112 protein-coding genes and 1 tRNA gene (2 of these 113 running past the window's edge) are annotated in these 115343 nt (G+C 54.0%); 68 read left to right on the plus strand and 45 right to left on the minus strand.

Annotated elements, in window-relative coordinates; translation table 11 throughout:
* The 3 genes in view from ACHUEV_RS08015 to ACHUEV_RS08025 are tightly spaced (each overlapping or abutting the next) and all read left to right on the plus strand, a layout consistent with a single transcriptional unit that may run on beyond the window.
* On the plus strand, positions 1–546 hold the final stretch of the coding sequence (locus ACHUEV_RS08015) for a YcjX family GTP-binding protein (RefSeq protein WP_394178704.1). 867 nt of this gene lie to the left of the window's left edge; 546 of the gene's 1413 nt are visible here — the last part of the coding sequence; its start codon lies beyond the left edge, outside the window; it ends in the stop codon at positions 544–546.
* Positions 543–977, plus strand: a complete 435-nt coding sequence (locus ACHUEV_RS08020) for a GNAT family N-acetyltransferase (protein WP_394178706.1) — start codon at positions 543–545, stop codon at positions 975–977. The genes ACHUEV_RS08015 and ACHUEV_RS08020 overlap by 4 nt, the downstream gene beginning before the upstream one ends.
* Positions 974–1963, plus strand: a complete 990-nt coding sequence (locus ACHUEV_RS08025; RefSeq protein WP_394178708.1) for a YcjF family protein — start codon at positions 974–976, stop codon at positions 1961–1963. The genes ACHUEV_RS08020 and ACHUEV_RS08025 overlap by 4 nt, the downstream gene beginning before the upstream one ends.
* 2 nt (positions 1964–1965) lie before the next feature.
* Here ACHUEV_RS08025 and ACHUEV_RS08030 read toward each other — a convergent pair whose 3' ends face one another.
* On the minus strand, positions 1966–2961 hold the full coding sequence (locus tag ACHUEV_RS08030) for a DUF2125 domain-containing protein (protein ID WP_394178710.1): 996 nt from the start codon (positions 2959–2961) through the stop codon (positions 1966–1968).
* 61 nt (positions 2962–3022) lie between these two features.
* On the minus strand, positions 3023–3211 hold the full coding sequence (locus tag ACHUEV_RS08035; protein WP_394178711.1) for a hypothetical protein: 189 nt from the start codon (positions 3209–3211) through the stop codon (positions 3023–3025).
* Between the two features lie 426 nt (positions 3212–3637).
* Between ACHUEV_RS08035 and ACHUEV_RS08040 the strand changes: the two genes are divergently transcribed.
* The 8 genes from ACHUEV_RS08040 to ACHUEV_RS08075 all read left to right on the plus strand — a co-directional run bounded on the left by ACHUEV_RS08040 (position 3638) and on the right by ACHUEV_RS08075 (position 15531).
* A complete protein-coding gene (locus ACHUEV_RS08040) occupies positions 3638–5278 on the plus strand; it encodes an FAD-binding dehydrogenase (RefSeq protein WP_394178713.1) in 1641 nt (546 codons plus the stop codon).
* Positions 5279–5425: 147 nt separating this feature from the next.
* Complete coding sequence (locus tag ACHUEV_RS08045; protein ID WP_394178715.1) at positions 5426–5842, plus strand: phage tail protein; 417 nt, start codon at positions 5426–5428, stop codon at positions 5840–5842.
* A gap of 98 nt (positions 5843–5940) precedes the next feature.
* A complete protein-coding gene (locus tag ACHUEV_RS08050; protein ID WP_394178717.1) occupies positions 5941–6963 on the plus strand; it encodes a hypothetical protein in 1023 nt (340 codons plus the stop codon).
* Positions 6964–7125: 162 nt separating this feature from the next.
* Positions 7126–10086 carry an acetoacetate decarboxylase family protein gene (locus tag ACHUEV_RS08055; RefSeq protein ID WP_394178719.1) on the plus strand — a complete coding sequence of 987 codons (2961 nt, stop codon included), beginning with the start codon at positions 7126–7128 and terminating at the stop codon, positions 10084–10086.
* A gap of 27 nt (positions 10087–10113) precedes the next feature.
* Complete coding sequence (locus ACHUEV_RS08060) at positions 10114–13113, plus strand: ATP-binding protein (RefSeq protein WP_394178721.1); 3000 nt, start codon at positions 10114–10116, stop codon at positions 13111–13113.
* Positions 13110–13790: a Crp/Fnr family transcriptional regulator gene (locus tag ACHUEV_RS08065; protein WP_394178723.1), complete on the plus strand. Its 681-nt coding sequence runs from the start codon at positions 13110–13112 to the stop codon at positions 13788–13790. The genes ACHUEV_RS08060 and ACHUEV_RS08065 overlap by 4 nt, the downstream gene beginning before the upstream one ends.
* 374 nt (positions 13791–14164) lie before the next feature.
* Complete coding sequence (locus ACHUEV_RS08070; protein ID WP_394178725.1) at positions 14165–14482, plus strand: hypothetical protein; 318 nt, start codon at positions 14165–14167, stop codon at positions 14480–14482.
* A 56-nt stretch (positions 14483–14538) separates the two neighbouring features.
* Positions 14539–15531 carry a TraB/GumN family protein gene (locus tag ACHUEV_RS08075; protein ID WP_394178727.1) on the plus strand — a complete coding sequence of 331 codons (993 nt, stop codon included), beginning with the start codon at positions 14539–14541 and terminating at the stop codon, positions 15529–15531.
* Here the strand turns inward: ACHUEV_RS08075 and ACHUEV_RS08080 are convergent.
* Positions 15528–16175: a DUF2161 domain-containing phosphodiesterase gene (locus ACHUEV_RS08080; RefSeq protein WP_394178729.1), complete on the minus strand. Its 648-nt coding sequence runs from the start codon at positions 16173–16175 to the stop codon at positions 15528–15530. The two genes, ACHUEV_RS08075 and ACHUEV_RS08080, sit on opposite strands and share 4 nt — an antisense overlap.
* A 562-nt stretch (positions 16176–16737) precedes the next feature.
* Here ACHUEV_RS08080 and ACHUEV_RS08085 point away from each other — a divergent pair.
* From ACHUEV_RS08085 to ACHUEV_RS08110, 6 genes are all read left to right on the plus strand, one after another.
* Positions 16738–17655, plus strand: a complete 918-nt coding sequence (locus ACHUEV_RS08085) for a manganese-dependent inorganic pyrophosphatase (RefSeq protein ID WP_394178731.1) — start codon at positions 16738–16740, stop codon at positions 17653–17655.
* 61 nt (positions 17656–17716) lie between these two features.
* On the plus strand, positions 17717–18592 hold the full coding sequence (locus ACHUEV_RS08090; protein ID WP_394178733.1) for a TIGR01459 family HAD-type hydrolase: 876 nt from the start codon (positions 17717–17719) through the stop codon (positions 18590–18592).
* A 90-nt stretch (positions 18593–18682) separates the two neighbouring features.
* On the plus strand, positions 18683–19126 hold the full coding sequence (locus ACHUEV_RS08095; protein ID WP_106358574.1) for a MaoC family dehydratase: 444 nt from the start codon (positions 18683–18685) through the stop codon (positions 19124–19126).
* Between the two features lie 36 nt (positions 19127–19162).
* On the plus strand, positions 19163–20104 hold the full coding sequence (locus tag ACHUEV_RS08100) for a bifunctional riboflavin kinase/FAD synthetase (RefSeq protein WP_394178735.1): 942 nt from the start codon (positions 19163–19165) through the stop codon (positions 20102–20104).
* A complete protein-coding gene (locus tag ACHUEV_RS08105) occupies positions 20094–20564 on the plus strand; it encodes a YcgN family cysteine cluster protein (RefSeq protein ID WP_394178737.1) in 471 nt (156 codons plus the stop codon). The genes ACHUEV_RS08100 and ACHUEV_RS08105 overlap by 11 nt, the downstream gene beginning before the upstream one ends.
* Positions 20565–21611 (plus strand): threonine aldolase family protein, encoded by a 1047-nt coding sequence (locus ACHUEV_RS08110; protein WP_394178739.1) that lies wholly within the window; start codon positions 20565–20567, stop codon positions 21609–21611.
* On the opposite strand, the gene ACHUEV_RS08115 is transcribed toward ACHUEV_RS08110, so the two are convergent.
* Both ACHUEV_RS08115 and ACHUEV_RS08120 read right to left on the minus strand, forming a co-directional pair.
* Entirely contained in the window at positions 21592–22365 is a 774-nt protein-coding gene (locus tag ACHUEV_RS08115) for an alpha/beta fold hydrolase (RefSeq protein ID WP_394178741.1), read from the minus strand. The two genes, ACHUEV_RS08110 and ACHUEV_RS08115, sit on opposite strands and share 20 nt — an antisense overlap.
* Entirely contained in the window at positions 22366–22962 is a 597-nt protein-coding gene (locus tag ACHUEV_RS08120; RefSeq protein ID WP_394178743.1) for a 2-hydroxychromene-2-carboxylate isomerase, read from the minus strand.
* A 117-nt stretch (positions 22963–23079) separates the two neighbouring features.
* Between ACHUEV_RS08120 and ACHUEV_RS08125 the strand changes: the two genes are divergently transcribed.
* Entirely contained in the window at positions 23080–24099 is a 1020-nt protein-coding gene (locus ACHUEV_RS08125; RefSeq protein ID WP_394178745.1) for a ribose-phosphate pyrophosphokinase, read from the plus strand.
* A 40-nt stretch (positions 24100–24139) separates the two neighbouring features.
* Here ACHUEV_RS08125 and ACHUEV_RS08130 read toward each other — a convergent pair whose 3' ends face one another.
* The 7 genes from ACHUEV_RS08130 to ACHUEV_RS08160 form a co-directional block, all read right to left on the minus strand.
* Entirely contained in the window at positions 24140–24490 is a 351-nt protein-coding gene (locus ACHUEV_RS08130; RefSeq protein ID WP_394178747.1) for an H-type lectin domain-containing protein, read from the minus strand.
* Between the two features lie 118 nt (positions 24491–24608).
* Complete coding sequence (locus tag ACHUEV_RS08135; protein WP_394178749.1) at positions 24609–25046, minus strand: F0F1 ATP synthase subunit epsilon; 438 nt, start codon at positions 25044–25046, stop codon at positions 24609–24611.
* A 20-nt stretch (positions 25047–25066) separates the two neighbouring features.
* Positions 25067–26491, minus strand: a complete 1425-nt coding sequence (atpD, locus tag ACHUEV_RS08140; RefSeq protein ID WP_106358564.1) for a F0F1 ATP synthase subunit beta — start codon at positions 26489–26491, stop codon at positions 25067–25069.
* An 18-nt stretch (positions 26492–26509) separates the two neighbouring features.
* Positions 26510–27382 (minus strand): F0F1 ATP synthase subunit gamma, encoded by an 873-nt coding sequence (locus tag ACHUEV_RS08145; RefSeq protein ID WP_394178752.1) that lies wholly within the window; start codon positions 27380–27382, stop codon positions 26510–26512.
* A gap of 25 nt (positions 27383–27407) precedes the next feature.
* Positions 27408–28943: a F0F1 ATP synthase subunit alpha gene (gene atpA / locus ACHUEV_RS08150; RefSeq protein WP_394178754.1), complete on the minus strand. Its 1536-nt coding sequence runs from the start codon at positions 28941–28943 to the stop codon at positions 27408–27410.
* Complete coding sequence (locus ACHUEV_RS08155) at positions 28944–29504, minus strand: F0F1 ATP synthase subunit delta (RefSeq protein ID WP_394178756.1); 561 nt, start codon at positions 29502–29504, stop codon at positions 28944–28946.
* 293 nt (positions 29505–29797) lie between these two features.
* Positions 29798–30562, minus strand: coding sequence for a DUF2793 domain-containing protein (locus tag ACHUEV_RS08160; protein WP_394178758.1), 765 nt, complete (start codon positions 30560–30562; stop codon positions 29798–29800).
* A 159-nt stretch (positions 30563–30721) separates the two neighbouring features.
* Here ACHUEV_RS08160 and gmd point away from each other — a divergent pair, with 159 nt between their 5' ends.
* The 5 genes from gmd (at position 30722) to galE (ending at position 37143) form a co-directional block, all read left to right on the plus strand.
* Entirely contained in the window at positions 30722–31843 is a 1122-nt protein-coding gene (gene gmd, locus ACHUEV_RS08165; RefSeq protein ID WP_394178760.1) for a GDP-mannose 4,6-dehydratase, read from the plus strand.
* A 1-nt stretch (position 31844) separates the two neighbouring features.
* Positions 31845–32813, plus strand: a complete 969-nt coding sequence (gene fcl, locus ACHUEV_RS08170; protein WP_394178762.1) for a GDP-L-fucose synthase — start codon at positions 31845–31847, stop codon at positions 32811–32813.
* Entirely contained in the window at positions 32813–34237 is a 1425-nt protein-coding gene (locus ACHUEV_RS08175) for a mannose-1-phosphate guanylyltransferase/mannose-6-phosphate isomerase (RefSeq protein ID WP_394178764.1), read from the plus strand. Before fcl ends, ACHUEV_RS08175 begins: the two co-directional genes overlap by 1 nt.
* Positions 34238–34396: 159 nt before the next feature.
* A complete protein-coding gene (locus ACHUEV_RS08180; RefSeq protein WP_394178766.1) occupies positions 34397–36127 on the plus strand; it encodes a M10 family metallopeptidase C-terminal domain-containing protein in 1731 nt (576 codons plus the stop codon).
* Positions 36127–37143: a UDP-glucose 4-epimerase GalE gene (galE, locus tag ACHUEV_RS08185; protein WP_394178768.1), complete on the plus strand. Its 1017-nt coding sequence runs from the start codon at positions 36127–36129 to the stop codon at positions 37141–37143. Before ACHUEV_RS08180 ends, galE begins: the two co-directional genes overlap by 1 nt.
* 164 nt (positions 37144–37307) lie before the next feature.
* Here the strand turns inward: galE and ACHUEV_RS08190 are convergent, their stop codons facing one another.
* Positions 37308–38681, minus strand: coding sequence for a phosphomannomutase (locus ACHUEV_RS08190; protein WP_394178770.1), 1374 nt, complete (start codon positions 38679–38681; stop codon positions 37308–37310).
* Between the two features lie 205 nt (positions 38682–38886).
* Between ACHUEV_RS08190 and ACHUEV_RS08195 the strand changes: the two genes are divergently transcribed.
* Positions 38887–41118: a calcium-binding protein gene (locus tag ACHUEV_RS08195; RefSeq protein WP_394178772.1), complete on the plus strand. Its 2232-nt coding sequence runs from the start codon at positions 38887–38889 to the stop codon at positions 41116–41118.
* Positions 41119–41123: 5 nt separating this feature from the next.
* On the opposite strand, the gene ACHUEV_RS08200 is transcribed toward ACHUEV_RS08195, so the two are convergent.
* The 3 genes from ACHUEV_RS08200 to ACHUEV_RS08210 form a co-directional block, all read right to left on the minus strand.
* Entirely contained in the window at positions 41124–42242 is a 1119-nt protein-coding gene (locus tag ACHUEV_RS08200) for a polysaccharide biosynthesis/export family protein (protein ID WP_394178774.1), read from the minus strand.
* A 176-nt stretch (positions 42243–42418) separates the two neighbouring features.
* A complete protein-coding gene (locus tag ACHUEV_RS08205) occupies positions 42419–42682 on the minus strand; it encodes a hypothetical protein (RefSeq protein WP_394178776.1) in 264 nt (87 codons plus the stop codon).
* 145 nt (positions 42683–42827) lie between these two features.
* Positions 42828–43004, minus strand: a complete 177-nt coding sequence (locus ACHUEV_RS08210) for a DUF1674 domain-containing protein (protein ID WP_394178778.1) — start codon at positions 43002–43004, stop codon at positions 42828–42830.
* Between the two features lie 68 nt (positions 43005–43072).
* Here ACHUEV_RS08210 and ACHUEV_RS08215 point away from each other — a divergent pair, with 68 nt between their 5' ends.
* From ACHUEV_RS08215 to ACHUEV_RS08245, 7 genes are all read left to right on the plus strand, one after another.
* The gene (locus ACHUEV_RS08215) at positions 43073–44347 is read left to right on the plus strand and encodes an RsmB/NOP family class I SAM-dependent RNA methyltransferase (protein ID WP_394178780.1); all 1275 of its coding nucleotides are present in this window, start codon (positions 43073–43075) and stop codon (positions 44345–44347) included.
* Positions 44348–44483: 136 nt separating this feature from the next.
* On the plus strand, positions 44484–46217 hold the full coding sequence (locus ACHUEV_RS08220) for a heparinase II/III family protein (protein WP_394178782.1): 1734 nt from the start codon (positions 44484–44486) through the stop codon (positions 46215–46217).
* Positions 46214–47803, plus strand: coding sequence for a bifunctional phosphoribosylaminoimidazolecarboxamide formyltransferase/IMP cyclohydrolase (purH, locus tag ACHUEV_RS08225; protein WP_394178784.1), 1590 nt, complete (start codon positions 46214–46216; stop codon positions 47801–47803). The genes ACHUEV_RS08220 and purH overlap by 4 nt, the downstream gene beginning before the upstream one ends.
* Before the next feature lie 9 nt (positions 47804–47812).
* The gene (gene lspA, locus ACHUEV_RS08230) at positions 47813–48301 is read left to right on the plus strand and encodes a signal peptidase II (protein WP_394178786.1); all 489 of its coding nucleotides are present in this window, start codon (positions 47813–47815) and stop codon (positions 48299–48301) included.
* 53 nt (positions 48302–48354) lie between these two features.
* Complete coding sequence (locus tag ACHUEV_RS08235; RefSeq protein WP_394178788.1) at positions 48355–48864, plus strand: DUF3035 domain-containing protein; 510 nt, start codon at positions 48355–48357, stop codon at positions 48862–48864.
* Between the two features lie 84 nt (positions 48865–48948).
* On the plus strand, positions 48949–50280 hold the full coding sequence (locus tag ACHUEV_RS08240; RefSeq protein ID WP_394178790.1) for a M16 family metallopeptidase: 1332 nt from the start codon (positions 48949–48951) through the stop codon (positions 50278–50280).
* The gene (locus tag ACHUEV_RS08245; protein WP_394178792.1) at positions 50280–51581 is read left to right on the plus strand and encodes a M16 family metallopeptidase; all 1302 of its coding nucleotides are present in this window, start codon (positions 50280–50282) and stop codon (positions 51579–51581) included. Before ACHUEV_RS08240 ends, ACHUEV_RS08245 begins: the two co-directional genes overlap by 1 nt.
* On the opposite strand, the gene ACHUEV_RS08250 is transcribed toward ACHUEV_RS08245, so the two are convergent.
* Together ACHUEV_RS08250 and ACHUEV_RS08255 are read right to left on the minus strand one after the other, a co-directional pair.
* Positions 51578–52057, minus strand: a complete 480-nt coding sequence (locus tag ACHUEV_RS08250; RefSeq protein WP_394178793.1) for an SRPBCC domain-containing protein — start codon at positions 52055–52057, stop codon at positions 51578–51580. The genes ACHUEV_RS08245 and ACHUEV_RS08250 overlap by 4 nt on opposite strands.
* Positions 52054–52407, minus strand: a complete 354-nt coding sequence (locus ACHUEV_RS08255; RefSeq protein ID WP_394178795.1) for an ArsR/SmtB family transcription factor — start codon at positions 52405–52407, stop codon at positions 52054–52056. The genes ACHUEV_RS08250 and ACHUEV_RS08255 overlap by 4 nt, the downstream gene beginning before the upstream one ends.
* A gap of 86 nt (positions 52408–52493) precedes the next feature.
* On the opposite strand from ACHUEV_RS08255, the gene mutL reads away from it, so the two are divergent.
* The 3 genes from mutL (at position 52494) to ACHUEV_RS08270 (ending at position 55941) form a co-directional block, all read left to right on the plus strand.
* On the plus strand, positions 52494–54332 hold the full coding sequence (gene mutL, locus ACHUEV_RS08260; protein ID WP_394178797.1) for a DNA mismatch repair endonuclease MutL: 1839 nt from the start codon (positions 52494–52496) through the stop codon (positions 54330–54332).
* Positions 54329–55558, plus strand: coding sequence for a DNA recombination protein RmuC (locus tag ACHUEV_RS08265; protein ID WP_394178799.1), 1230 nt, complete (start codon positions 54329–54331; stop codon positions 55556–55558). The genes mutL and ACHUEV_RS08265 overlap by 4 nt, the downstream gene beginning before the upstream one ends.
* Positions 55559–55620: 62 nt before the next feature.
* Positions 55621–55941 carry a DUF3775 domain-containing protein gene (locus tag ACHUEV_RS08270; protein WP_394178801.1) on the plus strand — a complete coding sequence of 107 codons (321 nt, stop codon included), beginning with the start codon at positions 55621–55623 and terminating at the stop codon, positions 55939–55941.
* Between the two features lie 8 nt (positions 55942–55949).
* Here the strand turns inward: ACHUEV_RS08270 and ACHUEV_RS08275 are convergent, their stop codons facing one another.
* Positions 55950–56990, minus strand: coding sequence for a saccharopine dehydrogenase (locus ACHUEV_RS08275; RefSeq protein ID WP_394178803.1), 1041 nt, complete (start codon positions 56988–56990; stop codon positions 55950–55952).
* 10 nt (positions 56991–57000) lie between these two features.
* Positions 57001–57645 (minus strand): histidine phosphatase family protein, encoded by a 645-nt coding sequence (locus ACHUEV_RS08280; protein WP_394178805.1) that lies wholly within the window; start codon positions 57643–57645, stop codon positions 57001–57003.
* Positions 57646–58053: 408 nt separating this feature from the next.
* Here ACHUEV_RS08280 and ACHUEV_RS08285 point away from each other — a divergent pair, with 408 nt between their 5' ends.
* The 8 genes from ACHUEV_RS08285 (at position 58054) to ACHUEV_RS08320 (ending at position 66972) form a co-directional block, all read left to right on the plus strand.
* Complete coding sequence (locus ACHUEV_RS08285; RefSeq protein ID WP_394178807.1) at positions 58054–58386, plus strand: hypothetical protein; 333 nt, start codon at positions 58054–58056, stop codon at positions 58384–58386.
* A 138-nt stretch (positions 58387–58524) separates the two neighbouring features.
* Positions 58525–60561 carry a DNA helicase RecQ gene (gene recQ / locus ACHUEV_RS08290; RefSeq protein WP_394178809.1) on the plus strand — a complete coding sequence of 679 codons (2037 nt, stop codon included), beginning with the start codon at positions 58525–58527 and terminating at the stop codon, positions 60559–60561.
* 202 nt (positions 60562–60763) lie between these two features.
* Entirely contained in the window at positions 60764–61669 is a 906-nt protein-coding gene (gene truB / locus ACHUEV_RS08295; protein ID WP_394178811.1) for a tRNA pseudouridine(55) synthase TruB, read from the plus strand.
* Positions 61670–61702: 33 nt separating this feature from the next.
* Entirely contained in the window at positions 61703–62221 is a 519-nt protein-coding gene (locus ACHUEV_RS08300; protein ID WP_394178813.1) for a DUF1643 domain-containing protein, read from the plus strand.
* Between the two features lie 67 nt (positions 62222–62288).
* On the plus strand, positions 62289–63173 hold the full coding sequence (locus ACHUEV_RS08305; protein ID WP_394178815.1) for a calcium-binding protein: 885 nt from the start codon (positions 62289–62291) through the stop codon (positions 63171–63173).
* A 133-nt stretch (positions 63174–63306) separates the two neighbouring features.
* A complete protein-coding gene (gene rpsO, locus ACHUEV_RS08310) occupies positions 63307–63576 on the plus strand; it encodes a 30S ribosomal protein S15 (protein WP_106358532.1) in 270 nt (89 codons plus the stop codon).
* 374 nt (positions 63577–63950) lie between these two features.
* Positions 63951–66086 carry a polyribonucleotide nucleotidyltransferase gene (gene pnp, locus ACHUEV_RS08315; protein ID WP_394179257.1) on the plus strand — a complete coding sequence of 712 codons (2136 nt, stop codon included), beginning with the start codon at positions 63951–63953 and terminating at the stop codon, positions 66084–66086.
* Positions 66087–66318: 232 nt separating this feature from the next.
* Positions 66319–66972 (plus strand): hypothetical protein, encoded by a 654-nt coding sequence (locus ACHUEV_RS08320; RefSeq protein ID WP_394178818.1) that lies wholly within the window; start codon positions 66319–66321, stop codon positions 66970–66972.
* A 53-nt stretch (positions 66973–67025) separates the two neighbouring features.
* Here the strand turns inward: ACHUEV_RS08320 and ACHUEV_RS08325 are convergent, their stop codons facing one another.
* Positions 67026–67673 carry a peroxiredoxin gene (locus ACHUEV_RS08325; protein WP_394178820.1) on the minus strand — a complete coding sequence of 216 codons (648 nt, stop codon included), beginning with the start codon at positions 67671–67673 and terminating at the stop codon, positions 67026–67028.
* A gap of 193 nt (positions 67674–67866) precedes the next feature.
* Between ACHUEV_RS08325 and ACHUEV_RS08330 the strand changes: the two genes are divergently transcribed.
* Together ACHUEV_RS08330 and ACHUEV_RS08335 are read left to right on the plus strand one after the other, a co-directional pair.
* On the plus strand, positions 67867–68796 hold the full coding sequence (locus tag ACHUEV_RS08330; protein WP_394178822.1) for a VOC family protein: 930 nt from the start codon (positions 67867–67869) through the stop codon (positions 68794–68796).
* A 1-nt stretch (position 68797) separates the two neighbouring features.
* Positions 68798–69394, plus strand: a complete 597-nt coding sequence (locus ACHUEV_RS08335; protein ID WP_394178824.1) for an alpha/beta hydrolase — start codon at positions 68798–68800, stop codon at positions 69392–69394.
* Here the strand turns inward: ACHUEV_RS08335 and ACHUEV_RS08340 are convergent.
* Both ACHUEV_RS08340 and ACHUEV_RS08345 read right to left on the minus strand, forming a co-directional pair.
* Positions 69391–70035 carry an RluA family pseudouridine synthase gene (locus ACHUEV_RS08340; protein WP_394178826.1) on the minus strand — a complete coding sequence of 215 codons (645 nt, stop codon included), beginning with the start codon at positions 70033–70035 and terminating at the stop codon, positions 69391–69393. The two genes, ACHUEV_RS08335 and ACHUEV_RS08340, sit on opposite strands and share 4 nt — an antisense overlap.
* Positions 70035–70688 (minus strand): YggS family pyridoxal phosphate-dependent enzyme, encoded by a 654-nt coding sequence (locus ACHUEV_RS08345; protein WP_394178828.1) that lies wholly within the window; start codon positions 70686–70688, stop codon positions 70035–70037. Before ACHUEV_RS08345 ends, ACHUEV_RS08340 begins: the two co-directional genes overlap by 1 nt.
* Positions 70689–70914: 226 nt before the next feature.
* Here ACHUEV_RS08345 and ACHUEV_RS08350 point away from each other — a divergent pair, with 226 nt between their 5' ends.
* The 5 genes from ACHUEV_RS08350 (at position 70915) to holA (ending at position 76750) form a co-directional block, all read left to right on the plus strand.
* On the plus strand, positions 70915–72096 hold the full coding sequence (locus ACHUEV_RS08350; RefSeq protein ID WP_394178830.1) for a porin: 1182 nt from the start codon (positions 70915–70917) through the stop codon (positions 72094–72096).
* Positions 72097–72257: 161 nt separating this feature from the next.
* Positions 72258–72650, plus strand: a complete 393-nt coding sequence (locus ACHUEV_RS08355; RefSeq protein ID WP_394178832.1) for a DUF3576 domain-containing protein — start codon at positions 72258–72260, stop codon at positions 72648–72650.
* A 77-nt stretch (positions 72651–72727) separates the two neighbouring features.
* Positions 72728–75259, plus strand: coding sequence for a leucine--tRNA ligase (leuS, locus tag ACHUEV_RS08360; RefSeq protein ID WP_394178834.1), 2532 nt, complete (start codon positions 72728–72730; stop codon positions 75257–75259).
* Positions 75249–75731, plus strand: a complete 483-nt coding sequence (lptE, locus tag ACHUEV_RS08365; RefSeq protein ID WP_394178836.1) for an LPS assembly lipoprotein LptE — start codon at positions 75249–75251, stop codon at positions 75729–75731. Before leuS ends, lptE begins: the two co-directional genes overlap by 11 nt.
* Positions 75728–76750 carry a DNA polymerase III subunit delta gene (gene holA / locus ACHUEV_RS08370; protein WP_394178838.1) on the plus strand — a complete coding sequence of 341 codons (1023 nt, stop codon included), beginning with the start codon at positions 75728–75730 and terminating at the stop codon, positions 76748–76750. The genes lptE and holA overlap by 4 nt, the downstream gene beginning before the upstream one ends.
* Positions 76751–76804: 54 nt before the next feature.
* On the opposite strand, the gene ACHUEV_RS08375 is transcribed toward holA, so the two are convergent.
* The 7 genes from ACHUEV_RS08375 to ACHUEV_RS08405 form a co-directional block, all read right to left on the minus strand.
* The gene (locus ACHUEV_RS08375; protein ID WP_394178840.1) at positions 76805–77017 is read right to left on the minus strand and encodes a hypothetical protein; all 213 of its coding nucleotides are present in this window, start codon (positions 77015–77017) and stop codon (positions 76805–76807) included.
* 104 nt (positions 77018–77121) lie between these two features.
* Positions 77122–77775 (minus strand): YjbF family lipoprotein, encoded by a 654-nt coding sequence (locus ACHUEV_RS08380; protein ID WP_394178842.1) that lies wholly within the window; start codon positions 77773–77775, stop codon positions 77122–77124.
* Complete coding sequence (locus ACHUEV_RS08385; RefSeq protein WP_394178844.1) at positions 77772–79892, minus strand: YjbH domain-containing protein; 2121 nt, start codon at positions 79890–79892, stop codon at positions 77772–77774. The genes ACHUEV_RS08380 and ACHUEV_RS08385 overlap by 4 nt, the downstream gene beginning before the upstream one ends.
* A 62-nt stretch (positions 79893–79954) precedes the next feature.
* Positions 79955–81127, minus strand: coding sequence for a TIGR03862 family flavoprotein (locus tag ACHUEV_RS08390; protein ID WP_394178846.1), 1173 nt, complete (start codon positions 81125–81127; stop codon positions 79955–79957).
* Positions 81124–82434, minus strand: coding sequence for a mechanosensitive ion channel family protein (locus ACHUEV_RS08395; protein WP_394178848.1), 1311 nt, complete (start codon positions 82432–82434; stop codon positions 81124–81126). The genes ACHUEV_RS08390 and ACHUEV_RS08395 overlap by 4 nt, the downstream gene beginning before the upstream one ends.
* A gap of 60 nt (positions 82435–82494) precedes the next feature.
* Positions 82495–83109, minus strand: coding sequence for an enoyl-CoA hydratase/isomerase family protein (locus tag ACHUEV_RS08400; RefSeq protein WP_394178850.1), 615 nt, complete (start codon positions 83107–83109; stop codon positions 82495–82497).
* Positions 83106–83855 (minus strand): SDR family oxidoreductase, encoded by a 750-nt coding sequence (locus ACHUEV_RS08405; protein WP_394179259.1) that lies wholly within the window; start codon positions 83853–83855, stop codon positions 83106–83108. The genes ACHUEV_RS08400 and ACHUEV_RS08405 overlap by 4 nt, the downstream gene beginning before the upstream one ends.
* A gap of 127 nt (positions 83856–83982) precedes the next feature.
* Here ACHUEV_RS08405 and ACHUEV_RS08410 point away from each other — a divergent pair, with 127 nt between their 5' ends.
* Genes ACHUEV_RS08410 through lpxK form a run of 7 tightly spaced genes read left to right on the plus strand, consistent with a single transcriptional unit; the run spans position 83983 to position 91760 of the window.
* Positions 83983–85485 carry a DUF2125 domain-containing protein gene (locus tag ACHUEV_RS08410; RefSeq protein ID WP_394178852.1) on the plus strand — a complete coding sequence of 501 codons (1503 nt, stop codon included), beginning with the start codon at positions 83983–83985 and terminating at the stop codon, positions 85483–85485.
* Positions 85486–85494: 9 nt separating this feature from the next.
* Positions 85495–87096, plus strand: coding sequence for a hypothetical protein (locus ACHUEV_RS08415; RefSeq protein ID WP_394178854.1), 1602 nt, complete (start codon positions 85495–85497; stop codon positions 87094–87096).
* A 52-nt stretch (positions 87097–87148) separates the two neighbouring features.
* Positions 87149–88495 (plus strand): TldD/PmbA family protein, encoded by a 1347-nt coding sequence (locus tag ACHUEV_RS08420; RefSeq protein WP_394178856.1) that lies wholly within the window; start codon positions 87149–87151, stop codon positions 88493–88495.
* Positions 88482–89273: an inositol monophosphatase family protein gene (locus ACHUEV_RS08425; RefSeq protein ID WP_394178858.1), complete on the plus strand. Its 792-nt coding sequence runs from the start codon at positions 88482–88484 to the stop codon at positions 89271–89273. The genes ACHUEV_RS08420 and ACHUEV_RS08425 overlap by 14 nt, the downstream gene beginning before the upstream one ends.
* Positions 89274–89309: 36 nt before the next feature.
* On the plus strand, positions 89310–89555 hold the full coding sequence (locus ACHUEV_RS08430; RefSeq protein WP_394178860.1) for a DUF4170 domain-containing protein: 246 nt from the start codon (positions 89310–89312) through the stop codon (positions 89553–89555).
* Between the two features lie 21 nt (positions 89556–89576).
* Complete coding sequence (locus tag ACHUEV_RS08435) at positions 89577–90773, plus strand: 3-deoxy-D-manno-octulosonic acid transferase (protein ID WP_394178862.1); 1197 nt, start codon at positions 89577–89579, stop codon at positions 90771–90773.
* A complete protein-coding gene (gene lpxK, locus ACHUEV_RS08440; RefSeq protein ID WP_394178864.1) occupies positions 90774–91760 on the plus strand; it encodes a tetraacyldisaccharide 4'-kinase in 987 nt (328 codons plus the stop codon).
* Positions 91761–91811: 51 nt separating this feature from the next.
* On the opposite strand, the gene ACHUEV_RS08445 is transcribed toward lpxK, so the two are convergent.
* Together ACHUEV_RS08445 and ACHUEV_RS08450 are read right to left on the minus strand one after the other, a co-directional pair.
* Entirely contained in the window at positions 91812–92477 is a 666-nt protein-coding gene (locus ACHUEV_RS08445) for a DsbA family protein (protein WP_394178866.1), read from the minus strand.
* 12 nt (positions 92478–92489) lie between these two features.
* Positions 92490–92999 (minus strand): DUF721 domain-containing protein, encoded by a 510-nt coding sequence (locus ACHUEV_RS08450; RefSeq protein ID WP_394178868.1) that lies wholly within the window; start codon positions 92997–92999, stop codon positions 92490–92492.
* 68 nt (positions 93000–93067) lie between these two features.
* Between ACHUEV_RS08450 and mutY the strand changes: the two genes are divergently transcribed.
* Both mutY and ACHUEV_RS08460 read left to right on the plus strand, forming a co-directional pair.
* Positions 93068–94120, plus strand: a complete 1053-nt coding sequence (gene mutY, locus ACHUEV_RS08455) for an A/G-specific adenine glycosylase (protein ID WP_394178870.1) — start codon at positions 93068–93070, stop codon at positions 94118–94120.
* 47 nt (positions 94121–94167) lie between these two features.
* Positions 94168–95289, plus strand: coding sequence for an alkane 1-monooxygenase (locus ACHUEV_RS08460; RefSeq protein WP_394178872.1), 1122 nt, complete (start codon positions 94168–94170; stop codon positions 95287–95289).
* 126 nt (positions 95290–95415) lie between these two features.
* On the opposite strand, the gene ACHUEV_RS08465 is transcribed toward ACHUEV_RS08460, so the two are convergent.
* From ACHUEV_RS08465 to ACHUEV_RS08475, 3 genes are all read right to left on the minus strand, one after another.
* Positions 95416–96525 carry a site-specific DNA-methyltransferase gene (locus ACHUEV_RS08465; protein ID WP_394178874.1) on the minus strand — a complete coding sequence of 370 codons (1110 nt, stop codon included), beginning with the start codon at positions 96523–96525 and terminating at the stop codon, positions 95416–95418.
* 104 nt (positions 96526–96629) lie between these two features.
* Positions 96630–97247 (minus strand): ribonuclease HII, encoded by a 618-nt coding sequence (locus tag ACHUEV_RS08470; protein WP_394178876.1) that lies wholly within the window; start codon positions 97245–97247, stop codon positions 96630–96632.
* 121 nt (positions 97248–97368) lie between these two features.
* The gene (locus ACHUEV_RS08475) at positions 97369–97830 is read right to left on the minus strand and encodes a hypothetical protein (protein ID WP_394178878.1); all 462 of its coding nucleotides are present in this window, start codon (positions 97828–97830) and stop codon (positions 97369–97371) included.
* 167 nt (positions 97831–97997) lie between these two features.
* Between ACHUEV_RS08475 and ACHUEV_RS08480 the strand changes: the two genes are divergently transcribed.
* From ACHUEV_RS08480 to ACHUEV_RS08495, 4 genes are all read left to right on the plus strand, one after another.
* Positions 97998–98279: a hypothetical protein gene (locus tag ACHUEV_RS08480; protein WP_394178880.1), complete on the plus strand. Its 282-nt coding sequence runs from the start codon at positions 97998–98000 to the stop codon at positions 98277–98279.
* On the plus strand, positions 98224–98955 hold the full coding sequence (locus tag ACHUEV_RS08485) for a winged helix-turn-helix domain-containing protein (protein WP_394179261.1): 732 nt from the start codon (positions 98224–98226) through the stop codon (positions 98953–98955). Before ACHUEV_RS08480 ends, ACHUEV_RS08485 begins: the two co-directional genes overlap by 56 nt.
* A gap of 284 nt (positions 98956–99239) precedes the next feature.
* Positions 99240–100820 carry a substrate-binding domain-containing protein gene (locus ACHUEV_RS08490; RefSeq protein WP_394178882.1) on the plus strand — a complete coding sequence of 527 codons (1581 nt, stop codon included), beginning with the start codon at positions 99240–99242 and terminating at the stop codon, positions 100818–100820.
* 129 nt (positions 100821–100949) lie between these two features.
* Positions 100950–101894, plus strand: coding sequence for a type IV pili methyl-accepting chemotaxis transducer N-terminal domain-containing protein (locus tag ACHUEV_RS08495; RefSeq protein WP_394178884.1), 945 nt, complete (start codon positions 100950–100952; stop codon positions 101892–101894).
* 49 nt (positions 101895–101943) lie between these two features.
* Here ACHUEV_RS08495 and ACHUEV_RS08500 read toward each other — a convergent pair whose 3' ends face one another.
* Entirely contained in the window at positions 101944–102519 is a 576-nt protein-coding gene (locus ACHUEV_RS08500; protein ID WP_394178886.1) for a hemerythrin domain-containing protein, read from the minus strand.
* A gap of 106 nt (positions 102520–102625) precedes the next feature.
* Entirely contained in the window at positions 102626–103651 is a 1026-nt protein-coding gene (locus ACHUEV_RS08505; protein ID WP_394178888.1) for a LacI family DNA-binding transcriptional regulator, read from the minus strand.
* Between the two features lie 89 nt (positions 103652–103740).
* On the opposite strand from ACHUEV_RS08505, the gene ACHUEV_RS08510 reads away from it, so the two are divergent.
* From ACHUEV_RS08510 to ACHUEV_RS08525, 4 genes are all read left to right on the plus strand, one after another.
* Positions 103741–103817: transfer RNA gene (locus ACHUEV_RS08510), tRNA-Arg, on the plus strand.
* Positions 103818–103972: 155 nt separating this feature from the next.
* Complete coding sequence (locus tag ACHUEV_RS08515) at positions 103973–104827, plus strand: hypothetical protein (protein WP_394178890.1); 855 nt, start codon at positions 103973–103975, stop codon at positions 104825–104827.
* Entirely contained in the window at positions 104824–105291 is a 468-nt protein-coding gene (locus ACHUEV_RS08520; protein ID WP_394178892.1) for a plasmid mobilization protein, read from the plus strand. The genes ACHUEV_RS08515 and ACHUEV_RS08520 overlap by 4 nt, the downstream gene beginning before the upstream one ends.
* Complete coding sequence (locus ACHUEV_RS08525) at positions 105291–106814, plus strand: relaxase/mobilization nuclease domain-containing protein (RefSeq protein ID WP_394178894.1); 1524 nt, start codon at positions 105291–105293, stop codon at positions 106812–106814. The genes ACHUEV_RS08520 and ACHUEV_RS08525 overlap by 1 nt, the downstream gene beginning before the upstream one ends.
* Before the next feature lie 69 nt (positions 106815–106883).
* Here the strand turns inward: ACHUEV_RS08525 and ACHUEV_RS08530 are convergent, their stop codons facing one another.
* From ACHUEV_RS08530 to ACHUEV_RS08540, 3 genes are all read right to left on the minus strand, one after another.
* Positions 106884–107519 carry a hypothetical protein gene (locus tag ACHUEV_RS08530; protein ID WP_394178896.1) on the minus strand — a complete coding sequence of 212 codons (636 nt, stop codon included), beginning with the start codon at positions 107517–107519 and terminating at the stop codon, positions 106884–106886.
* A gap of 239 nt (positions 107520–107758) precedes the next feature.
* Entirely contained in the window at positions 107759–108049 is a 291-nt protein-coding gene (locus tag ACHUEV_RS08535; RefSeq protein ID WP_394178898.1) for a HigA family addiction module antitoxin, read from the minus strand.
* Between the two features lie 12 nt (positions 108050–108061).
* On the minus strand, positions 108062–108343 hold the full coding sequence (locus tag ACHUEV_RS08540; protein ID WP_394178900.1) for a type II toxin-antitoxin system RelE/ParE family toxin: 282 nt from the start codon (positions 108341–108343) through the stop codon (positions 108062–108064).
* Between the two features lie 202 nt (positions 108344–108545).
* Here ACHUEV_RS08540 and ACHUEV_RS08545 point away from each other — a divergent pair, with 202 nt between their 5' ends.
* Entirely contained in the window at positions 108546–109859 is a 1314-nt protein-coding gene (locus ACHUEV_RS08545; RefSeq protein WP_394178901.1) for a DNA methyltransferase, read from the plus strand.
* A gap of 4 nt (positions 109860–109863) precedes the next feature.
* Here the strand turns inward: ACHUEV_RS08545 and ACHUEV_RS08550 are convergent, their stop codons facing one another.
* Together ACHUEV_RS08550 and ACHUEV_RS08555 are read right to left on the minus strand one after the other, a co-directional pair.
* Positions 109864–110823, minus strand: a complete 960-nt coding sequence (locus tag ACHUEV_RS08550; RefSeq protein ID WP_394178903.1) for a hypothetical protein — start codon at positions 110821–110823, stop codon at positions 109864–109866.
* Complete coding sequence (locus ACHUEV_RS08555) at positions 110816–111385, minus strand: GTP cyclohydrolase II (RefSeq protein ID WP_394178905.1); 570 nt, start codon at positions 111383–111385, stop codon at positions 110816–110818. The genes ACHUEV_RS08550 and ACHUEV_RS08555 overlap by 8 nt, the downstream gene beginning before the upstream one ends.
* A 73-nt stretch (positions 111386–111458) precedes the next feature.
* Here ACHUEV_RS08555 and ACHUEV_RS08560 point away from each other — a divergent pair, with 73 nt between their 5' ends.
* On the plus strand, positions 111459–113762 hold the full coding sequence (locus ACHUEV_RS08560) for an AAA family ATPase (RefSeq protein ID WP_394178907.1): 2304 nt from the start codon (positions 111459–111461) through the stop codon (positions 113760–113762).
* Here the strand turns inward: ACHUEV_RS08560 and ACHUEV_RS08565 are convergent.
* The 3 genes in view from ACHUEV_RS08565 to ACHUEV_RS08575 are tightly spaced (each overlapping or abutting the next) and all read right to left on the minus strand, a layout consistent with a single transcriptional unit that may run on beyond the window.
* The gene (locus tag ACHUEV_RS08565) at positions 113759–114403 is read right to left on the minus strand and encodes a hypothetical protein (protein ID WP_394178909.1); all 645 of its coding nucleotides are present in this window, start codon (positions 114401–114403) and stop codon (positions 113759–113761) included. The genes ACHUEV_RS08560 and ACHUEV_RS08565 overlap by 4 nt on opposite strands.
* Complete coding sequence (locus ACHUEV_RS08570) at positions 114404–114976, minus strand: hypothetical protein (RefSeq protein WP_394178911.1); 573 nt, start codon at positions 114974–114976, stop codon at positions 114404–114406.
* On the minus strand, positions 114976–115343 hold the 3' portion of the coding sequence (locus tag ACHUEV_RS08575) for a helix-turn-helix domain-containing protein (protein WP_394178913.1). 67 nt of this gene lie beyond the right edge of the window; the window shows 368 of its 435 coding nt (coding positions 68–435); its start codon lies beyond the right edge, outside the window; it ends in the stop codon at positions 114976–114978. Before ACHUEV_RS08575 ends, ACHUEV_RS08570 begins: the two co-directional genes overlap by 1 nt.

The following is a 115343-nucleotide window of genomic DNA, read 5'->3' on the forward strand; positions in this document are numbered from 1 at the left end:
GGCCCTGCTGCGCTTGACGATCTGCGCGGTACGATGGCCGGCATCCTTAGCGCATTTCGACCCGGTCGAAACGCGTTCCTGACGCGGATTTTCCAAGGACGCCGTGTTGAAAAAATCCTATTCGCGGCGACCAAGGCAGACCACCTGCACCACAGTCAGCACCCGCAGCTTACCGCGATTACTGAGGCCTTGCTGCGCGACGCCCGTGACCGAGCGGATTTCGCGGGTGCAAAGACCGCGGCCATGTCTATCGCATCTTTACGGACCACGGTCGAAGACACCGTCGATCACGCTGGCAAACAATTGGATGTCGTGCGGGGGCGTCTACTTGATACCGGGAAACAGGCCGCGTTTTATCCCGGAAAACTGCCAGAGGACCCTGCACACCTACTGTCACCTGCACGTTCTGGCGCCGAAAAATGGCTAGACGCAGATTACAGCGTAATGCGATTCGCCCCTGCCCCACTGACCCTACGCCCCGGTGATGGGCCACCACATATTCGGCTCGATAAGGCCGTTCAATTCTTGTTGGGAGACAGGCTATGAAGCTCCGTCCAGCAGTGGCGACCGATGTCGAAGCAATCGCGCAAATTATGGGGAATTGGTGCGAAGAAACGCCTTACATCCCAGCACTTCACACGAAAGAAGAAGATCAGGCGTTCATCAGCCGGGTGGTGGCAACCCAAGACGTCTTGGTCGCGGACGACGACGGTGTGCAAGGATTTATTGCACGGACGGGATCAGATATTCATCAACTCTATGTTGCCCCAGGTGTACGTGGGCGAGGTATTGGACGTGCGTTGTTGGACGAAATGAAATCACGGAATGACATGTTGGCACTTTGGTGTTTTCAAGCCAACATCCGCGCACGCCGCTTTTACGAACGTCACGATTTTCATCCTGAACGGTTCACTGATGGGGCCGGGAATGAGGAACACCTGCCCGATGTCCGCTACGTATGGAGCATGACAAAATGACAAACGGCCCCGTCCTGATCGACCTTGATGAAACCGAAACGGCCAAGCCTGACACAGCGCCGCCGGTCCCTGATCTTGTGACAACCCCACAAGGGGCAGCGATGCAACAGGTCGCGGCGATAGCAGCCCGCAAGCCATCGCGACTTGCGCGTTGGTTCTGGTCAATCGCCGTTTCGCTTGTTGGCTTTGTCGTATCGCTCGCCGCTTGGGACTATGTGAATGGGCTGCTGGCCCGATCCCCAATCTTAGGTGGAATCGCCACTGCATTGATTGGCCTTTTGATCCTAGTCTTGGCGATTGTTGCATTGCGAGAGCTTGCCGCATTTGGGCGGTTAAAACGGCTGGACACGATCCAACGACAGGCAACAGATGCGCTGAACAGTGGCGACCTAAAGTCGGCGCGTTCTGTCGTTTCGGCGCTTGATAAACTCTATGCCCACCGCGATGACACATCATGGGGACGGTCAGAGCTTAAATCACGTAGCAACGATGTGCTTGATGCGGATGGCTTAATCGGGTTGGCCGAAAACAGTTTGCTTGCCCCGCTCGACGCGCGCGCGCAACGCGAGGTCGAAGCGGCCGCACGCCAAGTTGCCACAGTCACCGCCATCGTTCCGCTTGCCTTGGCTGATTTATTCACCGCACTTACTTCGAACCTGCGCATGATCCGTCGGATCGCCGAAATCTATGGCGGACGCGCAGGCACGCTTGGCAGTTGGAGGCTGACGCGGTCTGTTCTGACACACCTTGTTGCGACTGGTGCCGTTGCAGTGGGCGACGACCTGATTGGATCCGTCGCAGGTGGCGGTGTTCTATCCAAAGTATCACGCCGATTCGGCGAAGGCGTCGTAAACGGTGCGCTAACTGCGCGCGTTGGCGTCGCTGCGATTGAGGTGTGCCGTCCACTACCGTTTCATACGTCAAAACGGCCATCGGTCACTGCGCTTGTACGCCGAGCACTCACTGGATTGTTTAGTAACGGCTAGCCTTATTGCCAAAATCGCGGCGCGGGTCCAATCGGAAGCGGACCAATCGACATCGCACCGCCCTTAAACACCAAAGGTAGTTCCAACGCTCCACCACCTAGCGCCATAGCAGAGGCAATGTTCATCACCGTCGGTTCAATACTGGGATCTATCACTCCAGCGGCGACCATCATTTCGATCATCTCGCGCCATTGTTCGGACCGGAACGTGATGCGACCGTCAGGAATGCCCTGCGCATCAATATCAAAACCACCCTGTGCACGGACAGTGACCTGCCCCCAGTGCAACGTAAAATTCCGAAGCGTGAAATTTTTCGCAAGCGGCAGTGCACCGACGCCATCAAAAACGTGACGATCCAATGGCTGATCAAACGTTATTGCACTATCCAGAACCGTATTCGTAATCACAGGCCCCAAAGTGCCAGATGGATCGATCTGCCTTGCCACGTCTGCGGGCAGCGTTATCCCATCAATTTCGAAATACGCGTCATAGCGATTCTCTGCGGCAGGCTGCGTTCGAAACGCACCTAGCGCACGATCCAAAGTCACGGCCCAGCCAAAATCAGATTGGGCCGTTAAGGCACCGACCTCGACCGTTGCATCATCAAAGCTAAGGGCAGAGTTGGCCGAAACGCCAGCGCTGGCGCGCAGGCTGTCGCTTTCGACGTCGATGACTTGGCCACCGATTCGTACCGATTGTTCATTCGGAAAGGCCGCGATGAGGCGATTCGGCTGATAGCTAAGCGCAAAAACCTGCAAAAACGGCGCGCTCCATTGCCATCCTTCGCCCAGAGGCGAGACAGATAAATCCGTTACGGTCGTATCAAACCGTGACGGGAAACCAGTCGTATTTAAGGTTGTATAAGATAAATCCCAGCCATCGGATCTGGCTTGGGCGATCATTGAATCTGTGCCGTTTTCTACGGCGCGTGATCCGATGAACCAATAGGCACTATAGGCCGCGGCAATGAATAAGACTAAGAAAGTTAAACGCCGCATGCGTTGCCTCGCGCTGATAATTTGCGCGCAACTTAGCGATTGTTCTTAGAAGGCGCGAGCGCTACTTCTTCTCAACAGCCTTTGTATTCACAGTGAGGCGATCAAGAATATCGTCTACATCTTGAAAACGATTGTCAGTGCCGGCCTCATCTTCTGCATAAGTGTCTACAGAATCGGCCCCGAGATCCACTGGTTCGCCGTTAAGTAATTCTAAATGCTGTCCCATTTTCCGTTCGCTCGCCATTTTCATGCCCTTTCCCAGAAGGCCCCGATGACCTTCGCGCATGTGTTAATGAACCATTAACACTCTGATGATTGCGTAAACAAACACTCAAAAACAATGGGTTAATCGAGATTTACGCACCAATCTTGCGACAGTGCGGCCTCGAATTGCCATCATTTTGTGAATTTTTGCTTCAAATTCAGTACACTAGTTAAAATTATCTCAGTCGGCATCGGGTATTCCCACGCAAAGCTGCTGCACTTTTGCAACAGATTCGCACACGCAGGGCGGTATGTGTTAACGTGCACTCACCCTATACGTGTATTGCGTTTTTCGCAACCAGATTCTCGGTTTGGTTAAAAGCAAGATAACGCCACGGAAGACACACCACCCTTTGACACGCCCTACCCGTACCAGCCTAAGATGGCTTGGGACACGGGGAGAAATCGGAAAATGCAAGCAGATGTCGTAATAATTGGCGGCGGCCTTGCCGGGCTTGTTGCAGCAAATGAATTGATAGAGCGCGGCAAATCAGTGACCATCTTAGATCAAGAGGGTCGCCAAAACCTAGGCGGTCAGGCCTTTTGGTCGCTTGGTGGCCTGCTGATGATCGACACCCCTGAACAACGACGCATGCGCGTACGTGACAGTCTTGCATTGGCAACGAACGATTGGATGGGGTCTGCGCAATTTGATCGTCCCGAAGATCATTGGCCGCGCGAATGGGCTAAGTCATATCTAAAGTTTGCATCGCAAGACATGCGCCCATGGCTGCACAACTTGGGGATGAGGTGGTTTCCAGTCGTGGGCTGGGCCGAGCGCGGCGGTTCCCTTGCCGACGGGCACGGAAACTCAATACCCCGGTTTCACGTAACTTGGGGAACAGGCCCCGGCGTGTTGAAGCCGTTTGTCGAACGCATCTTGGCAGCAGAGCAAGCCGGAAAATTGAAATTTGGGTTCCGTCACCGTGTCACCGATCTAGATATTGCAGATGGTAAAATCCGGGGGATTAGCGGCGATATCCTCGCGCCTGATGATGCCGTTCGCGGCGCGAAAACGAACCGTGATATCGTCGGCGATTTCGATATCCGCGCAGAGCAGGTGATCATCACCTCCGGCGGGATCGGCGGTAACTTTGATCTGGTTCGCCGAAATTGGAATGCTCAAAAATACGGCGCGCTGCCCAGTAAGATGGTGTCAGGCGTACCCGCACATGTCGATGGTCTAATGCTAGAGGCCGCACAAGCGGCCGGCGCGGAACTGATCAACACCGATCGTATGTGGCACTATACAGAGGGGCTACAAAACTGGGATCCGATCTGGCCAAATCACGGCATTCGCATTCTGCCTGGCCCGTCATCAATGTGGTTCGACGCGACAGGTGAACGCCTGCCCGCGCCCTGCTTGCCGGGCTTCGACACCATGAGCACACTTCACGAAATCTGCAAACGAGGTCACGACCACAGCTGGTTTGTACTGACTCAGAAAATCATCGAAAAAGAATTCGCCCTATCTGGGTCTGAACAAAACCCTGATCTAACAAGCGCGAAATGGGTTGAAGTATTGCGCGCGCGGCTAGGCAAAGGCGCAACGCCCGCAGTTGAGGCATTCAAAGAACATGGCGCAGATTTTGTTGTGGCTGACGATTTTGAAACCCTTGTCGCCGGAATGAATCGGATAGGTGACTATAAGATTAACCCTGAAAGGCTTCGCGCACAGGTCGAAGCGCGTGACGCACAGATTGATAACCGCTTCACCAAGGACGCACAGATTTCGGCCATTCATACCGCCCGAAACTATCTGGGCGACAAACTGTTGCGAACAGCCAAACCGCACAAGATCCTTGATCCCACCAAAGGCCCATTAATCGCGGTCAAACTTCATGTCGTGACGCGCAAGACGCTTGGCGGATTGCACACTGATCTGGACGCACGGGTCTTTGCGCCGGGCGGCAAAATTATCGACGGGCTATATGCTGCAGGCGAGGCGGCGGGCTTTGGCGGTGGTGGGTATCACGGCAATAACGCGCTTGAGGGTACGTTCTTGGGTGGCTGCATTCACTCAGGCCGACGGGCTGGCCGCGCGGCAGGATAATCGCGTTACTCTAGGGTGACCCGACGGTGTTTGACCGAATACGTTTCCTCTGTGCGAAAAGTCACTGACTTTCACGATAAGCATCGCAGACTGCAAAGACGTGCGCCCGTTGAAATTGCGCATATCGGACCGGAGTCATGGATTCTTATGGAACCTTTGTTGGGACAGATTGTCCTCTTTAGCGGAAACTTTGCACCGCGCGGTTGGGCGTTTTGTGACGGACAACTTTTGGAAATATCATCGAACGAGGCTCTCTTTGCGATTCTCGGAACGACATATGGGGGCGATGGGTATTCTTCATTCCGTTTGCCTGACCTACGAGGTCGCGTTCCGATGCACGCAGGTCAGGGCCCCGGGCTGACGCCGCGGAAGATTGGCGAACAAACGGGTTCTGAACGCGCTACAACAAATTCTGCAGAACGACCCGCGCTACAGCCATCGATTCCACTTTCCAATAGCGCGCCAAATGTAGGCAGTGTAATTGCGGCAGACGACAATATGCAGCCGACGTTGTGTACGAATTACATAATCGCGCTAAAGGGCGCGTTCCCAAGCCGCAACTAAACCAATGGTTGTAAGCTACTGAATTTTTAGTAAAATCTGCCCCCGCTATGTGTCCTTTCGCACAATTGAAAGGATGTCCGCAGCGCTAGGCTAAGTGCATGACATTTTCCGACTCATGTGTCGGATACCCAGCGCAAGAGGCCTGCATCATGTTCAACTTAGCCCCCGCGATCCCCGCACGTAGCGATCTGGAATGGTGTTGGTATTTGCGCCGCCACGGTCGTGCTGGTGATGCGCTCGAAAGGGTTCTGCATGACATCGGTGTTATGGACCCCGGCGGATGGGCCCAGTGGCAACCCAGCACTCTGACTGACACAGGTTCCCCGATTGCGGTTGTATTTTCGACAGGCGATGACGCGCTTGCCCTAACGACTGAGGTCGAAGACCCCAAAAACGATCCGGCAACCCGCTTTGCCCGGGTTTGTGAGATCATCAAAATGATTGGCGGCAATGCCCCCAGCACGGCATTTCGTGATGTGATAAGTGCGGCACAAGGGTCAGCAGACCTAGAATACGGCGCGCGCCTCGGGCTGCGGCACGACGGCAAGAAGCTTCACACCGTCTTGTACGCTGAAATCCCTGAGGCGGCTTCCGATCTATCTGCGCTCGTCGCGGAAACGCCCTTTACACCGATCCTGCAAGACTACGGCCCATCGGCACGTGCAACGATGGTCGCCTACGATACGCAAACAAAACGAATGACGATCCACTGCGAAGCCGACAACGTAAAGCGGACAATTCTTCCCGCGCTATGCTTGCCTGCTCAGGTGTCGCCGGATGTTCTGTCCATGTCGATTGACGGCATGACAGACGGACCGCCACGGATCGACCTCCCTACCAGCAAACTCGGGTTTAGCTATACAATCGACGACAACGGCAACCTGCCGGTGCTAGCGCTGTCGTTCAATTCAAAAGAGCTTTTCAAAGACGACTACACTATTGAAAAACGTGTCCGTGCGTGCGGGGGGAATAAGCTTCCGACTTACACGAGCCTAATCGAACACCTGCCCGTTGCCCCCGTTGGAACCACCCATCACGGCAACTTCACTATGACAGCCCGGCAAAACGCTGCGCCAACCCTGTCTATCAATGTCGCAGCGCCTTGGATCACCGGCGAATAAGTTCGCAGGACGCACAAACGCACAAAGACCGTCGCATTTTCGGCGGTCTTTTCACATGTACGATGCACCTTAGTGCATCCTTTATTTTTATAGAATCGCCTTCGTATTCAGGCTGCGCAGGCAAAAATTTAGCCAACTCCAATTTTTATCGGGAGATTATGCATGTCTAGAAAGAAGAAAATTGCCATCATTGGTGGCGGTGTCGGTGCGATTACGTCTGCTTACGCGATTACGCAGCTGCCAAATTGGCAGAATGAATACGACATAACCTTATACCAACTGGGTTGGCGCCTAGGTGGTAAAGGCGCAAGCGGTCGGAATATGAACCACGCAGGCCGCATCGAAGAACATGGTTTACACATTTGGGCTGGGTTTTATGAGAACGGCTTCCGCCTCATGCGGGACTGCTACGATCAACTGAATAAATCCGGGCTACGCAGCCCAGACGCGCCGCTTGGCACACTTAACAAGGCCTTTACCGGCTTGAATCGTTTTTTGCTTGCCGAGGAGATCGAAACAGACGGCAAGACGAATATCCATCCTTGGCTGATCGAGTTCGAGCCCAACGATGGCATTCCCGGCACCGGGGGCGTTCTGCCATCTCCATTTGAATATTTTCAAGAACTGCTCGAGGCCGTTGTCAATTTCACTGAAAAGGTAATGGCCGAAACTGAAAACAATGATCTGCATACCATGCCAGATCGTTTTCACCCGGCCCTAAGACGCAAAGGGCTGGCCGTTCAAGACGAATCTCCGCTGCATCATATGCTTGAGTTCACGCAAGCCATGCCCAACAAAGCCCGCCACCATAGCCAAAGCGACCTAATGGTCTTGGCCGACATGGCGCGCCATTCCCAAAGCTGGATCGCAACACACGAACAGGTCAACGGCGTATTGTCCGACGAGGCCCGACGCCTGAAATACATCATTGACCTGTCCATCGCATTCTTTCGCGGGACCATCGATAACGGCCTATTTCTGCATGGCTTTGACGCCATCGACAATCACGAGATTAGCCAATGGTTGCTTGACTATGGCGCAAGCCACGACGCTGTCTATTCTGCGGTTTTTCGTGGCTGCTATGACTATGTGTTTGGATACCCTGGTGGCATGACTGAGCACCGCAGTGTTGGTGCTGGCACTGCAATCCGGGGTCTTTTGCGGCTCGCATTTACCTATAAGGGGTCGCTGTTTTTCAAGATGATGGCAGGGATGGGCGATACGATCTTTGGTCCCTACTATCAGGTGCTGAAACACCGTGGCGTAAAATTCAAATTCTTTAACGCCGCGACCAATTTGGCGCTGGATCACACTAAATCATATATCAACCGTATCGATATGGTCGAACAGGCGGCATTGAAGGGCGACGATTACGACCCGTTTGTGACTGTAAAAGACCTACCCTGTTGGCCATCAGAGCCGCTTTGGGATCAGCTAAAGGATGGAACAAAGCTCAAGAAATCAGGGATAGATTTTGAATGCGAAAAAGAGGCCCCGACAGGAACCCCATACAGCCTAAGACGCGGCGTCGACTTTGATGAAATCATCCTTGGTGCATCCTTGGGATCCCTGCCCTACATGGCGACAGAATTGTCTGCGGCAAGCAACCGCTGGCAGCTTATGCTGGAAAAGGTTCAAACAGTCGCAACAAACGCCGCGCAGTTTTGGGTCGATAAATCTGCGGCCGATCTGGGTTGGAACGACGTCGTGGCAAAGCACAATATGGGTGAGATTCCCGCTGACCTTAAAACTGTCATCACCAGCTTTAAAGAACCACTAGATACTTGGGCCGATATGTCTGATCTGATCGGGCGCGAGGATTGGAAAGACCCCGCCCCTGCCTCAATCGCCTATTTCTGCAGCCCGGCAAAAGACGCTGGTGTAGACCCTATTCCGTTCAAAGACCGTGTTCAGGAATGGGCCGATAAAGCGTTGCTGCAAATGTGGCCGAAGGCCGAAAAGAACGGCAAGTTTGATCTGAGCCTGCTGCACTCTGAAAAGGGACAAACCGGCGCTGAAAAGTTTGAGGCGCAGTATTTTCGCGAAAACTTTTATGGCTCAGAACGTTATGTTTTGTCCGTACCCGGAAGCGTACAATACCGCCTACCACCAGACGGCACAGGGTTTGAAAACCTATATGTCGCGGGTGACTGGACGCGCTGCGGGATCAACGCTGGTTGCGTCGAAGCGGCGACCATTTCAGGCCTTGGCGCGGCTCGCGGTCTAACAGGTGCCGACATCGAAATCATCGGCGAAGGCGACCTTGCGATGGATGACGGCCCAGGCGATGCGACCCGGCTGGCCAGCCCCTATGCCCAAAGCGCGAATTGGCCGCTAACCCCGTTCTTTGGCGTCGGGGAATTAGACGGTTTCTTTAGTTTTCACGCGGTCGATTCCGCAGCACTTCAAGCGGTGCTGCCAGAAGGAATGACCCTTCATCCGCAGGTCACCACGCCTGAAGGTACCCACCCTGTTTCAATCTTAGCGAACCAACAAATTGGCGTGCGCCCAACAGTTGTTCCGCGTCTATTTGGGTTCCGAAATTACAACGAAGCAATCATAGCTATCAATGACGTCCAAATAAGCGGGCACGACGGCGTTTTTGCTTATCTTCCTAATCTCTATCTAAACAGCAAGCTGCCGCAGCTCGCTGGAGTGTGGTTTTATGGTTACAATAAGAAGTTCGGCAAACTGACGATGGGAAACAATCACTACACCGTTGAATCCGAATATGGCTCTCCGGTTTGGTCGGGCAAATACGCACAACGTGACGTCCCACGTGCGCTTACCGAATACGGATCCTTTGGAGAGGTGTCGCGCCTCGTCAATCAGGTGGTTGTAACACAGAATCAATGGGGAAATTGGCAATTTTCCAATCTCGATTTCGGACTTACATCTGCCCAAGCAGCGGGTGTACATGCCCAGATTGAAGTCCAAAATTCGCACGAAGCGAACCTACCGGCGGGTCGAATGATCGCACAGCCGATTCAATTAAAAAGCGAATCGAAAAATCATCACTCATCCTTGCCGGGTGCGTTTCGCATATGGACGAGCTGGACATTGTCAAACCCTTTCGACAGTGGCCGCATTGCACGCTTGGAAGCAGCAAAAAACCGCTTATAGTGCTCTTTGGGGGCATGGGAGCGCGGTATGAACCAGCCAAAAATACCCCCTGCCACCCGCGGCAGGGGCGAACGAAAACAGATCACTGCAGTATTCATCGATGTTGTTGGATTTAGCAACATAGCAAGTACAGCAGACGCCGAAGACCTCGAGCAATGGCTCGAAGAATTCTATGCCCAGTCTAAAGAAATCGTTGAGAAACACGACGGCGAAGTCACCGAATATTTGGGTGACGGTGTTGTTGCCCTTTTTGGCCTAGATCGCGCCGACGAACTGGCCGCACCCAAGGCCGTCAATGCGGCGCTAAGCGCAGTTTCCGACATCAACGCAGCATATAAAGGCAGCCTAGAAGTCCAGTTACGTGCAGGCGTGGCGACGGGCGAAGTCGCCGTTCGTGCATCAAATGCAGGCAACCTGCCACGTGCGACGGGAATGGTGACAACACTAGCTCAACGTATCCAAGAACGCGCCACCCCCGGCACAGTCATGATTGCGGAAAGCACCAAAGAACTACTGCGCGGGGCAATCGCAGTTACGCCCGTGCCAGATCAAAAGCTAAAGGGTTTTTCGGAAAAACAGACCCTATTTCAGCCTATTCCGCAAATAGTGCCGGCAAATGACATGCCCCAAGCGTTCTTTGTGGGCCGAAAAGCAGAACTAGGTCGCATTGAAAACAGTAGCCAGCCAAGCCTGATTATTGGCCCGGCAGGTATCGGCAAAACCGCGCTTTGTCGTCATGTTGCCCAAACCGCGCCACGCCCTGTCGTGTTCGGCGCTGACGGCGTCCATACGCGAGCAAGCTATCAGCCCTTCAAAGATTGGATCGTATCCCAGACGCGCAAAACGCTGCCGGATTTTGCGGATATCCAAAGCTGTTTTGAACCAACTGGCCTTGCTATTGACGCACAGCGAGCACTTGCGCTTGTGCTTGGCCTACCAGAAGGCCAGCGCCTGTTGGCGGAAAAGTCGAATGTCGCGTTGAAAGCCCTGATCGAAGACAGCATTTGGCAGGCTATCCAAGCTATTCAGCCTGACGGATTGCTTATTGTTGAGGATCTTCACTGGCTCGACAACGCCAGCTTTGGCGTGCTGGTAAACATCCTGCAAAGTCCGAGCGCCGCCCGCTATCAGATTTTGATGACAAGCCGAGAAGACACAAAAATCGGCAAATATCTGGATAGCCTGCCTATCACGATGATCCCGCTCGATGTGTTGGATAATGCTGATGCCTCTAGCATGTTGGATGCATTGGCACGGGGGAAAACGCAGGCAAGCAATCGCGAAGAGCTAATCGAAAAAGCCGCCGGTATTCCGCTGTTCCTTGAGCAACTATTCCAACGCTCCGTCGCGGGCGATGCGGCGAATGACGGTGTGCCGGGAACATTGATGGATCTGCTCGCGGACCAAATCGACGCGACCGGTTCTTCAAAGCCAGTCTTGCAGTGCGCATCGATCATTGGCCGTAGCTTTAGCATGGAAATGCTGCGCTCTATCGCAGCCGACCTTGGACCTTTGGAAACCCACCTTAAAAAAGCCTGCGCGCGCGGTGTGCTTCAAGAAGTGTCCGAGGAAGGTTGGACGTTTTCACACGCGCTTTTACATCAAGCTGCGTATCAAGGAATGCTGCGCCGGACCCGCGTCGATTATCACAGCCAGATCGCCGCTTACCTGCAAGACAAACACGCGGACGCCGTACGCCGTGACCCGGCATTGTTGACCAACCACCTAAGTCTTGCACAGCAACACGTGCCCGCGATCCAAAGCTATCTTGCGGTCAGCCAATGGGCGCTGTTCCAAGGTGCGTTTGAAGATGCCGAGGCGCATATCCTCGCCGCGATTGCGCTCTGCGCACAAGCCCCGGACGATGTGGATACCACCGATCTTGAAATCGCATGCCATACAGCGCTTGGCTCAATTCGCGTACAAATGGGCGGCTATAACGCGCCAAACGTCAAAGAAGCATTCGACACAGTCGTTAAGCTTGCAGCGACCCAACACCGTCACTCCGCGGCGAACGGCCCCGCATTTTATGGCAGCTTCTCGCACGCAGTTGTGTCCGGGGACAAAGCAGGCTCTGACAAATTTAGCGAACTACTATTGGAAACCGCGTCGCGTGTTCCCGCAGCTGAAACCGACAATGAGGTGCAGCTTGCCTCTTTGAACGTCGAAGCCTGCTTGCATTGTTATAGCGGCAACTTTGAAAAGCTGTTTGTTGAGACTGCAAAACTCCGCGAAATCTACGACATCACCAAACACGGTGCGATGATTACGAAATACGGCGTCGACACATTCGCTGCGACGCAGATGTTCGATAGCGTTGGGCAATCGATCTATGGGGATGCGCATTTGATCCCCGACCTTGTTGCCGAAGCCGACGCGCATCAAGAATTACTGAACATTCCAGTCATGCGGCCCTATGCCCTGATCTGGGGGTCCGTGCCCTTGTTCTACGCCGGTGATGTGGAAACCGCCGTTGCGCGCGTAATCGAAGGAATTGCGGCGGCGACTGAACAAGACGCTGCATTCTGGCAGGTCACGGGTGCGGCGTGGCTAAATGTCATGGACCCAAGCCAAAGCGACACCCCCGAAGGGTTGGCAGCTTTTGGTCAAGTTATCAGCACACACGACCTCATCGGTGCACGCATCGGTCTACCCTATTTCAGGGCACATTATGCTGTCGCCTTAGCAAAGCACGGCCAATTCGACGCGGCACTTCAGGAATCACTGTCTGCGGTGACCGAAAACAGAGCAAGCGGGTTGAACTGCTGGTTTGCCGAAGTTCTGCGCCTGCATGCAAAAGTTTGCCAGATGGCCGGGCAGCCCGATGCAGCAGCCTCAGCACTTGAACAATCCGTGTCGGTTGCACAGTCGCAAAACGCGCGTTTGTGGCTCATCCGTACGCGGCTTGATCAACTTGACGCAGGACTAATCAGCAAAGCGGATCTCGCCCGTGCGGTCGATTTGTTCCATCCACACGCGACCCCGCCCGAAGTCATCGCCGCGAAACAGATATTAATCGACGCATGAATACAGACGAACTTCTGGCGCTTAATCTTCCACTATTCGAGGGTGTAACGCCCGCGGACCTTGATGACATTCCATTGGGCCTTAGCGAAAAGTCGTTCGAAGCCTGGCAGACGATCTTTGATCAAGACGATGACTCATCCGATCTATACTTTCTGCTCTCTGGTTCGCTGCTCGCGGTTTACTGGACGAATGAAGGGCGCGAGATCGTATTCTCTCGATTTCCGATCGGCGCACATTTTGGTGAACTTGCTGCGTTGGACGGCTCGAACCGTTCTTTGGCTGCAGTCGCCAAGACCGAAGCAAAGGTGCTAATCCTTAAACGCGAAAGTTTCCTGCGGCTCTTCAATGAAATCCCTGTCATTCGTGACCGGATCACGCGGCAGCTTGTTGGACGTATCCGCACTTTGACCGAACGCAACATGGAAATGACGACGCTTTCGGTAGAACAACGCGTAGGGACATATTTGTTCCGTTTGGCCGCTGAACATGGTAAGCTATCTGCAGGCGCTGTGATTGAAAACGCGCCAACCCACGCAGAGATCGCAGGAACCATCGGTGCAAACCGCGAAATGGTCAGCCGATCCATCAGCAAACTATCCAAGCGTGGGGTGATAAGATCATCGCGGCAGCGCATAGAAATTCGTGACCCCGAAGCGCTGTCCGAAGAACTGAACTAACTGTGCCTTAGCGCACAAACCTTTGTAGCGATTACTGTTAGAGAGAAACTAACAATTTTGAATAGGCCATAACCATGAGACTATTTAGCATGTTCGGACCCGAAGGCGTTGTTGGATTGATCGTCGCTTTCATCCTACTCTACCCCACCGTATTTGGGTAAATATCACACCGCGCTTTTTCTTAAAAAAACGCTTTGGTCTAAGCAGGTGCTTGGGCTACACAACCACTACAAGACTACGAATCAAGGAGACTGCTTATGGAACGAAAGGACATCATCCATCTTAGCTGGTAACCCAGCTTAGCAGTGCAGCTGTGCCATTGGCCCAGCGCAATTTTCTCCAAATATACTTAAGATTCGTAGATCGGATAGCAGATGCATCCCCCGTTTTTTATCGTCGACCACAAGGTCGGCACCGATATTCATCAGCCATATACCGAGCGGCCACTCAAACGCCGCACGAACCCTGAGCAGTTGCAGATGACTCCTGTGGCCAGCGGCTGGCCGCCCGTACCTTTTTTGCCAAAGACGGAAGAGCACTTGCAATTGATCCGGCTGCCCAGCGGCAAGATGATTGCAGCACGGCCACGGCTGCAAATTGTACCGCAGCCGCAGCGGAACCTGCGCCATGTTGTCGGGCGTTGGCTGATCCGGCTTGGCCAACGCATGATACTGGAAAATCGTCCCGGGTAATTGACCCGGGGCGATCAGTGCTTACGTTGATGCCGTCACAACCCAAAGGAATGTCGATGTTTTTTCGTTCTGTCGCGACTGCTGTTTTCACCTTTCTAGGCGTGCCCGCCGTCGCGCTATGTGTCGGTGATAACTACCTTAATCAGATCACTACAGAGCAACACCAACGTCTGGAAGCGGCTGTTGGAGAAATTCCGTTTGCTGAGGGATTGATTTGGGATGCCAACAAAGACGGAAAGCATCTAAAAATCGTCGGCACGATGCACATCTACGATCCGCGTCTAGATGCCTTGTTTGGTCGATTGGACGACGCGATTGCTGATGCAGATTTAGTTCTTGTCGAAGCAACACCAGAGGATCAGGCCGCGCTGCAACAACTGATGGCAACAGATCCCGGCCAGCTTTTCCTGACCGAGGGCCCGACTCTGCCGGAAATGCTTGATGAAGAAACCTGGAAGCTGCTCTCTGCGGCTGCGGCTGAACGGAATGTGCCCGGCTTTATGCTGGCGAAAATGCAGCCTTGGTACGCATCAATGGTATTGGCCATTCCCCCTTGCGCGATGAATGACATGATGGCGGGCAAACGTGGGCTCGACCATATGATTATGGACGCCGCAACAAATGAGGGGATACCGCTGCAAGCGCTTGAGGACTTCAACACCCTATTCTCTATCTTCCAGGAAGAGCCGCTCGAAGAGCAGTTAGAGGTTTTGCGCATGAGCCTGATGATGCCGGATATTCAGCAGCAGGTCTTTGTTGCGATGCTTGATCGTTATTTTGCAGAGGACGTCGGAACGCTGTGGCAAATGTCCCGCATTGCGATGGATGATTTGCCTACCTTGGATTCACAGACTGCTACTGAACTCTTTGACGAAACCCAAAATGCCATGCTTGATGAACGTAACCGCAATTGGATTCCTGTTATCACGCAGGCGTCCCGCACACATGACAACATCATTGTTGCTTCGGGCGCTGCGCATTTGATCGGTGAAAACGGAATTCTTAGCCTGTTGCAGAACGAAGGCTGGACCATCACACGCGACGATTAATCGTCACCAAAGTCAGCAAGCCCCTTTTGGCCAGCTTTGGTTAGGCCATAGACCCCACGCTCGACACGTTCGAACCAACCATAGTGGTCATCCGCCATGATCCGAGTGGCTTGTGGGACTTCTGCCCATTCTTTGACCTTGGCGCCCTTGGATGGGCCATGGATTGCCAGAAAGCGTGCGCAGCGTACGGCGTCTTGGCGGTATCCGGTGACGATTCCATGGCGTGTTGCTCCGCCCGAATTTGGATCACCCTGCAACCGATCAAAGGCGCGCACCAAACGGGTGTGCTTCTTTTTGGATTTTCGGGGTGTGTAAGGCGCCGGATCAGCAAGCACCTCTACAAATCCGTCACGCTCGCGGACGGTCATAACACCTAGCCCAACGCGGCGGGCCAGTTTCACATTCGCCTTGAGCGCCTTTGCCCGCCCACCAGCAGGCACAGCGACATAAACGTGATCGGTGACAAGCAGCCGTTCGATCCCCTGATGAAACAATGCCAGTGAAAAGCCAAGCTTTAGCTCGACCACTACCAAATCATCGCCACGTCGCGCGACAACATCGGCGGCGCCGACTTCTCCCTTAACGTCATAGCCCTGCCGTTGCAGGTGGGCTTTGATTGGGGGGTATAGATCGGCTTCGCGCAAATTGGTCTCCTACGCGGTCAAACAAAACGAAATCTGCCACGCAAGCAAGCCCCACCGCCATGACAGCGATGGGGAATGGTTTCTATCGGCCGCCTAAACGACCGGGAAATCGCGGTGGTCGCGCATCAATGCGCGCACGGCGCTGTAGGTTTGACACGGGCCGCCCTTGCCGAACGCCGACCGGTTCAGGGCGCACAGCACGGCGGTTTTTTGTAGCGGACAGCGGGTTTTGACCCGGCTTACGGGGTTTAGGTGATTTACGGGGCATATCTGCACCTTTCGATAAATGATCATGGGGCCATTACGGCCAAGCGACACGCCAAAAACGGCGTTACTGCAGCATGTCCATTGTCAGGGTGTTCCTCTCAAAAAGGGTCGGGCGACGGTTGTGCCCATCAAGAATGGCGAGGCGGTTAAGCGTTCTGGTCCATTGTTAGGTTCCTCCTTTTCGGTAAGTCAATTTACCACACCGCCGATATTCGGTCAAACCAACGCGATGGGGTGACAGGGTGGCTGGACACTTCTATAAGACGGCCAAATTCTCCCTTAGAAAGTGACAGCAATGACAACTCTTGTTTTCGGCCACAAAGCACCTGACACAGACAGCACCGGTTCCCCATTGATCTGGGAATGGTTCCTGAACCACACCGGCATCGAAGCCAAAGCAGCCCTGCTTGGCACTCCAAACACCGAAGCCGCTTTTGTTGCCAAACGCTGGGGCTTTGAACTGCCCGCAGTGATCGCAGATGTCGAAGACGATCAGTCTTGCGTTATCGTTGACACCAACAACCCTGCAGAGCTGCCAGCGAACATCAACAACGCTGACGTTCTGGCAATCATCGACCACCACAAACTGGCCGGTGGTCTGGAAACGAAGAACCCAATCAACATCACAATTCGTCCGCTCGCATGTACTGCGACAATCATGCACGAGATGATGGGCGACAAAGCTGCTGACATGCCAGAAGGCGTCAAAGGTCTGATGCTGTCTTGCATCCTGTCCGACACGCTGGCGTTCCGTTCACCAACAACGACATCTGTGGACAAGGACCTTGCCGAAGCATTGGCCAAAGATCTGAAGATCGATCTTGAAGCTTATGCATCCGAAATGTTCGAAGCAAAATCAGACGTTTCTGCGTTCTCTGACGCGGAACTGCTGCGCATGGATAGCAAAGAATACGGCGTAGACGGCAAGAAATTCCGTGTGTCTGTTCTGGAAACCACAGCGCCCAAGATCATCTTGGACCGCAAGGCATCCATCATGGAAACCATGCCGAAAGTCGCCAAAGAAGACGGCGTAGACGAGGTTCTATTGTTCGTCGTGGACATCTTGAACGAAGAAGCAACAATGTTCATTCCAAACGACGTTGTGAAAACGGTTGCTGAGAAATCATTCGACGCCAAAGTCGAAGGTGACAGCGTTGTTCTGCCCGGCATCATGAGCCGTAAAAAGCAGATCATCCCGAACCTTAAGGCCTAAACTGCCTGCCCCCGGACGTGATCCGGGGCTTTCCATCCTTACAATTATCAAAGGCCGCGCCATGACCCGGATTATCGAAACTTTCGCAGACATCTCGGGCCAGTATGACGCGGCCTTTGTTGACCTTTGGGGTTGCATGCACAACGGCGTTAAGGCCCTGCCAGACGCAGTCGCAGCCATGCAAGCCTATCGCGCGCAGGGTGGTGTTGTGGTGCTTGTCACCAATTCACCTCGCCCTTGGGAATCAGTTGCGCATCAGATCTTGGACTTTGGCATTCCAGAGGATGCATGGGACGCGATTGCAACATCGGGCGACAGCGCGCGTGCTGCCATGTATCGCGGCATCGTCGGTAAAAAGGTCTACTTCATGGGTGAAAGCCCGCGCGACGATGCCTTTTTTGAACCTCTCAAGATTATCGACAAACCTGTTAACATTGAGCGAGTTCCATTGGATCAGGCTGAAGGCATCGTTTGCTGCGGCCCGTTCGATCCGATGGCCGACCTTGCTGTGAACCGCGCCGACTTCCTTTACGCCAAACAAAAGGGCCTAAAGCTGCTGTGCGCCAACCCTGATATCGTCGTTGATCGTGGCAACGTTCGTGAATGGTGTGCGGGTGCCTTGGCCCAGCTTTACACTGAAATGGGCGGAGAGAGCCTGTATTTCGGTAAACCCCACCCACCCATCTATGACCTTGCGCGCCGCCGTTTAGCCGCGTTGAACAAGGTACCATCTGACGCGTCTGTCATCGCGATTGGCGACGGCCCGCACACTGATGTACTGGGCGCTCTTCAAGAAGATTTGGATGTGTTGTTCATTTCAGGCGGATTGGCCGCTGCCGAAACGAAAACGACGACGCAACCTGACCCGGATGCACTGAAAACCTATCTGGATGATCAAAAGATCAGCGCCACCTTCGCTATCGGCCACTTGCGCTAACGTAACGCTTGATTTTTCTGCGCTTGCAAAGTAATAAAATTTCAAAGCCAAACGGCATATGGGATTTTTTGTTACTCAATGGAGCGCAACATGCTAGATAACGCCCCACGCGGAACGATCTGTATCGAAGATATCGAGATCGGTATGGTCCGGTCTTTGCGCAAGGTCGTAACTGACCGCGATATTGAGCTATTCGCCGAAGTCTCGACCGACCGGAACCCAGTGCATCTTGACGACGACTATGCCCAAGACACGATCTTTGGCGGGCGTATCGCGCATGGGATGCTGACTGCTGGCCTAGTATCAGCCGTAATTGGTGAACAACTTCCCGGTCATGGCACGGTATATCTAGGCCAAAGCCTGAAGTTCCTTGCGCCGGTTCGCCCCGGTGACATGGTTCTAGCAGAAGTCGAAGTCGTCGACATTGATCACGCAAAACGCCGGGTGACGATGAATACCCGCTGCCTTGTGAACGACAAAAAGGTGTTGGTGGGGGATGCGACCGTTCTCGCTCCGTCGCGCAAGTTCGACTAGGGTTGCAGCCCCCCTCAGGCCGCGCTACGCAAGGCCATGCGCATCATCCGAGACACCCTATTTATTGACCCTAGCGACCGCGGCGCGGCCGCGGCTATTGGCAACTTTGATGGGGTCCATGTCGGGCACCAATCTGTCATTGATCTCGCGCGGGCTGCGGCTAAGACCGCGAATGCGCCATTGGGCGTCATGACGTTTGAACCCCATCCACGCACATATTTTTCACGCGATCCAAATCCGTTTCGGCTGATGAACGCAGAGGCGCGCGCGCACCGCCTAGAAAAGCTAGGCGTCGAAAAGCTGTATGAGGTTCCGTTCAACGAAGCACTCGCGAACCTAACGCCACGCGAATTCGCACAATCTGTCATCACTGACCGGTTGGGCCTAAAGCACGTTGTTGTTGGCGCTGACTTTTGTTTTGGTAAAGGGCGTGCTGGCACGGTCGCTGACCTTCAGGCATTCGGTGAAGAAATGGGCTTTGGCGTGACTGTCGCGCCGATCCTAACTGTTGACGCCGCCAACGTGTCCTCCACCGCGATCCGTCAGGCGCTGACCGATGGAAAACCGCGCGATGCCGCCGCGATGCTAGGTCACTGGCACCGGATCGAAGGCGAGGTCATTCGTGGCGACCAGCGTGGTCGTGACCTTGGCTTCCCGACGGCAAACATGTCGATCACCGGGCTGCACCCACCGAAATTTGGCGTCTATGCAGTGAAGGTCGATGTCCTAGATGGCCCGCATGCGGGTACATATGATGGCGCCGCATCCATTGGCGTGCGCCCCATGTTCAATGGCGAAGTTCCAAACTGCGAAAGCTTCCTTTTCGACTTTAAGGGTGACCTATACGGCGCGACCCTATCCGTCGCCTTGATCGAATACCTACGCCCAGAGCTTAAGTTCGATGGGCTAGACGCGCTGATTGCTCAAATGGATGCTGATTGCGACACCGCCCGAAAGATCCTGCAAGATGTCGAATGAAATCACACGCGCGGGTCTAGCGGACCGGTTTTGGGAAACCAAACCGATGGACAAGCTTAACAAACCCGAATGGGAAGCCTTGTGCGATGGCTGCGGCAAATGCTGCGTGAATAAGCTCGAGGACGAAGACACTGGCGTGGTTGTGATGACACGCGTGGCCTGCCGTCTGTTGGACGACGAAAGCTGTCTTTGTAGTAATTACCCTAACCGCCATCAATTCGTCCCTGAATGCATCGTTTTAACGCCCAAGACGATCCAAGAGACGATGTATTGGCTGCCCCAGACCTGTGCCTATCGCCTAATCTATGAAGGTCGCCCTCTGTACGACTGGCATCCGCTGATTACAGGCGATTCAGAATCGGTTCACCGTGCAGGCGTGTCCGTAAAGGGCATGACCGTCCCTGAATTCGAGGTCGACGAAGACGACTGGGAAGATCACGTCATAGAGGAACCTACCTAGATGTTTTTCTCATCCGATAATGCCGGTCCTGCGCACCCAAAAGTCATCGAAGCCGTCATGGCTGCCAACACCGGCTATGCACCAGGCTATGGCGCGGATACGATCATGGACACCGTGCGTCAGCAAGTGCGAGATGTGTTCGAGGCCCCAGAAGCCGCCGTTTATCTGGTCATCAACGGGACCAGCGCAAACGCCCTACTGCTCGCTACTATGTCCCAACCTTGGGATACCATTTTTTGTGCCGATGTCGCCCACATCCAAGAAGACGAATGCAACGCGCCAGAGTTCTATTCACAAGCAAAGCTAACGCTCGTGCCGACTGATGACGCGAAGATGTCGCCAGACGTGTTGCGCGCCAAGATCGAGGCCGAACAGAACCGTGGCGTCCATGGCCCGCAACGTGGGCCGCTGTCGATCACGCAAGTGACCGAAAAAGGCACGATCTATACGCTCGACGAAATCAAGGCTTTGACTGACATCGCCAGTGGCTTTGGCATGAAAACCCATATGGACGGCGCCAGATTTGCGAACGCATTGGTTGCGCTGGATTGTAGCCCTGCAAAAATGACATGGAAGGCTGGCATCGACACCGTCAGCTTTGGTGGCACCAAGAACGGTGCGATGGGCGTAGAGGCCTGCGTGATCTTTGATCCTGACCTTGCATGGGAATTTGAACTGCGGCGCAAGCGCGGAGGCCACCTGCTGTCCAAGCATCGTTTTCTATCCGCACAGATGCAGGCCTATCTAACCGATGGGCTGTGGCTAGATACTGCGCGCGCGGCCAACGCCCGCTGTGCTCAATTGGCCGAAGGGCTTCGCGGGCATAACGCGCTGACGCTCCAATACGACCCGCAGGCGAACATTATCTTTTTCGACATGCCGCGCAGCGAACACAAGCGCATGCTGGATGGTGGCGCATTCTATTATGTAATGAATGGCGATCCCAATGAGGGCGACCCAGACGCGCTGTTAACGGGCCGTCTGGTCACCGATTGGTCGATGACCGAAGGCGGGGTTCAGCAGTTCATCAATCTGCTGAACGGATGATGTCGGCAACCTGATCAGCATGGGTCATCGGCAGCATATGTCCCGCACCCGGCACCACATGATCAGTCGCGTTCGGTAATCGCGTAGCCAGCGTGGCGAGAATATCAGCCATGACAGCCTGCGACGCACCACCACGGATAAGCGTGACGGGTATATCAACTGCGCCTAGCCGCTGTTCTGATGTGATCCCAGCCGCGTCTTCTTCGATCTCGGCCGCACCTGCTACGACCAAATGAATGCGTTCCGTCAGGTACTGCCTACGCCGATCCGACATCGCATCCCACGGCATCCCGCCCCAGATTTCATTGAACATCTTGGCGGCGGCGTCTTCCTCCCCACGCAACATCGCTGCGACAAACGGGCGAAACCCCTTTGCGAATTCCGCGTGAGCGTCAGTGCCCTTGGCCGCCACAAAATAGACGGGTTCTATCAAGGTTAGACGGTTAACTAAGTCGGGGCGTTCCACGGCAAGCCGAAGCGCGGCGGTGGCACCAAAAGAATGGCCAATCACATGCGTTGGCCCATCACACAGCTGGCCAGCAACATCGGTGGTCAGCCGTTGATAGTCGCTTGCCCCGTCCCAATTGCCGCTTTGGCCATGACCGGGCAGATCGAACAAAGTCGCCCGAGAACCAAGCTGTTGGACCAGCGGCACCATTGCTTCGGAGCGACCAAGCGCACAATGCAAGACTAGTGCCGGAGAACCCTCTCCGACCGTATCGGCATGAATGTCATGCCCCATGATATTTTGCATTTAGCCGCGCCCAGCCAAATATGCATCGAGGTCATCAAGACGATCTTGGCCCCAGAACCGTTCGTCCGTGTCAGTAATAAAGAACGGCGCACCAAACGCACCTCGCGCGACGGCCTCTTCCAAGTTCTTGGCGTAGGTATCGGCGCTGGTCAGCATGTGTTTGTCCGCAAGATCCGGGGCAAAACCTGCTTTGGTCAAACAGTCACGAATGACATCATCTTGGGAAATATCGCGATCTTCGGCCCAACAGGCCGCGCCAATCGCATGGACGAGCGCAGCAACGTCGCCACCTTCGTTTTGCGCCGCGATGATCGCATAGGACGATGGCGCAGGATTCGTTGGCCAAAACGCAGGCTTTGGGTTCAATGGCATGCCCGTCTGGGCGGTCTGACGGCGCAGTTCTTGTGCACGGTATTCCATGCGGCTGGGGTGCCGATCTTTGGGCGCTGTGCCACCGGTCCGGGAAAACAGGCTCATGATATCAAGCGGCTTATAAGTGATGGTCGCGCCGTGCTTGGCCGCGATTTCAGCCGGACGAGTCCCGCATAGGTAGCTAAACGGCGAAATCGTTGCAAAGAAGTAGTCAATATGGGCCATTTTTTAGTCTCCTAAGGTGCGCGAATTGTTTGCGCGACGGTAACCCTGTGTTAGTCGGTGTCAACGCTTCGAATCTGTCACGTCTCTGTTACTGCCTTCTGCCAAAGGACCCTACTGATGCCAACTATGACTGCGCCAAAGCTGATTTCAGGAAATGCCAATCAGCCGTTAGCCCAAGCAATCTCTCGCCGGATGTCGATGCACCGCGGCATGGATGTCGGACTTGTCGATGCCCGTGTTGAACGGTTCAATGACGGCGAAATCTTTGTCGAAGTTTATGAAAACGTCCGCGGCGAAGACATGTTCATCGTCCAGCCAACATCGAACCCCGCCAACGACAATCTGATGGAACTGCTGATCATCGCTGACGCGTTGCGGCGTTCATCGGCTGCGCGCATCACCGCAGTGATCCCTTACTTTGGCTACGCACGCCAAGACCGCCGTTCCAAGGCCCGCACGCCGATCACTGCTAAGCTGGTCGCGAACATGCTGGTCGAAGCCGGTGTAGAACGTATCTTGACCCTGGATTTGCACGCAACGCAGATTCAGGGTTTTTTCGACATCCCAGTTGATAACCTTTACGCATCACCAATTTACGCGCTCGACGCGATGCATAACTTCCGGTCTTGCATGGATGACGTCATGGTCGTCTCCCCTGACGTTGGTGGTGTGGCGCGTGCCCGCGATCTGGCGCAGCGTATCAACGCACCACTGTCCATCGTCGACAAACGCCGAGGCAAACCCGGCGAGGTCGCTGAGATGACCGTCATTGGTGACGTCAAAGACCGCGTGTGTATTATCGTCGATGACATCGTTGATACGGCTGGTACGCTTTGCAAAGCGGCTGAAGTTCTGATGGATAACGGCGCGAAAGAGGTTCACTCGTACATCACGCATGGTGTTCTGTCTGGCCCGGCCGTCGAACGCATTACGAAGTCAGCGATGAAAAGCCTTGTCATCACCGACACGATCGCCGCGACAGAGGCTGTGCAAGCTGCGCCAAACATCCGCATCGTACCAACTGCGCCGATGTTCGCACAAGCAATCCTGAACACATGGAATGGCACATCCGTGTCGTCTCTGTTCGATCACAAGACGCTCGGCCCAATCTACGAAGGCCTATACACTGCGGATTAAAGCATTCAGGGCGTCGATTCATTCGGCGCCCTTTCTCTATCTAATAGAGCTCCCAGCCTTCGTCGTGAGGCAGCTCTCCGAACGACGTCCAGGCAATGCGCACGCGTGCTACTTGCGTGTCGGCCCAAGTCCGAAACACAATCTCAAACCCATCTTTGGTGATATTCTCTGCCTGCACGTCAGCGCGGGTGTTCGTTGAATTTGATATGTCCCACATAGACATAGAAACTTGGACATGCGGCACAGATCCGTAGGGCGTATTGAATTTCACTTTTGCACGACTCTGACGCGGGCCTTCGCCGCGCCACATCGCGCCGTCGTCTTCAAAGTCGGAAAACAGAACCACTTCGCCGTGGTCTATTCCTACTGTTCCACTACTTAATCTGTGCATTATTGTTCGCGAACTTTTAAAATACCTGTGGTTGTATTCCACTTTTCAACACAAATTGCGACCCTGCAATAGAAAAAGGCCCCGCAAAGCGGGGCCTCTAGCAATACTTTACGTAATCTTAACCGAAGTTAGATTGATTTGGGTCCAGACCGATGTGCGATCCAATCGCTACCATATCAGCAATCAGCTTGGCCGCGTCATCGACAGGACCAGGTTCGTTTTCGAACACTTCTTCATGCTTTTTGTACAGCTCTTTGGCGTCTGCGATCATTTGGTCGTAGACTTCTTGGGTCAATTCATCACGGTGCAGGGCCTGTTCAGCCAGCACAGAGACGCTTGTCGCGCTGATTTCAGCGAAACCACCAAGAACAACATATTCTTCAGTGGTGCCACCGTGTGTCACGCGCAAGATACCTGGGCGCAATGTCGTGATGGTTGGCGCGTGGCCAGCCATCGCGGTCATGTCACCGTCAGCACCGGGGATTTGGACCTCGGTCGCCTCGACCGACGCCAAACGGCGCTCGGGCGAGACTAGATCGAATTGTAGGTTTGCCATGTTGGCTCCTTACAGGTTCATTAAGCTGCGGCTGCAGCCATTTTTTCGGCTTTCGCTTTCACTTCGTCGATGCCGCCTACCATGTAGAATGCACCTTCTGGAAGGTGATCGTATTCGCCAGCGACAACGGCCTTAAAGGACGCAATTGTGTCTTCCAGCGGAACCTGAACACCTGGTGAACCAGTAAATACTTCAGCAACGTCAAACGGCTGCGACAGGAAGCGTTCGATTTTACGTGCACGTGAAACGGTCAGTTTGTCTTCTTCTGACAGTTCGTCCATGCCCAAAATCGCGATGATATCCTGAAGCGACTTGTAACGCTGCAGCATCTGCTGAACGTCAGCAGCAACTGCATAGTGCTCTTCACCAACGATTGCTGGGTCCAGCAGACGTGATGTTGAATCGAGCGGGTCAACCGCAGGGTAGATACCCTTTTCAGAGATAGCACGGTTCAGAACGGTTGTCGCATCAAGGTGCGCAAACGATGTTGCTGGTGCAGGGTCGGTAAGGTCATCCGCAGGTACGTAGATAGCCTGAACAGAAGTAATCGAACCGTTTTTGGTCGATGTAATACGTTCCTGCATCGCACCCATGTCGGTTGCCAGTGTTGGCTGGTAGCCCACAGCAGAAGGAATACGACCCAGAAGCGCGGACACCTCGGAACCAGCTTGTGTAAAGCGGAAGATGTTATCCACGAAGAACAGAACGTCTGTACCGGACTGGTCGCGGAACGCTTCGGCCATTGTCAGACCAGACAGCGCAACACGCATACGCGCACCGGGAGGCTCGTTCATCTGACCGTAAACCAGTGCCACTTTGGACTTGGTCAGGTCTTCCATGTTGATAACGTTGGATTCGATGAATTCGTAGTAAAGGTCGTTACCTTCACGTGTACGCTCACCAACACCCGCGAATACAGAGTAGCCAGAGTGCACTTTAGCGATGTTGTTGATCAGCTCTTGGATAAGAACTGTCTTACCAACACCCGCACCACCGAACAGACCAATTTTACCACCCTTCGCGTAAGGCGCGAGAAGGTCGATAACTTTGATGCCTGTTACCAGAACTTCGGACGCAGTGGACTGCTGTTCGAAAGCTGGCGCGTCAGCGTGGATGGAACGGCGATCTTTTTCACCGATTGGGCCACGTTCGTCGATTGGCTCACCGATCACGTTCATGATCCGGCCCAGTGTGGCGTCGCCAACTGGAACTGTGATTGTTGTGCCTTCGTCGGTCACTTCTTGACCGCGAACCAGACCTTCAGTGGAGTCCATAGCAATTGTACGAACTGTGTTTTCACCAAGGTGCTGAGCAACTTCGAGTGTCAGTTGCTTGCCGTTGTTGTCAGTGGTTAGGGCGTTCAAGATCTCTGGCAGGTGGTCACCGAACTGCACGTCAACGACGGCGCCGATGATCTGCGTGATCTTACCTTTAGCGTTTGCCATAATGGTTTTCTCCGGGGTCTAGAGCGCTTCCGCGCCCGAAATAATTTCAATCAGCTCGTTGGTGATCACAGCCTGACGCGAGCGGTTAAACTCGATTGTCAGTTGGTCGATCATGTCGCCAGCGTTGCGTGTTGCGTTGTCCATTGCAGACATCCGTGCGCCCTGCTCAGAGGCCGCGTTTTCCAGCAGAGCGCTGAAAATTGCCGTTGCAACACCGCGCGGCAACAAGTCAGCAAGAATTTCTTCTTCGCTTGGCTCGTAGTCGTAAAGTGCTGCTTCAGCATCTTCAGCCACATCAAAGCTGGCTGGGATGATTTGCTGTGCAGTCGGGTGCTGAGTAACAACGTTTTCAAAGCGCGCATAAAAGATAGTCGCGACATCAAATTCGTTATCATCAAAGCGGGACAGCACGTCCTTTGCAATGTTTTGCGCATCTACATAGCCGAGACGTTTGACGCCACTCATGTCGACGTGATCAACAAAGTATTCGCCCAACTCGCGTTTGATCGCGTCGCGGCCTTTTTTACCAACAGTGATGATTTTCACTGTCTTGCCTTCAGCGATCAGCTTTTGCGCATGTGTTTTGGCAAGCTTGGCAATGTTGCCGTTAAAGCCGCCACACAAACCACGTTCAGCCGTCATGACGACCAGAAGCTGTACCTGATCGCTGCCCGTACCGGACAGCAATTTAGGTGCACTTTCTGAACCGCCAACCGAAGCAGCAAGCCCGCCCATCACAGCGTTGAAACGCTCTGTGTAGGGGCGCGATGCCTCGGCTGCGTCTTGGGCGCGGCGCAATTTTGCAGCCGCGACCATCTGCATGGCCTTCGTGATCTTGCGGGTCGATTTGACCGACTCGATCCGATTTTTAAGGTCCTTAAGACTAGGCACGTGTTCGTCTCCTTGATCTTAGGGTTTAAGCGAAATCAGCAGCGAAAGCGTCCAAAGCAGCTTTGATCTTTGCTTCCGCGTCACCTTTGATCTTTGGATCTTCTTTGGTGATGAACTCAAGCACGTCAGTTGCGTTTGTACGCAGGTGCTTCAGCAAACCAGCCTCAAAGCGGCCAACATCTTTGACGGCAACTTTGTCCAAGTAACCTTTGGTACCAGCGTAGATAACGCAAACGATCTCAGCGTTGGTCAGCGGTGCGTACTGTGGCTGTTTCATCAGCTCAGTCAGACGGGCACCACGGTTCAGCAACTGCTGTGTCGCGGCATCAAGATCGGAACCAAACTGCGCAAACGCAGCCATTTCACGGTACTGAGCAAGCTCAAGTTTAACTGGACCAGCAACAGATTTCATAGAGTTCGTCTGCGCAGCAGAACCAACACGAGAAACTGAAAGACCAGTGTTCACCGCAGGGCGGATACCTTGGTAGAACAGTTCTGTTTCCAAGAAGATCTGACCATCAGTGATCGAGATCACGTTGGTTGGAATAAACGCGGAAACGTCACCACCTTGGGTTTCGATGATCGGCAGCGCGGTCAAAGAACCAGAACCGTTGTCTTCGTTCAGTTTACAAGAACGCTCGAGCAGACGGGAGTGAAGGTAGAAAACGTCACCTGGGTAAGCTTCACGTCCTGGTGGACGGCGCAGAAGCAGGGACATTTGACGGTAAGACACAGCTTGCTTGGACAAATCATCATAGATGATCAGCGCGTGACGGCCAGCGTCGCGGAAGTGCTCTGCCATTGCTGTCGCAGCGTATGGTGCAAGGAACTGCATTGGTGCAGGATCAGAAGCTGTCGCAGCAACAACGATTGAATATTCAATCGCGCCTGACTCTTCGAGCTTTTTAACTAGCTGAGCAACTGTCGAGCGCTTTTGACCAACAGCAACGTACACACAGTACAGCTTGTCTGAGTCGCTTGCAGCAGCGTCGTTGTAAGACTTTTGGTTCAGGATCGTATCAAGTGCGATCGCTGTTTTACCTGTCTGACGGTCACCAATGATCAGTTCGCGCTGGCCACGGCCAACTGGGATCATGGAGTCAACAGATTTCAGACCAGTCGCCATCGGCTCGTGAACCGATTTACGTGGAATGATGCCCGGTGCTTTGGAATCAGCAACTGCGCGCTTTTTCGTTTTGATTGGACCTTTGCCGTCCAATGGGTTGCCAAGACCGTCAACAACGCGGCCCAGCAGTTCGTCACCAACAGGCACGTCCACGATGGACTTGGTGCGCTTAACGGTGTCGCCTTCTTTAATGTCACGGTCGGAACCGAAGATAACAACACCAACGTTGTCAGATTCAAGGTTCAAGGCCATCCCGCGGATACCACCGGGGAATTCAACCATTTCACCGGCTTGAACGTTATCAAGGCCGTAAACGCGGGCGATACCATCACCAACGCTTAGTACCCGGCCAACTTCGGCCACTTCGGCTTCCTGACCGAAGTTTTTGATCTGGTCCTTAAGGATCGCAGAGATTTCAGACGCTTGGATCGCCATTTATCCGACCTCTTTCATAGTGTTCTGGAGTGCGTTGAGCTTGGAGGCGATCGACGTATCGATCATCTTAGAGCCCACTTTTACAATAAGACCGCCAATGATTGACTCATCGACGGTTTCTTTGATGGTGACAGATTTGCCCACTTGGGCAGTGAGTGTTTTGGCTAGCTTATCAGCTTGCGCTTTTGTCAGCTTTTTCGCTGCTGTGACTTCTGCAGTCACTTCGCCGCGCTCTTCAGCCAACATGTCTTGCAGCACTTTCAGCAACTGCGGCAACACAAACAAACGACGCTTGCTCGCGAGCAGGGACATTACGTTGCTTGTTGTCGCAGACAATTTCATTTTCTTAGCAACAGCATCAACTGCTGCACCCTGCTGTTCGCGGCTATACAGCGGCGATGTCAGCAACGTGCGCAAATCGGCGCTGTCGGAGATTGCAGTTTCCAAAGCAGCTACGTCAGTTTCTAGCGCTTTGATGGCCTTGCCTTCTTTGGCAAGGTCAAACACTGCGGTCGCATAACGCGATGCAATGCTTGTGGAGATACCAGCAGTTTCGGACACGTCCACCCTTCCGATGTCTTAGGCCCAGATCACCGTCCAACAACGGACAGCAAACAGGCAACTTGTTTGGCCCCCGTGGATCACGAAAGCGTCAAAATCCTGCGCGATGTAGCAGAGCAACTATGTTGTCGCAAGCACCCTGCACGGTTAATCCACAGCATATCAGACCCTATATGCATTTGTGTCACCATTTTTCTGCATACAATCAGCGTACTTCGAATTTGGCACGGCAAAGAAAAAGGGCGCGGCCAATTATGGCCACGCCCTCGAATCTTACTTTTGTGTCGATGCCCTTAGAAAAGGTCGTGCCAAACGGTCCCGTCATAACAGCGCAATTTCAGCGCTGAAGAATCGAAATAGATGTCACCAGTTTCGGGATTAGCGGGCGCCGCACCCGGCGTCACATGCAGCAATTGGTTGATACGCACCCGTCCATCAGCGCTATCAATCCCAATGGCCGATGCCCAGCTTGCCCCGTCTGCACTGACTTTAATGCTGAAATCATCACTACCAGACAGTCCCATCTCGGCCCGGCCAGACCAACCGCTTTGGTAGAGCAGTGAAGCCGTATCAGCGCGCCCCGCTTTATTGATTTTCACCTGATGCCCAGCCCCCGCGTTATTAAGCAATGTTGCATCGCTCGACACGGCCAATCGGTTGGTCGTGTCGGCGGTCGCATTCACCCCAACCATCGGTAAATTCTGGGTTTCAGCAGCCGCGCCCTTGGTCACCCACTGACCACCATTCAACACCTGTAATTCACCGATATCGCGGACCCATGCCAGCCAGCCATCGCGAGGCGCGACAAATAGCCACCCCCCACCCCGCCACGTTGCAATCAGACCATCCTGCCCCACCCAGTCGCCCGTCGAACCGACGCCCAGCGCCCAAGCTTGGCCTTCGGCTGGAGCCGATGGCGGTGCAATCGCCGTGCTTGATTCCAAGGTGAGCTGCACCACCATATCAAGCAGCTCGATCGCCTCGTTATGAGTGACATGTTTTTGCGCCTGCGCAGGCATGATGAACGGCAAGGACAGATTTGGAGTTTGATCGGACATGGGAACAATCGCGCCTTTCGGGAAATGTGAAATCCAGCGCAGTATTGCGGCCACAGCGTAAATGATCCCTACACCCACCGTACGACGGTTAACGCGTCGTTAAGACCTCTCCGGCACCAACGTAGCTAACGAATCACTACGCGGCATCGGAGGCTGTTAATGGTTAAACGTGCGTTGATTACCGGGATCACCGGCCAAGACGGGTCGTATCTGGCCGAACTACTGCTTGAAAAAGGGTACGTGGTGCACGGGATCAAGCGGCGCGCGTCGCAGTTCAACACCGCCCGCGTCGATCACATCTACCAAGACCCACAAACAGACGACGCCCGGTTCATCCTGCATTATGGTGATCTGACCGACAGTTCGAACCTGACCCGCATCATCGCGCAGGTGCAACCGGACGAGGTTTATAACCTCGGCGCACAATCCCACGTCTCGGTTAGCTTTGAAGCGCCCGAATACACCGCTGATGTGGACGCAATGGGTACGCTCAGACTTCTCGAAGCAATCCGTTTTCTCGGGCTAGAAAAGAAGACGCGGTTCTATCAGGCATCAACATCCGAACTATATGGCCAAGTGCGCGAAAGCCCCCAAACGGAACAGACCCCGTTCCATCCACGCAGCCCTTACGGCGTTGCAAAGATGTTCGCCTACTGGACCTGCGTGAATTACCGCGAGGCTTATGGGATGTTTGCCTGCAACGGGATCTTGTTTAACCACGAAAGCCCCCGCCGTGGCGAAACCTTTGTGACCCGCAAGATCACACGCGGGCTAGCCAACGTCGCGATGGGCCTTCAAGACTGCCTTTACATGGGCAACATCGACGCCCAGCGCGACTGGGGGCACGCCAAAGATTATGTACGCGCGCAATGGATGATGCTGCAGCAAGACACCGCAGAGGATTACGTGATCGCCACCGGAATCCAGCATTCTGTCCGCGACTTTATCCGTTGGAGCGCGGCAGAGTTGGGACTGCAATTAGCATTTAAAGGGCAAGGCATTCACGAAACGGCGACCGTGACAGCCGTAACTAGCGACTGCGCCGCGTCGGTCAAACCCGGTGACGTAATCATGCGAATCGACCCACGCTATTTCCGGCCCGCCGAAGTGGACACATTGCTAGGCGATCCAACAAAGGCACAGGCGCAGCTAGGGTGGTCGCCGCAAATCACAGCGCAACAGATGTGCGCTGAAATGGTGGCCGAAGACCTAAAAACAGCACGACGTCACGCGCTACTGCGGGAACACGGCCTAAGCCTACCCATCACGGTCGAGGCATAACATGCGTATTTATGTAGCCGGTCACACCGGCATGGTCGGCAGCGCAATTGTCCGACAGCTACAAAAGGAAGCAAAGCACGAAGTCATCACCGCCCCCCGTGCTCAAGTAGACCTAACCGACCAAAGCGCTTTGCGTCAGTTTCTAGAACGCGAACGCCCAGATGCCGTCATCCTTGCAGCCGCACGTGTTGGCGGCATTATGGCAAACAGCACCTATCCAGCACAGTTCATCTACGAAAACATGATGATGGCGGCAAATGTGATTCATCAGTCCCACGCCGCGGGAATCGACAAACTACTGTTCCTTGGGTCGTCATGCATTTACCCGCGCGAAGCTGCCCAACCGATAACTGAAGCCGCATTGTTAACTGGTCCGCTCGAACCCACTAACGAACCCTACGCAATTGCGAAAATCGCCGGGATCAAGCTGTGCGAAAGCTATAACCGGCAGTACGGTACTGACTACCGGTCCATCATGCCAACAAACCTATATGGCCCGGGCGACAACTTTCACCCGCAAAACGCGCATGTCTTGCCCGCATTGATCGCACGCTTCCAATCCGCAGTTCAAAACAACAATGACAGCGTAATCATCTGGGGAACCGGCACCCCAAAACGAGAATTCCTGCACGTGGACGACATGGCAGAGGCTGCTCTGTTTGTGATGAATTTAGAGCAACACGCATGCGCCAACGCCACGCTACCAATTCAAAGCCACATCAACGTCGGAACAGGCCAAGACATAACCATCAGCGCCTTAGCCCATATGATCGGCGAGATCGCAGGATTTCGCGGGAATATCCACTTTGACACCACAAAGCCCGACGGAACAAAACGCAAGTTGCTCGATACCCTGCGGATTTCCAAATTAGGCTGGAAACCAAAGATCCAACTGCACGAAGGCATTCAGGCTACATTTGCATGGTACTTACAACAGGTGAAACTTGATCGCGGACTGAGGTTTGCCTGATGGAAGATGCAACGATCACGCCAGTTATTCTATGCGGTGGTTCAGGTACGCGGCTCTGGCCATTGTCACGCAAAAGCTATCCGAAGCAGTTCGCACCGATCATCGGGTCACAAAGCTTATTTCAAGCAAGCGCCCAACGCTTGCACGGACCAAGGTACCGACAACCAGTTATCATTACAGCCGATGATTTTCGTTTTATTGTCGTCCAACAACTAAAGGAAATTGGTGCAAACCCAGACGCGGTTCTTATTGAACCTGCCGGAAAAGATACCGGACCTGCTGTCTTAGCGGCAGCCATTCATTTGGCAAAAACCGATCCTGATGGGTTCATGCTTGTTGCACCATCTGATCACGTAATCCCAGACGACGCCGCGTTTGAGATATCGGTTACTGCAGCAATCCCAGCTGCACGCGCCGGCCAACTTGTTACATTTGGAATTACCCCAGATCGACCTGAAACAGGTTATGGATACCTCAAGGTAGACGGCGCCATCCAAAATGAATCTGCACCACTGCAATTAAGCGAATTTGTAGAAAAACCTGATGCCGAGCGAGCAGCAAAGATGCTGTCAGACGGTCGCTACCTTTGGAATGCGGGGATATACCTGTTCTCCGTCAAGGCGATTTTGACAGCATATTGCGCGACGGCACCTGAGATGTACGCTTTCGTACAATCAGCTATCGACGAAGCGACAACGGATCTAGGTTTTCTTCGGCTCGCGCCAGAACCTTGGCATCAAGTCGCCGCAATTTCGATCGACTATGCTGTCATGGAGAAAGTCTGCAACCTATCGGTTGTGCCCTATGATGGCGGCTGGTCCGATCTTGGAGATTGGGCTTCGGTTTGGCGCGAAACCGAAAAGGACGGTCTGTCACTATCGGGCCCGGCAACTTCGATTGACTGTCAAAACACGCTGCTTCGGTCAGAAGTCGAAAGCCAAGCCATCGTAGGCATTGGGCTAGAAAATATTGTCGCTATTGCAACGCCTGACGCCGTCCTTGTCACACACAAGGATCGCAGCCAAGATGTCAAAAAAGCAGTTAGTATTCTTATAGATAAAGCCTCTCCACAGGCCGAAAGCTTCCCAAAGGATCACAGACCGTGGGGTTGGTTCGAAAGCCTTGCGACAGGTGACAGGTTTCAGGTCAAACGGATAGTCGTGAACCCCGGTGCGGCCCTTTCCCTGCAATCCCATCACCATCGTGCAGAACATTGGATCGTCGTCCAAGGCACAGCTAAAGTCACCGTTGATGATGATGTTCAGCTGATCTCAGAGAACCAGTCAATCTATGTGCCATTGGGCGCCAAGCATCGGTTAGAAAACCCTGGCAAACTGCATATGGTTCTGATCGAAGTCCAAACAGGCGGGTACCTAGGTGAAGACGACATCGTGCGCTACGAAGACGTCTATGCACGGAGCTAATCCGCACGTTTGCGCAACTCGCACCTGATGCGTTTGACTCACTCCGACCGTTTGTAGAGATTGCATTCAAATTTCGATGCCGCGCACCGAATTTCGCCATAGTTTGGCGCAATAACGCGAGCGCGATGTCACAAGGCTCGAGCAAAAGAGACTTCAAGAATGCCTCAAATTACGACGAACTCGGTCAATTCTACCACCTCAGATCTTGCCTTAAGCGCATACCGGATACTGGATCTCGCATCCGGGCCAGTCGGGACTCTCGACAGCGGGACCCAACGCGCGGATACAGACGAGCCAATCACAGTCTATTTTGTACCGGATGGATCGCGACGCGATAATGTCACGTCAGAAGGCTGGACGGCATACGAACGCGAACAGTTTATGGCGGCGCTCGCCTCTATATCCGCTGTAGCCAACGTCACTTTTGTCGAAACATCTAATCAATACGCCGACTTCCAAGTTGTGAAAGACGAAGACGAACTATACGCCGAATCTGGCGACACACTGCTGGGATACTTTTATTATCCCTTCTACGACTATTCTAGCGAAGGCGTATTTAACGGGCGCGGGCTTGGCTGGGATACGAACGGGCTTCAGCCCGGTGGCCTTGGATACTCAACCATAATCCACGAAGCACTACATGGCTTGGGGCTCGCACACCCGCATGACGGCGATTCCATACTACCTGGATTGGACCCATCAGACCGCGACTACCCATTCTATTACTATGGTGATTATGGGCTAAATCAGAGCGTCTATACCGTCATGTCCTATAATTCTGGCTATAACGGCTCGCCCTCTAACAGCTATGATTATGGCGAGGCGATGGGCCCTATGGCATTGGATATCGCTGCCCTGCAAGCACTATACGGCGCGAACACCACCCATGCCAGCGGCAACGATAATTATGAACTTCCGGGCAGCAATAGTGCCAATAGCGGAACTGGCTGGCTGGCAATTTGGGATACCGGAGGCGAGGATACCATTAGCTATAGTGGCACCAGCGCTGTAACAATTGATCTGCGCCCGGCCACGTTGCAATACGAGGTCGGCGGTGGCGGTTTCATTTCCGCGGCAGATGGCATCGCTGGGGGTTACACCATTGCTAATGGGGTCATCATCGAAAACGCGACGGGTGGCTCTGGCAACGACAATCTGATCGGGAACGACGTCGCAAACACGCTAACCGGAAACAACGGTAGTGATGATTTATCCGGCAAGGACGGCGACGACGTGTTAAATGGTGGCAATGGGCGCGACAACTTGTTTGGCGGTGCTGGTAACGATGAACTAAACGGCGGCAACGGAAACGACACCGCGCGCGGTGGGATAGGTGCAGACCAAATCAACGGCGGAGCAAACGATGACACCCTCCACGGAGATTCTGGCTCGGACACAATTGAAGCAACTGCGGGCACCAATAACCTATACGGCGGCAGCGGATACGACACACTGACCGGCGGGTCAGGCGTGGACACCATATTCGGTGGCAGCGGTAATGATGTCATCCTTGGCGGTGGTGGCAATGATCAGTTGCATGGCGGGCGCGGCGACGACTCTATCAACGGCGGAAACGGCGATGACGCTATCAGCGGCGACATGGGCCAAGACACGCTGACTGGCGGAGCTGGTGCTGATACATTTATCTTTACTTCAGCCAGTGACAGCTGGGCCACCAGCGCAGACACCATCAACGACTTTGAGGTTGGAATAGACGCCATTGACCTATCTGGGATCAACGCCGATCTATCAGCCACGGATGCGCTTGTGCTATCTGACGACGGGGTCGACACAAGGATTGAAATTGATCGCGATCTGGATGGCACTGCCGAAATGGTCATCCTCGTGATAGGCACTACGGGCCTAACAACAGGAGACTTCATTCTCTAATGCGTGTACTTGTAACAGGGGGCGCCGGCTACATTGGCAGCCATACTCTTCTTGAGCTGATGGCCCAAGGGCATGAAGTTTGTGTTCTTGATAACTATTCGAATGCCACCCCTGAGGTGTTGAACCGCGTGCGCAGCTTGTCGAATGGCACGGTAACCGATTTTACAGGTGACGTCCGTGATCCACAGATGCTGGACCGTGTTATGCAAGAATTTCGTCCTGACGCGGTCATCCACTTCGCGGGTCTCAAGGCCGTTGGCGAAAGCGAAGAAAAGCCACTTCTGTATTACGACGTCAACGTTGGTGGCACGCTTGCCCTGCTTCACGCAATGGATCGTGTCGGGTGCAAAAACATCATCTTCTCATCCTCGGCCACGGTTTACGGTGAGCCCGTTTACCTGCCCTATGACGAGGCCCACCCAACTGCGCCGATGTCGGTCTATGGCCAATCCAAATTGATGGCAGAAAATATCCTGACGAATTGGGCGAAGGCCACCGCCGATACTTCCGCCGTCTTGCTGCGTTACTTCAACCCTGTTGGTGCACATCATTCTGCGAAGATCGGGGAAGACCCAAAGGATATTCCAAACAATCTAATGCCGTTCATCGCGCAGGTCGCCGTCGGCAAACGGGACGCGCTGACAGTGTTTGGCGACGACTATGATACGCCAGATGGCACAGGGTTGCGCGATTACATCCACGTTGTTGACTTGGCCCGCGCACATGTTGCCGCGTTGAACTATGCTAGCAAATCATCAGGTGCACGCCCATTCAACATCGGCACCGGCCAAAGCTACAGCGTACGTGACATGGTGGCCGCCTTTGAACGTGCCTGCGGTCATCCGATTGCTACCAAACAAGCAGCACGCCGCGCAGGTGATATTGCAGCGATGCAAGCAGATGCATCACGCGCCGCGGCCGAACTTGGCTGGAAGGCTGAACATGGGCTGGACGATATGACGGCTAGCACCTGGGCTTGGCAGTCGGCCAACCCGAATGGATACGACGAACCCTGAAAATATATAGGCTTCTCGCCCGATATGGTACGAGAAGCCCGCAGACACCTAACTAAACGTATTCACACTAACCTTTGCCCTAGCCTCTACTACCCCTGAGTCGTCGAAGCGAGTCTGTGTGTATTGGCACAATTGTACTTTTGGTCAGGTCAAAGCGAGACATTTCATCGACCGAGATGCTGACTGACGATCCCCAAAGCATCAGAAAGCGTCGATTGCGCAAGTATTACGCTGTCTGCTTCGACATACAGTCGAAGCTCTGGCGCGTTCCCAGAGGGCCGCAGGTGAACGATTCGACCATCCTGAAGCGATATACGCAAGCCATCCGTCAGATCGACACCATCCGCTTCACCACCCAAATCAGCGAGAAAAGCAGCCCGAACCGTTGCATCTTTAGTCAGTTGTTGGACCAAAGCCTGCGTATCCTCGGTAGGGACATCCTGCAACCGATCTGCGGCGGTAAAGCGTGCCGGTAGCTGTGCCACGAGGCCAGAAACGGATGTCGCGCGCGCTGCAGCCAAGACCGCAATGATCGGTAAAACGGCATCACGGGTCATTAACGGCGGCAAACCACCGTTGGGCCCGGCCGCTGCAAACCCAAGAAGGAACCCACCATTCGCCTCATAGCCAACAGTATCACCCGGCGTTTCTTCCATGCCTGCGATGACAAAAGGCGAGCCGATCTTTGTCCGAACAACCTTGCTAAAACACGGCATTCGATCAACACCAGTGTTCGACGACACAGGCGTAACCACGTTTTCTGCGCCCAAAACCTGCGCTGTGATTTGTCCCAAAATATCGCCGGGAATGACTTCACCATTGGCATCTGCAAGCAGCGGGCGATCCCCATCGCCGTCCGTCGAAACAATCGCAGCGCATTCGTGTTCCTTTGCCCATTGACGCAACTGCGCACTTAGGGCCGGGGCAACGGCCTCGGTGTCGACCGGAATAAAGGTATCTGACCAACCAAGCGTGACAACCTGTGCGCCAAGCGCCTTTAGCAATTCCTCCAGTCCTGAACGACCGACAGCGCTATGAGCATAAACCCCGATACGCATCCCGGTCAGTGCTTCGCCATACGCGTGGGTATAACGCGCAAGGTAATTCGCACCCACTGCGGAATCATCTCGTATAACCCCAGCCGCACCTGACAGTTGCTTGCCAAGGGACGCCACAATCGCCGCTTCGTGAGCCTTCGTAATCTCACCTTCAGGGGTATAAAACTTTAGCCCGTTGCGATCGGCAGGAATATGGCTGCCAGTTATCATCACTGCTGCAGCGCCAGCTTCCATCGCTGCGAGCGCCAACGCCGGAGTCGGAACCGCGCCGCACATTGTAACGTCAAGGCCAGCCTCTTGCGCTGATCGCGCAACGATCACCGCGATATCGGGCGAAGACGGGCGCAAGTCATGCCCAATGAACAACCCAGTACCGACAGGACATGAAGCGATGAAAGCCGTGACATGGCGATCAATGCATTCTGGTGTCAGTTCAGTGACCAAACCGCGTAAGCCGCTAGTACCAAATTTGGGTGGCATTTTGATTTCCTGCCTATTGGGATAACCAACCCTACCTTTGCCTAGTCCAATCCCACAAGCGGGTCGTTCAACTAAAATTCGCTGTGGTTTTGAACCAATTGCAGACAAAGGTTCACTGTCGCGCCACAATTGGGCCATCCGGCCGGCGATTCCGCAGATCACCGTCCCCCTAGACGACTGTTTCAGGTCCTGGGGGGGACCACACATGTCAGACATTACGCTTGTAACTTACCTCGTTTCTGAGGACGAATTCGCTTATTCTCACGTCGCCGATTTGGCCTTGGTGCAAGTCGAAGGATCACAGATTCTTTATAGCACCACTGGCCCTGATGGCGTGATAAGAGGCTGGAACATCAGTGGTGAAATACCTTTGCTGATCGAAGACTTCGCGTTTGAAGGAGCCCCGGTGCTGGGTGGCACCACATCACTCGCTACGCTGAACACTGGTGGTGTCATTTCTATGATAAGCAGCGGTGGTCCAGAAGGTGGAATTCAGATCACCACGCTTACCAACGAAGGCGAATTTGGCGCGGGCACCTTTGTTGCCGACCTCACCTTCTCCGGTATCCAAAACTTCACGACGGTGACTTTGAAAACGGGCGGGCAAGTGATCTACGGCGGGTTAGCGGCCAGCCAAGGCATTGGACAAATCACATTCGATGCTAACGGAGCAGTCGTTGCAAACACGACCACTGTCGGACCCGCGGGCAGCTTTACCGATCAAATCTCCGCAACGGCATATGCTAATGTGGAGGGTCAACAATTCCTTCTAACGACAAGCATTACAGGCGACGGTGTTGCGAGCTGGAAAATAGACGATGACGGGACGCTGTTCCCTGCAGAAAACCTTGGCGTTGATCAAGGTCTGTGGATCGACACGCCGACCGTCATGCAAACCGCTGTAGTCGGCGGCCAAACCTACATCCTGCTTGGTGCGGCAGAAAGCGGCAGCATAACTGTCCTGCAGTTGAACGCTGACGGGAACATGATCATCAAAGATCACGTCCTTGATACACTAGATACGCGGTTCAACGGTATCAGCGCGCTTGAGGTGATCCATCACAACGGGCAAACCTTTGTTATCGCAGGCGGTAGCGATGACGGGATCACGATCTTTACACTGCTTGAGGGCGGACAATTGCTGCCCCGCGCCCATATCGCTGACACCACTGAAATGGGGTTGGACAACATCAGTGCAATCGCGGTGGCTAGCAACGGCAATGCGCTGGATGTTTACGTTACAAGCAGCAGCGAAATTGGCATCACCAAACTGCGCTATGACACCGGAAGTAAAGGGATCACTACGACTGCTACCATTGCTGGCGGTTCGCTTTTTGGCTCTATCGAAGCGGATATCCTAAGTGGCTATGACGGAGACGATGTGATCGACAGTAGTGCTGGCGACGATATTTTACGGGACGGCCGAGGCACCGACACTATGACGGGTGGCATGGGGGCGGATGTATTTATTCTTTCCGTCGACGGTCAAAGTGACACAATCACCGATTTCACCTTAGGCGAGGATACGATCGATCTTTCTCGATGGCCAATGCTTCGTGACGTTAGCCAGTTGACCATGAAAATGCTGCCGGAAGGCGTGGAGATCGGGTACGGGGATGAAATTCTGGTCGTCCTTAGCTCTGATGGCGCACCCATAGATTATCGTCAGTTTACCAATAGCGATCTTATTGGGATCACGCGGATTCCACAGAACACGACACCAGGCTATCCCGGTCCAGCAACGCCGCCACCTGATCTAACACCGCCGCCTATAGCCCAGGACACATCACCGAATAATATGATGGCGGGCGTCGGGCTGATTGCGAATGAAAACTCGGTCGATCTACACGCGGCCTTTGGAGAAGCAAGCGATCAAGAACCCACTACCCCGAATCCAGAAGGCGAAGTGATTCTTGGGCAAGCCGGCGCTGACACACTGTCCGGTGGTGCTGGTTCTGACGTGATTATCGCAGGTGCGGGGAATGACGTACTCAACGGCGGCGAAGGAGCTGACACCTTGCTTGGCCGCGATGGAAACGACCGAATACTTGGCAATGAAGGTGCTGATATATTGATCGGGGGTGCTGGTGCCGACACTCTGCTGGGCGGAAGTGGCCAAGATATACTTCGCGGTGGTTCTGGTAACGATATCATTGACGGAGGTGCGGGGAACGACGTGCTGTTTGGCGGTGCAGGGGCCGATGAATTCATTTTTAGCGGCGGGCACGATGTCATCACTGACTACACCCAAGGCGAAGATTATATCACGCTAACAGCCGCGGTTTGGATCGGGCTGACGTCTGCCGAAGATTTATTGATGATGTATGGTCGCCTAGAAGGAACCCAGATGACCATTGATTTCGGTGATGGCGACACGCTGGTGATCGAAAACATAACCGATCCCAGCGCGCTCGCCCACGATATCGACTTATTCTAAGCCAATCATTTCGCCAGCGACGCGATTGACTGGCCCAATCCAAATACGGTGAGTGCAGGCCCAAGGACGCTTTCAGTGCCATAGATCAAGTCATCGTCTTGGATAAAAAACTTACCCGCAGAGAACAGCCCATCTGCCGAAGTCAGGTCAATTGTGAACACAACGCGTTCTTGCGCCGGCCCACTTGCATCTTGCCGCACGGCGGACGCGTCGTATTCGCGCATGATAAGAATGCCCTTAGGGTTCGCAGTGCCATCACTGACGCCGCCGATTATAGATAAGGCCTCCAATGCAGATAGGTGTTGATCAGTGATTTCATGCACTGCTTCTGAACCTGTCGCACCCAAAGACAGAAACTTACGCTCGTCACCGATAATTCTGACACGATCACCACCACGCATGGTCGTATTCTGCGCTGGCTCCTCTAATAGGCGGTCCAACGAAATACCATATGTCCGGCCATTTCTGATCAGGCGGACCTGCGGGTTCAACAGCGAAGGATCGGCACCACCTGCCATTGATAATAGTTCTAGAATTTTGAAATTCCGGTCCGGCAATTCGTATAGGCCCGGCGCAGCAAAACCTGACATGAGGTTTGCCATATTCTGACGCCCCGGCTTAACAATCAGCTGTACTTGCGCTGATGGAATCGTCTTACTTAGCTCTTCTTCGATCCGTGCGCGCGCTGTCATCGACGACATACCGGAGACCTGCATATCACCAATATAGGGTACAAAAATACGTCCGGTCGAGCCAACTTGGGTTTCTTGCAGTGGCGTGACGCGTTGGCCGGCACCCGCCAAAAGCGAATTTTCTTCGGCGTCCCAGATCGTCAACTGGACTGTATCGCCGGGTGCAATGATCAGTGATGCTGGTTGTTCTTGGCTGGGTATCCACGAAAATGACTGAATGTCAGGGTTCGGCCAAGAATTGATGATGGGAAGTGTTTCTCGCGTGACTTCGAAAACTTCGAAATCATATACCGCTTCTTCGCCTTCTTCGCGACTGCCGGCATTTGATGCCGCCAGCACCTCGGATTGGAAACCCGCACCGCGTGGCAGACTACAGCCTGCAACTAGAAAACAGAGTCCTAGTAGTAAGAAACGCTGAAAAGTGAAACGCATGCTCTCTCCATCAAACGACCGCCATACACCGATGACGGTATCCATTTTCCACCACAATTACCCTAAATAATCGTGAATGGAGAGACTCTGCAATTTTGAAAATCAAAATAGTGACAAATTGGTTTTAACAAAGGGACAAAAGCAAGGGAACGCGAACATCCCCTTGCCGAAACAATTCAGCCTTCGACAGCCGCAATCACGGCGTCATATGTCTCGCAAAGTGGTGCCAATTCAGCAGACGCTTTGGCGACAGACATACTTTCTTGAAACTCGCTAACCACTGCAAACATGCGATCAGGGTCATCTTGACCGATGATCTGGATTGCCTCTTTTGCTTGCGCAACTTTGGCATCAACAACCTCTGCAGTGCATTCTTCTGACGCATAAGCCGCCGATGACGCGCACACAACAATCGCAGTAAAAAGTGCCTCGATTTTCATAGGTTACATCCCTTTTTGTTAGAGCAACTTGTGGCTCGAGGTCGATGTAACGAAAGAATTTCGAGATTCTAATGCGTATAATTATTTACCGTATTTTCATGCCAGAATCCGCTTACACGGGGCAGAAAGTTGCCGATCAGGTCGTTTAAAAATCGACGGCGATGCCTTTTCTTTCCCAATCGCCAAAGCGCACTGGTTCAGGTCCATCGCGTCCCCCCAATTCTGTCGGCAGGCCCTGCGCTTTGTCGTTCTTGCGGCGTTCTTCTGCCTCGGCAAGCGCGCGCTGGGCTGGCGTAGACTGGTCTTTGTCTTGATCGGGCATTTGGACTCTCCTTGTCGGCGGCATGGCTTTGATATACGCCGCTGGCACCCAGCATCAAGAGATACCCCATGAATCAAACAGGTTTGCCTGCCCGACGCACCGCGCATCATCTATTGATGCAGATCACGACCGAAGGTCGCCTGATGGCAGAATTGATCGCTGGCGGCGCCTTGAACCAGCTAGCGAATGATGACCGCGCTCGCGCACAGCGCCTTGCGACCGACGCATTGCGTGGGTTGGACCGTGCCGACCGGATGCTAAAGCCATACCTGAAAAAGACCCCACCAGATCACGTGATGAATGCGCTTCGCCTTGGGGTTATCGAACTGTGCGGTGGCGAAGCGGCGCATGGCGTCGTGAACGCCTATGTTGAAATCGTGGGGCGGAACAAACGCACGCAAGCGATGAAGGGCCTGACAAACGCGGTCCTGCGTAAGATCGCGGCTGAAGGCCCCGAGGGCTGGGAAAAGCGTGCAGTACCGCTGACACCCGGTTGGCTACGCCAGCCGCTGGTGGCGGCATGGGGACGCGAGGCGGTTGTTGGCATGGAAGCAGCACACTTTAGTGGCGCTCCACTTGATCTAACAGCAAAGACAGATGCCGACGCTGTAGCCAAGGCAACTGGCGGCACCGTTCTGCCAACGGGTTCCGTACGTATCACAAACGCTGGTCAGGTGACGTCGTTGCCCGGATATGATGCGGGCGAATGGTGGGTCCAAGATGCTGCCGCAGCTATTCCAGTAAAACTGTTGGGTGACGTGAAAGGCCTTAAGGCTCTCGACCTTTGTGCAGCACCCGGCGGCAAAGCAATGCAATTGGCTGCAGCAGGGGCAGATGTCACCGCTGTAGATTTGTCCGAGCGACGCATGGAACGGGTTCAAGAGAATCTAACGCGCGTCGGCCTGAAGGCCCGCACCGTCGTTAGCGATGCATTTGCGTTTGAGGAATCTGGTTTTGACGCGATCTTGTTGGACGCGCCTTGTTCAGCCACCGGAACTATTCGTCGGCACCCTGACCTGCCCTACGCTAAAGACGGATCAGAGTTTGGCGCATTGATTGATCAACAAGAAACGATGATTGATCACGCGCTAGGCTTGTTGAAACCGGGCGGGCGGCTGGTGTTCTGTACATGTTCTTTGTTACCCGACGAAGGCGAAGTGCAAGTCGAGGAAGCTCTCTCGCGCCATTCAGACCTGACGGTTGACACCGAGGCACTGAACGCCCCCGGGATTGAACCAGAATGGATCACCGAAGAAGGCGGGCTCCGTCTGCGCCCTGATTACTGGTCTGACCTTGGTGGAATGGACGGGTTCTATATGGCCGTTCTACAAAAAGCAGAATAGCAATTCATAAGGCCCGAATTTTTCAAACGACTTCATAGCCTTGGCGGGTCCACGCTTAGGCTAAGAAGTTTTAGTGACTTAACGGCAATCATTTCCTATCCTGCGCTCAATAACAATTGGCCGAGGCAGCGCAGAATTGGCAAAAGCGACCACATGGCGGGATCGCCGGACGACATTTATGAACCGGGTGCATGCCCGGCGTGCAGCGTTTTCTGATACAGTACCGAGCTTCGTAACACCGCCCGAACCGCGCACAATTGGTGCCGTCGGCCGTGGACGTCAGTTAATTACTGGCAACTTTCTTTTCTCGGGTCTTTTTGTCGAAGGGCCCAACCTTTCGATCTGGGACATCGCCCGCGATAACCCAAATGTAATGGACGAAATCCACGGATGTGCGTGGATGGATGACCTTGTTGCCGTGGGCGACGAAAAGGCGCGAACCCGCGCCCAAAAGTGGGTTTATGACTGGATCGATCGCTATGGCGACGGGCGCAACGCCGGATGGACACCCGATGTTGTCGGGCGCAGGCTGACCCGTTGGATCAATCACGGGCTGTTCATCTTACGTGGCCAAGATCAACCTGCAACGGACCAGTTCATGCGCTCTTTGGGTCAGCAGACACTGTTCGTATCGCGGCGCTGGGTTGCTGCCCCGCATGGGCTGCCCCGGTTCGAAGCATTGGCAGGGCTGATTTACGCAGGGCTGATGCTCAAAGGTATGGATCGCTACGTGGATAACGCAGTGAAAGCGCTATCCGCTGAGTGTTCGTCCGAAATCGCTGGCGGGGCGATAGCGACGCGCAACCCAGAAGAGCTGCTAGAAATCCTGACGCTTCTAAACCTGTCTGTACAAACGCTGTCTGCGGCACAGCGGCGTGTGCCGCGTGGTATCTCTGACGCGGTTGAAAGGATTGTGCCAACGCTACGCGCTCTTCGTCATAGCGACGGTAGTCTTACCCGGTTTCATGGGGGCGGTTCGGGGCTGGAGGGGTGGCTGGACCAAGCCTTTGCCGATGCAGGTGTCAAAACGCCGCCTGATGCGGGTCTACACATGGGGTTTGCAAAATTAACAGGTGGGCGAACGTCATTGATTGTGGACGCAGCACCACCACCAACAGGCAGCGCGTCATCAAAAGGACACGCGAGTACGCTCGGGTTTGAGTTGAACTCTGGCCGCCGCCCGATCATCGTGAATAGTGGATCAGGGGCTCGGTTTGGAACCGAATGGCGGCGCGCAAGTCGCGCAACGGCAAGCCATTCAACGCTCGGTTTGGACGGCGTATCGTCATCGCAGCTTAATACCGAAGACGAACAGCTGAGTAATACCCCGACCATCGTACGTTATAACGCGCCCACCATCGAAGGCGGCCGTCGGATAGAGTTATCTCAGAATGGATATCAAGCCAGCCATGGCCTGACCCATGCCCGGATATTGCAATTGTCTGTCGATGGTCGGCAGCTCACTTGCGAAGACCTGCTGACAACGCTTGATGAACAAGACAACGCACAATTCGATGCAACTCGAGGCGTCGAAGGTATTGCCTATAAAATCCGCTTCCATCTGCATCCAGATGTGGCCGCCACGGTTGATCGCCAAAATGTGTACCTTGCACTGAAATCAGGCGAAACATGGGTGTTTTCTCATGATGGTGCCGCCGAACTGTCGATTATCCCCTCAGTTTACCTACAAAATGGTCGATTAAGGCCACTTGGCACGCATCAAGTGGTTTTATCTGGGCGCGCGATGTCCTATGCGACACGCGTCCGTTGGTCGCTGGCCAAGGCGCAAGATACGCCGACTGCCCTGCGTGATCTTGTCCAGACCGATCTTGTGGACGACGTGGAATATACACCTGGGGACTTTGAATGACCGACCTTGCACCACTGCGCCGCGCGCTTCTTTCTGTATCCGACAAAACTGGACTTGTTGATCTTGCGCGCGCGCTTGCTGATCGCGGCGTTGAATTGCTGTCCACTGGCGGCTCTGCCCAAGCATTGCGCGATGCAGGACTAGAAGTTCGCGATGTGGCCGATGTCACTGGCTTCCCAGAAATGATGGACGGCCGCGTGAAAACGCTGCACCCCGTTGTTCACGGTGGCCTGCTGGCCCGCCGCGACCTAGACGGACACCGCGATGCGATGGTCGAACATAACATCGGCCCAATCGATCTGTTGGTCGTGAACCTGTACCCTTTTGAAGAAACCGTAGCCAAAGGCGGCGATTACGCGGCCTGCATCGAAAACATCGACATTGGCGGCCCAGCGATGATCCGTTCTGCTGCGAAAAACCACGCGTTTGTCACTGTTGTGACTGATGTCGAAGATTACGACGCGGTTCTGGCAGAGCTAGACGCGAATGACGGTCAAACAACGATGGCCCTGCGCCAACGTCTTGCCCAAACCGCCTATGCACGTACAGCTGCGTATGACACTGCCGTTAGCACTTGGATGGCTGGCGCGATTGGCCAGAATGAGCCACGTCGTCGTTCGTTCAGCGGCACATTCAAGCAAACCATGCGCTACGGCGAAAACAGCCACCAGTCTGCTGCGTTCTACACCGACGGCACAAACCGCCCCGGCGTTGCGACCGCTGTTGTGCACCAAGGTAAAGCTCTGTCGTATAACAACATCAACGACACAGACGCTGCGTTTGAATTGGTAGCAGAATTCGACCCTGCGGACGGCCCAGCCGTTGCGATCATCAAGCACGCAAACCCTTGCGGCGTAGCACGTGGTGCTACCTTGCTTGAGGCATATAAGAACGCGTTCGATTGCGACCGGACCTCGGCCTTTGGTGGGATCGTCGCGTTGAACCAGCCGCTGGACGAAGAAACAGCCAAGGCAATCGTCGAAATCTTTACCGAAGTCGTGATCGCCCCCGGTGCATCAGACGAGGCCAAAGCTGTATTCGCCGCCAAGAAAAACCTGCGCCTGCTGACGACAGAGGCCCTGCCTGACCCCAAAGAGCCCATCACCACATACCGTCAGGTTGCTGGCGGCATGTTGGTTCAGGACAAAGACACCGGTTACGTTGGCATGGACGACCTGAAAGTTGTGACCAAAGTCGCACCGACTGACGAACAAATGGCTGACCTGCTGTTCGCATGGAAGGTCGCAAAGCACGTCAAATCCAACGCAATTGTCTATGTCAAAGACAAGGCGACAGTGGGCGTAGGCGCTGGCCAAATGTCACGTCTGGATTCCGCACTGATTGCGGCAAAGAAAGCAGAGCGTATGGCAGAAGCCATGGAACTGCCGCAGCCGCTGACCATTGGTTCGGCTGTTGCGTCTGACGCGTTCTTCCCATTCGCTGATGGTCTGCTAGAGGCAGCTGCCGCTGGTGCGACATGTGTGATCCAGCCGGGTGGTTCAATGCGCGACGACGAAGTTATCGCTGCTGCTGACGAAGCCGGGATCGCGATGGTCTTTACCGGCATGCGCCACTTTAAACACTAAGGTGCGGATATGCGTCTAACTTTCTGGACCGGGCTATGGGTGCTGCTGCTGGATCAAGCCAGCAAATACTACGTGGTGCATTGGCTTGGTCTGGGAAATCCCGGGCGGGGCAAGATCGAGGTCTTCCCGCCCTACCTTGAATTCCAGATGGCTTGGAATCGTGGGGTCAACTTTGGCTTGTTTTCCGGTTTCGACATGCGCTGGGTTCTTATTGGGCTTGCGGTCGTCATCTCGGCCGCAGTCCTTTGGTGGCTGCGTAAAAACGGTGGATCGAAGTGGGTCTACATGTCGGCGGGTTTTCTGATTGGTGGTGCAATCGGTAACGTCGTTGACCGGATTTTCTATGGCGCAGTCGCCGATTTCCTGAACATGTCGTGCTGTGGTTTCAATAACCCCTATTCCTTCAACATCGCTGATGTCGCGATCTTTATTGGGGCCGTCGGCCTTGCGTTTTTGGGCGAAGATCACAAATCCAGCCCCAAGAAGAAGAGCGCGTGACGTCGCCACGGGCTTAGGCTACACAGAGCGCGATACTTTCAATGGGTGCTTTAATGCGTGCAATTATTCTATCAGTTCTGACGCTTGTCACACTTGCCGCTTGCGGAAACACAGAACGCCCGTTGCGCGACACGCGTACATCTGACGGCGGCCCTGACGAGTTTTCTGTCATTCCGTCTCGCCCGCTCGAACTCCCCGCGACGACGGCCTTGCCTACACCGACACCTGGCGGCGTCAATCGTGCTGATCCAACACCCAAAGCTGATGCTATCCGCGCACTTGGTGGTAACCCTGCCGCGCAGATCGCTGGTGGGATCCCAACCAACGAAGCCGCGCTTGTCGCGCAAACGGCCCGTTATGGTGTAAACCCAGATATTCGCGCTGAACTGGCCGAACGTGATGAAGCCGCACGAAAGCGCAAAAAGCTGTCGAACGTGTTCAACCCACTGAACCGGGATCGTTACTTTCCACTTTATGCGGGTCAGGCGCTTGATGCCGATGCAGAGCTGGCACGCCTTGCTGCGCTAGGCATCATCGTGCCAACCGCACCTGCGGAACAGTAAAACAATCCTCACATCCCCGTATGTCTGCTTGAACATCGCGGCGCCCGACGTCAATTTGCATCTGACGAAACCGGAAGGGTGCCTATGAAACGTTTGCTTGCCGCTTTGGCGATGATCACCACGACGACAGCCGCACAGGCAGAAGAAGTGACAACCTTCACCCTAGACAACGGGATGGAGGTCGTCGTGATCGAAGATCACCGCGCGCCCGTTGTGGTACACATGGTTTGGTATAAAATCGGTTCAGCAGACGAACCCGTTGGCGCATCGGGCGTCGCGCATTTCTTTGAACACCTGATGTTCAAGCAAACCGACATTCTGGAATCTGGTGAATTTTCAGCGACCGTTGCCGCGAACGGCGGCAGCGACAACGCCTTTACCAGCTACGATTACACTGCATATTTCCAACGCATCGCTGCTGATCGGCTTGATCTGATGATGCAGATGGAAAGCAACCGGATGACCAATCTGGCCATCACTGCAGACAACATCGCGACTGAACGCAATGTCGTGCTGGAAGAACGCAACCAACGGACCGAAAACAATCCCGGCGCATTGGCACGCGAACAGTTCAACGCAGCGCAGTACCAAAACCACCGCTACGGCGTGCCTGTCATCGGCTGGAAGCACGAGATGGAGCAGCTGAATATCGACGACGCGCTGGCCTTTTATGACCTTTACTATTCCCCAAACAACGCCGTGCTGGTCGTTGCTGGTGATGTGCATCCCGATGAGGTTCGCGCATTGGCGGAAACTTACTACGGCGTCATCCCTTCTGAACCCGATCTACCCGAACGCATCCGCCCCCAAGAACCACCACAGCGCGCGGAGCGCCGGATCACATACACCGACCCACGGGTGAGCCAACCCTATCTGATCCGCAGCTATTTGGCCCCCGAACGTGACCCCGGCGCACAAGAAGAAGCTGCAGCGCTCGTGTATTTGGCCGAGCTTTTGGGCGGCTCGCCATTTACGTCCGACCTTGGCATTGCGCTTCAGTTTGACACGCAAACCGCACTTTACACGAACGCCTCATACGACGGCAGCTCGCTGGATACCTCTACCTTTAGCCTCGCCGTGGTTCCGACCAGTGACGTAAGTCTATCCGAGGCAGAAGCCGCGATGGATCAGGTCATTGCTGACTTCTTAGAGAACGATATCGACCCAGCGCGGATGGACAGCATCCGCACGCAGCTACACGCCTCTGAAATCTTTGCGTTGGACGATACACAGGGCCTTGCGCACCGTTATGGCGCGGCACTGACCCAAAGCCTGACTGTCGCAGATGTGCAGGCGTGGCCCGAGATCCTTCAGTCCGTGACAGAAGACGACATCAAAGCCGCCGCAGCCAAAGTATTTAACCGCGATCAGGCCGTCACCGGCTGGGTTGTCGCCACCCAAGAGGACGCCCGCTAATGTTTCGCACGTTTATCGCCCTTACGCTTGCCCTGTTTGCTACGACGGCTAGCGCCGAAATCGACATCATCGAAGTAACATCCACCGGCGGGATCAACGCATGGGTCGTCGAAGAACCAAGCATCCCTTTCATTGCCGTGGAAATCCGTTTTCGTGGCGGCACATCATTGGATTTGCCGGGCAAACGCGGCGCGACCAACCTGATGATGGGGTTGCTAGAGGAAGGATCGGGCGACATGAACGCCCAAGAATTCCAGACAGCGCGCGAAGCCTTAGCGGCAAGTTACGGGTTTTCCGCGTATGACGACTCAATTGGCGTTTCAGCCCAATTCCTCACTGAAAATCAGGACGAGGCAATCGCACTTTTGCGCCAAGCACTGATTGAACCCACATTTGACCGAGACGCCTTAGACCGCGTTCGCGCACAGGTTCTGGCCAACATCGCATCCGAAGAAAAGCGACCTAATAGCATCGCAAGCACAGCATTCTATTCTGCAGCCTTTGGTGACCATCCCTATGGTACCAACAGCGATGGGACAGTCGAAAGCGTGAACCGCCTGACACAATTAGACATGCATGACGCGCATCAACGCGCGCTTACACATGATCGGCTTTACGTGTCCGTTGTCGGCGACATCACCGCAGCCGAGGTTGGGCCAATGCTTGATACGCTATTGGGTGATCTGCCCGCGCAAGGCCCAGAGCTGCCCAATGACATCGCCTTTGGCCTTGAGGGCGGCACGACAGTCATTGACTACGATACCCCGCAAGCCGTCGCATTCTTTGGCCATGCCGGCATGAAACGGGACGACCCTGATTTCTTTGCGGCATATGTGCTGAACAACGTATTGGGATCCGGTGGATTTGAATCGCGTTTGATGAACGAAGTGCGTGAAAAGCGCGGGCTGACCTATGGGATCGGGACTTATCTTGTGCCCAAGTTCCATGCTGAAATGATGCTTGGCTCGGTTGCGTCATCCAACGCAACCATCGCCGAAGCGATCGCAGTGACACGCGACGTTTGGGCCGACACTGCCACAAACGGAATTACGCAGGCAGAGCTTGACCGCGCCAAAACCTATCTGACGGGCGAGTACCCGCTGCGGTTTGATGGCAACAGCGAGATCGCCAATATCATGGTTGGCATGCAAATGATCGACCTATCACCGGAATATGTGACCAACCGAAACGACTATATCGAAGCAGTCACATTGGAAGATGCCAATCGGGTCGCGCGTGAACTGCTGCAGCCAGACAACCTGCATTTCGTCGTCGTTGGAAAACCTGAAGGGCTAAATTAATCCGCCAATGCAAACAGTGGATCAATCCTGACATAGCTGGCTTCCATGCCTTCCTCCATGCCGGTCTCAAGCATGATAGCGCGCGCGTCTGCGTCTGGCATGGTCATCCGCAGGCTTAGCAGCGTCCCATCATCAATGGGTGCAAATGTTGTGACTATGTGATTATCAGGCGTAGGATCGGGTAGATGCATACGCTCTACATGTTCGATCCGTTCATTCGGCGTCAGCGCAATGAACTCTCCGGTCAGATAGAATGCGTTCTCACCATTCGCGTCCTGCCAGTCCAATCGGATTTGGCCGCCGGGACGCGCATCATAGAGGCAGTTCGTCATCACCCATCCATCGGGACCGTACAGCCACTTTTTGATTAATTCTGCGTCGGTGTGGGCGCGATAGACAAACTCTGGCGGTGCCTTGAACCGTCGTGTGACGATGACATGGGTGTCGCCTTCGAGCTTTAGATCAAGCTTGGTCATTCCGTCGTCCGCTCATCCTTGGTTTGCATTTCGGCCAACACATCATCAAGCCGGTCGTAGTTGACGGACATTGTTTGGCGCAACATCGCCAGCCATTCGTCCAAATTGTCCAAGGCCCCTTCGGCCAACCGGCAAGGGCGCCGTTGCTTATCCACACGCCGCGTGATCAACCCGGCACTTTCCAGCACTTTCAGGTGCCGTGACACGGCGGGCTGCGTCATGGCGAACGGTGCGGCCAATTCCGTCACCGTTGCTTCGCCCTCGGCCAGCCGCTGTACGATAGCCAAGCGCGTCGGGTCAGATAATGCAGCAAACTTGGTGGCCAGAGGTCCATTATGTAATTCATTCATTATATAATATATGAGTTATATAATATAAAATGTAAAGCTGTTTCAAAGCTCTCGCAGAATCGCGCATTCATGCTATAGTTTGTGGCATGGCCATAGCAGACCCCCAGATAAAGCCTCGCCCGGTAATTCGGCAGCTTGATGACGCCGCGATCAACAGGATTGCGGCCGGCGAAGTTCTTGAACGTCCGGCTTCGGCCGTGAAAGAACTTGTTGAAAACGCTGTAGATGCTGGCGCAACCCGGGTTGAGGTTGTGATTGCCGATGGTGGCAAGACCCTGATCCGCGTGACAGACGATGGTTGCGGGATAGCGGCAAGTGATTTGCCGCTCGCCTTGTCCCGGCATGCCACGTCGAAAATAGACGGATCTGACCTGCTGAACATCCATTCATTTGGGTTCAGAGGAGAAGCCCTACCGTCGCTAGGTGCCGTTGGCCGCCTGACCATCACATCGCGTGTCCCCGATGCAGATGCCGCAAGCATCGACGTAGCGGGCGGCAAAATGAGCGATGTTCGCCCCGCAGCCCTATCATCCGGTACGGTCGTTGAATTGCGCGACATGTTTTATGCGACCCCTGCCCGGCTGAAATTCCTGCGCACCGACCGCGCGGAAGCACAAGCCGTAGGTGACGTGATCAAACGGCTCGCAATGGCCGAACCTTTTATCACCTTCATCCTGCGTGACGCATCAAATGGCGACAACCGGACGACCTTCCGCGCCGATGCGCAAACCGGCGATTTATTCGACGCGCTGCACGGTCGTTTGCAAACTGTGCTAGGGCGCGAATTTGCAGAAAACGCATTGGCCATCGACGCCGAACGCGAAGGCTTTCACCTGACGGGCTATGCTGCCCTGCCAACATATTCGCGCGGTGCGGCGATTGCGCAGTTCCTATTCGTTAACGGCCGGCCTGTTCGTGATAAAATGCTGCTGGGCGCGTTGCGCGCCGCCTATATGGATGTCCTGTCACGCGACAGGCACCCTGCTGCTGCGCTGTTTATCGACTGCGAGCCAACCTTGGTTGATGTCAACGTCCACCCCGCCAAATCCGAAGTCCGGTTTCGCGATCCCGGCACTGTCCGCGGGTTGATCGTATCCGGGCTACGCCATGCGCTTGCTGGCGCAGGACACCGGGCATCGACGACCGTCGCCACTGCAACGTTGGGCGCGATGCAGCCACAGCAACCGCCAACTGAACCGCGCGTCTATCAAATGGACAAAAAGAGCCTTGGACCAACGCGCCCAAGCTTTAGCGCCCGTTCAATGACATTTCAGGCCCAAGCGCCGGGCTTTCAAGAAGCACCATCAGGGCGCGTCGAACCAGTCGTCGAAGATGAGCCTGCACACCTTCCATTAGGGGCAGCGCGTGCGCAGGTGCACGAAAACTACATCATCGCCCAGACCGAAAATGGGATCGTGATTGTCGATCAACACGCTGCCCACGAACGGCTAGTCTATGAAAAACTAAAGAACCAGATGGCCGAAAACGGGGTCGCAGCACAGGCGCTTTTGATCCCTGAAATCGTCGAGATGGCCGAGGGCAATGCCGCGATGCTACTTGCGATTGCCGATGATCTGTCGCGCCTTGGACTGACCATTGAACCTTTCGGCGGCGGCGCGATCGCTGTCCGCGAAACCCCAGCCATCTTGGGCGAGGTCAACGCAGCCGCCATGATCCGCGACATCATCGACGAACTGGCCGACCAAGGCGACAGCGCCAGCGTCAAAGCCAAGATCGAAGCGATCCTAAGCCGCGTTGCCTGCCATGGATCAATCCGGTCTGGGCGTCGCATGCAAGGCCCCGAGATGAACGCACTTTTACGCGAAATGGAAGCAACACCACTTTCGGGGCAATGCAACCACGGGCGCCCAACCTATGTGGAACTCAAACTCTCTGACATTGAACGGCTGTTCGGACGCACATGATCCAGATCGGCGACCAGACCTATGCATTCAGCGATCCGCTGGTGGTTGGCGTGATTTCGGCAACATGCCTTGTATTGCTGGTGCTTATGCTGCTGATAACAACCGCCCGACGCGCAGGTCGGTCGGCTGATGCCGTTTACAACGTAGCCCAGCAAGTCGGGCAGCTGTCCATGAACGTGAACGCGCTTGGGCAAGGACAACAGCAACTGGCTGGTAACATCCAAACCGTTTCAGACGCACAGGCCCACGCCCAAATCCGGGTCATCCAAACGATGGAAACGCGAATGGCAGAGGTTCAGGCACAGATGTCCGAACGCTTGGCCGATAATGCCATGAAATCGGCATATGCACTCGCAGAGATGCAAGAACGTATGAAGGATACTCTGACTGGTTCGTCTGAAAAAACGACCAAAAGCCTGACAGAGCTGCAGGAACGCCTTGCCACAATCGACAAGGCCCAAACCAACATCGAAAAGCTATCGGGTGATGTGCTGTCATTGCAGGACATTCTTTCCAATAAACAGACACGCGGTGCCTTTGGCGAGATCCAACTGCAAGACATCGTATCCAAGGCCCTGCCCTCTGACAGCTACACTTGGCAGGCCACGCTATCAAACAACCGCCGCGCTGATTGCTTGGTGCATCTTCCCAACCCTCCCGGCCCTATTGTGATCGATGCGAAATTTCCGCTTGAGGCTTATGAGGCCCTTGTCGCCGCAGAAACTAAACACGACCGGGACCGTGCGCTAAATGCGCTAGGTCAGGCGGTGCGCGTGCATATTCGCAAAATATCAGACAGCTATTTGATCGAAGGCGAAACCGCTGACGGCGCGCTGATGTTCCTGCCATCCGAGGCAGTCTATGCCGAAATCCACGGTCGCCTGCCTCATATTGTACGTGAAGGATTTACCGCACGCGTCTGGATCGTTTCACCTACGACCTGCATGGCAACACTGAACACGATGCGCGCGATCCTGAAAGATGCCCGCATGCGCGAACAAACCGGTGCGATCCGCAAAGAACTGGCGCTGCTAGGCGGTGACGTTGATCGGCTGGTTGGGCGTGTCGGGAACCTTGACCGTCACTTTGCGCAGGCTGCCAAAGATATCGAAGAAATCAAGATATCGGCGGATAAGGCTGGCAAACGCGCCAATCGGCTCGACCATTTTGACTTCGAAGAACTCGAAACGCCACCAGATGCAAAGGTCGTTCCGCTTCGGGAATAGTTGCGCCAGATCAAAGCAGTTTGCAACGCATCCTCCATATTACCAATAAGGAGGACGCGGACATGCTACCTATCACGACAGACAAAATCGCAGAGGTGATCATCCTCGCGCGCGAACTGAACCGGGCTGAGGCCGAATTCGACGGTTTTGTTAATCAACTGACCCCAGAAGAACAGACCGCTTTGGTCGCTGTATTTTGGATTGGGCGCGGCAGCTTTGAAGCCGACGACCTAGAAGAGGCCCTGCGCACAGCAGCCGAGGAAGCAACAACGCCAACGGTAGAGTATCTCAAGGGGTCGCCGCATCTGGCCAACCACCTTGAGAGCGGTTTGGAAGCATTAGGTATCGATCCCACCGATGCGCAAGATGACCTGTTAAGGTAGGCTGGGTTTTAACCCACCGCCTCTTTGAAACATGCACCGGCACGCCCCCAGACATCTTGGTCCAAAGCATCCAATGTCATGAGATGCGGCAGCAATTGCCCTGCAAAATCCGCACTGCTTTCTGCAGGTAGCATCGAAGGTAAGTTATCAATCGCAGTTACATCCAAAACCGGATCATCGTGTACGCGAAGCGCGGGCTCAGCCCATGTCGTCGTCCGGTCATAAACCTTGATCGGTGAAAAATCACTATCTGGATCACACGCAATATCCCCGATGACTGACAGTTTGCGTTCTTCAGTCTTGGCATCCGCGGGTACGAACACAGGTGTCCCGGGGCGTGCAAGAATACAATTCAAAAAGATGTCATGCTCTAGCACTTCAGGAAATGGGCCGCCCGAAGCGGTTTCCGCCATGTCCCATTTGGTAACCTGCATCCCCATCGCCTCGCATAGATCGGCACCGCCAGTACCCACACGGCCCAGCGCCCCGATGATCAATGCGTTCGGCCGGGTATCACCCAAACACGACAGTAGATCGGCACGCATATCGGCAGCATTTGGATAAGCATGTACCGGGCCAGCCTGCCCGCCGTCTTGTTGTGCAATCCAGCACATCAGCGACACAGCCGCGCCTGCATAGCCAGCCCAATAACCAAACGCCGCGACACGGCGACCATCAGCATGCGTCAGGTATTCAAGGTCATACAGCGCGCCGCCACCAGCTTTGAACCTGTCCAACAGAATGCGCCCGGATGGCTGTCCCTTATAGGCATGGCCGAACATGATGTGACGATGGCGCAGCGGTGTACCATCTTCGGGCAATTCCTTTAGTCCAAAGATCAGCGCATTATCTGGTGCATTCACCCATGAAAATTCGGGCGCGATGTCGCAACCGACCGCTACGTATTCCGCAATTGGGATAATACGCTGACGGCTTTCTTCGACCGTGACTTTGAACCCTTTTTTCAGCAGCTGCACTGCGCCATCAGGCGTAAGACCAACACGTTCTTCGTTGGCGCGGCTTTCCGCGCGGACCCAAAGATGCACCATTTTTCTATCCTTAATAGTGAGTGATCGCATGCGCACGGTCTGGATGATCCAGATGCGGCGCTGCGTTAAAACTTGCCAATATCGGTCCCTGGGGGATCACGTGAACCCGATGAACTGACGTATTCATAATTGGCAACAAGACATGTGCCAAACGGGTCGGGTCAAGCCGCAACAAGTGGCGCAAAATCATCCCGATCACACCACCCGACGTCACGCATAGAATACGCACGCCCGGTTGGGCTGCCTCTTGGAGCACACCAGTGACGCGTTCTTCGAACGATGCGAATGTCTCGACGCCTTTGATTTCAGCGCGATGCCAAGCCTCCATGACTTGTGGAATATGCGCCGCGAATTCATCCGGGCCGGGCATAGGCACACCGTGCACATCATCAAGCGCCTTACCGAGACTAAAATAGTCCATCTCATTAAGACGAGGATCAATAACAGGTGCAGCAAAACCCATCCCGGCTGCCGTTTCGCGGTGACGGCGTAGACTGCCGGCGATCACTTTGTCGAATGGGGCTTCGCGGTCGCGCAAGTAATCGCCCAACCAACGGGCCTGCTGATGCCCAAGATCAGATAGCTTGTCATAGCTTTCTTCGTCGGTCGCCCCAGAATTAGCCTGTCCATGGCGCACAAATATGATCTCACCCATCGTGGCTCTCCTTTTTGGCGGGACGCTACGGTGCTAATCTACGCTTAGCAACGGCCATCGCGCACCAAATTGGGTCACGCGCGCGCGATTTTGCAGAAATATTTTTACTCACGATTTTGCGTTCGCCCGATTTTCGTGATCGCGCAGCAACCGCGACCATGACTCCTGCGCACAGACTTTGAATTACTTCGGTTCACCTCTGCACAGAACCCGCAAAGTGGGGCGGATCGCGACAATTTCAAGGACTATTTCCGATCACTTCGATCACCATTTTCGTGATCGACGCAGACCTTTTCTGGCGACGGAAAGCACCCGATATCCCGTTTATCAACACGGCAAACACAGCCGCAGAGACACAACAATCAGCGACATTATTGTCGTAAAACAAAAGAGAAAAAGGAACATATTATGTCTATCAAATCAATCGCACTTGCCGCCGCAGCTGTTGCAGCACTGGGTTCTACTGCATCTGCTGACAGCTACTTTCAGCTGGGTGAAAACCTAGAAGCAGGCACTATTCTAGAACTTGGTATTGTTCGTTCTGATGCCGACGGCATCGTAGAAATTTACACAAGCGACGCTGGCGATCTGGGCACTTTGATCGGTACCGAAGCGGTACACGCTGGTGCAAACAGCGACGTGCGCGTTAATGTTGGCTCTGCCCCACAAAAAGACGTGATCGCTCTGCTTAAGGTGAACGGTCAAGTTGTTGCGCAGCATGACTACGACATCGTTCGCTAAACTATCCGCGCACGCGGTACTCCAGAAAGGTCGTCTTCCGTAAGGAAGGCGGCCTTTTTTCGTTCCAGTGGTTGCTGCCAGAATCTGAACGTGGGATTGTGCGCGGAACTTAATATCCGCTCACACAGGTTTTCCTATATGCCCGCTGCCACGCTGCTTCGTGATGTCTTTGGCTTTGACGCGTTCCGCCCGGGCCAGCAAGATATCGTCGAGGCAGTAATCGCGGGACAAAACACGCTGGCGATTATGCCGACCGGTGGCGGGAAATCCCTGTGCTTCCAATTGCCGGCATTGGTCCGAGATGGGGTCACAGTTGTTATCTCACCGTTGATCGCATTGATGCGCGATCAGGTGCGTGGTTTGCGCGAAGCTGGGGTTTCGGCAGGTGCGCTTACGTCAGGCAACACCCAAGAAGAAACCGACGACGTTTTTGCAGCACTCGAGGCAGGCACGCTGAAACTGCTCTACATGGCGCCAGAGCGGCTCGCCTCTGGCGGCACGGTCAACATGCTAAAACGCGTTGGCGTGAACCTGATCGCAGTCGATGAGGCCCACTGTGTCAGCCAATGGGGCCATGATTTTCGTCCCGACTACCTGCGTATCGGCGAATTGCGCCGGACATTGGATGTACCGCTTGCCGCGTTCACCGCGACGGCCGACGCGGAAACCCAAGTCGAAATCGTGCAAAAACTGTTTGATGGTGCAGAGCCTTCTACATTCTTGCGTGGCTTTGACAGGCCAAACATCCACCTTGCTTTCGCCGTCAAAGACGGACCGCGCACGCAAATCTTGAATTTCGCGGCGGCTCGCAAAGGCCAGTCGGGCATTGTCTATTGTGGGACCCGTGCAAAAACCGAAACCCTTGCCAAAGCCTTGAACGAAGCTGGTCACGCGACATGCCATTATCATGGCGGCATGGAAGCTGATGACCGCCGCATCGTTGAACGCCGCTTTCAGCAAGAAGACGGGCTAATCGTCTGCGCGACCGTCGCCTTTGGCATGGGTATTGATAAGCCCGATATTCGCTGGGTCGCGCATGCCGACCTACCGAAATCTATCGAGGGCTATTACCAAGAGATCGGTCGCGCCGGTCGGGATGGTGCGCCAGCCGAAACGCTAACGTTATTTGGCCCCGATGATATCCGGTTCCGCCGCCAACAAGTCGATGAGGGGCTAGCGCCCCCAGAACGTCGCGCTGCTGACCATGGGCGCCTAAACGCGCTGTTAGGGTTGGCCGAGGCGCTGCGATGTCGCCGCGAGAACCTGCTTGAGTACTTTGGTGAAACCCCTGGCCCCTGCGGCAACTGTGACCTTTGCGATAAACCGGCCGAGGTATTCGACGGCACCACCGCCGTACGCATGGCGCTGTCTGCTGCGTTGCGGACCGAAGAATGGTTCGGCGCGGGGCATCTGATCGATATTTTGCGTGGCGATCTAACCGATAAGATCCAGCAACGCGGGCACGATAGCTTGCCCACATTCGGCGTTGGCAAAGAATACGACAAACGCCAATGGCAGGCGATATTTCGGCAAATGATGGGTCACGACCTGCTGCGGCCCGACCGTGAACGCCATGGCGCACTACGCATGACCGAGGCCGCCCGGCCAATCTTGCGTGGCGAAGCAACCATAGAGCTGCGCCGTGATACCATTCGCGCCGCGCGTGGTAGCGGGCCCAAAGTCCGGATGCTCGTCAGCGAAGAAGACGCACCATTACTGTCAGCGCTTAAGGCAAAGCGACGCTATTTGGCAGAGCAAGGCGGGGTTCCGGCCTACATCATTTTCAACGACCGCACCCTAATCGAAATGGCCGAAAAACGCCCGGTTACCTTAGACCAGATGGCGCAAATCGGCGGAGTTGGCGCGAAAAAGCTGGAAAGCTACGGTCGTGATTTTCTTGAAGTGATTGCAGGCGCAGTCGAAGAAACCCACCCTGCCCGGCGCAAACTAGCTGGCCGCAGCGAAGGCGAAATCTACGACCGACTGCTTGAAGTGCAAGCAACGCTGTCACGCGGACCGCACGGCGTAGACAAACCAATGAGCTGCACAGCCTCAGCGCTGGCCAAGGTCGCCCAAATGCGCGCTGCGGACGCGAGCCAGCTAGAAAGACTTCTTGGCGAACGCCACGCCGAAAGATTCGGAGAAGCGTTCCTAGAAGTTATCGCCAACAGTTAATTTCGACTCCTCTGCAGCAATTAGAAAATTAATAACCCGTGTGAATAATGACTTCCCAAGACATTTTTTGCGCAGCCACAAGGTAGTAACGCCAACCTTCGGCCCGACCCACACCGCTTCATCGATCCCTGATGCGGTGCTCTGCTTGACCACTGCGCTTGGGAAGACTAGCAAGCGCGCAATCTGACAAAGGACAAGAACGATGGCGCGCAAACGCAAGGGACGCGATATTTCTGGCTGGCTGGTGGTGGACAAACCTGCCGGGCTGACCTCGACCGCCGTGGTGAACAAAGTTCGCTGGGCACTGGACGCGAAAAAGGCGGGCCATGCTGGCACGCTTGACCCCGAAGCAACAGGCGTTCTGGCCGTAGCGTTGGGCGAAGCGACCAAAACCGTTCCTTACATCACTGATGCTCTTAAGGCATATACCTTTACCATAAGGCTTGGTCAGGCGACGAACACCGATGACGCCGAAGGCGAAGTCATCGCAACAAGCGACCTGCGCCCAGATGACGAAACCATCAAGGCCGCACTTGGTGCCTTTATCGGCGACATCATGCAGGTCCCGCCTCAGTTTTCAGCTGTCAAAGTAGACGGCGAGCGCGCCTATAAGAAAGCACGCGACGGCGAAGAAATGGAACTGGCTGCACGTCCGCTGTGGGTCGAAGAGCTTCTTCTTATTGACCGTCCCGACGTCGACCACGTCGTTTTGGAAATGACTTGCGGCAAAGGTGGCTACGTCCGCTCCATCGCCCGTGATCTGGGCGAGGCTCTTGGCTGCAAAGCACACGTTAAGTCATTGCGCCGGATTTGGTCTGGACCATTTCAGGCGACCGATGGTGTGACCTTGGAACAGATTGACGCCTTGGCTAAAACCACTGAACTCGACGCGTTTGTTCAACCGCTCGAGGTGGGTCTCGAAGATCTTCCAGAAGTTCGGTGTCTTGCCGAAAGCGTGACCAAACTACGTAATGGTAACCCTGCATCAGTAATCGCATCAGGCGTTGAATACGGTGAGGAAGTTTGGGCATCCTTTGAAGGCAAGGCCATCGCTGTCGGCACCTATCGTGGTGGCGAAATCCAACCAACACGCGTTTTTGTAACGTAGGGTGGATTTCAATCCACCCAACTTTGCGCCCTGATGATTGTTCGCAGCCACACCAAAGACGATGCACCTTCGACCGCACTTTATTCGGACTGCGAACGATATCGCTATGCGCTGACCCGTAGCTGGGACGACACTGGCAAGCGCGTATTGTTCGTGATGCTAAACCCGTCCAAAGCAACCGAAGTCCAAAACGACCCAACCGTTGAGCGTTGCGAAAGGCGTGCCCGTACATTGGGTTTTGGCGCGTTCCGGGTAACAAACATCTTTGCGTGGCGCGAGACTGATCCCCATTTGATGCGCAAAGCCAATGATCCAGTCGGCCCAGAAAATGACGTCGTCCTATTGGAATCGGTCAATTGGGCGGATCAAATTATCGCCGCTTGGGGGACGCACGGCGAACATTTGGAACGCGGCGCCGCGACTGCAGAACTTTTGCACAAGACAGGCAAACCGATCTTTACCTTAGGCTTGACCAAACACGGTCACCCAAAACACCCATTATACATCAGCTATACCCAACAACCGATGCGTTGGGACCCGGCCGCACGTTAACCATCGCGACAGTTTCTAAGCCGTCCAACGGCATGGCTATGCTAGACAATTATCAGCAAGTGGGTCGATGGCGACTCGCCTTTCCACAGGTAATGACATGTTGGCGATTTTAGGGATTCTTGGGGTTACGATGTCCGCACTTATGCTGGTGGACCCCGACGACGAGGAACCAGAGGCTGCGAACCTCGGGACAAGTCCCGAAGACGATCTTGATGAAACCGCTGACGATGACATCTTGCCGATGAACGAATTCATGGATTCTCTTGATCCGGATATGATTGTTTTTTCAGGGGACGCCGACGATGCCGTGACCACAGGGTCCGGCAATGACTACCTTGATGGTGAAGATGGCAACGACTTTCTGGCAGGTGGCGCGGGCGACGATGAAATCCACGGCGGGGCGGGCGACGACCAAATCTATGGTAACGCCGGCAACGACAACCTGTTTGGGCATATCGGCGATGACATTATCGCTGGCGGTTCTGGGAACGATGCCCTGAACGGCGGTGGCGGTAATGACATCCTATCGGGCGGCGATGGCGACGACATGCTGCTTGGTTCATTGGGCGACGACACACTGATCGGCGGCGACGGTGCTGACACGCTGCACGGCGGGGCGGGCGACGACATTATCGAAGATCGCGCCGACAATATCCGCGACTTTCTAAACGGCGGCGCAGGAAACGATGTGCTGATTGGCGGCGATGACGACGTCCTAAATGGTGGCACCGGTGCTGACACCTTTGCGCTGTCAGGCGAACACGGTGTTATAGTCCAAGACTTCGCACCCGGTGAAGACATGATCGAAATCAGCTACACGGGTAACTCTCCGGCGGTCACAACACAGCTATCTGACGATGGTTTGGTATTGCTCGCCGACGATCAAATCGTTGCCACGTTCAGTAATCTGGTAGAGCTTGATCTTTCTTCGGTCACGCTGGTTTCCACATAAAAAGCTTTCCTTTTTAGCGGAATCCCCCTAAATGCAGCCATCCGCGCAGGGAATCCCTTGCCGGAACCTCCACGGGCCTTTCTGGACGACATCCCGGATCGCGCCATTCACCCTTAATAACAAGGAGACCCCGATGTCGATTACTGCAGAAGACAAAGCACGGATCATGAAGGAATTTGCAACCAAAGAAGGCGACACAGGTTCGCCCGAAGTTCAGGTTGCTATCCTGTCATCGCGCATCGCGACACTGACAGAGCACTTCAAGACCCACAAAAAAGACAACCACGGCCGCCGCGGTCTGCTTAAAATGGTTGCTCTGCGTCGTAAGCTTTTGGACTACACAAAAGCCAAAGACGAAGCACGCTACCAAAGCCTGATCGAGCGTCTGGGCCTGCGTCGCTAAGCCGACGCATCGAAGCACAGCTTCGGTACAGACTAAGAAGCGCCCGCCTTTTGGTGGGCGTTTTTTTGTTTAGGCCAAATTACACCCGACGGATATTCACTTGAAAAGTGCAGCCATGCACGCATAAGGTGCGCAGACAACTATTTCGAGACATACGGGATAAGTGAAAACCCATAGCAGAATATGCACAGCGTCGATTGTGACCAAAACATAAGTGAAAGAGCTTGCTCTTCCCAAATACACAAAATTCAGCTATGGCCCGCAAATCTTGAGAGACCGGCGCCCGCATTCCAGCGCCTGACAAAGAAGATACCGGGATGAGGGGGAATACGCCCCCTACGCAAAATGGGCTGCGGCCCGACTAGGAAAACATGATGTTTAACGAAGTGAAAAAATCGATGCAGTGGGGGCAAGAGACGCTCACACTTGAAACGGGCAAGGTTGCTCGTCAGGCCGACGGTACAGTAATCGCCACCTTGGGCGAAACATCCGTCATGGCCAACGTGACCTTTGCAAAGGCACAAAAGCCAGGTCAGGATTTCTTTCCTCTGACCGTTCACTACCAAGAGAAATACTACGCCGCCGGTAAAGTTCCTGGCGGCTTTTTTAAGCGCGAAGCGCGTCCAACTGAAAAAGAGACGCTGACAGCACGCTTGATCGACCGTCCAATCCGCCCACTGTTCGTACCTGGCTTCAAAAACGAAGTTCTGGTGATGTGTACAGTTCTGTCACACGACATGGTCAACGACCCAGACATGGTTGCGATGATCGCTGCCTCTGCTGCGCTGACGATTTCTGGCGCACCTTTCCGCGGCCCAATTGCTGCTGCACGCGTTGGTTTTGTGGATGGTGAATACATCCTGAACCCAGAAATCGACGATATGCACAACCTGCGTCAGAACCCTGAGCAGCGTTTGGATCTTGTTGTTGCCGGCACCAAAGACGCCGTGATGATGGTAGAATCCGAAGCATACGAACTGACCGAAGAAGAAATGCTGGGTGCGGTGACTTTCGCACACGAGCAGATCCAACCGGTTATCGACCTGATCATTGATCTGGCCGAAGACGCAGCAAAAGAGCCATTCGAATTCCAACCTGTTGACTATTCAGAGCTGTCCGCAGCTGTGAAAGCCGCAGGCGAAGATGCGATGCGCGCTGCATATGCGATCACTGACAAGCAAGAGCGCACATCTGCTGTTGCCGCGGCACGCGAAACAATCAAAGCAGCCCTGACTGAAGAGCAGCTCGAAGACGAGAACCTTGGTTCTGCGCTGAAAAAGCTGGAATCTGACGTTCTGCGCGGCGACGTTGTGAAAAACGGCAAGCGGATCGACGGTCGTGCTCTAGACACCATTCGTCCGATCGTTTCAGAAACTGGTATCCTGCCACGTACACACGGTTCTGCCCTGTTTACACGCGGCGAAACTCAGGGTCTGGTCGTAACGACTTTGGGCACTGGCGACGACGAGCAAATGATCGACTCGCTGACTGGCATGTATAAGTCGAACTTCATGCTGCACTATAACTTCCCTCCTTATTCGGTGGGTGAAGTTGGTCGTGTTGGTTCACCAGGTCGCCGTGAAATCGGCCACGGTAAATTGGCTTGGCGTGCACTTCAGGCTGTTCTGCCTGCTGCGACTGATTTCCCATACACAATCCGCGTTGTGTCAGAGATCACAGAATCCAACGGTTCATCTTCGATGGCTTCCGTATGTGGTGGTTCGCTGTCCATGATGGATGCGGGTGTTCCGCTGAAAGCACCAGTTGCTGGTGTTGCTATGGGTCTGGTCATGGAAGACGACGGTTCTTACGCCGTTCTTTCCGATATCCTTGGTGACGAAGACCACCTTGGCGACATGGACTTTAAAGTTGCTGGTACTGAAAACGGTATCACGTCGCTGCAGATGGACATCAAGATTGCAGGTATCACACCTGAAATCATGTCTAAGGCACTTGAGCAGGCGAAAGCCGGCCGTTTGCATATCCTCGAAGAGATGGGCAAAGCCCTGACAGGCGCGCAGGAATTCAGCGTTCACGCTCCTAAGATCGAGACAATGCAGATCCCAACCGACAAGATCCGTGAAGTTATCGGTTCTGGCGGCAAGGTCATCCGTGAAATCGTTGAAACATCCGGCGCAAAGGTCGACATCAACGACGATGGCGTGATCAAGCTGGCATCTAACGATGCTGAAGCGATCAAAAAAGCCTACGACATGATCCACTCAATCGTAGCAGAACCAGAAGAAGGCGTGATCTACAAAGGGACAGTTGTGAAACTGGTCGACTTTGGTGCTTTCGTGAACTTCTTCGGCAAACGCGATGGTCTGGTACACGTGTCCCAAATCGAAAACCGCCGCCTGAACCACCCTTCCGACGTTCTAAAAGAAGGTCAGGAAGTATGGGTTAAGCTGCTTGGTTTCGATGATCGCGGCAAAGTTCGCTTGGCTATGAAAATGGTTGATCAGGAAACTGGTAAAGAAGTCGTTAAAGAAGAGGCAACCGAAGAATAATTTCTTCGTCCCTTCATTCGGATTGAGGCCCCTGACACTGGTTTGTCAGGGGCCTCTTTTTTGCTCATCCCTGCAAATAAGGCCTATCATCTAATCGGTGTGCAAACCGCACTAAAAGCAACCGTTGCGATAGCGCCACAGCATTCTCTAAAACAAAGAAAACCCACCACCACATCTGGCCTAAGCATTTATAAACAATACACAAACTCCATTCACTTTATGGAGAACAATGATGAATAGAATTTTTGCCGGCTGCGCAGCGCTACTTATTTCCAGCACTGCGATCCACGCGCAAGAGACCGGCGATATGTCCGTAGGGCTTGGTGTTTCGACCTTTGGGGGCAATTTGGAAGCCTCATACACCATTAACGAACAATTCCGCGTTCGCGGTGCGTTGATGGGTGGTTTTTCCTACGAAGACACGGAATCTGATCCAGGTGAAGCGGCTTTCGAGATCGATGCAAACCTTGGCGGCATGGCTGTCCTTGCGGATTATTACCCAACCCAAAGCGGTTGGCGCGTTTCAGGCGGCCTGCTTTTTTCAAACACTGAATTTTCAGCATACGCAGAAGCTTCGGGCTCTGAGCCAATCGATATTGATGGGACCGAATACACAAGCGGTTCTGTGACGACAAAGGCCGAATTCAGCAACAAAGTGTCACCAATGTTGACCACAGGCTATGACCTACACTTTGCCGACAACTGGACGTTCAGCAGTGAAATTGGTGCAGTGCTGATTGGTGGTGTTGATCTTTCGGCGACAGCCGGTGGCGGTATTGATCAGTCTGAAATCGACGAAAGCGAAGACTACCAAGAAGCGCGTGACGATGCAGGAGATATTAAGGTTTACCCGTACCTAAGCTTGGGCCTTGCGTATCGATTCTAATGAAACAGAAAGGGGCCGCACTCAATGTCGAATGCGGCCCCCTATTTTCTGGCTTACAGTTTTGTCGTGCGTAGGTACGGCAACACAGTTTTGAAATCGCCGTATTTCGCTTTGGCGTCTGCGTCATTGACCGATGTTGGGATAATCACATCATCACCTACATTCCAGTTCGCGGGTGTCGCAACGCCTTGGCCGACGGACGTTTGCAAACCATCAAGCGCACGTAGAACTTCGGCAAAGTTCCGGCCAACGGTCATTGGATATGTCATCGACAGCTTTAGCTTCTTATCTGGCCCAACAATAAAGACCGAACGCACAGTCGCGCTATCGGCAGGTGTACGACCATCAGGCATGTAGGCCTCGGCAGGAAGCATGTCGAAGGCTTTAGCCATTTCTAGACCTTCGTCAGCTACGATCGGGAAACCCGCTTTGGTGCCAGCGACTGTCTCAATGTCACCTTTCCACTTTTTGTGGTCTTCGACACCATCGATGCTGATACCCAGAACCTTGGTTCCGCGCTTTTCCCATTCGTCGGCAAGCTGAGCAACGGCACCGAATTCCGTCGTGCAGACCGGGGTGAAATCCTTGGGGTGCGAAAACAGAACCGCCCAGCTATCGCCAATCCAGTCGTGCAGTGAAATCGTGCCGTGGTCAGTTTCAACCGTTAGGTCAGGAATTGTATCGTTAATGCGTAAGCCCATTGGAACTCTCCTTTGTTGTAATACGTTGATGGATATATATGGCCGCGACATTGATTGCGCTACGGGCCTCATACGCTTTGTCGCACCCTCATAAAATTCTCATGTGCAATTTCACACCATCACAGTGCACTTAGCGGTGTTTAGTGCGATCAGAAAATCGCTATTTTGTCGTCAACAGAATAGGAGAATTCCAATGCTGACACAGATCAAAGGTCTTCATCACGTCACTTCGCTGGCCAGTGATGCCCGTGCGAACAATGCATTCTTTACCAACGTGCTTGGCCTGCGCCGTGTTAAGAAAACCGTGAACTTCGACGCGCCTGACGTCTATCACCTTTATTATGGCGACGAAGCTGGGACCCCCGGCACAGTCATGACCTACTTCCCTTTTCCTAATGCCGGTCGCGGCATTGCAGGCGCTGGTGAGGTTGGGCGCACGTCGTTCAGCATCCCGACGGGCACTGCACAGGCATGGATCGATAGGCTTAGTACCTTTGAGACACCAGAACTGGCCCAAGACGTACGCTTTGGTCAGAACCGTATTTTGTTCAATGGCCCAGATGGTGACAGGTTCGCGCTGGTCGAAAGCGATGATGATCGCGCGCCCTGGACAGGCAATGGCGTCAGCGCCGAAATGGGCATCCGTGGCTTTCATTCCACAGACATGCAGCTGGTCGATGACGCCCAAAGCGCAGAACTGCTAAAGTTCATGGGCTACGAAAAACTAGACGCCGAAGAAAACGTAACCCGTTTCATTGTTCCCGGTGGCAACGAAGCCAATGCAATTGATATCGAACTGACCCCAAGCGCGCGCCGCGCGGCACAAGGTGCCGGATCGGTTCACCACATTGCTTTTGCCGTTGAAAACCGCGCCCGCCAACTAGAGGTCCGCGAGGCATTGTTAGACACTGGGTATCAGGTCACGCCAGTCATTGATCGTGACTATTTCTATGCGATCTACTTCCGTACGCCCGGTGGCGTCCTGTTTGAAGTTGCCACAAATGAACCCGGCTTTGACCGCGACGAAGACACAGCGCACCTTGGCGAGGCATTGAAACTACCAAGTCAGCACGAACACTTGCGTGCCCGCCTTGAAAGCTATCTCCAGCCGATTGAGAACTAATATGTCGTATCATGCCAAACGCACAAAAGGGGCCGCAGGCCAGCCTTTGTTCCTGACCTTCCACGGAACCGGCGGCAACGAAGACCAGTTCCACGGATTGGCAGAACAGTTGACTCCCAACGCCCACATCACGTCACCCAGAGGCGACGTATCTGAATACGGCGCGCTGCGCTTTTTCCGGCGGACAGGTGAAGGCGTATACGACATGCCGGATCTTGCACGTCGTAGCGTTGAAATGGCGCGCTTTATTCGGTCAGAGATCGAAATATCCGGTGCCCCAAGGACAATCGGCCTCGGCTATTCTAATGGGGCCAACATTCTTGCATCTGTTGCGCTTGAAACGCCGGACCTCGTTGATGATTTGATCCTGATGCATCCGCTGATCCCTTGGACCCCGAAACCACAACCCGGTCTAGCCGGTCGTCGGGTATTGATCACCGTGGGCAAGCGGGATCCGATCTGCCCTGCCGATCAGACACAGGCACTAGCGGATTACTTTTCCGAACAAGGCGCAGATGTAATGTTGCATTGGCACGACGGAGGGCATGAAATTAGCCAATCCGAAATCCAGCAAATTGCAAATTTCGTCGCGAGCTAGAATGGGCACTTTGCAGTGATCCGCATTCCTTGCCCACCGTCAGGATGCCTAAACTGCAAAGTTTCGGAATGCAGCATAAGGCGCGGGTGATCACCTGCCGGACCCTCTGCATAGAATGGGTCACCCAGAATGGGGTGGCCCAACGTGAGCATATGAACACGCAACTGATGAGACCGCCCCGTTTTCGGCGTTAGGCGAACGCGGGTTTCTCCGTCACCCTTGCGCACAACCCGCCAGTCGGTCACGGCCTGTTTGCCGTTTTCATGGTCGACCATCTGCTTGGGCCGGTTTGGCCAATCAACGATCAGCGGCAAATCAACCGTGCCCGTCTTTTCCTGCATCTCGCCCCAAACGCGGGCGACATATGTCTTTTTGGTTTGCCGCTTTTCAAACTGCAATCCAAGGTGGCGCTGAGCATGTGGAGTAAGCGCAAAGATCATGACGCCGGATGTGTCTCTATCTAACCGATGAACAAGCAGCGCTGTCGGAAACACCGCTTTTACACGTGCCATCAGGCAATCTGCGAGATGCTCACCTTTACCGGGAACAGACAACAGGCCACTCGGCTTATCGACCAAAACGACTTCGTGGTCGTCATGTAGAATAACAAGGGGGTCCTGCGGCGGGTTGTAATCGCTCATCACACAGGAACACGGTCGCCAAAGATGGCTGAACCCACACGAATATGCGTAGCGCCCAATGCAATGGCACGTTCGAAGTCACCGCTCATCCCCATAGACAAACCAGCCAGCCCATTGCGAGCAGCGATCTTAGCAAGCAGTGCGAAATGCAACGACGCTTCTTCGTCAACGGGCGGTATACACATCAGACCCTTCAATGGCAGATCAAGCGCGCGTACTTCGGCAACAAAGGCATCCGCTTCTGCGGGCAGGACACCGGCCTTCTGCGGCTCTTCACCTGTATTCACCTGCACGAACAAATCGGGGCAAGATCCGATCTCTTGCGCAAGCCGCGCAATGGTCGTGGCAAGCTTTGGGCGGTCGACCGTATGGATCGCTTGCGCCAACTCCATAGCTTGACGTGCCTTGTTCGTCTGCAACGGCCCAATCAGGTGAAGCTGAATATCGTCATACTTCTCTCTGAACGCTGGCCACTTTCCTGCGGCCTCTTGAACCTTATTCTCACCAAAGACTCGGTGACCTTGCTCCAAGACTTCAAGAACCCGGTCATTAGGTTGTACTTTCGAGACTGCAATAAGCGTCACATCATCTTTTTTGCGGTCCGATGCCTCACAAGCAGCACGGATTCGGTCCTGAATATCGGCTAAGGGCATGTAAGGCTCCGAAAAATAAGGGTCACATCACGTTTCAGGCCGAAATAAAGGCAATTCGTAACGATGTCACCGGGCAAAACACTGTGTGTCCTTGATGCATCATATCCAGCGAACCCGCCTAAATTTAGTCTAATTTACTTGAGTGTCAGGACCAATGGGCGCAGTTAATCGCTAATGCTAGGAAAACTGGCATTCTTGGGAATGCAAAACACGAGGGAATAAATCCATGAAAAGCATCCTTCTTACAACATCTGCGCTTGTCGCCTTCGCTGGCGCCGCAGCTGCTGAAGTATCTTTCTCCGGTGACGCAACACTGGGCTACAACGATTTCGATGCACAAAACATCGCAACAGCTACTGTTATTGACACTGACTGGGCTGGCACAGCATCTGGCACAGCTTCTGGCGCTGACACAATCGACGATGAAGTCGGCTTCTACTGGGACGCAGACGTTGCAGTGACTATGACCGAAGAGTTGGACAACGGCATCACAGCTGGTGTTGCATTCAACTTCGAAGCGGCTGACCTGAACAACGGTCAAGGCCTTTCAGGCTCAGACTTCGTTCTGTCTCTGACATCTGATTCAGCTGGCCTCTATGTTGGCGACACAGCATTTGCCGCTGAAACACGTTGGGTTTCTGCAGGCGACATGGAAGCTGACGGTTTCTCAGAAGCTGACGGCGAAACAGCACTTCGCGCTGACGTAGAAGTCGCAATGGTCGCAGCTTCGATCTCTATGGTGCTTGCTGATACAAACGGCAACACAGCATCTTCAGTAAGCTCAGAAGACTATGACCAACTATCATTTGGTGCTGCTGCTGACGTAGGCCAGTTCTCTGTTGCTGCAGCTTATCAAGAAGAGTCCACACTGGGCACAACTGGAAACGGCGACTACAACGTAAGTGAAATTTGGGGTCTGTCTGTAGGTACAACTGTATCCGGCGCAGATATCCGCGTTGCTTATGCATCTAATGAAACAGCGGGAACAAGCTCGACTGGCATCAAAGTATCTTACCCATTCGGCTCTGCAGTGACTGCAACAGCTTACTACGTAGATGAAGCTGGCGGTACTGACACAGATCCAAACTACGGTGTTAAAGTTGCATACGCTGCAGGCGACATCTCTGCTACTCTGGACTTCCAAGACGATCAGGGCACAACTAAGACTGCAATCGATGCGTCCTATGACATCGGTAACGGCTTTACAGCGCTGGCTGGCTACTATGTTCAAGACAACGAAGACGGCACCGACTACGATGACGAATTCTACGTTGCTGGTACATACGATCTTGGCGGCGGCGCATCCCTCCTCGCTTCATACGCTGGTGGTGCTGACAACAACGATGACGAAATCGGCGCTGGCGACTACAAGCGCGGTACAACTGTAGAAGTTAACTTCTCATTCTAAGCGAAGCTAACATCTGATCTAGCGAGAGCGGCCCTTTGGGGTCGCTCTTTGCTTTTGTGGGGACTGCTTTGTTGCATAACCGCTTGTGACCTGCCCGACCCTTCGCTACATATTTCGCCAATGGCAAAGTATCCCGGCAAAGGGGAAGTGGTTTGACGTCAATGTTGAAATTTGTTCGCACAGGGCTTGTCGCTTTGTTGATCGGCTCGCTCGCTTCATGTGGCGGTGGCCAAACCCCGACACCACGCGGTGCAGAAAACGTTGCGGTAAACCGCTATATTTGGGCCGCGACACTTGATGTACTGGACTTCCTTCCTGTGCAATCTGCTGATCCGTTTACGGGTGTCATCTCGACCGGCTACGGTACGCCCCCCGGCAGTGGTAACGCATATCGCGCAACGGTACGCGTCATTGATCCGGCCTTAGACGCCCGGTCACTACAAGTCGCCCTCCAATCCCGCAGTGGCCCCGTTTCAATCGAAACCCAAACTGCCGTAGAAGACGCGATCCTATCACGCGCCCGACAGCTTCGCATTGCTGACGGCATCCTATAGCCTTCGGCATATCGCCCGATTATCAAATCCGCCGGGCCCCTGTTGCCCGGCGTTTGCATTCTTGAAAGACCGCTCTGATGACCACTTACACACCCGCCGATATCGAAGCGAAATGGCAATCTTCTTGGGCCGATGCCGAGACATTCAAAGCCGTCCGCAGCGCTGACAAGCCAAAGTACTATGTGCTTGAGATGTTCCCATATCCATCGGGCCGTATCCACATGGGGCACGTTCGCAACTATACCATGGGTGACGTGATCGCGCGGTACAAACTGGCGACAGGTCATAACATCCTACACCCAATGGGTTGGGACGCCTTTGGGATGCCCGCAGAAAACGCTGCGATGGCTTCCGGCGGCCACCCCAAGGATTGGACCTACAACAACATCGCCGACATGAAGGCGCAGATGAAGCCTCTTGGCCTGTCCATCGATTGGTCCCGCGAATTCGCGACCTGCGATCCCGAGTATTACGGCCAGCAGCAGGCGCTGTTCATCGACTTCCTGTCAAAGGGTCTGATTTACCGTAAAAAGGCCGTTGTGAACTGGGACCCCGTCGACATGACCGTTCTGGCCAATGAACAGGTCATCGATGGCAAAGGCTGGCGTTCCGGCGCAGAAGTCGAACGCCGCGAGTTGGTGCAGTGGTTCTTTAAGATCAGCGACCATTCCGAAGAATTGCTGACAGCAATCGATAGCCTCGACAACTGGCCTGCCAAGGTCAAACTGATGCAGGCGAACTGGATCGGCAAATCGCGCGGTCTGCAATTCGCATTTGATCGCACTGATGGCGGCCAGATCGAAGTTTACACGACCCGCCCTGACACATTGATGGGAGCGTCCTTCGTCGGTATTTCACCTGACCATCCGCTGGCCAAAGAATTGGAAGCCAAAGACGAAAAAGTCGCCGCCTTCTGCGCTGAATGCCGCAAAGGTGGAACAACGGCCGAAGCAATCGAAAAGGCTGAAAAGCTGGGCTATGATACCGGCCTGACCGTCAAGCATCCGCTGGATGACAGCTGGGAACTGCCTGTCTATATCGCAAACTTTATCCTGATGGATTACGGCACGGGTGCGATCTTTGGTTGCCCTGCCCACGATCAGCGCGATTTTGACTTTGCGACAAAATACGGCCTACCCATCAATGCGGTATTCCTGCCATCCGCCGACGCGGACGCCAACCTGACCGAGGCCTATACACCAGCCAAAACCGACACTGTTACCTACGTCAAAGGCTTTGCCGGTGAGACCGTCCAAACTGGCGACGATGCAGTCGACACCGCTATTGCCTATTGTGAAGGCAAAGGTATCGGCGAAGGCGTGACGAAGTACCGCCTGCGCGACTGGGGCCTATCTCGTCAGCGCTATTGGGGTTGCCCAATCCCGATTATCCATTGTGATGATTGTGGCGCGGTTCCTGAAAAGAAAGAAAACCTGCCAATTGAATTGCCATATGATGTGACATTCGACATCCCCGGTAACCCGCTGGATCGTCACCCAACATGGCGCGATTGCACATGCCCATCATGCGGTAAACCTGCCCAGCGTGAAACTGACACGATGGATACCTTTGTGGATTCCAGCTGGTACTATGCCCGCTTTACATCGCCGCACGCTGAAACGCCGACCAATGCTGAAGATGCGGCATATTGGATGAACGTTGACCAGTATATCGGCGGGATCGAACACGCGATCTTGCATCTGCTGTATAGCCGCTTCTTCGCCCGTGCGATGAACATCACTGGACACCTGCCTGATAGCGCCAAAGAGCCGTTCAACGCGCTGTTCACCCAAGGCATGGTGACACACGAGATTTATCAAACGCGTAATGCTGAAGGTCGCGCGGTTTACCACTTCCCCGAAGAAGTCACAGACGGCAAACTGGCCGACGGCACCGAGGTAGAAATCGTACCTTCGGCTAAAATGTCGAAATCAAAGAAGAACGTCGTCGATCCAGATGACATTCTGGCGAAATACGGTGCGGATACTGCACGTTGGTTCGTGCTGTCCGACAGCCCTCCGGAACGCGACGTAGAATGGACGGCATCTGGCGCAGAAGCCACGCATAAGCACCTGTCGCGCGTGTTCCGTGTTGCCAACGACATCGCAACAATGGACACCGCACCCGGCGCAGGTGACGAAGATCTGCTGCGCGCCACGCACAAGGCGATCCATGACGTGACCATGGGCGTCGAAACCTTTGGCTTTAACGCGGCAATCGCGAAGCTATATGGCTTTACCAACGTCTTGGCGAAATCCAAGGCAGGCGGTGCAGCCAAACGTGAAGCTGCCAAGGTTCTGGCTCAGCTGATGTCACCTATGACACCTCACCTGTCCGAAGAAATCTGGAGCCTGCTGGGCGGCGAAGGCTTGATCACTAATGCCCCATGGCCTGTTGCAGACGAGGCGATGTTGGTTGAAGATACCATCACGATGCCGATCCAAATCAACGGCAAACGCCGTGACGAAATCAAAGTCGCAGCCGACGCCAGCAAGGACGCCATCGAAGAAATCGTAATGGGTCTTGAGGTCGTGCAAAAAGCCTTGGATGGCAATGCGCCAAAGAAACTGATCATCGTACCGGGACGGATTGTTAACATTGTCGTCTAAATTGCCATCGCGTCGCTTTGCCATTCTCGGGCTTCTTGCCCTAGGCGGCTGTGGTTTTGCACCTGTCTACAGTGACAGTAACACCCTGCGCGGCGCGATTGCATTTAAGGCGGATGAAACGATCGCGGGATATCGACTGCAAGAGCGGCTAGAACAGCGGCTAGGGCGGGCGACAGCGCCCCGCTATACGCTGGACGTAACCATGACCAGAGGAAGCCGTAGCGCCGCCATTACAGACGACGGCGACACGACCCGCTATAATGTGACGGGCATTGCGAAGTGGACGCTTACTGATGCCACAGGGCAGCAAGTTGAAAAGGGGAAGGTCGACGCCTTCACCAGCTATTCTGCCACTGGTTCGACCACTGCGACCCAAACAGCCGCAACAGACGCAACCGCGCGTCTGTCGGTCATCCTTGCGGACATGATCGTCAGCCGTTTGCTGATCCTTAGCCCAAAGTTGACGCAATGAAGCTATCAGGGTCCGCGGCAACAGCATATTTTCGTAAGCCCGATCCGACCCATACGGGCCTGCTTATCTTTGGGGCTGACCCGATGCGCGTTGCCGAAAAGCGGCAGCAAGCTATTGCTGCTCTTGTGGGCCCCAACGGCGAAGAAGAAATGCGCCTGACACGCATGGCGGCAGCCGACCTACGTAAAGACCCGGCACTGCTGGATGACGCGGTAAAGGCGCAAGGGTTCTTTCCCGGCCACCGCGTTGCCTTTGTCGAAGACGCGACAGATACGGCAGCGAAGGCCATCACCAACGCGCTGGTCGATTGGAAACCGGGCGATGCCCAAATCATCGTGACCGCTGGCCAGCTGACTGCGAAATCTGCGCTACGCAAGCTGTTCGAAAACCACCGCAATGCAATGGCCATCGGTATCTATGACGACCCGCCATCGGTCGCGGATATCGAACAAAGCCTGACACAGGCAGGAATAGACCAGCCAGAGCGGGACGTGATGGATGCACTTGTTGCGCTGGCCTCTTCGCTTGAACCCGGTGATTTTAGACAGACGCTCGAAAAAATAAGCCTGTACAAGCGTGGTGACGACACCCCGCTGTCGGTGACCGAGGTAATGCTAAACGCCCCACAATCAGCAGAAGTCGACGTCGATGATGTGCTAGAGGTCGTGGCGCTTGGGCAGGCCGATAAACTGGGTCCGGTCCTAAGTAATCTATACGCACAGGGTGTTACCCCTGTGACCCTGTGCATTGGCGCGATGCGACACTTCCGACGCTTGCACACAGCTGCGTCTGATCCCGGTGGTCCGGCCGCTGGTGTTGGTCGGCTGCGCCCACCTGTCTTTGGCCCGCGCCGTGACAAAATCGTACGCCAAGCCAGCCACTGGGGTCGCCCCCGTTTGGAACGTGCTTTGACTGCATTGACTGATGTGGATTTGCAGCTGCGTTCGGCAAGTACAGCACCGCAAGGCCCGCTAATGGAACGCACGCTCATGCGGCTTGCAATGATGGCCCGCCGCTAAACGTAAAAGGCAGGCCCGAAGGCCTGCCTTTCATCAAGATCGTAAGATCTGGATTTAGTCTTCAGCGTTTACAGCAGCTGCGATAAGCAGAGCTGCAACAACACCGATGATTACGTATGTGCTGCTGATAGAGGAGCCAGCTGGTGCTGGTTCTTCAACCACAACAACAGGCGCATCCATTACTGGTGCGGACATGCCGCCAGCGTTGGCTGCAACAGCGGAAACAGCCAGAGCGGCTGCGGCGGCAAGAGTAGTTGTAAAGCGCATGTCGGTACTCCAATTAATGCACGGGTGGTCTGCCAAAAACCTGGCGATCCACATTGCCCTATTAAATCAGGGCCTAAAGCGAAATCCAAGGGGTTTGCGTACCTTCAGAAAACATCAATCTGAAGATATCCCGCATCTGGAGACACAGCCTGAAGACTGCGAACCATGGCACCACGTTGATTTACCCAGTAAATATTGGTGAAAGTAAGGCGTTCACCCTCACATTTCTCCCTAAATCGACGTGTTGAGATCTTTTTTTCGGCTCGCGTGATAACTTCAGTTCCTTCGGAAACGATGCTACATTGCAACAGTTCCGTCGAAATTTCATCCTGATCTGACAGGAAATCATGCCGTCTTTGGGCTGTCCCACCCCCATTTCGGATCGCATTCCACGAACCTGACACGTCTGCTCCCATCAAATCACGCACTAAACCCCGAGTTGCGACAAGCAGCCCATTCTCGAATGTCATGCTCGTGTTGGTCTGGTCGACCCAAGTAACACGCCCGTTATTTTGTGCGGCCTGCACCAAGGACGACCACGCGTTTAGGTTGCGCGTATTAACACGCAAATACTTGCCCGGGTTAGCGTGCATTTCCTCTGCTGGAACTAGGCTCGGCGCGGGCTTTGCGACCGCTGCACTCTGCCCTGTGACAAGACCAGTTAAGCGCGATCCAATGCCGCCTTGGTTAAGCGAACCGCATGACACTAGCAATGTCAGCGCAACAAACCCGAACCCGATACGAATCATCTGTTTCATCGCCAAAACCGTCCCCATGTGTCTGATAGATCGTTGCTATGGGCGTCACGGACAACGTCATACAGCCGGCCATCCACATTCAACATTGCCCCACCATCGCCTACGCGCGTGCGGAACGTCGCGCCGTATTCCTTGCGGCTTGGTGACCCGGTCAAGAAATCGAGCGGGATCGAAACCCGAACGCCCTTGTTGTAGGAACCGTCGCCGTAATCTTCGTAGCTGACGTCGGTCTGGCTGACATAAGCGCTAACCAATACGCCGTTATTGTATTCGCGGGACAGCGTCACCTTACCCCCCCAATCCCCGGCCAAATAGCGCCCAAGATCGACCTGTGTATGGTAACCATCGCCAAGGTCGTAATAGGCTGAAACTTGGCCCGTAACGACATCATAGTCGTATTCATCAAAGCCAAACGCCATATCCGTGTCACGCTGCGCGACATAGTTTAGCTCTGCACCGAAACCCAAATCGCTTTCGACAGGTTTCCACAGCAGTTCGGCTGAAATACCGCCATACATACGTTCAAGGTAGCCACCGCTAATGCGGCTATACAGATTTTCGCCCGGTCGCCCGTAATGGGTCAGCATTAGGCTATCCAAGACAGGCACACCGTCATCCCCGTAAAAACCACCGTCTGTGCGGACGTTTTGCAAATCCGGTGTTGAATCGACAACGGGGTCTTTGGAATCGTTGTTTATCAAGCTTTGCGCGATTGCACCCGACAGAACCAGCTGAGGTGTGATCTGATATTGCGCCTTCAGCTTCACACCAAGATCGACAACACTATCCCCCTCTGACCCCAGCGAACTGACCGCAAAATACGGGCTGACACCCCATGTAAACGCGGGCTTTTTACTGGCAACCTGGGTCAGCCCCTCACCACTACGTGCGTCAGTGAATTGCGCGCGCTGTAACATCGCATCAGTTGCGCCAGCGCGGTTTTCAAGGTTTTCAAGGTCGCTTCGCGAAATAGCTGTCGACGACAACGGAATACCGCGCGTTTCAGGTTCAAGGATGAACGTTTCGATCGAACCCGGCATGACTTGAGTCATCATCCGCGCGACACGCCCCATTGCTTGGGCTTGGGAACGGTATCTGTTGTTTTCATAGCGCACCCGCGCAGTTGTATCCGTAATTTCCAACCCGGTTAGCTCAAGACCTTCGATCTCTAACAACGCCTGCATCGCTGCGCGAAGCCCCGTCTCTAGGACTTTAGCGCGATCCCATGTGCGTGCTGCACGAGCGTCTTGGCTACGCACCTTAACAGGAACCGGGGCACTTTCCGTGCCGCCCATTCCCGGACGGTTATTCGCGTTCAAAACAAAGGTACCCGACAGCGCGACATCAGTGCCGTACAATGATGCAAGCGCCAACTGAACGCCATCAATCGGGCGGTACGTCACCCCAAAGTTATAAGGGCTCTCTACTTCGGCGACGGGCGCAAATGCCTGCTGCGGATTGGCGATTGACGAATACTCTGCCATCACGCCCCATTTGTCGTTGATCTGGTAAGATGCACCGCCAAACAGCGCGGCATCACCTGCAAACCACTGATCAGTGGCCAACTGACCTTCGGGGGTACCCTCATCAAATGCTGGACGGTCTGCACGGCTGCCGAATGGATTATCGAACCCTTCGTGCGTGCCCATCGCGCCCCAACCCAAACCGGCAGTCACCTTAAGACTGTCGCCGATAGATTTAGACGCAACGACGTATTCCGACTGAAAACGCCCAGGTGTCAGGAAATCACGCATCCCGATTGCCACCGCAGGGACATATGTCGATTCATTGACCAGCCGATACTGAAGACTGAATGACCGCTCCAACTCACCCTCTACAATGCCAGTCGCTGTCTCGTCATACAGATCAGTCAGCGTGTAGCTGACACTTCCCGAAAGCCGATCAGTCACCTGCGCACCGATATTCAGGCGATACATGCCATCACGGGCAACGACGGTACCTGCAATCGCACCTTCGTCAGCACTTTGCGCGATGGGCATATCGACAAGACCCGGCATTCCGAAAAAGCCATAGCTTAGATCAACGTCCTGCGCGTTTGCCTGATGCCCAATCACGGCTGTCAAAGCTGTGGTCGCAAGGAAAGCTCTTCTTAGCATAAACGTCACTCCATCACTCTGGTTACAAATGTCTACCGCGCAGCATTAAGGATTGCTACTGGTCAGTGGGTATTCTTGCCGACGACGTAGTCAGCAGCCGACGCGCCAGCCAATACACCGGTCGCAAGACATCCGGTTATCAGGTAGCCGCCTGTCGGCGCCTCCCAATCCAGCATTTCGCCCGCGCAAAATACGCCGGGGCGGTCACGTAACATCAATCCATCTGTCAGGGCATCAAAACGAACACCACCCGCGGTCGAAATCGCCTCGTCCATGGGACGCGGGCCAGCGTGCCGAATGGGTAGCGCCTTGATCAGTGGCGCAAGATCATCGGGAAAAGGGCGCCCGAATTCGGACAGCAACGCAATGCGCACCGGATCAAGCCGCAAAACCTTGCGCAGATGGTTTGAAAGGCTCGCCTTACCGCGAGGTTTCGCGAGCGCCGCGCGAACGCGATCTTCGGACCAGTCCGGCAACAGATCGATGGTCAGCGGTGCACCTTCGCGCAAAGGCTTGGACAGGCTGTAGATACCGCCGCCTTCGATACCGCGTTCCGAAATCACGAACTCGCCCCGTGATTTTTTGTTGCCAGCGGATAGCATCGCGGACTTAACCGGCGTCCCAAAATGCCGGGCCATATGTTCGGACCAATCCACCACGAACCCCATATTCGCGGGGGCAAACGGTGCGACTGCATCCGGCAAAAACTGCGCCCAAGAACCATCGGACCCAAGCCGTGCCCAACTGGCGCCCCCCAATGCAAGAATGGTGACTTTTGGGGTGATTTCCTGTGGACCGTCCGGCGTGTCAAACCGCGCGGCCTGACCTTCCCAACCAGTCCAGCGCCAGCGGGTTTTCAGATCAACCCCCAGATCAGTCAGTCGACCAATCCAAGCACGCAACAGCGGCGATGCCTTCATAACCGTCGGAAATAGACGCCCGGTCGAACCTGTGAAAACGGGCTGACCCAGACCTTCGGCCCAATCCGAAACGTCCTGCGGACCAAAGGCGGCAACAGCATTACGCATGACCTTTGGCGCATCGCCGTAAGCATCCAGAAACTGCTCAATAGGCTCCATTTTTGTCAGGTTTAGACCCGACTTTCCGGCCATCAAGAATTTGCGGCCAACCGATGGCATCGCATCCGCGACCAACACCGATAGGCCAACCTTTCCCAATACCTCGGCGGCCATTAACCCAGCAGGGCCAGCCCCAATGACCAAGGCATCGGTCACGTTGGCATGTTGCCTTTGATTTCCACAACGCGGTGCGGATATGGAATTTCGATACCGTTATCTTTGAGAGCATTCCAAACTAAGAACAACACATCAGAGGTATATTTGTTCTTTCCGTCATCAATGCCGTTAACCCAAAACTCGACCGCGAAATCGATCCCGCTATCGCCAAACCCACGCAGTTCACAATCTGGGGCTTCGGGCTCGGTCAGCACTTCTGGATGCTTGGCAACAGCCGCTTCGATAATCGCGGGGATTTTGTTGATATCGGTATCGTAGCTAACAGAAAAATCCACCTCGTAACGGTTGGCGGACCCGCTGTCGGAATAGTTTACAACACGGGTCGTGATAAAGTCTTCGTTGGGGACAACAATCCAGCGACCATCAAAGGTTTCAAGGAACGTCGCACGCGCTGTCATCTTGATGATCGTCCCGGCCTCGCCGCCGTCAAGTTCGACATAATCGCCAACAGTCGCTTGGCCTTCGACCAACAGGATCACGCCAGAGATAAAGTTGGACGCGATCTTTTGCAGACCAAAACCAAGGCCGACACCAACGGCACCACCGATGATGGCAAGCGAACTCAGGCTGATGCCCATAATGTTCATCAATAGCAGGAAGGCGATCCCGAAGATTGAGAACTCGGTTACCTTAACAACAAGTTGCCGGATTGCGGGACGCATGGGCTGCTGTTCGATATAGGCAGCCGACTGCGAATTGGACCACTGCCCCAACCAGAACAGCAAACTACCCGCAACGATCCCGCGTAGGATCGCAAGCGCCGAAAAGCTGATGTTACCCAAGCTAACGGACGTATTTCCAAGCGTTTCGATTACCTGATCGAAAAAGCCCAGCGCATAAAGCGCAGTCGCCGGGACAAGCACGAACTTTGCCAGCGTCCGTAGGAATGGATCTTTGATAATGTCACGCGCCAACGCACGCGCAGCGAGGAACAAGAACACGCGCTTACCGAACGCGATGACAGCGCCAGAACCAAAGATCGACCGGGTGACAATCTCGCCCACAGCGGTGAAACCATAGGCCAACAGCGGCAGAATCAACGGCAAGAATTGCAGAATAAATCTGCGCGCCTGCGACAGGATCGAGTTACTTTCTGCGTCCGGTTTCAAAAAACGTTCAAGCCGCGGCGTGAGCTTTGCGTTCACAACACGCGCAAGAAGATAGGCTACGATAAGCAATCCAAACTGCGACCAAGCGGCGGGCGAAAGCAACCAATCCTGCGCTAGTGCGATACCTTGATCAATTGCTGCACGCGCTTGATCAATCAATGCGTTGTCTTGTTCCATAAAACCCCCGGTCACTTTACGCTTCTTTTGCAGTCACTAATCCAGCAGAGCAAGTATGGATTACCCCGCCGGGATCAGCCCTTTGATGCCCTTAACATGTCTATGCTCAGCGCCAAGCGCGTCTTGGCCCAACATGGCGACATGGGCATCAAGTTCTTCTTCAGGCACGATGCGGTCGATCAGCCCCCATTGCAGAGCCTCATCCGCAAGGATTTTTTGACCTGCCATCAGGATCATTTTCGCACGCGATGGGCCGATCAATGCGGCCATGCGAACAGGGTCCGACGGCTGTGGCAGAAATCCTAGCTTCATAACTGGATAAAAGAACTTTGCTTTTGGCACAGCGACACGCAGATCACAGGCAAGCACCAACCCAAAGGCCCCGCCTGCGACGGTTCCGTTCAGCGCGGCAATCGTTAGCCCCGGCAAAGCAGCAACAGCCGATGAAAGCCTTTCCCAGACCGGATCAACGGCAAGACCTGCACGGGCCTCATCCAGATCAGCGCCCGCGCTAAAAACAGACCCTGTTCCAGCAAAAACGACAACTTTTGCATTTGTTGCGCGCTCTGCAATTTCGGCAAGTTCGACCAACATGTCGCGGGTCAATGCACCCGCTTTATCACGCCGATCAATCGTGATCCGCCACAGATCATCCATCACTTCACAGTGGATCATACAAGACCTACCTGTTCGCGAATGGTCTGTTCACGCAGGCTCACATCTAGGCCCATGTAGGCGTCGGCCTCTGGCGTGCACATCCAAACAAGGGTCTTGGCTGGCCATTCCGGCGGCACGTGATCGGACCAATCTAGCTGACTGACAGCGTTAATCCCTGACGCCTTAATCTCGCGCTGCATTTCTGTCGCGACAGTTCCCGGTGACAGCCCCATAATACGTACACCCTTGGAGCGGTTTTCCAGATCAGCGCCACGCGTCAGCATATACGCGCCCGCCTTTGAGCTACAGTATGCGGTCCAGCCTTCGACGGGACCATGCGCGGCACCCGATGATACAGTGATAATTGTACCGTGCCCCTGTGCGATCATACCCGGAAGCGCGGCATGCATACCGTACATCACGCCTTTTAGGTTGATATCAATCGCGCGCCCCCATGCATCCGGGTCGGCATCAGATAGATCGCCAATCGGGTCGATGACCCCGGCGTTATTGATCAGCACATCCAACCCACCAAATGTGCGGGCTGTTGCGGCGACAGCGGCTTCTACCTCTGAATGACGCGATACATCACAAGGAATTGCGAGCGCCTTTTCGCCGATCTCACCAGCGATGTCCGCGATGTCATCGGTGCTACGCGCGAGCAATGCAACATTGGCGCCAACCGCTGCAAATTCGCGTGCGGCTGCGGCACCGATGCCACGGCTAGCACCTGTAATAAGTACGGTTTTTCCAACCATATTAATGTTTTTCACGCTTGTCCCTTTCGGTAAGCTATTTTGATGATTAGTTTATCAAACGACACACCCGATCTTGGCACGACTTGTTAACGTCGACAACGACCGGGACAGATTATAACGAAAAGGAATTCGAATGACCTACTCAATGAAAATGCGCAGCGCTGTCTGCATTGCCGCGCTGGTCGCAGGCAGCACAGCACATGCAGACGTATCTGCGCAGCAGGTCTGGGACGACTGGAAAGAGCAAATGTCGCTCTACCAGCAGACAGAAATTGAAGTCGGGTCAGAAGAAATGTCCGGCGATACGCTGGTCATCAGCAACCTGTCTGTCACGAACACTTCGCCGGAAATGACGGCCAACTATTCCATCGAAGAAATTCGCTTTGAAGAGCAGCGCAATGGTAGCGTCGTCATCACGATGAGCGAAAGCTACCCTATCACGTTCAAGCCAAACTCCGATGCCGTTGTTACTCTTGAAACGACGCAAGCTGGGCTTGAAATGGTTGTATCAGGCGATGCTGACGCGATGGAGTATGCCGTTGAGGCAGACAGCATTGGAATCGCACTCGTAGACGTCGTTGATGGCGACATTACTTTTACTGGCGACGCAAAACTGGTCATGAATGACGTGAGCGGCAGCTACAGCACCAGCGAAACTGAAATACGCAACATTGCGTACGAAATGGACGTCGCCACAATTGATATCCTGCTCGACATTGTCGTGCCCGGCGGCAAAGGTGAATACGTAACCGGTGGCGGCAAAATCGAAGACATCCAGATGGACGGGTCTATCATGATGCCGCTTGAGGGCGACTTTGAGACGCCAGAGGATATGTTCGAGAACGGATTTGCCATCGAAGGTGGGTACTCTCTTGCTGGCGCTAGCTATATCTTTGATGTTAACGCCGAAGGCGACCAAGCGGCCGGTTCCATCAGCATGGGTTCCGCAGAGCTAAGAGGCCAGATCAACAGCGATGTTATCTCTTATGACACGACCGCGAATGATGTGTCCCTTAACATCACAGGTTCCGAAATCCCGTTCCCGATTGAACTATCAATTGCCGAATACGGCGTTGGCCTTGAGATGCCTATCACTCAGTCTGAAGAGGCCCAAGATTTCCGCCTTAGCCTTGATTTCATCGACCTGACGATCAATGAAATGATTTGGGGTATGATCGATCCGGGTAACGTACTGCCACGCGACCCTGCGACTTTCCAGTTCGCGCTTGCAGGCACAGGAACGCCTATGATCAACATGATGGATCAAGAGCAGCAAGAGATGGTCAAAGGCAACGAACTGCCGTTTGAACTCAACACGCTGTCGCTCGAAAATCTGAAGATCGCGCTTGCGGGTGCTTTGGTCACGGGTGCAGGCGACTTTACGTTCGACCCAACCGACACACAGACATTCGCGCCAATGCCACGTCCCGAAGGCGAAGTCGCGATCAAGGTGAATGGCCTGAACCAACTGATCGACAACCTGATCGCAATGGGTCTGATCCCAGAAGAGCAAGCCATGGGTCCACGCATGATGATGGGTATGTTCGCCCGCACCACCGGCGACGACCAGCTCGAATCCACCCTAGAGGTGAACAGCGAAGGTCATGTTCTCGTCAATGGACAGCGGGTTAAGTAATCTGCATAAATGAAAAAATCGGCGCGGCGGGCAACCGACGCGCCTTTTTTATTATCTAACTGGAATTTACAGATGCCCAATCGTTCTTTTCTTGCCACAGCGCTTACCTTAGCTGCCTCACCGACCTTTGCCGATATTACGGCGGATGATGTGTGGAACAACCGTATCGCTTTGGTGCAGGCTTTTGGCGGCACGATAGACGCAACATTAGAACGTGACGGCAACATGCTATTCGTGAACGATATACTGTTCAGCTATGCCCTTCCCTTCGAAGCCGGAACCATCCGTTCTACGCTGCCCCCGATGACCATGATCGAACAGGACGACGGCACAGTTTCAATCATTTACCCTAAAAAGATCACGTACAGATTTGAACTCGACTATCCTTCACTCACAGATGAGAAATTTTCGGGTGAAATTCAGGTGGAACAAGCTGAATTGAAAACCAGCGCAAGCGGGGTCGCAGGCGCACTAACTTATCAACAATCTGCGGGCGCTTATAGCGGCAAATTCAACGTCGATTTAGGCGACGATGCCATCGACAACGGTGTGAGAATGTCGATGATCTTCAGCGGCGAGAGTTATTCACACACAACAACTGTGAACGAAGGCGAGTTGATCGAAATTGTCTCATCAATTTCCTATGGCCCGCAAGGATACGAGTTAGAAGCCAACGAAGGCTTTGGAACGCGCTCAGTAGATAAAGGCCGTTACGGCGCGTTAGAGGCCCAGGCCCGCGCCGCCTTTCCGGCTCGCGGCTTAGATGTTCTGAACCTCAGTACAGCGTTGCGTGATGGGATGTTCATTCAGACATCACAATCAATGGCTTCAAGTTCAGGCGAGCAAACCGACTATATCAACAATGACGCAGTTGTTTCGGTGGATCATACCTGCGGCACTTCTAGCTCTACGGTAAACATCTCAGCGGACGGCGTACTTATTGATAGTCTCGTGGATGATTGCTCGGGCGATTTTGTAACAAGTTCTTGGATGGACCTTGCTGGATTGAATTCTGCGATCAAGGCGCAGGCTGCCAGTCTGTCGATGTCTTTGAACATTCCGGTATTGAGCACGGACACACCTACGAATGCAAAGTACCAGATGGGCATTGGCGGGGCGAACATCAGCGACAATATCTGGGATCGATTTGATCCTGGCGGTATCCTGTCACGCGACAAGATGGACATGAATATCGATCTCTCAGCCGACATCATGCACAATGTCGAATGGTTGGATTTTCTAAATATCGAGAACGGGCTTTTGATAAACCAGAACCCTGTCGAATTGCACAACCTGACGATTAATGCGTTTGATCTTAGTGCTGCTGGCGCATCGATAGAGAGCAAAGGCGCGTTCACCTTTGACATGAACGATTTGGATACATTTGATGGCATGCCACGACCGGCAGGGGCAGCAGAAATATTACTGACGGGCGTGCATGAGCTGCTGGATAACCTTGTTTCTATAGGTGTTGTAGCCAGTCAGGATGTCACTATGCCACGGATGATGATCGGTATGTTCACTCGGGATGATGGGAACGGAACTTTGACCACATCGGTAGAAATCAATGACGATGGCGAAATCAGAATGAACGGAGAACGCGTCAAGTAGTCTTGCGAGTATCGGCCCGGCGCACTACGTCTGAGGGAACAAAGGATACCTGATGACACAGCCTCTTTCTGATCTGACCCAGCAGCTATTGGATGCTGCCCGCCGTGCTGGTGCTGATAGCGCCGATGCGATTGCCGTGGATGGCACTTCTATTTCTATCGACGTCCGCGCCGGTGCGCTTGAGCATGCGGAACGGTCCGAAGGGGTGGATATCGGATTGCGTGTTCTGGTTGGCCAGCGTCAGGCCTGTGTGTCATCATCCGACACCAAGCCGGATACGCTGATCCAAGTTGCTGAACGCGCTGTCGCGATGGCCAAAGAAGCGCCAGAAGACCCCTATGCCGGGTTGGCAGACCCATCGCAGCTGGCGACGAACCTCGACACAGATATTCTTGAACTATTCGATCCAAGCGAAGAACCCGATCCCGCCGCGCTGCAAGACGCAGCCGCCCGCGCCGAAGCCGCTGCCCTGCGTAATCCCGGCATCAGTCAGGTGCAGTCTGCATCCTCCGGCTATAGCCGTCGCCACATCCATATGTCCGCGACCAACGGGTTTTCTGCAGGCTATGCACGCACCGATCGCGGCTTGTCTTGCGTCGCGATCAGCGGCACGGGCGCCGAGATGGAACGCGACTATGATTACGACAACCGCGTGTTTCAGGCTGACCTGCGCGATGCTGATGAAATCGGTACTATCGCAGCGGCCCGTGCCGTTGAACGCACAGGTGCCCGCAAGCCTAAAACCGGCGCGTACCCCGTCCTGTTCGACGAACGGATTGCCAACGGTCTGATCGGTCACCTGCTACAGGCGACAAACGGTCTTATGATTGCACGCGGATCTAGCTGGTTACGTGATGCACTGGGCCAGCAGGTATTGCCCAAGGGTCTTTCGATCGTTGAAAATCCACACCGCGCACGCGTTCCTGGGTCAAAACTGTTTGACGCCGAGGGACTGCAAACGTCGCAACGCGCGATTGTTGATCATGGCGTGCTAACGGGCTGGACACTTGACCTTGCGACTGCGCGCAAGCTGGGGCTGGAAAGCACAGCGAACGCTGCACGTGGCACCGGTGCACCGCCAAACCCAAGCCTGACCAACGTGGCACTTACTCAGGGCGACCAAACCCATGATGAACTCATCAAGCAGATGGGGACTGGCCTACTCGTGACCTCAATGATTGGGTCAACGATTAACCCCAACACTGGCGACTATTCACGCGGTGCCTCTGGGTTTTGGGTCGAGAACGGTGAAATCACTTATCCCGTGAACGAATGCACAGTCGCTGGGAACCTGCGCGATATGTTGATGTCGATCATCCCAGCAAACGATGCCCGTACACATCTGTCGCGCGTGGTTCCATCGCTTCTGGTCGAAGGGCTAACCCTTGCCGGAGACTGATCTTTCGCTTTTGATTGATGCCGCCCGCCAATCGGGCGACATCGCCATGCGGTTTTTCCAGAAAAACCCAAACGTCACCGACAAACCCGACGGTGCAGGCCCCGTGACCGAGGCCGATTTGGCCGTGAACAACATGCTGGAAGAAACGCTAGGCGATGCGCGCCCCGACTATGGCTGGTTGTCCGAAGAAACCGAGGACTCTGACGCCCGGATGTCGACGGAACGCCAATTCGTGGTGGACCCCATCGACGGAACCCGTGCGTTCATCGAAGGCGGTAAAGACTGGTCGCATGCCCTTGCCATTGTAAAGGACAGCCAAGTCGTTGCTGCAGCTGTCTATTTACCCGTCCGCGACGTCATGTTTGCGGCCACGCTTGGCGGCGGGGCGACAATGAATGGCGTTCCTATCCGTGCCTCTGAAGTCCAAATCGAAGGCGCTACTGTTTTAGGTGCTATACCCAACTTTGACGGCCGGTTTTGGCGTGGTGGCGTGGCGCCTCCGATCAAACGAGCCTTTCGGTCTTCGCTGGCTTACCGGCTGTGCTTGGTCGGGCAAGGCCGCTTTGACGGCATGATGACCCTGCGGCCCAGTTGGGAATGGGACATTGCTGCGGGTGCGTTGATCGCGACAGAGGCCGGCGCGCGCGTAACTGACCAACATGACCGCCCGCTTCAGTTCAACAACATCTTTCCAAAGGTGCCCGGTGTTTTGGCCGCTGGCCCCAATTTGCATACCAATCTGGCCGCGCTCCTTGAGCCGCAGAACGCAAACCCGTAGAATGGCTGCAATCGTAACACTCACAAAGGTTTCCCTATGACCCAGCGCCTACACCTTGTCTTCGGTGGCGAACTGATCGACCCAACGAAGAATGCGTTCAAAGATGTCGACGCAATCGACATTGTTGGCATGTTTCCAAACTATGAAACGGCATATAACGCGTGGAAAGGTGCTGCTCAGCGCACTGTTGATAACGCGCACATGCGTTACTTTATCGCGCACATTCACCGTCTTCGTGACGAAGAAACAGCAGCATCTTCGACCGAAGAGCTGGGCAACTAAAGCCCGTTTGGACAGTTAAAAATGGCCCGATCCCTATCCATTGCAGCCTATCTGGCAAGCCGGGGATCGGCCGACCAACCTACGCGCATTCTCGAATATCCTGCCCGACCAGAGGGCGTCGTAATTTGGGCGCGCTGCACCCACCCCGACCAATTGACGGCCATCGAAACACTGGGCCGAAAAGTTACGGTTGATGGTGACCCCATCACGATCATACCCACCTTGCGCGATTGGACTCATGAGATTGGCCGTCGCGCAGTCCAAGAACCCCGTAGTAAAGAGGCCATTCGCGAATTCATCGCGCATTGGCAACCAACGCTTGGCATCTGGGTTCGTGGCGATCTTGACCCGTTGCTCATGGACGAAATGCGCGCGGCAAATATGCGCAGCATCTTAGTTGATGCGAACGGTGACGGACTTGAACAAACGACAGGCGGCTGGGTGCCGGGCGCGATGCGTTCACTCTTGTCGCAGTTCGAAGCTATCCTCGCGCTTGATAAAAACGCGGCTGACCGCTTAATACGCGCTGGCGCACCATCTGATGCCATTATCGTATCGGGTGCGATGGAAGATTGTCCCCCGCCCTTGCCCTGCGACGAAGAAGAACGACAAACGCTGGCCAATGCGATTGGCACGCGGCCAACCTGGCTTGCCGCGGCGGCACATTTGGCCGAACTCAATGACCTTAGCCGCGCCCATCAGCAGGCAAGCCGCCGTGCGCACCGACTTTTGTTCATCATGATCCCACGGAACAAAAACGATGCGACGGCATTCGCCGAAACGATGCGTGAAAAAGGGTTTTACGTCACTCTGCGATCAGAAGAACCAACACCGACCGAATTGACCCAAGTTTATATTATCGACACAGACGATGATCTTGGCCTGTGGTACCGGATTGCCCCGATTACCTTTATCGGTGGCACGCTTCGCGGCGGCGGCTGCCGTGATCCGTTCGAGGCAACAGCGTTGGGTTCCGCCGTTCTTTATGGCCCTCTTGTCGCGCCGTTCCAACGCCATGCGGCGCGCCTGAACGCAGCAAGCGCATCACGGTTGATCCGTTCAAGCAGTGATTTGGGCGCGATCATCGAAATCCTGCTTGCCGTCGATAAGACTGCCGAACTTGCCCACGCCGCATGGGATGTCACATCGCGCGGCGCAACTGTTAGCAACCGGATTGCTGACTATATTCGGCTCAGGCTCGAAGAATTGGGGTACTAAATGCGCGCGCCCTTGTTTTGGTTCACGGCGCCAGATCAGCCCGCTGTTTTGGCCCGGCTGCTTGCGCCTTTGGCGGCAATTTATGCTGGCCTTACCGCCCGCCGTTTACGACAACCACCCGCAATCCGGGTCGATATCCCTGTCATCTGCCTTGGCAACATTAACGCTGGCGGCACCGGCAAAACGCCCACGACGATTGCGTTGATTGAGCGGCTAAAAGAACGGGGACACACACCCCATGTTGTGTCGCGCGGTTATGGTGGCAGCCTCGAAGGTCCCATTCAGGTAGATGAACGCAACCATAAAGCCGACCAAACGGGCGACGAACCCTTGTTGCTTGCTGCATTTGCGCCGACATGGGTCGCGCGTGATCGCGCCGCTGGCGTGAAGGCAGCGCAAAACGCCGGCGCCGATGTCATTCTGCTAGACGACGGATTTCAAAACCCTAGCGTCGCCAAAGACCTGTCTATCGTTGTCGTTGATACCATGCGCGGGTTCGGTAATGGGCGGGTGATTCCGGCTGGACCATTGCGTGAACCAGTCGATGTCGGACTTCGGCGTGCTGATCTTGTACTGTCGATTGGGCCAGCCAAGGCGCAACAGCAATTCGCCACCGATTGGTCATTCGATGTACCGCATTTGACCGGACACCTTGCACCACTTCCAACTGGCATGCCGTGGCAAAGCCTGAAGCTGCTGGCCTTCGCAGGTATCGGCCACCCCGAGAAATTCTTTCTTACGCTGCGCGAAATGGGTGCTGACGTTGTGCGTGCAGAAGCACTCGCTGACCATCAACCACTAACCGATGCGTTGATGAAACGGCTTGAGATCGAGGCGCAAACACGAAACGCACAGCTGGTTACCACCGAAAAAGACGCAGTGCGTCTGCCTGACAGTTTTCGGATGAAGGTCATAACCTTGCCAGTACGACTGCAGATCGCAGATTGGGCACCCATTGACCAAGCGTTTGATCGGCTAGGGCTATAACGCAAAAAGGCGGACCAAATGGCCCGCCTTCTTATTAATGTTCCGCCGAACTTAGCTTAGCTTTTCGTCCAGAATTGCAGCGAATTCATCGTAGTTCATGTTCGAATACTTTTCGCCGTCAATCAGGAAGCTCGGAGTAGAGCTGATGTCGTCGCGCTCGGCGTTGTCTTGGTACCAAGTGTACAGCGCTTCGGCTTTGGCGGCGTCACTAAGGCAGGCATCAAGCGCTGCATCATCAAGGCCTGCTGTCTTACCTAGGCGACGTAATTCTTCGATGATTGTTGCAGGGTCACCGCTTGCCAACCATTCACGCTGCTGTTCGTACAACACGTCCGAGAACGCAAAGAAGAAGTCAGGGTTGTCGGTGCAACGCGCAATCATCGACGCCCAAAGGCCGGGACGGTCAAAATACACTTCGCGATAAACGAAACGGATTTTGTTTGTATCAATGTAGTTCTCTTTCAGCAGCTTGTGCTGGTTCGCGTTAAAGCTGGCGCAATGCGGGCAAGTGAATGACGCATATTCGATCACTTCGACATTCGCCATCGGGTTCCCGACGACCATTTCCATGACCTCGGGCAGTTCACCTGTTGCTTCTTGTGCGTTTGCAGCGCCAGGCAAAAGACCTGTCTGCTGATTACGTGGCAAAAGCCCAAGGCCAGCCCCAACGGTCAAAATGGCGGCGCCGCCAGTAGCTAACAAAGTTCTACGTTTCATATTCACCTCTGCTCAGGGTTTTTGTTTTGATAAGACGTTCGCGCCCAGCGCCGCAAGGGCTGCACGCAAATCGTCGCTTTCGACTGTGCCTGCCAACGCCTGCGCTTCGGATTGCGCGGCGGGGCTTGGCGTTTTTCGGGTTTTCGGGGCTGGGGTAAAAGCCACGCGCCCCTCAGCAAATCCTGTAGGCGCTGTCTGCGTGATACGCACACGCGCAATCGCGCGATAGCCATAACAGGCATTCACCTTTTCGCGAATTTGCTCTTTTTGCATTTCAAGCATCGGGGCCTGCGCGCCAGTCGTCAGCAACGTTAGGGTCGCGCCCATGCCGCCTTTGCCGTAACTCACGTTCACAGGGGTCGCGACGCTTGCGGTTGCTTCACCAACAACCTCTGGCCAATGGGTCAATAGACGAGTCACGGCAAAGCCACGCTCTTCACTTGCAGTGCGAATGCGGGTTTGCATCAACGTCGCCGCACGAGAAAATCCGCGCGTGGTGCCCTTATGGCGTGGTTGTTTCATAACTAAGCTCTACTGTATGTGAGCGGTTGCGCCAAGTCAGCGCCTGCGATCTGAAAGGTAAATAACCATTGCGTGACCTCAGTTTACAGCTTTTGGACTGGTACGACGTCCATGCGCGGGCAATGCCGTGGCGCGTGCCCCCTGATGCACGCAAGGCAGGGACGCTTCCGAATCCTTATGCGGTGTGGATGTCAGAGGTCATGTTGCAACAAACAACTGTTGCCGCCGTTCGTGAATACCATAACAAATTCATGTCGTTATGGCCAACCGTGCAGGAATTGGCAGCAGCCGAAGACGCCGATGTCATGGCGGCTTGGGCGGGGTTAGGATATTATGCGCGTGCCCGAAATCTGCTGAAATGCGCCCGTGCGGTTGTCGATAACCACGATGGTATTTTTCCGCAAAACTATGAAACACTTCTGACGCTGCCCGGCATCGGCCCTTACACAGCGGCAGCGATTTCATCCATCGCGTTTGATCTGCCTGAAACGGTTGTGGACGGTAACGTGGAACGAGTCATGGCGCGACTGTATGACATTCATCACCCATTGCCGGGATCAAAGCCTGCCTTGACCGAAAAAGCACGCGCGCTGACCCCCGCCAAACGCCCCGGCGATTATGCCCAAGCAGTGATGGACCTAGGCGCAACCATTTGCACACCCAAAAGCCCGGCTTGTGGGATTTGCCCTTGGCGTGATCCTTGCGATGCACGGATTGCGGGAACCGCGGCAGAGCTGCCAAAGAAAACACCTAAAAAGAAAACGCCGACTCGGTTTGGGATTGCCTATGTCGTCCGGCGCAGTGACGGGGCCTGGTTGCTCGAAACGCGGCCTGAAAGCGGGCTTTTGGGTGGTATGTTAGGCTGGCCCGGGTCTGAATGGGGCGATGCACCTGACCCTGCACCACCTATTGATGCGGACTGGCAAACCCTAAACGAAGAGGCGCGGCATACCTTTACACATTTCCATTTGCGCCTAACCATCATGACAGCAGCGGTTGGGATGGACGCGTCACCAGCACGCGGCGAATTCGTCAATAAGGCTGATTTCAGGCCCACCGCCCTACCCACAGCGATGCGCAAAGTATTCGATCTGGCAGGTCCGACGCTACGCGACTCTTGAGCGTTCACAGACCCAAGCGTAGGGTTATCGCAACTAAGAGGTACCCCATGTCGATCAAAAGCATCAGAGCCGCGCTTCCGTTCTGGCTGTCGCTTGCGCTAATCCCAATCGCTGTTGTCGCTGCAATTTATGGTGGCTGGGCCATCGCGCTGCTACCGCTGGCGACTTGGTATCTGTTCACATTCTTGGATTTCTTGCTGGGCCTGAACCTCGAAAACTACGACCCAGACACCGAAGACAAAGACCTGTTCTGGTATCGGCTTATCACGCTGATCTGGGTGCCGGTTCAATTGATCACTATTTTCGGTCTGATGATCTATGTGACGCGTTCCGGGCATTTGCACTGGGGTGAAGAATGGGCGCTATTCGCCGCGCTGGGGATATTATCCGGTACTATCGGAATCAACTACAGCCATGAACTGATGCACCAAAAGCCAAAGATTGAACGCTGGTTGGGTGATATTCTGCTGACTTCTGTCCTTTACGGGCACTTTCGGTCCGAACATTTGTTGGTGCATCACCGCTATGTCGGCACACCGCGTGACCCTGTCACGGCGCGGTACGGAGAAAGCTTTTACCACTTCTTCCCTCGTGTCCTTTGGCAAAGCCTAAAGTCATCGTTTCTTGCGGAAAAGGCGATGCTCGCGCGTAAAAATCTACCTTGGCATCACAAGTCCAACCCCTTTTGGCGTTATTGGGCGCTTGAGGCAGGATTTGCGATTTTGTCATTCGCTATCGCTGGATGGTGGGGTGTGTTTCTTTTCGCCACCCAAGCCTTTTGGGCGGTATTCCAGCTAGAGCTGGTGAACTACGTCGAACATTACGCGCTGACACGCAAACATCTGGGCGATGGCAAATATGAACATGTAAAACCGCGCCATTCATGGAACGCGGCGCACAAAGCGTCGAACTGGTTGCTGATCAACCTACAACGCCATTCAGACCACCACTACAAACCCGACCGGCGCTTCCCGCTGCTTCAGAACTACACCGACGACGAGGCGCCGCAGCTTCCGTTTGGGTACCCTGTCATGACGATGGCAGCCCTAGTCCCATCAATCTGGCGAAAGGTCATGCACCCGCGCGTCCACACCTGGCGCAACCTGTACTACCCAGAGATCGAAGACTGGACGCCGTATAAATCAGCGACCAATCCCTTGCCTCGTTAAACAAAAAAACCCGCCGTACGAAGACGGCGGGCAGAGTTAGTAATCGCGGTCCCTGCCACCATGGAAGGGTTCTCCGCGATCACCGGCGGTATCAACGTTGGGGAATGTGACGCAGTTAAGCCTGGGTCAGTGCTTCGCCATCTCTGAGCGGATCTGCTGGCGTAGCAGATCAATCGGAACTTTCTGTCCGTCGCGTTTAAATTGCCAATAAGTCCAGCCGTTACAGCTTGGTGCGCCTTCAAGATGGGCGCCGACCTGATGGATCGATCCTTTGATGTCATCACCAACCAGCGTGCCGTCTGCACGTACTTTAGCTTTGTGACGACCGTTTTGTGACCACAGTTCTTCACCAGGGCGCAGCAGGCCGCGTTCGACCAGCACACCAAACGCCACACGTGGCTCAGCACGTTTCGATGTGGAAACCTCAAGCGCTTCACTATCGAATTTGCGCGTGTTGGCGATACGTTTTTCGGCGACCTTGCGGTATGCTTCTTCGCGCTCGATGCCGATGAAGTTACGGCCAAGCATCTTGGAAACGGCGCCTGTCGTGCCAGTGCCAAAGAATGGGTCAAGAACAACATCACCGGGGTTCGTTGTCGCAACCAACACACGGTGCAGCAGAGACTGCGGCTTTTGTGTTGGGTGAGCTTTTTCACCCGCGTCGTTTTTCAGGCGCTCGTGGCCGGTACAAATGGGCAGAACCCAGTCTGACCGCATTTGCACGCCCTCATTCAGCGCTTTCAGCGCTTCGTAGTTAAAGGTGTATTTGCTGGCTTCTTCCTTAGATGCCCAAATCAGCGTCTCATGCGCGTTGGTCAGGCGTTTACCACGGAAGTTCGGCATCGGGTTGGATTTGCGCCAAACAACATCGTTCAGGATCCAGAAACCTTGGTTTTGCAGCTCTGCACCCATGCGGAATACATTGTGGTAGCTGCCAATAATCCAGATAGCACCGTTTGGCTTTAGAAGACGGCGCGCCGCCTTGAGCCATTCGTGCGTAAACCGGTCATATGCTTTGAAGCTGTCGAACTGGTCCCATGCGTCATCAACTGCGTCGACTTTGGAATTGTCCGGGCGATGCAAATCGCCTTTTAGCTGCAAGTTATAGGGTGGGTCCGCAAAGATTAGATCAACAGAACCCGCAGGCATGCTGTTCATACGCTCGATGCAGTCACCATCAAGAATCGTGTTCAGAGGGAGCTTGGAAGCCCCTTTTGCTTTGGTTTTAATCGTCATTTTCTGCCTCATACACCCGGCGGTTATTCCGCTCTTTGGTTGTCCCTAGTGTGAGTCAGACTGGATTCACTGTCAAAAGTTTTATTGAATCAATGGGTTACGTTTTACTCTTGATACAAGATATTGTGCACCGGCTTGAACGAACGTCTATGGTGTGGGGTCACACCAAGGTTTTCCAACCCTGATTTGTGCACCGCTGTCGGGTAACCCGCGTTCTTTTCCCAACCGTAGCCGGGGTACTGTTGCGCCAAATCCACCATGTGTCGGTCACGCCACACTTTTGCGACGATTGAAGCGGCCGCAATCGAAAGGCTACGCCCGTCACCTTTGACGACTGTCTCGGTTGAAATGGTCAGACCGCGCGGCACCATGTTGCCGTCGATCAATGCGTAGTCTGTCGGCTGACGAAGCCCGGCAATCGCCCGCACCATCGCAATATGGGATGCGCGCAATATGTTGTGTTCGTCGATCTCGGCTACTGTCGCCTGCGCGAGCGATACGTCGGCTTGCTCCATTATCGCGTCATAAAGCGCATCACGTTTCTTGGCTGTCAGCTTTTTACTGTCATTCAATCCGTCGGGGATGTTGTTTGCATCCAGCACGACAGCGGCTGCAACGACGGGACCAGCAAGCGGGCCGCGCCCAACCTCATCCACGCCAGCGATATAGGTGAAACCGCGATCTAGGGCGGCTTGTTCGAATGTGTAATCAGGATTTGTCATGTGATCAGTGACCAGAACACGGGCCGCGGTTCAAGAATAAAAAGGGGCAAGGGCCATATCCAACCCTTGCCCCAAGGTGGCACGACGACTGGGGCTTGAAGTCGCGCTAGGTGTCAGCGTCTTAGCGACGCCGATCAGAACGGTAGCCTTCTTGGCGCATGCAGGCTGGGTCGAACCCATTGCGAGGACCGTCGTTTGTGAACAGGCGCACTTCGCAACGGTCTGGTAGTTGGCTCACACGGATTGCATTGCGTTCCAGACAACGGCGCATAAACATCCGGTGATCACCGTATGGCGTTTGAATCTCTCTTACACAGGCAGAGGGTAGAACCTTGCGGTTATCCTGCCGTCGTGGATGGCCATTCCAACCCTGTGGGTGACGCTGACGACGATCTTGCACTTGCTCTGGCTGGCGGTCGTTACGGTTTCTATTTTCTAGCGCTGCGTTCAACGCTGCGATTGCGGCAAGGCCGATTATCAGCTTGCCCGCATCTTCGCGATCAAATCCATTCGCTTGCGCAGGCATTGCACTAGCAAAGGTCAAAGAGACAGCGGTGACACCTGCGACCAGTGATTTAAACATGTGTTTTCCTTTCATCTGTTGCGCCAAAAATGATCGGGTGACGCTGATGAAACGAAATTGGAGCGGACCTTCGCCGCCAGACAATAACGAGGGATGGTTATGCGATGGCGTGCGCGATAACATGAGGCGTTATTGAATATCAGCGCGCTTCGAGGTCAGTTAGAACCATGAAACATCTTTCTTATACATTCATGATCTTCTGCATGACCGCAGGCACCGCACAGGCCGCATGCTATGCCGACTATAAGGCCAAGCAAGACGACCCGCTGCGCCTTCACTATGGTGTGACAGAGGTCCGCGATGACTGTAGTATACAGTCCGCCGAAGATCAGCTGCGCCCGGCGCTGCAACGCGACGGCTGGCAACTATTGAATGTACTTGGCGTCTTTGATGATGCCGGGCTGGAAGAAAGAAGGGAAAGCGCTGGTGACTACTTCCTCCGCTACTGAGGCACGTGAAATCGGTAATAAGATCGTCGTTGCAGGGATTGCTGCGATTGTTTTGATCTTGGCGATTGCGGCCGTACTTCTGTTTATCAACCTGCCTGACGCCAACGCATTCAACATGCGCGTGGAACGGCTGTTTGTAGAAAACGATACGCTGACGGGCAACGCCGAGATAAAGCTACTGGAAATTCTTGCCCAGTCTGGCACGGCGTTTTCTGATACGCTATCATCCTACCGTTTTGTCATTTTTGTATTACTCGTGTTCGCGACTGCGCTGTTAATTGCCGCTGTTGCGTTCCTTGTCATGCTGGTCGCGTTGAACCGCCGGATGGGTAAAATAGAACGTCAGGGTATCGAAGTGAACTCTCTCATCATTAGTCGCGACCAAAAGGCCGTGTATCTGAACAACTTTGAATTCAAGTTAACCGAGGCGGCGATCGAGACCCTATCTGTCTTGGCCGAAGCACGTATGGACGACGAAGTGCTATCAGGCGCGGAAATCGAAGGCGTAATTTCAGGTCGGAATAGTACTGACTGCGAAGAAGCTGCCGGTGCAACACGTATCAAACGTCTTCGCGATACGTTGGGCAATCAGATGGTCAGCGAGCTGTTGGTTAAGAATATTGCACGCAAAGGATACATGTTAGCGATCGACAAAGACGTGATCCGAATGGTCTAAGGTGACGCGGCGTTAGGTCGCACGAATCAAAATTTCATATCAGCGAAATTTCGCGCATGCCTGTCGAAACAATACCGCACTGGTTCAATATTTGATCCAGAAAGTTGACGTTTTTATGCGTTTCAAGCCCATTTCCTCTAATTTGGAAAAGATTCGCCGCATTTTGCGCACAATTCAACCAGTAAATACCTCCTTACGTAGACACATAATCCTAGGGCTATCTTCGGAAGCGGTATTTCTTTTGCCGCGAAGTTGATCATCCACCCTAGGGAGGAGAGTAATTAATGTTAAATAAGCGAAAGAGCGCTGCACTGGGCATCATGACCCTTGCAAGCAGCCTGACCATCGCAGGAATGGCACATGCAGGCGAAGTCACCCTGTCATCAGGCGATGGCACGGTGAATATGACCGGTGAGTTTATCGACTTTCAGGACAACGCCTACATCATCGCAACTGCCCTAGGCGAACTGCGGGTTGCCGCAAGCCGGGTTAGCTGTTCTGGCGCATCCTGCCCAACATTCGACACGGTCGAAACTGACATCACGATTGGGGGATCGGACGTTGTTGGTTCTGGCCTGATGCCATTGCTGCTTGAAGGTTACGCTGGTGCCCTGAACGCGGCGGCCTCGCTTGGTAACACTGGTCAAAACGGTGAACTGATCGCGACATTGACCGCTGATCAGGGTTTTGGTGACGATCTGGTATCGTTCCTTGTTGCCTCAACCGGTTCTAGCGATGGTTTCCAGCAGCTTCTTTCTGGCGACGCTGAAATCGCAATGTCTTCGCGCCGCATCGTACCAGACGAAGCCCGCAGCCTGCGTGACGCAGGTGCCGGTAACATGGTCGATCCAGCCCAAGAACACATCGTCGCAATCGATAGTCTTGTCATTATTACAAACTCCGGTAACCCAATTGATACGCTGACAACCGAAGAAGTCCGCGCAATCTATTCCGGTCAGGTTAATAACTGGTCACAGGTCGGCGGCCCAGATTTGCCAATCACCGTTGTTACACAATCCGAAGATTCAGGTACACGTGCCGTCTTTGAAGATCGTATCTTTGGTGAAACTCAAGCATCACTTGCTTCTGGCGCACAGATCGCAACATCCGGCAGTGAAGCATCGCAAATGGTTAACGCAACTGAAGGCGCTATCGGCGTTGTAGGTTATTCGTTCCAGCGTGGCGCGAACCCAGTTAGCCTTGTCAACGAATGTGGGATCACAATGACCCCAGATGCGTTCTCGGCACGTACAGAAGAATACGCGCTTCAGCGTCGTCTATACCTGTACACCCGTGAAGACACTATATCTGAGCAAACTCAAGCGCTTGTCGACTTTGCAGAATCTAACGACGCAGATAGCCTAATCGGCAAAGCGGGCTTTATCGGTTTCGCAGTTGATCGTCGTGAGCAATCGCTAGAAAGCGGTCGTGCACGCAGCTTGCTTGACCCATCGGCTGACGCTTATGAAGCTGGCTTCATGCGTCAAATGCTAGGCCAGATGGTTGACTATGACCGCCTATCCACAACGTTCCGTTTCCGCACAGGTTCAGCGCAGTTGGACGAACGTGGTCGGATCGACCGTGACCGCTTGGTTGAATATCTTGAAACACAGCCTGCAGGCACAGAAGTGCTGATGGTCGGTTTCACAGATGACGTAGGTCAGTTTGACGGCAACCGCTCTCTTTCTGAGCAGCGTGCACAACAAGTAGCGCAAGATCTCGTTTCTTTCGCTGGTAATCGGTTGAATGGTATCACAGTTTCTTCGGTTGGGTATGGCGAAATCGCCCCTTCTGGCTGTAACGCGAACCAAGAAGGCCGCCGCATCAACCGCCGTGTCGAGGTTTGGATCAAGTCACCTGCGTAACTTGTCCAGCCAATGACCAACGGACCCACATCAAGCACAAGCAACCGACCAAAGTTCATCTAGCGACACACGCAAGAGTAAACGATTGTCATAGCCAGCGCTTGAGACGGGAACGACAAAGGAAACGATATGTCACACAAAACCAATCTAAAGACTAAGTTGGCAGCATCTCGGCGGTTCACCCTCTCCGGACTGGCCAGAGTTGTCTCGGTCGCCTCTATCGGCCTCTGCGGAGCGACGGGCGTAAATGCCCAAAGCATCGCAACCGATGTCGGCGCAAGCGAACGGATTAACATCGCCGGCCAACTATCAACCCTCAGCCAACGCATCATTGCTTCGGCTTGTAACCTGAACTCGGGGATTACCGTACGCGAAAGCCAAGCGGTTCTGAAAATCTCTGCAGATCAGTTCACAGTGATCAGCGATGCATTGCTTCACGGTAACCGCCGTATGGGCGTGTTGGGCGAAGAAACCCGCGCACGCACATTGCAAGTTATCGGCTCGCTCAACGACGAATGGGGCCCGCTGCTTGATCAAGCAACAGCAACAGCCGTCGCAGCAGACGACAACGCGCAGATCAAAGAGCTTGCCGACAAGAGCGACCCACTACTGGAAACAGCCAACATCCTGGTGAGTGAAATCACAGGTCAATACGCTGATCCGGTTGCGCTTCTGCATGCTGATGCTTTGTTGATCGATCTGTCTGGTCGTCAACGTACACTTGCAGCACAGATGTCCAAGGACGTTTGCCTGATCTCATCCGGCATCAACGTTGAGCAAGCCCAAGAAGATCTAGCCCGGAACTCAAAGCTGTTCAGCGACACGCTGTCAGCATTGCGCAATGGTCTGGAAAGCGTCGGCGTACGTCCTCCACCCACAGCACGCATTGAAGAAGGTCTTCAGTACGCTGTTGAGGAATGGGATGCGCTTCAGCCTCTCCTTACCCAAGCGCAAAGCGGTGCCGAGCTGGACACACCAACACGTCAGCGCGTCTTCTTTGCCTTCTTGGGTATCGAGGCACGCATGAACAACGTTACCGTGCTTTACGATAAGAACTCGAAACTGGGCCTCTAAGAAAAGCCAGTTCGATTTAATTGGGCGCCCATCGTGGCGCCCTTTTTTATTAGCGCAGTTGTTCGGGCGCGTATTTCAAAAGAACCGGTACAACCAATTCTTCTTCGTCGATCAAATGCCTGTTCAGCATCGTACCGAACCCATCCAAAATGCCGTGCAAGTCACCCAAGCGATCCTTGAACTTTGCCTTTCGTGCAGGATCAAACTGCAGAACGTCATTTGCCCCGCCAGCAAGCCCGGATAGCAATCCGTCCATCGCGTGGTGATCAGAATCCAGCAAATCAAAGCCGCGCGAAACCCGTTTGTCCAGATTAGCCATTACTGGGAAATACTGCGCATCTTCGATCTGGTGATGCCCATGAAGTTGGTTGATCAACATCCCACCAAACCGCGAAAGGCCACGCTTATAGTTTTCGGGATCCATTTGACCGTCGATCACGCTCTCTAAATCGCCGTTTAATTGGGTCAGCAACCGACGAAACATCAGATGGCGGTCCAACCAAAAGGCAATCAGCTGCGAATAATTCGGATTTGTTTTCCATTCATCGCATGGGAATTCTTTGACCAAAACCCGAAGCGGATCGGGCAAGGCCTTGCGATTTGCGAGTGCAAGTTCGGGTGTCATGGCAATCCTATCTGTCAAACAGACGCAACCACGTGCGCTATATTTTCAAATAGCGCAGTTTGGCCCCAATTGAACCGTGAACTTCTGTGCTTTCAAGCACGACAGATCAGCGACGACGCAGAGTATCCCCAAACGCTAGCTTGGGACTAAGCGTCACACGCTGGCCGTCCTCTTGATCAACACCGCTGTGGTAATCAGCAATGATCTGCGCGGCCTTTGCACCAATTTCCCGACGGCAGGCATCCATGGTCGCCAACTGGATCGGCAAACCGTCCAGCAATTCGACACCGTTAAACGCCGCAAGCCCAATTTGCCCCGGAACGTCGATCCCCTTCTCAAGCAGATACAACAGGCCACCGGCCCCAATCATATCGTTTGAGAAATACAAGAAATCGAGGTCGGGCGTCCGCTCGATCATTTTCGCGGTCATCTCGCGGCCTTTGGCAAGCGCAGAACCGCCCGAATAGAATTCCTGGTCAGCGATCTCGACACCAGACTGCGCAAGCGTCCGTGTGAAACCCTCGAACCGTTTACGGGCACGGTGATCAAGCGGCATCTTCGTACCCATGAAACCGATACGTTTATAGCCGGCCGCAATGATCTCTTCGGCCATTATTCTGCCTGCACGACGGTGTGAAATACCTACGCAAGCATCGACGGGATCGCCATCCACATCCATGATTTCAACAACCGGAATGCCCGCTTGTTTCAGCATAGCACGCGACGCCTCGGAATGTTCTAGCCCAGCGATAATCACACCAGACGGACGCCACGACAGCATCTCAAACAGAACTTTTTCTTCTTTTTCAGGAAGATAGTCAGTCACACCGACAACCGGTTGGAGCTCGGTATCCTCTAGAACCTCAGAAATTCCAGATAGAACCTCAGGAAAGACCATGTTGCCCAGCGATGGAATAATGACCGCCACAAGGTTCACACGCTGCGACGCAAGAGCGCCCGCGATCTTGTTTGGGACGTAGCCCAGACGTTTCGCGGCATCCTGCACCTTTTGGCGGGTCGCGGTGCTCACGTCGCCTTTGTTGCGTAAAACGCGGCTAACTGTCATTTCGCTGACGCCCGAAGCTTCGGAAACATCACGCAGGGTCAATGGTCGTTTATTTCGGCTGGTCACGGATTAATCCTGTCATTGCGTCCGTCATTGTTAACGGCCCTTTGGCCCGTTGACCAGATGAACAAAGGAAGGCATTGATCAGACACGGCGGCCCCGTGGCTCAACTGGATAGAGCAGCCCCCTCCTAAGGGGCAGGTTGCAGGTTCGAATCCTGCCGGGGTCACCAAAAACACCTTTAAAATATGGCTTATTTACAGGGCTTTGTGCAGAAGCTTGCAGAAAGTCCCGAGAGCTTTCGCGCCGAATTCTGCTGAAACGGTGGAAATCTCGTACAAATCCTGTACAAAATTCGCACGTCCTTGCGCCTTTTGACGTCTTCCAATGAGCTGGCGGGTTGCGAACACATGCGCGGAACGCAAGTTCGGCAGCGCAACGCGCAAGCAGATCATCATGTTCTTGGCGGATAAGGCGAGCGATGATGGTTCAGGTATCTGGTGTTCCAAGGGAACGATTCAGCGGCACACCGAGCTGGGCGAGACCACCGTCAAGCGAACCGTGCGCGAGTTCCTCAAAGAAGGCATCCTAGTTGAGACCGGCGCGCGCACCTGCAAGAACGGTTTCACCGTCGTTTACCGCATTGATCTGACCAAGGTTGAGACGCTGGAACCCACGCTTGAACCCGAGATTGAGACGGGGTCCACAGCGGCCCCCGTCCAGTCTGGCCCCGGTACGGGGGCCACTGTGGCCGGGGTACCGGGGCCACCACGGCCCCCAAACCATCCTAAAACCATCCATAAACCACCTACGCGCAGGCGCGAGGTGGCCGTGGATGAAGATGCTGGGAAGATTTTAGCGGCCTATCCGCCCGACCGTTTGCGGGGCAAAGCGGTCTGCATTGCCCAGATCGAAGAGGCCATGAAGGAAGGGATCGAACCCGAGGACTTGCGGCAAGCCGTCCAAGTCTACGCAACCGAGAGCGCAGGGTTCACTCGCTCCAAGGTCTGCTTTTCCGACAACTGGTTCCAGTCGCGGCGCTGGCAGGCCTATGTCGAGAAGCAAGCGGAAGACCGAGAAAAGACAGCAACGCTGCAGGCGGACCACCATGCGCGGCTGGCCTGCTGGATCAGTGATCGCAGCCCCATGTGCAAACACATCACTGGCAGCCAAGTGAGGGCTTTGCTTGCCTCAAAGCTGGTGACAGAGGTCCAAATTCACGCTGCAGGGCTGAGATTATGACTGCTACCGATCCCACCGAAGAGCAAACAGCAAGGCGACCCATGTCATACGCTGGCGCTGCTGACACGGGACCTTGCGAGGGGCGGCAAGCCTCCCCTTCGAACCCCATTAGCACGGACAAACCCCGCACCAAAGAGCCGCTGACCGAGACTTTCGTCTTTCGGTGCACCGCCGCAGAGAAGGCCCAGTTGCGCGCCAAGGCCGAGGCCGCTGGCCTACCCGCCGCGACCCTGATGCGCGAGGCGCTTGGCCTGACGGAAGCCCGCCGACGCAAGCCCATCCCCCGCGTTGATCCGGCGCTGGTGTTGGCCGTTGGCCGGATTGGCGGCAACCTCAACCAGATCGCCCGTTGGCTGAACCGCGCTATGCTGGCGGGCCGCGTGGACCTCGACGCGCTGACCGTGGCCCGCCGCCTGCTGACCATCGAGCGCCAGCTTGCCCAGATCGTCGAGGCCGCACGCTGATGCTGATCAAGTTCTTCCGCAACGGCAAAGGCGCGGGCGCTGGTCCGGTCGGCTACCTCGTCGCGGACAAGGTGCTGGCCTACGACGATAACCGCGACCTGATCCGCGATGCAGACGGCCAGCCGATGACAGTCACGCGCGAACCCTTGCCGGAGGTTCTACGCGGCAATCCCGACCGCACGGAAGCCCTGATCGATGCCAGCCGTCACCAGTGGACGTACCGCGCGGGCGTAATCAGCTTTGCAGCCGAGGATGACCCCACCGAAGAACAGCAGGCCGAGGTCATGGACAACTTCGAGCGTCTGGCCTTCGCGGGGCTGGACCCGACGCAATATGAGGTGCTCTGGGTCCGACATACCCACGAAGACCGTGTCGAGCTTCACTTCTGCACGCCGCGCTTGGAGCTGATCTCGGGGCGCAGCCTGAACATTGCACCGCCCGGCTATGAGAAGGCCTTCGACAGCCTGCGCGATGTGATGAACCAGCGCCACGGTTGGGCCGATCCAATGGAGCTGGAACGAGTCCAAGAGGTGCGGGACACCATTGAGACGCCAACGCGCGCTCAGGGCCGCGAGGAGCTGCATGCGTGGATTTTGGATCAGGTTAGCGTCGGTCTGATCACTGACCGCGCCACCATGCTCGACGGCCTGACCGATGCGGGCTTTGACATCCCACGCGCGGGCAAAGCCTACCTCACAGCCCAAGACCCCGACACCGGCGAGCGCTGGCGTTTGAAAGGAGAGATTTTCCATGAAGACTGGCAAGCCGACACGGCTGAGCGAGAAGTTGAACGCGGAACTGGACACGATCCGGCAGGACTACGCCGCCTCGATGGCATCCCAGCTCGAGAGCTTCAGGGCCGATTTGAGCAGCATTGCGACCAACGCGCAGCGTACAATCGAGATCGATACCCGCACCTTTCTGCAACAGAACAAGAGCTGGCTGACGATCTCACCTTGGCTGATCACGGGAACGTTCTTGGTGGGGATCGTCTCGATGATGGCCGCGAGCTTGCTTTGGACATTGATGCTGGCGAGCTCGGAACTGACGGACTTGGGCCTGACGCGGATCGACAGGGAGGACGGGACTTGGCTGGTGCTGGACCCGACCAAGACGCGCCTGAGGACCTGCACGCTGGGCGGCAGGTCAGTGACTTGCATCAAGATGGAGGAGGATTAGATGACGACACCCCTGACAGCCTTGGAACGCGACTTGCTCGCCTGCGTCGAGCGGTTGGTGACGGCCTGCGAGGTCTCAGCAAAGGAATTGAGCGGGTTAGAGGCACGCTCGACAACCAAGATGCAGAGCCAGATGGATGGATTGGCCGCCTGCGTGTCGGTGCTCATTCAATCGCAAACGGCGTCCGTGGCTGCGTTGCACGGCTTATTGAGCGAGGGGCAGAGCTACGGGAGGCTGCGCACGCAACTCGAGACGAGCTTGAAATTAGTGAAGGCCGCCGAGAAGCAGTTGAAGCAGAATTAGAGACGCGGGAGATTGAGATGGATCGAGGGATGACGCATTGAGGGCCATAGCCCCCCAATGCGGGATTTTTCGCGTGTTTTAGCGGGCCAGACAGACTTTAGCTCAAGGAACTAGAGAATGCATTCAGAGATGTATTTCTGAATTCTGTTCCAGCCGGATTGTGTGTTTGCGACCCTCGTGCAACGACTGATCAAGTCTGTTTGTACGTCAAAGGGTGCGGGGATAAGGTTGAAATACAAGTCGCCTTCGCCCACTGATGGTTTTACAAAAAATGCCCCCGAGATACTGATGTAACCTGGGTCTTCCGCCCATTCTCCATAAACGTCATTTAGAACATGGTCTCGCAGTTCGTTGGCTTGAAATGTGAGAATTGTACTATAGCCTTGAAGGCCAAAATCCGGCACTCTTTGGTAACCGTATTTATCGCTCTGCACTTCCAAAGTGACGGAGGCTTGATCAGGGCTTAGATATGCGCTCCAACCATTTGTGCCCGGAATCACACACTGCAAAGGCCTTTGAGTAAATTCCAAGTCCAGAACAACAAATTTCTCAGCATTGCGAGCCAGAAACTCAGAAAAATCAGTGTGCTGATCAGACAACGGCGCGCACAGGTCAAAGCTGAGCGAAGCATAGTCAACAGTCTTTCTTGCAAAGAAAATCTCATAGAATGCAAAGCAGGCACCTATGCCGGCGATAATTTCAATAGAGATGATTGCATACCGACGGAATTTCTTGAAGGCGCTCATCACCACTTACTCCCTAAGTTTGAATAATTCGGAAATTGCCCCAAAAACAATGGGGCTGATAGAACTCTTTAGTCAAAGTAAATCATTGATTTTGTTTTGAAAAAATCAAGATATGGGAACATGTTTTGTCCAAGAGTAGCCACTCATTCGACTCGCAGCATTGATGACTATCGGCTCATGCCCACCTTTTTCTGGCTGCGAAATCACGTTATTCGTTTGGCTCCACTTCAAACCCCAAATCAAGCTGTAACAAGTGGTTCAATGTCAGAAACGTCGATTTCCTTGGCTGCCAAAGCCATGTCATAATTCGTCTGCAGGTTCACCCAGTAGGCTGGGGTCGTTTTGAACACCCGCGCGAGGCGCAAGGCCGTGTCGGGCGTGATCCCCGTGGTTCCTTTGATCAACCGCTCGATCCGTGTCCGAGGCACACCCAGCCGCCGCGCAAACGCGATTGCCCCCATGTCCAAGGGATCAAGGTAAAGCTCCTTCAGGACTTCACCGGGGTGCATTGGTTCTTCAAACAGGCTCATCAGCTTATCCTTTCAATGGTAATCGACAATCTCGACATTGGCAGGGCCGTTCGGCGTCCAGACAAAGCAAATGCGCCATTGCCCGTTGATCCGCACGGAATGTTGCCCAGCCCGATCACCTTTCAATTCTTCTAAGTGGTTGCCGGGTGGAAAGCGTAAATCCTCCACAACAACCGCAGCATCAAGCGCCGTGAGCATCGCCCGCGTGCGCTTCACCAAGTCACCGGGAAAGCCTTTGCCGTACTTACCTTTAAGTGCACTGGTTGCGAGTTTGCCTTTGGCGCTTTGGATCATGAGGGTATGTATCACTTCAAGATACACGTGTCAATGCTTGATACATCACATAGAATATGCTTATAGACCACTTGCTCGCGTTCCGGCATTAAGCCTACAGGTTAGTCATGCCCTTAGCCACATTGGGGCCGAAAGCTGTGCTATGGCCAAGCGTAAGCGTGGCCAATACAAGTAACCAAAATTCTAGGAGTTAGAACGAGTCATGAAAGGGCAAAAACAAAATAGTCCGACCGACTTGTTTCAGCTTACCCTCGGCAACGATCAGGACCGAAACTGGGAGCTGACGCCGTCACCTAAACCAACAGCTAAGGACAAGCAGCTTTTTGGAAACTTTGCCTCTATATATGCGTCATTCTCCCATACCTTCGCAATCGAAGCATTGAAGAACCTAACCCGTGGATCGAATGAAGTAGTATTGGATCCTTTTTCGGGTGTGGGAACTACGCTCGCAGCTGCGAACGAACTTGGTATGGATTCGAATGGATTCGATCTGAGCCCTTTTTCAGTAGCATTGAGTAAGCTGAGATTCTCCAAGGCTATCCCAGAAAGAGTTTTTCTTGAGTACATTGATCGTGGAGCAGATCTACCGATGGTCGATCTTTACTCTGGAGAAACAACGAAATTGTTTTCAAGCAATGACTTGGTTTTGATGGCGTCTTTGGTGCCAAGAAACGAAAAAGACGCTGCTCACGATTGGCTTCGGACGATATTCGAAGACCCCGATGTTACTCTTAGTGAGCAAGAATACGTGTTCTTTTGTACGGTCATTGCAGCCAACAAGGCAGCGAACGTTGCTACTGGATCGAATCCTGTCTGGGTACGAAAGCTCTTGGAGGGCGAACCACTAGCTCAATCTAAACTAGAAGTTCTTGCAAAGGAGTTCTCTCAAAGACTTCGCTCAATAAAACTGAATAGCGGCGCACCAGTTCCAAGAGTGCAACTCGCAGATGCACGTGTAATGCCGATTGAAAGTGGTTCGATCGACATCGCTCTATTCTCTCCACCGTACCTCAACCGCCTTGACTATTTTGTAAGTAATTTCCCTGCGAATATGGTCTTTTGCGACATAGCTGGACGTGATGCTGAAAGCATAAGACGCGAGATGATTGGATCAACAAAAATTAACCGCAAGGGCTCGTCTCCCTACCCTGTCGGAGAATACTGCCGGTCCCTCCTGAACGACATTTGGAACCATGCAAGCAAGGCGTCTAGGACTTACTATTATTGGAACTTTGTAGAGTACATCACCTCAACTTACGAGGTGTCTGAAGAGCTTCGAAGAGTGATGAAGTCAGGTGGGCGAGGAGCAATTGTAGTTCAGGATTCTTTCTACAAGGATATCCGAGTTCTTACGCATCAAATCATAATGGAGTCATTGCTCGCACAGGGCTTCACTTGCGAGATCGCTCGACGTGAAACCGTGAAGGGCCATATGGGCCGCATGAGCCCGACCCAGCTGAGCTATGCGGACGAGAAAACCCTCTACGAATATGTTATAATATTTTCATGTAGTTAGAGGATCAGTAGTAGCCTTTATCGAAAATAGGCTCTTGGTACATCTGATAATCTTCGATCAATCGTGCAGCACAGAACGACGAATAGGGGCATGCGAATTCAATGAGTCGGCCAACATCTGAAGGCAATTTTTCAAGTTGCACTTGATCACACGAAGGTGAGTCAGCGGTACAGACTGCTCTACCAATTTGCCATTCGATGTAATTAAGATCCGGCACCGAAATTCCAGCATAAAATGCAGTGAGTTCAGCAGCATCCGCCACGGTTTCCCTCAACTTTTTGACTAGTCGAGGTCTAGGGTTGGGTCGACCTCCGAGATAGGGATTTAGCGCAGGGTTCCGTGGAACGACGCGTCCAGTACGTAGGTAAGAACGCATAATATGATAGTCGATCGCTGGGGCAATCTTGTCCTTATCTTCGAAGTCTATCGTACCTTCTCTCAAAAGATCGTGCGCCAGAACCTGGCTCTTTTTCCGGAGCGGGTCCGCCGAGTAAGCATCAAACTTATCAAGTAGAGAAAGAAAACCACCGTCACCCGTCAGACGGTTTCCGCATCTATCGAGTATTTGTTTCGCATCGCCATCCCACTCGCTCAGGATCACCTTGCCAACGTTGCGCAGTAGTTTAGTTCTTTCGCGGGCCCGTACTCGTTCCTGTTTTGGGTATTCAACAAGCCAAGACGCGAATTCTTTGGCAGAAAGCCCAGATAGGCGTTCGACGATTTCATCTGGTGCGTTTAGGAGTTCGTCCGCCATACGACCTTGTAAGAAGTCCCAGTTGAATGAATGGCATACCGATACGAAAGCAATTTTAAACGCCAGCTGAGAAGAAGCTGGCAATTTGGTCCAGGGAAATTCTTCTATGGGAGCTTTGTATCCTTTTAGAATTTGGGCAGAGTGGGAGCACGCAATCGGATCAACCGAAAACGGCTCGCCTGCCAAGCTATTTTCTACGGATTTAGTCATCCATGTGGCCTAGGCAGGCCTTCTTTTGGTCAAAATAGGCCTGAACTCTTTCATCACGATCGATGCCCAACCCCAGCCGCTCGACTTCAAATCCTGCATCTTCTAGTGCTTTGATCTTACGCGGGTTATTGGTTTTCAGCCAAACTTTCTTGCCAACCTGAAGAGCCTGTAGTGCTCTTACAGCCACTGAATAGGTGCGCGGATCGGGATGGAATCCCAATTCTTCGAACGCGGTTTTCGTATCAACGCCCTTTGTTTGTTGAATACTGATTGCTTCAATTTTGTTCTTTAGTCCTGAACCTCGGCCTTCTTCAAAGCGATACAATACGTAGCCGCCTTCTTTGCAGACTTGCTCAAGCGTCCGTTGAAGCTGAAGTGAGCAATCGCAGTCCTTCGAGCCAAAGCTCTCGCTGAATACGCATGAAGAATGGATTCGAACCGAGGGTGGATTGTCGATCATATCTGCGTTCGATGCTATTAGACATTCGCCGTCCTGGCACCAAAAGTGCTGGATCCGGAGGTTGCCATGTTCTGTCGTAAGTTTAATACTTGATGATAACAAAAGGATGCTCCGAACGTTTGGTTTTGAACACCTTAGCCTCGCAACAACTGATGATCCAGAAAGAGATTTCTAAGTGTCTGTTCCCGTAGTTCAACCTGAAGCAGTAGGGGCCCCTAACCTCCATGGGCGGGGAATTGAGCTAGAGCAGATGAAAGAAATATTGCTCGACCCGCGTAAGCGTATGATCCTGCTTGGTGGCGTTTCAGGGGTTGGGAAAACTCATCTTTTGGCCGAACTTCAAAGTCAACTGAGTGCAGATATCCCGCTACAGTTGAATGTTAGCATCACGTCAAAGGCGCAACAGCCAGCTGAAGTCGTCCAATCACTCGCAACTCAACTGGCAGGCAGCGACTCAGTTCAAGAAGCGACGTTGAAACAGTATTTTGCTGAGTTGGGTAAGCGTCCGATCAAAAACTGCTACAGATTGGGGCTGGCGCTGATTGGTGACATCGCAAAGGCTAAGCTATCTAGCGCCGAAGGTGTGGTTAACGAAGTCGCATCGATTATAGCAGAAACTGATGATGCGGCATCAACAGATGCTCAAGCGCAAGCTTTGAGTGAGGCAGCAAAGGACGATCTCGTTTTAGCATTCCGCGAATTGATGCAAACAATCGCAGATGGCGGGCAAACTGGAACGTTGGTAATCGACGGCTTAGAGAATGCATCTACATCTGTTGTCGAGGCAACCTTGGCGTTTGTCGCAGATTTACCACGCACTTGGTCCATCGCATTGGCCGTCAACACAGAGCGTTCGGATGGCCCACCAATTTTCGCAGAAGTATCTGAACTCTTGGTTTACAGTGGTGGCGACACGCTGCCGCTGCGCGGGTTAACGAGAGATGGAATGTTGGAATGGATGGCTTCATCTAATCCAGCGCGGCGGAGCGAGGACGACTTAGAAGCAGCGTTAGATGTGACCCAGGGCCGCCCCTTTTATCTACGGGAATGGCTGGACGGCACTGAGTTGGAAGAGATTACGCTTGAGATGGGAAGAAAGATTGCACCAGCCTATCAAGCACGTTTCAACAAGCTAAGCCCCGCGTCACAGGCATACCTGTCTCGTTTGTGTGTACTGCCACTTGGCTTGACGGATCAAAAGCCATTTTTCGACGCATTGCCCAATGGAATTCCGGACTTCAACAGTGTTTCGGTAATGAACGAGCTCAAGACCTCCAGATTTTTGGAAAACCTTCACAATGATCGTCTACTTCCTCACGATGAAACACGTCAGCAAGTCCTGAGCATCTTAGGTAACGACATAAAGCGAACGGTTGCCGAAGAGATATTGAACGAGTTTGACGCCCTTGACCTAGACGTGGGAACACGAGACGTTGAACTCCTTAGATTGCGATCAGATGCTGGGCGAGCCGATCAGGTTATCGAGATCGGTCCAAGTGTTGCGGCACGACTGATAGAATACAGTCCCGAAGCTGCCGATCAGGCATTCGAGTTAAGTATGGAAAAGAATTTAGACGTCATGACGGGAGAGAAACGTTCAGAAATACTGTTGAACCAAGCCAGAGCCATGATTGGGACTGGCAGGTATCCCGCCGCGCTCGAGTTCATTGACAGGGCGGAAGATGGGATGTCAGCGCGAAATCTCGTTTTGAGTTCAGCTCAGGTACGCTTGAAAGCCCTTATGCGTCTAAATCAATATCCAGATGCCCTGACAGTTGCAGAGCATGTCTTGAGCTTGCTGCCGAAAAAAGAATCGGTCGCGTCAATCGAAACACTTCGGATACTAAACACAATTTACAGAGATGTTGGGGACAGCGATAATGCCCTTAGCACCGCAAAAACCCTAAGAAAAATATACAAAAACAACGAGATAGATGAACGAGTTAAGTCTAGGATATGGAGAAATCTGGCCCGGACCTACGCGACTCTTCAGCCAAAAAAGGCGGAGAAAGCCGCCAAGAAAGCATTAAGATTTGCGAAGCAAAGTGGTCAGCTTCGAGATGTCGGAAACGCCTACCTCGCGCTAGGAGAGGCGCGTCGACACAACAACAAGCTGGGCAAGGCAGTTGCAGCTTACGATCATGCAATTAAGTGCGCCTTAGCATTGGGCAATGTGGATTCCTTACTTTGGTCAACGCTAGGCAAGGTTGATGCGGAGCTGTTGGCTGGAAACGCTGCAACTGCACAAGAGGGTTTAGACAAGCTCGCCCCATTCTTTTCAGAAGAGGGCAGACGACACCCGCTTGAATCTCTCCATTGGGAGCTTTCGAAAATTGAACTTGGCCTTCTTACAGAAGTACCAGCTGAAGTAGACGTAGAAAGCTTGCTAAAAAGCTACTCTGAAATGGGGATTTCATGGCCGACGGACTACTACGGCGCTCTTCAATCCCACGGTAAAAAGACACCTAAACCGCTCTAATCGCTTTGCTCTTCGCCGATGGAACCCAGGCTTTCAACAAGAGTCTCTACAACTTCACCAGGATCTGACGTATTAAACAGTTCCAGTGAGTAAGGTGCGTCACGCCAATGAAATTCAGTCTCATGTGTGAGGAGGCCTGAAAGGAAACTTGCAGGAACTAGTTTCTTCAAGCCATGTTGGTAGTATAAAATGTCCAACGCTGAACGTCGGATTTCCACTTCAGGCCTCCGCACAGAGACCAACTGCCCCCCAAGATTTGTGATCGCCTTCCAGTCATTGGGGAAGCGTAAGTCATCCACGACCACGGCGCCGACCCCATCATTTTCTTCGAAAAATCGAACCAAGCGGCGCTCGAGGTGCTTTGACCACAAGTCTTCGCTGATCATTTCACGCCCCCACTCTGTTCCCAACGTGCTTAGTGCGAAACGTACAGATTTTTCAGCAAGCATTTCGTGTGGCTTGGATCTGTGCTCGGGCGGCCCAGTTAGGTCGTAGTCAGACAGGCCAAGCGCTTGGACCATCCCCTTTAGAGGCGTACCGATATGTAGTTTAGTGAAGCCAAAACTTTCGACCAAAACGTTTGCGACAGTTGTCTTTCCTGCGCCAGAAGCACCTACGAGACCTATGATAATCTGGGACATTCAACTACCAGTGGTTTTGCCGCATCTTTGTCCGAGAAAAGTATCGAATGTGTAATTCTCAACAAGCGAAGCGCTCTCTTTGAGGGGGCGGACGATGTATTTTTCTGCAAACATGCCCGCGCCAGCAATCAGCATTACGGGCATCCACCAGAGAAGTGTGCTCAGAGCGAAGCTATCTGACCAAAACACTACAGATAGCGCTGGTGCGAGCATAAATGTTATGGCCAGCAAGTAGTAGACGCGCAGAGGCCTCAGTTTTCTTTCAACCTCTGCCGACAATTCCAGGTGCTCAGCATGGATGTTACGTTCCCAAATGAGGTATTCATCTTGCAGCTGACCAGCAAGATAATGACCACATCGACAATATTCGCGTGTGAGGTATTCGACTTGGTCACAATCCGCGCAAAACATTGCGTTCATGCTGCCAGCTTCAGGCCGTGTACTATCGCTAACCGTGGTGCCGCTAGAATGAGCTAGGCCTGTTGCGTCCAAGAACTTATCGAGCTTCCGCGACACAGAAACCTTACGTGGCCTAAGAACATGGACGCTGGCAGGAAAATCAGTATCAGACATTATGCTACCAACCCTAAAATGCTATCGATCCGCTTGGAGTCTGGCTCATGATCTTCGCCGCCCAAAGCGTCGGTGTTAAGAAATTCAGCAAACAGGAAGTCGATAGCGTCCCACTTCTTTTCGGGCGTTACTGTAAGTCTTCGTTCACTGATGCGATTCTCGACCGCGAGGCCGATCTTTCGGTAGGCTTGTGTCACCTCGTCGTGGCGTCTGCTTTTGCCAGTCTCGGTGTCGCCTTCCAGCATCCACAACGGATCAACGTCGAACTCTTCATAAACTTTGAGCAAGAGTTCGGCGGGAAGGACTCGCTGGCCACGTTCGTAGTTTTGGAACGCACTTCGACTAATACCCAAGCGGCGGCACATAT

Origin of the sequence: Yoonia maritima (genome assembly GCF_043641945.1) — a bacterium.
GTDB classification, from domain to species: domain Bacteria; phylum Pseudomonadota; class Alphaproteobacteria; order Rhodobacterales; family Rhodobacteraceae; genus Yoonia; species Yoonia maritima_B.

Bases quoted from the DNA above. Each gene is read 5' to 3' on its own strand.
- ACHUEV_RS08065 (WP_394178723.1), top strand. From the start codon at position 13,110: ATGAATACAGACGAACTTCTGGCGCTTAATCTTCCACTATTCGAGGGT.
- galE (WP_394178768.1), top strand. From the start codon at position 36,127: ATGCGTGTACTTGTAACAGGGGGCGCCGGCTACATTGGCAGCCATACT.
- ACHUEV_RS08385 (WP_394178844.1), bottom strand. From the start codon at position 79,892: ATGCTAAGAAGAGCTTTCCTTGCGACCACAGCTTTGACAGCCGTGATT.
- ACHUEV_RS08305 (WP_394178815.1), top strand. From the start codon at position 62,289: ATGGCGACTCGCCTTTCCACAGGTAATGACATGTTGGCGATTTTAGGG.
- ACHUEV_RS08435 (WP_394178862.1), top strand. From the start codon at position 89,577: ATGGCCCGATCCCTATCCATTGCAGCCTATCTGGCAAGCCGGGGATCG.
- ACHUEV_RS08215 (WP_394178780.1), top strand. From the start codon at position 43,073: ATGAATCAAACAGGTTTGCCTGCCCGACGCACCGCGCATCATCTATTG.
- gmd (WP_394178760.1), top strand. From the start codon at position 30,722: ATGGTTAAACGTGCGTTGATTACCGGGATCACCGGCCAAGACGGGTCG.
- ACHUEV_RS08520 (WP_394178892.1), top strand. From the start codon at position 104,824: ATGACTGCTACCGATCCCACCGAAGAGCAAACAGCAAGGCGACCCATG.
- ACHUEV_RS08235 (WP_394178788.1), top strand. From the start codon at position 48,355: ATGCGTGCAATTATTCTATCAGTTCTGACGCTTGTCACACTTGCCGCT.
- ACHUEV_RS08130 (WP_394178747.1), bottom strand. From the start codon at position 24,490: ATGCACAGATTAAGTAGTGGAACAGTAGGAATAGACCACGGCGAAGTG.
- ACHUEV_RS08325 (WP_394178820.1), bottom strand. From the start codon at position 67,673: ATGGGCTTACGCATTAACGATACAATTCCTGACCTAACGGTTGAAACT.
- fcl (WP_394178762.1), top strand. From the start codon at position 31,845: ATGCGTATTTATGTAGCCGGTCACACCGGCATGGTCGGCAGCGCAATT.
- ACHUEV_RS08450 (WP_394178868.1), bottom strand. From the start codon at position 92,999: ATGAAACAACCACGCCATAAGGGCACCACGCGCGGATTTTCTCGTGCG.
- ACHUEV_RS08180 (WP_394178766.1), top strand. From the start codon at position 34,397: ATGCCTCAAATTACGACGAACTCGGTCAATTCTACCACCTCAGATCTT.
- ACHUEV_RS08485 (WP_394179261.1), top strand. From the start codon at position 98,224: ATGCCGGGCTGGAAGAAAGAAGGGAAAGCGCTGGTGACTACTTCCTCC.
- mutL (WP_394178797.1), top strand. From the start codon at position 52,494: ATGGCCATAGCAGACCCCCAGATAAAGCCTCGCCCGGTAATTCGGCAG.
- ACHUEV_RS08060 (WP_394178721.1), top strand. From the start codon at position 10,114: ATGAACCAGCCAAAAATACCCCCTGCCACCCGCGGCAGGGGCGAACGA.
- ACHUEV_RS08445 (WP_394178866.1), bottom strand. From the start codon at position 92,477: ATGAAACGTAGAACTTTGTTAGCTACTGGCGGCGCCGCCATTTTGACC.
- ACHUEV_RS08045 (WP_394178715.1), top strand. From the start codon at position 5,426: ATGGAACCTTTGTTGGGACAGATTGTCCTCTTTAGCGGAAACTTTGCA.
- ACHUEV_RS08160 (WP_394178758.1), bottom strand. From the start codon at position 30,562: ATGTCCGATCAAACTCCAAATCTGTCCTTGCCGTTCATCATGCCTGCG.
- ACHUEV_RS08335 (WP_394178824.1), top strand. From the start codon at position 68,798: ATGTCGTATCATGCCAAACGCACAAAAGGGGCCGCAGGCCAGCCTTTG.
- ACHUEV_RS08035 (WP_394178711.1), bottom strand. From the start codon at position 3,211: ATGAAAATGGCGAGCGAACGGAAAATGGGACAGCATTTAGAATTACTT.
- ACHUEV_RS08375 (WP_394178840.1), bottom strand. From the start codon at position 77,017: ATGCGCTTTACAACTACTCTTGCCGCCGCAGCCGCTCTGGCTGTTTCC.
- ACHUEV_RS08470 (WP_394178876.1), bottom strand. From the start codon at position 97,247: ATGACAAATCCTGATTACACATTCGAACAAGCCGCCCTAGATCGCGGT.
- ACHUEV_RS08285 (WP_394178807.1), top strand. From the start codon at position 58,054: ATGTCTATCAAATCAATCGCACTTGCCGCCGCAGCTGTTGCAGCACTG.
- ACHUEV_RS08280 (WP_394178805.1), bottom strand. From the start codon at position 57,645: ATGGGTGAGATCATATTTGTGCGCCATGGACAGGCTAATTCTGGGGCG.
- ACHUEV_RS08210 (WP_394178778.1), bottom strand. From the start codon at position 43,004: ATGCCCGATCAAGACAAAGACCAGTCTACGCCAGCCCAGCGCGCGCTT.
- ACHUEV_RS08500 (WP_394178886.1), bottom strand. From the start codon at position 102,519: ATGACACCCGAACTTGCACTCGCAAATCGCAAGGCCTTGCCCGATCCG.
- ACHUEV_RS08120 (WP_394178743.1), bottom strand. From the start codon at position 22,962: ATGGCCCATATTGACTACTTCTTTGCAACGATTTCGCCGTTTAGCTAC.
- purH (WP_394178784.1), top strand. From the start codon at position 46,214: ATGACCGACCTTGCACCACTGCGCCGCGCGCTTCTTTCTGTATCCGAC.
- ACHUEV_RS08095 (WP_106358574.1), top strand. From the start codon at position 18,683: ATGCTAGATAACGCCCCACGCGGAACGATCTGTATCGAAGATATCGAG.
- ACHUEV_RS08415 (WP_394178854.1), top strand. From the start codon at position 85,495: ATGAAAAAATCGGCGCGGCGGGCAACCGACGCGCCTTTTTTATTATCT.
- ACHUEV_RS08200 (WP_394178774.1), bottom strand. From the start codon at position 42,242: ATGCGTTTCACTTTTCAGCGTTTCTTACTACTAGGACTCTGTTTTCTA.
- ACHUEV_RS08350 (WP_394178830.1), top strand. From the start codon at position 70,915: ATGAAAAGCATCCTTCTTACAACATCTGCGCTTGTCGCCTTCGCTGGC.
- recQ (WP_394178809.1), top strand. From the start codon at position 58,525: ATGCCCGCTGCCACGCTGCTTCGTGATGTCTTTGGCTTTGACGCGTTC.
- ACHUEV_RS08245 (WP_394178792.1), top strand. From the start codon at position 50,280: ATGTTTCGCACGTTTATCGCCCTTACGCTTGCCCTGTTTGCTACGACG.
- ACHUEV_RS08040 (WP_394178713.1), top strand. From the start codon at position 3,638: ATGCAAGCAGATGTCGTAATAATTGGCGGCGGCCTTGCCGGGCTTGTT.
- ACHUEV_RS08270 (WP_394178801.1), top strand. From the start codon at position 55,621: ATGCTACCTATCACGACAGACAAAATCGCAGAGGTGATCATCCTCGCG.
- pnp (WP_394179257.1), top strand. From the start codon at position 63,951: ATGTTTAACGAAGTGAAAAAATCGATGCAGTGGGGGCAAGAGACGCTC.
- rpsO (WP_106358532.1), top strand. From the start codon at position 63,307: ATGTCGATTACTGCAGAAGACAAAGCACGGATCATGAAGGAATTTGCA.
- ACHUEV_RS08300 (WP_394178813.1), top strand. From the start codon at position 61,703: ATGATTGTTCGCAGCCACACCAAAGACGATGCACCTTCGACCGCACTT.
- ACHUEV_RS08070 (WP_394178725.1), top strand. From the start codon at position 14,165: ATGCATCCCCCGTTTTTTATCGTCGACCACAAGGTCGGCACCGATATT.
- ACHUEV_RS08515 (WP_394178890.1), top strand. From the start codon at position 103,973: ATGAGCTGGCGGGTTGCGAACACATGCGCGGAACGCAAGTTCGGCAGC.
- ACHUEV_RS08275 (WP_394178803.1), bottom strand. From the start codon at position 56,990: ATGGTGCATCTTTGGGTCCGCGCGGAAAGCCGCGCCAACGAAGAACGT.
- ACHUEV_RS08100 (WP_394178735.1), top strand. From the start codon at position 19,163: ATGCGCATCATCCGAGACACCCTATTTATTGACCCTAGCGACCGCGGC.
- ACHUEV_RS08345 (WP_394178828.1), bottom strand. From the start codon at position 70,688: ATGCCCTTAGCCGATATTCAGGACCGAATCCGTGCTGCTTGTGAGGCA.
- ACHUEV_RS08240 (WP_394178790.1), top strand. From the start codon at position 48,949: ATGAAACGTTTGCTTGCCGCTTTGGCGATGATCACCACGACGACAGCC.
- atpA (WP_394178754.1), bottom strand. From the start codon at position 28,943: ATGGCGATCCAAGCGTCTGAAATCTCTGCGATCCTTAAGGACCAGATC.
- ACHUEV_RS08075 (WP_394178727.1), top strand. From the start codon at position 14,539: ATGTTTTTTCGTTCTGTCGCGACTGCTGTTTTCACCTTTCTAGGCGTG.
- ACHUEV_RS08115 (WP_394178741.1), bottom strand. From the start codon at position 22,365: ATGCAAAATATCATGGGGCATGACATTCATGCCGATACGGTCGGAGAG.
- ACHUEV_RS08465 (WP_394178874.1), bottom strand. From the start codon at position 96,525: ATGACGATTAAAACCAAAGCAAAAGGGGCTTCCAAGCTCCCTCTGAAC.
- ACHUEV_RS08545 (WP_394178901.1), top strand. From the start codon at position 108,546: ATGAAAGGGCAAAAACAAAATAGTCCGACCGACTTGTTTCAGCTTACC.
- ACHUEV_RS08020 (WP_394178706.1), top strand. From the start codon at position 543: ATGAAGCTCCGTCCAGCAGTGGCGACCGATGTCGAAGCAATCGCGCAA.
- ACHUEV_RS08205 (WP_394178776.1), bottom strand. From the start codon at position 42,682: ATGAAAATCGAGGCACTTTTTACTGCGATTGTTGTGTGCGCGTCATCG.
- leuS (WP_394178834.1), top strand. From the start codon at position 72,728: ATGACCACTTACACACCCGCCGATATCGAAGCGAAATGGCAATCTTCT.
- atpD (WP_106358564.1), bottom strand. From the start codon at position 26,491: ATGGCAAACGCTAAAGGTAAGATCACGCAGATCATCGGCGCCGTCGTT.
- ACHUEV_RS08480 (WP_394178880.1), top strand. From the start codon at position 97,998: ATGAAACATCTTTCTTATACATTCATGATCTTCTGCATGACCGCAGGC.
- ACHUEV_RS08125 (WP_394178745.1), top strand. From the start codon at position 23,080: ATGCCAACTATGACTGCGCCAAAGCTGATTTCAGGAAATGCCAATCAG.
- ACHUEV_RS08195 (WP_394178772.1), top strand. From the start codon at position 38,887: ATGTCAGACATTACGCTTGTAACTTACCTCGTTTCTGAGGACGAATTC.
- ACHUEV_RS08255 (WP_394178795.1), bottom strand. From the start codon at position 52,407: ATGAATGAATTACATAATGGACCTCTGGCCACCAAGTTTGCTGCATTA.
- ACHUEV_RS08330 (WP_394178822.1), top strand. From the start codon at position 67,867: ATGCTGACACAGATCAAAGGTCTTCATCACGTCACTTCGCTGGCCAGT.
- ACHUEV_RS08495 (WP_394178884.1), top strand. From the start codon at position 100,950: ATGTCACACAAAACCAATCTAAAGACTAAGTTGGCAGCATCTCGGCGG.
- truB (WP_394178811.1), top strand. From the start codon at position 60,764: ATGGCGCGCAAACGCAAGGGACGCGATATTTCTGGCTGGCTGGTGGTG.
- ACHUEV_RS08420 (WP_394178856.1), top strand. From the start codon at position 87,149: ATGACACAGCCTCTTTCTGATCTGACCCAGCAGCTATTGGATGCTGCC.
- ACHUEV_RS08135 (WP_394178749.1), bottom strand. From the start codon at position 25,046: ATGGCAAACCTACAATTCGATCTAGTCTCGCCCGAGCGCCGTTTGGCG.
- ACHUEV_RS08050 (WP_394178717.1), top strand. From the start codon at position 5,941: ATGACATTTTCCGACTCATGTGTCGGATACCCAGCGCAAGAGGCCTGC.
- ACHUEV_RS08430 (WP_394178860.1), top strand. From the start codon at position 89,310: ATGACCCAGCGCCTACACCTTGTCTTCGGTGGCGAACTGATCGACCCA.
- ACHUEV_RS08530 (WP_394178896.1), bottom strand. From the start codon at position 107,519: ATGAGCGCCTTCAAGAAATTCCGTCGGTATGCAATCATCTCTATTGAA.
- ACHUEV_RS08395 (WP_394178848.1), bottom strand. From the start codon at position 82,434: ATGGAACAAGACAACGCATTGATTGATCAAGCGCGTGCAGCAATTGAT.
- ACHUEV_RS08265 (WP_394178799.1), top strand. From the start codon at position 54,329: ATGATCCAGATCGGCGACCAGACCTATGCATTCAGCGATCCGCTGGTG.
- ACHUEV_RS08025 (WP_394178708.1), top strand. From the start codon at position 974: ATGACAAACGGCCCCGTCCTGATCGACCTTGATGAAACCGAAACGGCC.
- ACHUEV_RS08410 (WP_394178852.1), top strand. From the start codon at position 83,983: ATGACCTACTCAATGAAAATGCGCAGCGCTGTCTGCATTGCCGCGCTG.
- ACHUEV_RS08380 (WP_394178842.1), bottom strand. From the start codon at position 77,775: ATGAAACAGATGATTCGTATCGGGTTCGGGTTTGTTGCGCTGACATTG.
- ACHUEV_RS08400 (WP_394178850.1), bottom strand. From the start codon at position 83,109: ATGATCCACTGTGAAGTGATGGATGATCTGTGGCGGATCACGATTGAT.
- ACHUEV_RS08175 (WP_394178764.1), top strand. From the start codon at position 32,813: ATGGAAGATGCAACGATCACGCCAGTTATTCTATGCGGTGGTTCAGGT.
- ACHUEV_RS08110 (WP_394178739.1), top strand. From the start codon at position 20,565: ATGTTTTTCTCATCCGATAATGCCGGTCCTGCGCACCCAAAAGTCATC.
- ACHUEV_RS08085 (WP_394178731.1), top strand. From the start codon at position 16,738: ATGACAACTCTTGTTTTCGGCCACAAAGCACCTGACACAGACAGCACC.
- ACHUEV_RS08355 (WP_394178832.1), top strand. From the start codon at position 72,258: ATGTTGAAATTTGTTCGCACAGGGCTTGTCGCTTTGTTGATCGGCTCG.
- ACHUEV_RS08030 (WP_394178710.1), bottom strand. From the start codon at position 2,961: ATGCGGCGTTTAACTTTCTTAGTCTTATTCATTGCCGCGGCCTATAGT.
- ACHUEV_RS08460 (WP_394178872.1), top strand. From the start codon at position 94,168: ATGTCGATCAAAAGCATCAGAGCCGCGCTTCCGTTCTGGCTGTCGCTT.
- ACHUEV_RS08565 (WP_394178909.1), bottom strand. From the start codon at position 114,403: ATGTCCCAGATTATCATAGGTCTCGTAGGTGCTTCTGGCGCAGGAAAG.
- ACHUEV_RS08540 (WP_394178900.1), bottom strand. From the start codon at position 108,343: ATGATCCAAAGCGCCAAAGGCAAACTCGCAACCAGTGCACTTAAAGGT.
- ACHUEV_RS08055 (WP_394178719.1), top strand. From the start codon at position 7,126: ATGTCTAGAAAGAAGAAAATTGCCATCATTGGTGGCGGTGTCGGTGCG.
- ACHUEV_RS08475 (WP_394178878.1), bottom strand. From the start codon at position 97,830: ATGTTTAAATCACTGGTCGCAGGTGTCACCGCTGTCTCTTTGACCTTT.
- ACHUEV_RS08340 (WP_394178826.1), bottom strand. From the start codon at position 70,035: ATGAGCGATTACAACCCGCCGCAGGACCCCCTTGTTATTCTACATGAC.
- lspA (WP_394178786.1), top strand. From the start codon at position 47,813: ATGCGTCTAACTTTCTGGACCGGGCTATGGGTGCTGCTGCTGGATCAA.
- ACHUEV_RS08320 (WP_394178818.1), top strand. From the start codon at position 66,319: ATGAATAGAATTTTTGCCGGCTGCGCAGCGCTACTTATTTCCAGCACT.
- ACHUEV_RS08490 (WP_394178882.1), top strand. From the start codon at position 99,240: ATGTTAAATAAGCGAAAGAGCGCTGCACTGGGCATCATGACCCTTGCA.
- lpxK (WP_394178864.1), top strand. From the start codon at position 90,774: ATGCGCGCGCCCTTGTTTTGGTTCACGGCGCCAGATCAGCCCGCTGTT.
- ACHUEV_RS08525 (WP_394178894.1), top strand. From the start codon at position 105,291: ATGCTGATCAAGTTCTTCCGCAACGGCAAAGGCGCGGGCGCTGGTCCG.
- ACHUEV_RS08090 (WP_394178733.1), top strand. From the start codon at position 17,717: ATGACCCGGATTATCGAAACTTTCGCAGACATCTCGGGCCAGTATGAC.
- ACHUEV_RS08190 (WP_394178770.1), bottom strand. From the start codon at position 38,681: ATGCCACCCAAATTTGGTACTAGCGGCTTACGCGGTTTGGTCACTGAA.
- ACHUEV_RS08570 (WP_394178911.1), bottom strand. From the start codon at position 114,976: ATGTCTGATACTGATTTTCCTGCCAGCGTCCATGTTCTTAGGCCACGT.
- ACHUEV_RS08550 (WP_394178903.1), bottom strand. From the start codon at position 110,823: ATGACTAAATCCGTAGAAAATAGCTTGGCAGGCGAGCCGTTTTCGGTT.
- ACHUEV_RS08105 (WP_394178737.1), top strand. From the start codon at position 20,094: ATGTCGAATGAAATCACACGCGCGGGTCTAGCGGACCGGTTTTGGGAA.
- holA (WP_394178838.1), top strand. From the start codon at position 75,728: ATGAAGCTATCAGGGTCCGCGGCAACAGCATATTTTCGTAAGCCCGAT.
- ACHUEV_RS08535 (WP_394178898.1), bottom strand. From the start codon at position 108,049: ATGAGCCTGTTTGAAGAACCAATGCACCCCGGTGAAGTCCTGAAGGAG.
- ACHUEV_RS08250 (WP_394178793.1), bottom strand. From the start codon at position 52,057: ATGACCAAGCTTGATCTAAAGCTCGAAGGCGACACCCATGTCATCGTC.